Source organism: Corallococcus macrosporus (assembly GCF_017302985.1).
Taxonomy (GTDB): Bacteria; Myxococcota; Myxococcia; order Myxococcales; family Myxococcaceae; genus Corallococcus; species Corallococcus macrosporus_A.
The window spans coordinates 1-115,343 of the sequence record NZ_JAFIMU010000008.1; the positions used below are offsets into that span (position 1 = coordinate 1).

At 69.8% G+C, this 115,343-nt stretch carries 83 protein-coding genes and 2 tRNA genes (1 of these 85 running past the window's edge); 48 read left to right on the top strand and 37 right to left on the bottom strand.

Annotated elements, in window-relative coordinates; translation table 11 throughout:
- A partial coding sequence (locus JYK02_RS26870; RefSeq protein ID WP_207055374.1) for an FAD-dependent oxidoreductase occupies window positions 1–2,534 on the top strand: 2,534 nt, incomplete at its 5' end.
- Here the strand turns inward: JYK02_RS26870 and JYK02_RS26875 are convergent.
- Window positions 2,535–3,212, bottom strand: coding sequence for a hypothetical protein (locus JYK02_RS26875; RefSeq protein WP_207055376.1), 678 nt, complete (start codon window positions 3,210–3,212; stop codon window positions 2,535–2,537).
- A gap of 183 nt (window positions 3,213–3,395) precedes the next feature.
- On the opposite strand from JYK02_RS26875, the gene JYK02_RS26880 reads away from it, so the two are divergent.
- Both JYK02_RS26880 and cyaY read left to right on the top strand, forming a co-directional pair.
- A complete protein-coding gene (locus tag JYK02_RS26880) occupies window positions 3,396–3,938 on the top strand; it encodes a SixA phosphatase family protein (protein WP_120527339.1) in 543 nt (180 codons plus the stop codon).
- Window positions 3,939–3,955: 17 nt separating this feature from the next.
- Window positions 3,956–4,288, top strand: coding sequence for an iron donor protein CyaY (gene cyaY, locus JYK02_RS26885; RefSeq protein WP_207055377.1), 333 nt, complete (start codon window positions 3,956–3,958; stop codon window positions 4,286–4,288).
- Window positions 4,289–4,336: 48 nt separating this feature from the next.
- Here cyaY and frr read toward each other — a convergent pair whose 3' ends face one another.
- The 5 genes from frr to secA form a co-directional block, all read right to left on the bottom strand.
- Window positions 4,337–4,891: a ribosome recycling factor gene (frr, locus tag JYK02_RS26890; protein ID WP_207055378.1), complete on the bottom strand. Its 555-nt coding sequence runs from the start codon at window positions 4,889–4,891 to the stop codon at window positions 4,337–4,339.
- Between the two features lie 48 nt (window positions 4,892–4,939).
- Window positions 4,940–5,683 carry a UMP kinase gene (gene pyrH, locus JYK02_RS26895; protein ID WP_207055379.1) on the bottom strand — a complete coding sequence of 248 codons (744 nt, stop codon included), beginning with the start codon at window positions 5,681–5,683 and terminating at the stop codon, window positions 4,940–4,942.
- Between the two features lie 177 nt (window positions 5,684–5,860).
- On the bottom strand, window positions 5,861–6,514 hold the full coding sequence (gene tsf, locus JYK02_RS26900; RefSeq protein ID WP_207055380.1) for a translation elongation factor Ts: 654 nt from the start codon (window positions 6,512–6,514) through the stop codon (window positions 5,861–5,863).
- 123 nt (window positions 6,515–6,637) lie between these two features.
- The gene (gene rpsB / locus JYK02_RS26905; protein ID WP_207055381.1) at window positions 6,638–7,618 is read right to left on the bottom strand and encodes a 30S ribosomal protein S2; all 981 of its coding nucleotides are present in this window, start codon (window positions 7,616–7,618) and stop codon (window positions 6,638–6,640) included.
- Between the two features lie 337 nt (window positions 7,619–7,955).
- Window positions 7,956–10,781 carry a preprotein translocase subunit SecA gene (gene secA, locus JYK02_RS26910; protein ID WP_207055382.1) on the bottom strand — a complete coding sequence of 942 codons (2,826 nt, stop codon included), beginning with the start codon at window positions 10,779–10,781 and terminating at the stop codon, window positions 7,956–7,958.
- Between the two features lie 488 nt (window positions 10,782–11,269).
- Here secA and rlmM point away from each other — a divergent pair, with 488 nt between their 5' ends.
- On the top strand, window positions 11,270–12,295 hold the full coding sequence (gene rlmM / locus JYK02_RS26915; RefSeq protein ID WP_207055384.1) for a 23S rRNA (cytidine(2498)-2'-O)-methyltransferase RlmM: 1,026 nt from the start codon (window positions 11,270–11,272) through the stop codon (window positions 12,293–12,295).
- A gap of 72 nt (window positions 12,296–12,367) precedes the next feature.
- Window positions 12,368–13,072 carry a diguanylate cyclase gene (locus JYK02_RS26920; RefSeq protein WP_207055389.1) on the top strand — a complete coding sequence of 235 codons (705 nt, stop codon included), beginning with the start codon at window positions 12,368–12,370 and terminating at the stop codon, window positions 13,070–13,072.
- A gap of 12 nt (window positions 13,073–13,084) precedes the next feature.
- On the opposite strand, the gene JYK02_RS26925 is transcribed toward JYK02_RS26920, so the two are convergent.
- The 4 genes from JYK02_RS26925 to JYK02_RS26940 form a co-directional block, all read right to left on the bottom strand.
- The gene (locus tag JYK02_RS26925) at window positions 13,085–14,002 is read right to left on the bottom strand and encodes a peptidoglycan DD-metalloendopeptidase family protein (RefSeq protein ID WP_207055390.1); all 918 of its coding nucleotides are present in this window, start codon (window positions 14,000–14,002) and stop codon (window positions 13,085–13,087) included.
- Window positions 14,003–14,230: 228 nt separating this feature from the next.
- Window positions 14,231–15,031, bottom strand: a complete 801-nt coding sequence (locus JYK02_RS26930) for a Stp1/IreP family PP2C-type Ser/Thr phosphatase (RefSeq protein WP_171419838.1) — start codon at window positions 15,029–15,031, stop codon at window positions 14,231–14,233.
- A gap of 107 nt (window positions 15,032–15,138) precedes the next feature.
- On the bottom strand, window positions 15,139–16,875 hold the full coding sequence (recN, locus tag JYK02_RS26935; protein WP_207055392.1) for a DNA repair protein RecN: 1,737 nt from the start codon (window positions 16,873–16,875) through the stop codon (window positions 15,139–15,141).
- Window positions 16,876–17,033: 158 nt separating this feature from the next.
- Window positions 17,034–20,297 carry an SNF2-related protein gene (locus JYK02_RS26940; protein ID WP_242589267.1) on the bottom strand — a complete coding sequence of 1,088 codons (3,264 nt, stop codon included), beginning with the start codon at window positions 20,295–20,297 and terminating at the stop codon, window positions 17,034–17,036.
- A gap of 315 nt (window positions 20,298–20,612) precedes the next feature.
- Here JYK02_RS26940 and JYK02_RS26945 point away from each other — a divergent pair, with 315 nt between their 5' ends.
- From JYK02_RS26945 to JYK02_RS26965, 5 genes are all read left to right on the top strand, one after another.
- A complete protein-coding gene (locus JYK02_RS26945) occupies window positions 20,613–21,149 on the top strand; it encodes an adenine phosphoribosyltransferase (RefSeq protein ID WP_207055394.1) in 537 nt (178 codons plus the stop codon).
- A gap of 101 nt (window positions 21,150–21,250) precedes the next feature.
- Window positions 21,251–21,871, top strand: a complete 621-nt coding sequence (locus JYK02_RS26950; protein ID WP_207055396.1) for a TetR/AcrR family transcriptional regulator — start codon at window positions 21,251–21,253, stop codon at window positions 21,869–21,871.
- Window positions 21,871–22,368, top strand: coding sequence for a pantetheine-phosphate adenylyltransferase (gene coaD, locus JYK02_RS26955; RefSeq protein WP_207055626.1), 498 nt, complete (start codon window positions 21,871–21,873; stop codon window positions 22,366–22,368). Before JYK02_RS26950 ends, coaD begins: the two co-directional genes overlap by 1 nt.
- Window positions 22,365–23,111, top strand: coding sequence for an MBL fold metallo-hydrolase (locus tag JYK02_RS26960; protein ID WP_207055398.1), 747 nt, complete (start codon window positions 22,365–22,367; stop codon window positions 23,109–23,111). Before coaD ends, JYK02_RS26960 begins: the two co-directional genes overlap by 4 nt.
- A 163-nt stretch (window positions 23,112–23,274) precedes the next feature.
- Entirely contained in the window at window positions 23,275–24,873 is a 1,599-nt protein-coding gene (locus JYK02_RS26965) for a bifunctional metallophosphatase/5'-nucleotidase (protein ID WP_207055399.1), read from the top strand.
- A gap of 3 nt (window positions 24,874–24,876) precedes the next feature.
- On the opposite strand, the gene JYK02_RS26970 is transcribed toward JYK02_RS26965, so the two are convergent.
- Genes JYK02_RS26970 through JYK02_RS26980 form a run of 3 tightly spaced genes read right to left on the bottom strand, consistent with a single transcriptional unit; the run spans window position 24,877 to window position 28,407 of the window.
- Window positions 24,877–25,647, bottom strand: coding sequence for a YdcF family protein (locus JYK02_RS26970; RefSeq protein ID WP_207055400.1), 771 nt, complete (start codon window positions 25,645–25,647; stop codon window positions 24,877–24,879).
- Between the two features lie 12 nt (window positions 25,648–25,659).
- Window positions 25,660–27,501 (bottom strand): protein kinase domain-containing protein, encoded by a 1,842-nt coding sequence (locus JYK02_RS26975; RefSeq protein ID WP_207055401.1) that lies wholly within the window; start codon window positions 27,499–27,501, stop codon window positions 25,660–25,662.
- A gap of 60 nt (window positions 27,502–27,561) precedes the next feature.
- Window positions 27,562–28,407, bottom strand: coding sequence for an NAD(+)/NADH kinase (locus tag JYK02_RS26980; RefSeq protein WP_207055402.1), 846 nt, complete (start codon window positions 28,405–28,407; stop codon window positions 27,562–27,564).
- Window positions 28,408–28,528: 121 nt separating this feature from the next.
- On the opposite strand from JYK02_RS26980, the gene JYK02_RS26985 reads away from it, so the two are divergent.
- Complete coding sequence (locus tag JYK02_RS26985; RefSeq protein ID WP_207055403.1) at window positions 28,529–29,866, top strand: replication-associated recombination protein A; 1,338 nt, start codon at window positions 28,529–28,531, stop codon at window positions 29,864–29,866.
- 25 nt (window positions 29,867–29,891) lie between these two features.
- Here JYK02_RS26985 and JYK02_RS26990 read toward each other — a convergent pair whose 3' ends face one another.
- The 3 genes from JYK02_RS26990 to JYK02_RS27000 all read right to left on the bottom strand — a co-directional run bounded on the left by JYK02_RS26990 (window position 29,892) and on the right by JYK02_RS27000 (window position 34,058).
- Complete coding sequence (locus tag JYK02_RS26990; protein ID WP_206798313.1) at window positions 29,892–31,364, bottom strand: sigma-54-dependent transcriptional regulator; 1,473 nt, start codon at window positions 31,362–31,364, stop codon at window positions 29,892–29,894.
- On the bottom strand, window positions 31,361–32,941 hold the full coding sequence (locus tag JYK02_RS26995; protein ID WP_207055404.1) for an ATP-binding protein: 1,581 nt from the start codon (window positions 32,939–32,941) through the stop codon (window positions 31,361–31,363). The genes JYK02_RS26990 and JYK02_RS26995 overlap by 4 nt, the downstream gene beginning before the upstream one ends.
- A gap of 166 nt (window positions 32,942–33,107) precedes the next feature.
- Window positions 33,108–34,058: a diguanylate cyclase gene (locus tag JYK02_RS27000; protein ID WP_207055405.1), complete on the bottom strand. Its 951-nt coding sequence runs from the start codon at window positions 34,056–34,058 to the stop codon at window positions 33,108–33,110.
- A gap of 136 nt (window positions 34,059–34,194) precedes the next feature.
- Here JYK02_RS27000 and JYK02_RS27005 point away from each other — a divergent pair, with 136 nt between their 5' ends.
- Both JYK02_RS27005 and JYK02_RS27010 read left to right on the top strand, forming a co-directional pair.
- On the top strand, window positions 34,195–34,983 hold the full coding sequence (locus JYK02_RS27005) for a glycosyltransferase family 2 protein (RefSeq protein ID WP_120526815.1): 789 nt from the start codon (window positions 34,195–34,197) through the stop codon (window positions 34,981–34,983).
- 6 nt (window positions 34,984–34,989) lie between these two features.
- Window positions 34,990–35,826, top strand: a complete 837-nt coding sequence (locus tag JYK02_RS27010) for a ChbG/HpnK family deacetylase (RefSeq protein WP_207055407.1) — start codon at window positions 34,990–34,992, stop codon at window positions 35,824–35,826.
- A 151-nt stretch (window positions 35,827–35,977) separates the two neighbouring features.
- On the opposite strand, the gene JYK02_RS27015 is transcribed toward JYK02_RS27010, so the two are convergent.
- The 9 genes from JYK02_RS27015 to JYK02_RS27055 form a co-directional block, all read right to left on the bottom strand.
- Window positions 35,978–36,637 (bottom strand): class I SAM-dependent methyltransferase, encoded by a 660-nt coding sequence (locus JYK02_RS27015; RefSeq protein WP_207055409.1) that lies wholly within the window; start codon window positions 36,635–36,637, stop codon window positions 35,978–35,980.
- A 58-nt stretch (window positions 36,638–36,695) separates the two neighbouring features.
- A complete protein-coding gene (locus JYK02_RS27020; RefSeq protein WP_431603503.1) occupies window positions 36,696–37,835 on the bottom strand; it encodes a mannosyltransferase family protein in 1,140 nt (379 codons plus the stop codon).
- A 100-nt stretch (window positions 37,836–37,935) separates the two neighbouring features.
- Entirely contained in the window at window positions 37,936–40,173 is a 2,238-nt protein-coding gene (fadJ, locus tag JYK02_RS27025) for a fatty acid oxidation complex subunit alpha FadJ (RefSeq protein WP_207055411.1), read from the bottom strand.
- Entirely contained in the window at window positions 40,173–41,474 is a 1,302-nt protein-coding gene (gene fadI, locus JYK02_RS27030) for an acetyl-CoA C-acyltransferase FadI (protein WP_207055412.1), read from the bottom strand. The genes fadJ and fadI overlap by 1 nt, the downstream gene beginning before the upstream one ends.
- A gap of 117 nt (window positions 41,475–41,591) precedes the next feature.
- On the bottom strand, window positions 41,592–42,635 hold the full coding sequence (hemE, locus tag JYK02_RS27035) for a uroporphyrinogen decarboxylase (RefSeq protein WP_207055413.1): 1,044 nt from the start codon (window positions 42,633–42,635) through the stop codon (window positions 41,592–41,594).
- Between the two features lie 133 nt (window positions 42,636–42,768).
- The gene (locus JYK02_RS27040; protein ID WP_207055414.1) at window positions 42,769–43,389 is read right to left on the bottom strand and encodes a carboxypeptidase-like regulatory domain-containing protein; all 621 of its coding nucleotides are present in this window, start codon (window positions 43,387–43,389) and stop codon (window positions 42,769–42,771) included.
- On the bottom strand, window positions 43,389–45,074 hold the full coding sequence (locus JYK02_RS27045) for a caspase family protein (RefSeq protein ID WP_207055415.1): 1,686 nt from the start codon (window positions 45,072–45,074) through the stop codon (window positions 43,389–43,391). The genes JYK02_RS27040 and JYK02_RS27045 overlap by 1 nt, the downstream gene beginning before the upstream one ends.
- Complete coding sequence (locus JYK02_RS27050) at window positions 45,061–45,858, bottom strand: hypothetical protein (RefSeq protein ID WP_207055416.1); 798 nt, start codon at window positions 45,856–45,858, stop codon at window positions 45,061–45,063. The genes JYK02_RS27045 and JYK02_RS27050 overlap by 14 nt, the downstream gene beginning before the upstream one ends.
- A gap of 3 nt (window positions 45,859–45,861) precedes the next feature.
- Window positions 45,862–46,485, bottom strand: coding sequence for an RNA polymerase sigma factor (locus JYK02_RS27055; RefSeq protein WP_242589269.1), 624 nt, complete (start codon window positions 46,483–46,485; stop codon window positions 45,862–45,864).
- A gap of 259 nt (window positions 46,486–46,744) precedes the next feature.
- On the opposite strand from JYK02_RS27055, the gene JYK02_RS27060 reads away from it, so the two are divergent.
- Window positions 46,745–47,512 (top strand): hypothetical protein, encoded by a 768-nt coding sequence (locus JYK02_RS27060; RefSeq protein ID WP_207055417.1) that lies wholly within the window; start codon window positions 46,745–46,747, stop codon window positions 47,510–47,512.
- Window position 47,513: 1 nt separating this feature from the next.
- Here the strand turns inward: JYK02_RS27060 and uvrA are convergent, their stop codons facing one another.
- A complete protein-coding gene (gene uvrA, locus JYK02_RS27065) occupies window positions 47,514–50,057 on the bottom strand; it encodes an excinuclease ABC subunit UvrA (RefSeq protein ID WP_207055418.1) in 2,544 nt (847 codons plus the stop codon).
- Window positions 50,058–50,134: 77 nt separating this feature from the next.
- Here uvrA and JYK02_RS27070 point away from each other — a divergent pair, with 77 nt between their 5' ends.
- On the top strand, window positions 50,135–51,205 hold the full coding sequence (locus JYK02_RS27070; RefSeq protein WP_207055419.1) for a tetratricopeptide repeat protein: 1,071 nt from the start codon (window positions 50,135–50,137) through the stop codon (window positions 51,203–51,205).
- Here the strand turns inward: JYK02_RS27070 and JYK02_RS27075 are convergent.
- Both JYK02_RS27075 and JYK02_RS27080 read right to left on the bottom strand, forming a co-directional pair.
- Window positions 51,187–52,314, bottom strand: a complete 1,128-nt coding sequence (locus JYK02_RS27075) for a serine hydrolase domain-containing protein (RefSeq protein WP_207055421.1) — start codon at window positions 52,312–52,314, stop codon at window positions 51,187–51,189. The two genes, JYK02_RS27070 and JYK02_RS27075, sit on opposite strands and share 19 nt — an antisense overlap.
- 68 nt (window positions 52,315–52,382) lie before the next feature.
- Window positions 52,383–52,811, bottom strand: a complete 429-nt coding sequence (locus JYK02_RS27080) for a YciI family protein (RefSeq protein WP_207055424.1) — start codon at window positions 52,809–52,811, stop codon at window positions 52,383–52,385.
- A gap of 147 nt (window positions 52,812–52,958) precedes the next feature.
- Here JYK02_RS27080 and JYK02_RS27085 point away from each other — a divergent pair, with 147 nt between their 5' ends.
- The 4 genes from JYK02_RS27085 to JYK02_RS27100 all read left to right on the top strand — a co-directional run bounded on the left by JYK02_RS27085 (window position 52,959) and on the right by JYK02_RS27100 (window position 62,814).
- Window positions 52,959–53,474, top strand: a complete 516-nt coding sequence (locus JYK02_RS27085) for a hypothetical protein (RefSeq protein WP_207055425.1) — start codon at window positions 52,959–52,961, stop codon at window positions 53,472–53,474.
- Window positions 53,475–53,565: 91 nt separating this feature from the next.
- Window positions 53,566–55,023, top strand: coding sequence for an SDR family oxidoreductase (locus tag JYK02_RS27090; protein ID WP_207055426.1), 1,458 nt, complete (start codon window positions 53,566–53,568; stop codon window positions 55,021–55,023).
- Between the two features lie 27 nt (window positions 55,024–55,050).
- Window positions 55,051–61,713, top strand: coding sequence for a type I polyketide synthase (locus JYK02_RS27095; RefSeq protein ID WP_207055427.1), 6,663 nt, complete (start codon window positions 55,051–55,053; stop codon window positions 61,711–61,713).
- 27 nt (window positions 61,714–61,740) lie between these two features.
- Window positions 61,741–62,814: a fatty acid desaturase family protein gene (locus tag JYK02_RS27100; RefSeq protein ID WP_207055428.1), complete on the top strand. Its 1,074-nt coding sequence runs from the start codon at window positions 61,741–61,743 to the stop codon at window positions 62,812–62,814.
- 52 nt (window positions 62,815–62,866) lie between these two features.
- Here JYK02_RS27100 and JYK02_RS27105 read toward each other — a convergent pair whose 3' ends face one another.
- Window positions 62,867–65,386: a DNRLRE domain-containing protein gene (locus tag JYK02_RS27105; RefSeq protein ID WP_207055429.1), complete on the bottom strand. Its 2,520-nt coding sequence runs from the start codon at window positions 65,384–65,386 to the stop codon at window positions 62,867–62,869.
- 271 nt (window positions 65,387–65,657) lie between these two features.
- Here JYK02_RS27105 and JYK02_RS27110 point away from each other — a divergent pair, with 271 nt between their 5' ends.
- The gene (locus JYK02_RS27110; RefSeq protein ID WP_207055430.1) at window positions 65,658–67,037 is read left to right on the top strand and encodes an FAD-binding oxidoreductase; all 1,380 of its coding nucleotides are present in this window, start codon (window positions 65,658–65,660) and stop codon (window positions 67,035–67,037) included.
- Between the two features lie 3 nt (window positions 67,038–67,040).
- Here the strand turns inward: JYK02_RS27110 and JYK02_RS27115 are convergent, their stop codons facing one another.
- Both JYK02_RS27115 and JYK02_RS27120 read right to left on the bottom strand, forming a co-directional pair.
- Window positions 67,041–67,973: a hypothetical protein gene (locus JYK02_RS27115; RefSeq protein ID WP_207055431.1), complete on the bottom strand. Its 933-nt coding sequence runs from the start codon at window positions 67,971–67,973 to the stop codon at window positions 67,041–67,043.
- Window positions 67,974–68,101: 128 nt separating this feature from the next.
- Window positions 68,102–69,694: a leucine-rich repeat domain-containing protein gene (locus tag JYK02_RS27120; RefSeq protein ID WP_207055432.1), complete on the bottom strand. Its 1,593-nt coding sequence runs from the start codon at window positions 69,692–69,694 to the stop codon at window positions 68,102–68,104.
- A gap of 130 nt (window positions 69,695–69,824) precedes the next feature.
- On the opposite strand from JYK02_RS27120, the gene JYK02_RS27125 reads away from it, so the two are divergent.
- The 9 genes from JYK02_RS27125 to JYK02_RS27165 all read left to right on the top strand — a co-directional run bounded on the left by JYK02_RS27125 (window position 69,825) and on the right by JYK02_RS27165 (window position 84,694).
- On the top strand, window positions 69,825–73,832 hold the full coding sequence (locus JYK02_RS27125) for a hypothetical protein (protein WP_207055434.1): 4,008 nt from the start codon (window positions 69,825–69,827) through the stop codon (window positions 73,830–73,832).
- 358 nt (window positions 73,833–74,190) lie between these two features.
- Window positions 74,191–74,397, top strand: a complete 207-nt coding sequence (locus JYK02_RS27130) for a YodC family protein (RefSeq protein WP_207055436.1) — start codon at window positions 74,191–74,193, stop codon at window positions 74,395–74,397.
- A gap of 11 nt (window positions 74,398–74,408) precedes the next feature.
- Window positions 74,409–74,660 carry a DUF6953 family protein gene (locus JYK02_RS27135; protein WP_431603506.1) on the top strand — a complete coding sequence of 84 codons (252 nt, stop codon included), beginning with the start codon at window positions 74,409–74,411 and terminating at the stop codon, window positions 74,658–74,660.
- Window positions 74,661–74,732: 72 nt separating this feature from the next.
- A complete protein-coding gene (locus JYK02_RS40520) occupies window positions 74,733–75,032 on the top strand; it encodes an acyl-CoA dehydrogenase family protein (protein ID WP_347402593.1) in 300 nt (99 codons plus the stop codon).
- Between the two features lie 30 nt (window positions 75,033–75,062).
- The gene (locus JYK02_RS27145) at window positions 75,063–76,274 is read left to right on the top strand and encodes an acetyl-CoA C-acetyltransferase (RefSeq protein ID WP_207055442.1); all 1,212 of its coding nucleotides are present in this window, start codon (window positions 75,063–75,065) and stop codon (window positions 76,272–76,274) included.
- 38 nt (window positions 76,275–76,312) lie between these two features.
- Complete coding sequence (locus JYK02_RS27150) at window positions 76,313–78,490, top strand: 3-hydroxyacyl-CoA dehydrogenase NAD-binding domain-containing protein (RefSeq protein ID WP_207055444.1); 2,178 nt, start codon at window positions 76,313–76,315, stop codon at window positions 78,488–78,490.
- Between the two features lie 316 nt (window positions 78,491–78,806).
- Window positions 78,807–79,730: a hypothetical protein gene (locus JYK02_RS27155; protein WP_347402594.1), complete on the top strand. Its 924-nt coding sequence runs from the start codon at window positions 78,807–78,809 to the stop codon at window positions 79,728–79,730.
- Window positions 79,731–79,775: 45 nt separating this feature from the next.
- Window positions 79,776–80,699, top strand: coding sequence for a hypothetical protein (locus JYK02_RS27160; RefSeq protein ID WP_207055445.1), 924 nt, complete (start codon window positions 79,776–79,778; stop codon window positions 80,697–80,699).
- Window positions 80,700–80,785: 86 nt separating this feature from the next.
- Complete coding sequence (locus JYK02_RS27165) at window positions 80,786–84,694, top strand: hypothetical protein (protein WP_207055446.1); 3,909 nt, start codon at window positions 80,786–80,788, stop codon at window positions 84,692–84,694.
- 54 nt (window positions 84,695–84,748) lie between these two features.
- On the opposite strand, the gene JYK02_RS27170 is transcribed toward JYK02_RS27165, so the two are convergent.
- Entirely contained in the window at window positions 84,749–85,348 is a 600-nt protein-coding gene (locus JYK02_RS27170; RefSeq protein WP_207055447.1) for a hypothetical protein, read from the bottom strand.
- A gap of 172 nt (window positions 85,349–85,520) precedes the next feature.
- Here JYK02_RS27170 and JYK02_RS27175 point away from each other — a divergent pair, with 172 nt between their 5' ends.
- Window positions 85,521–86,324, top strand: coding sequence for a LytR/AlgR family response regulator transcription factor (locus JYK02_RS27175; protein ID WP_207055448.1), 804 nt, complete (start codon window positions 85,521–85,523; stop codon window positions 86,322–86,324).
- On the opposite strand, the gene JYK02_RS27180 is transcribed toward JYK02_RS27175, so the two are convergent.
- A complete protein-coding gene (locus JYK02_RS27180; protein ID WP_347402595.1) occupies window positions 86,275–88,422 on the bottom strand; it encodes an ATP-binding protein in 2,148 nt (715 codons plus the stop codon). The genes JYK02_RS27175 and JYK02_RS27180 overlap by 50 nt on opposite strands.
- Before the next feature lie 333 nt (window positions 88,423–88,755).
- Between JYK02_RS27180 and JYK02_RS27185 the strand changes: the two genes are divergently transcribed.
- The 10 genes from JYK02_RS27185 (at window position 88,756) to JYK02_RS27230 (ending at window position 101,146) form a co-directional block, all read left to right on the top strand.
- Window positions 88,756–90,627, top strand: coding sequence for a DUF4091 domain-containing protein (locus tag JYK02_RS27185; protein WP_207055450.1), 1,872 nt, complete (start codon window positions 88,756–88,758; stop codon window positions 90,625–90,627).
- A complete protein-coding gene (locus JYK02_RS27190) occupies window positions 90,624–90,884 on the top strand; it encodes a hypothetical protein (protein ID WP_207055451.1) in 261 nt (86 codons plus the stop codon). The genes JYK02_RS27185 and JYK02_RS27190 overlap by 4 nt, the downstream gene beginning before the upstream one ends.
- 6 nt (window positions 90,885–90,890) lie before the next feature.
- Window positions 90,891–91,667: a hypothetical protein gene (locus tag JYK02_RS27195; RefSeq protein ID WP_207055453.1), complete on the top strand. Its 777-nt coding sequence runs from the start codon at window positions 90,891–90,893 to the stop codon at window positions 91,665–91,667.
- A 90-nt stretch (window positions 91,668–91,757) separates the two neighbouring features.
- Window positions 91,758–95,441: an AsmA family protein gene (locus JYK02_RS27200; protein WP_207055455.1), complete on the top strand. Its 3,684-nt coding sequence runs from the start codon at window positions 91,758–91,760 to the stop codon at window positions 95,439–95,441.
- A complete protein-coding gene (locus JYK02_RS27205) occupies window positions 95,438–95,977 on the top strand; it encodes a DUF1318 domain-containing protein (protein ID WP_207055457.1) in 540 nt (179 codons plus the stop codon). The genes JYK02_RS27200 and JYK02_RS27205 overlap by 4 nt, the downstream gene beginning before the upstream one ends.
- Entirely contained in the window at window positions 95,971–99,459 is a 3,489-nt protein-coding gene (locus JYK02_RS27210) for a PD40 domain-containing protein (RefSeq protein WP_207055459.1), read from the top strand. The genes JYK02_RS27205 and JYK02_RS27210 overlap by 7 nt, the downstream gene beginning before the upstream one ends.
- A gap of 102 nt (window positions 99,460–99,561) precedes the next feature.
- Complete coding sequence (locus JYK02_RS27215) at window positions 99,562–100,053, top strand: Spy/CpxP family protein refolding chaperone (protein WP_207055460.1); 492 nt, start codon at window positions 99,562–99,564, stop codon at window positions 100,051–100,053.
- Window positions 100,054–100,433: 380 nt separating this feature from the next.
- Window positions 100,434–100,505: transfer RNA gene (locus tag JYK02_RS27220), tRNA-Val, on the top strand.
- Window positions 100,506–100,526: 21 nt separating this feature from the next.
- Window positions 100,527–100,603, top strand: a tRNA-Asp gene (locus JYK02_RS27225).
- A 105-nt stretch (window positions 100,604–100,708) separates the two neighbouring features.
- The gene (locus JYK02_RS27230) at window positions 100,709–101,146 is read left to right on the top strand and encodes a DUF3592 domain-containing protein (protein WP_207055461.1); all 438 of its coding nucleotides are present in this window, start codon (window positions 100,709–100,711) and stop codon (window positions 101,144–101,146) included.
- Between the two features lie 36 nt (window positions 101,147–101,182).
- On the opposite strand, the gene JYK02_RS27235 is transcribed toward JYK02_RS27230, so the two are convergent.
- On the bottom strand, window positions 101,183–103,357 hold the full coding sequence (locus JYK02_RS27235; protein ID WP_207055462.1) for a hypothetical protein: 2,175 nt from the start codon (window positions 103,355–103,357) through the stop codon (window positions 101,183–101,185).
- A 375-nt stretch (window positions 103,358–103,732) separates the two neighbouring features.
- Here JYK02_RS27235 and JYK02_RS27240 point away from each other — a divergent pair, with 375 nt between their 5' ends.
- From JYK02_RS27240 to JYK02_RS27250, 3 genes are all read left to right on the top strand, one after another.
- On the top strand, window positions 103,733–105,034 hold the full coding sequence (locus JYK02_RS27240) for a hypothetical protein (RefSeq protein ID WP_242589270.1): 1,302 nt from the start codon (window positions 103,733–103,735) through the stop codon (window positions 105,032–105,034).
- Between the two features lie 237 nt (window positions 105,035–105,271).
- The gene (locus JYK02_RS27245) at window positions 105,272–107,041 is read left to right on the top strand and encodes a hypothetical protein (protein WP_207055464.1); all 1,770 of its coding nucleotides are present in this window, start codon (window positions 105,272–105,274) and stop codon (window positions 107,039–107,041) included.
- 39 nt (window positions 107,042–107,080) lie between these two features.
- Entirely contained in the window at window positions 107,081–107,476 is a 396-nt protein-coding gene (locus JYK02_RS27250) for a hypothetical protein (protein ID WP_207055465.1), read from the top strand.
- Here JYK02_RS27250 and JYK02_RS27255 read toward each other — a convergent pair.
- Window positions 107,446–108,726 carry a sterol desaturase family protein gene (locus tag JYK02_RS27255; RefSeq protein WP_207055466.1) on the bottom strand — a complete coding sequence of 427 codons (1,281 nt, stop codon included), beginning with the start codon at window positions 108,724–108,726 and terminating at the stop codon, window positions 107,446–107,448. The genes JYK02_RS27250 and JYK02_RS27255 overlap by 31 nt on opposite strands.
- Window positions 108,727–108,793: 67 nt before the next feature.
- On the opposite strand from JYK02_RS27255, the gene JYK02_RS27260 reads away from it, so the two are divergent.
- Together JYK02_RS27260 and JYK02_RS27265 are read left to right on the top strand one after the other, a co-directional pair.
- Window positions 108,794–109,381, top strand: a complete 588-nt coding sequence (locus tag JYK02_RS27260; RefSeq protein WP_207055468.1) for a cyclic nucleotide-binding domain-containing protein — start codon at window positions 108,794–108,796, stop codon at window positions 109,379–109,381.
- A gap of 76 nt (window positions 109,382–109,457) precedes the next feature.
- Window positions 109,458–109,868, top strand: a complete 411-nt coding sequence (locus JYK02_RS27265; RefSeq protein ID WP_207055471.1) for a hypothetical protein — start codon at window positions 109,458–109,460, stop codon at window positions 109,866–109,868.
- Window positions 109,869–109,889: 21 nt separating this feature from the next.
- Here the strand turns inward: JYK02_RS27265 and JYK02_RS27270 are convergent, their stop codons facing one another.
- On the bottom strand, window positions 109,890–110,876 hold the full coding sequence (locus tag JYK02_RS27270; protein WP_207055473.1) for a hypothetical protein: 987 nt from the start codon (window positions 110,874–110,876) through the stop codon (window positions 109,890–109,892).
- 48 nt (window positions 110,877–110,924) lie between these two features.
- Window positions 110,925–112,370 carry a glycoside hydrolase family 43 protein gene (locus JYK02_RS27275; protein WP_207055475.1) on the bottom strand — a complete coding sequence of 482 codons (1,446 nt, stop codon included), beginning with the start codon at window positions 112,368–112,370 and terminating at the stop codon, window positions 110,925–110,927.
- 151 nt (window positions 112,371–112,521) lie between these two features.
- On the opposite strand from JYK02_RS27275, the gene JYK02_RS27280 reads away from it, so the two are divergent.
- The 3 genes from JYK02_RS27280 to JYK02_RS27290 form a co-directional block, all read left to right on the top strand.
- Window positions 112,522–112,731, top strand: coding sequence for a hypothetical protein (locus JYK02_RS27280; RefSeq protein ID WP_207055477.1), 210 nt, complete (start codon window positions 112,522–112,524; stop codon window positions 112,729–112,731).
- Between the two features lie 99 nt (window positions 112,732–112,830).
- The gene (locus tag JYK02_RS27285; protein WP_207055479.1) at window positions 112,831–114,360 is read left to right on the top strand and encodes a hypothetical protein; all 1,530 of its coding nucleotides are present in this window, start codon (window positions 112,831–112,833) and stop codon (window positions 114,358–114,360) included.
- 65 nt (window positions 114,361–114,425) lie between these two features.
- Window positions 114,426–115,343 carry the 5' portion of an ArnT family glycosyltransferase gene (locus JYK02_RS27290; RefSeq protein ID WP_207055480.1) on the top strand. 648 nt of this gene lie beyond the right edge of the window, so only the first 918 of its 1,566 coding nucleotides appear in the window; its start codon is at window positions 114,426–114,428; its stop codon lies beyond the right edge, outside the window.

Sequence of the window (115,343 nt, forward strand, 5' to 3'; positions counted from 1 at the left end):
CGGAGACGGCCACGCTCACCGACGTGCTGGACCTGCCGTGGGGCTTTGAAATCTACGGCCTGCTCACGCGCTGGAACCCGCTCAACATCCGCCGCCCGTACGCCCTGCCCTACGTGGGCCGCAACGTGATGGTGGTGGGCCTGGGCCCCGCCGGCTACACGCTGTCGCACTACCTGCTCAACGAGGGCTTCGCCGTCACCGGCGTGGACGGCCTCAAGATTGAACCGTTCCCGGACGAACTGGTGGGCCGCAACGGCCACACGCTCCAGCCCATCCGCGACTGGCGCGAGCTCACGCGCGAACTGGACGAGCGCGTGCTGGAGGGCTTCGGCGGCGTGTCCGAGTACGGAATCACCGTGCGCTGGGACAAGAACTTCCTCACGCTCATCCACCTGACGCTCGCGCGCCGGGAAGGCCTGCGCATCTACGGCGGCATCCGCTTCGGCGGCACGCTGACGGTGGAGGACGCGTGGGCGCTGGGCTTCGACCACGTGGCCATCGCCGCGGGCGCGGGCCGCCCCACCATCATCGGGATGAAGAACAACCTCATCCGGGGCATCCGCAAGGCGTCCGACTTCCTGATGGCGCTGCAGCTCACGGGCGCCTTCAAGCGCGACTCGCTGGCGAACCTCCAGGTGCAGCTGCCCGCCATCGTCATCGGCGGCGGCCTCACCGGCATCGACACCGCCACGGAGCTGATGGCGTACTACCCGGTGCAGGTGGAGAAGACGCTGGAGCGCCACGAGAAGCTGGTGGCGGACCTGGGTGAAGCGGCCGTCCTCGCGCGCCTGGACGCCGAGGAGCGCGCCACCTACCACACGTTCCTGGAGCACGGCCGCGCCGTGCGCGCGGAGCGCCAGAAGGCCCAGGCGGAAGGCCGCTCGCCGGACTTCATCCACCTGGTGCGTTCATGGGGCGGCGTGAGCCTGGTGTACCGCCGCGGCCTCACCGAGTCCCCCGCCTACCGCCTCAACCACGAGGAGGTCTCCAAGGCGCTGGAGGAGGGCATCCGCTTCATTGAACGGATGAGCCCCACGGAGGCGCTGCAGGACGACACCGGCGCGGTGCGCGCCATCCGCTTCGAGCGCATGGTCACGGTGGACGGCAAGCTCAAGGGCAGCGGCCAGTTCTTCGAGCTGCCGGCGAAGACGGTGTGCGTGGCCGCGGGCACGTCCCCCAACGTCACCTACGAGAAGGAGTACCCGGGCACCTTCCAGCTGGACGAGGCCAAGGAGTACTTCCAGGGCCACGAGCTGGTGGAGGACGGCAGCGGGTTCAAGCTCCAGCCGGTGGAGGCCGCCGAGGACCCCGAGGCGAAGGTGGGCTTCTTCACGTCCTACCAGCAGGACGGCCGCTTCGTGTCCTTCTACGGCGACAACCACCCGACCTACGCGGGCAACGTGGTGAAGGCCATGGCCAGCGCGAAGGACGGCCATCCGCAGGTGGCGCGCCTGTTCGCGAAGGAAGTGGCCGCCATGGACTTCAGCGACACGGCCGCGCAGGAGGCGCGCGAGTCGAAGCGCGCCGCCCACTTCGCGAAGCTGGACGAGGCGTTCCTCGCCACCGTCGTCGCGGTGAACCGGCTCACGCCGACCATCGTGGAGGTGGTGGTGCGCGCGCCCTTCGCCGCGAGCCACTTCTCCCCCGGCCAGTTCTACCGGCTCCAGAACTTCGAGCGGAACGCGCCGCTCGTGGACGGCGTGCGCCTCACCATGGAGGGCCTGGCCCTCACGGGCGCGTGGGTGGACAAGGAGAAGGGCCTGATGGGCACCATCGTGCTGGAGATGGGCTCCTCCTCGCGCCTGTGCGCGGCGCTCAAGCCCGGCGAGCCCGTCGTGCTGATGGGCCCCACGGGCGCGCCCACGGAGATTGGCCACAACGAGACGGTGGTGCTGGTGGGCGGCGGCCTGGGCAACGCGGTGCTCTTCTCCATCGCGCGCTCGCTCAAGGCCGCGGGCTGCCGCGTGGTGTACTTCGCGGGCTACCGGCTGAAGTCGGACTCGTTCAAGCAGGACGAGATTGAAGCCGGCACCGACCAGGTCATCTGGTCCGTGGACTCCGGCGAGACGCTGGACGTGCGCCGTCCGCAGGACGCGGCCTTCCGGGGCAACGTGGTGCAGGCCATGGTGGCGTACGCGCAAGGGACGCTGGGCGTGAAGCCGGTCATCTCGCTGAGCGAGGTGGACCGCATCATCGCCATCGGCTCGGACCGGATGATGCGCGCGGTGGCGGAGGCCCGGCACGGCGTGCTCCAGCCGTTCCTCAAGCCGGAGCACGAGGCCATCGGGTCCATCAACTCCCCCATGCAGTGCATGATGAAGGAGATCTGCGCCCAGTGCCTCCAGCGGCACGTGGACCCGCTCACCGGCAAGGAGACGTGGGTCTTCTCCTGCTACAACCAGGACCAGCGGCTGGACCACGTGGACTTCGTCAACCTGAACCAGCGCCTGCGGGGCAACACGGTGCTGGAGAAGATGGGCGACACCTTCCTCGCGCAGCTCCTGAAGAAGGCGCCGCAGCTCAAGCGCGTGTAGCTACCGCCGCACGCCCGCGAAGGCCTTGAGCATGTCCTGATAGTTCTTCGTCAGGTCGGCCTCGCGGGTCAGCACCACGTCCACGTTGGCGTCGCCGAACTCCCGGCGCGCCTCCGGGAGCTTCTGGAAGGTCTCCACCTGGCGCCGCATGGACTCCACCTGCGGCGCCAGCTCCTTCTGCTGCTCCTCCGGCATCCGGGACTGGAGCGCCTCCAGCTTCTTGAGCTCCTCCTCGTACTGGAGCGTCCGGCCCATCTGCCGCTGGCTGATGACGGCGGTGACGACCTCCGCGATGCGGTTGACCTCCTCCGTGGACAGCCCGGCCGCCTGGCGGGCGTCGGCCTCCGCCTGCGCCTTGCGCTCGATGAGCTTCAGGCCGCCCTTCGCCTTCTCCAGCGCCTGGGGCGTGCCCGCGTCCATCAGCGGCCCCATGTCCTGCAGGCCCCGCATCAGCGACCCGTACACCTCCAGCATCTTGCGCTGGTAGCCCACGTACGCATCCAGCTTGGCCTTCGTCACGGTGTAGGGACCGGACGCCGCGTCCTCTCCGGCCTCCCCGCCCTCCAGGCGGGCGACCGTCTCCCCGGTGCCGCTGGCCCCTTCCGGCCCCTCCGCCGCGTCCTTGCGACACGCGGACAGGGCCAGGACGACGGCCAGACACCCCAACAACTTGCGCATGCCACCTCCCGTAACCGCCTGTGGGTGGCCAGTGTATGCTCCGGCTGGCCCCGCCAACGGCGGTTCCCGAACGCCCTCCACGGGCAGGCTGTTCCGGGCACTGAACAATCGATTCATTACCTTTGACCAACCGGGCCACGGTCATGTACGAACCGCGGTCCTGTCGCGAGCGGTGGAGGGACTTTGAGGATTTTCCTGGTAAGGCACGGCGATGCGGACGCGGAGATCCCCGAGGGTCTCGGCGACGAGGCGCGCGCGCTGACCGCGAAGGCCCGTACGAATGTCGCCGCGCATTTCGCGTCGCTGTCGGAGCGCATGGGGCCCATCAGCCTCATCCTCACCAGCCCGCTGGTGCGCACGGTGCAGACGGCGCAGATCCTCTCCAACTCCGTGAAGCATGAAGGCCTCCTGCGCGTGCACCGCTGCCTGCTGCCGGACATGCCGGTGGGCGCGGTGGAGCCCGTGCTCAAGGAGTACTCCGACGAGAACCTCGTCCTGGTGGGCCACCAGCCCTCCATGGGCGCGCTGGCGGCGCACCTCCTGGGGATGCAGTCCTTCCCCAAGCCGGTGAACCCGGGCACGGTCATCGCCATGGAGTGGCCGGAGACGCCCACCAGCACCGAAGACCAGGTGCCCGGTGAGAAGGGGGAGAACCCCCCGGCGCAGCACCTGAAGTTCCTGTTCTACGCCGCCCCCGGTCAGCAGGTCCTCGACGTCATCCAGTGACGTCCGGGAGCGCGGCCATGATGGACGAAGCCCGCTACAGCTCCCTCGTGGCCGCCGCGTTCAAGCGCATCCTGGCGGCCGCGGACACCTTCGACCCCGACGTGCTGGAAGCCGAGGCCACCGGGGACAAGGTGACGCTCACGGCCGCGTCCGGTGAGAAGTGCATCATCAACACCCAGCGCGCCGTCTGGCAGGTCTGGGTGGCCGGCCAGGGCCAGGGCATCCACTTCAGCTACGACGACGCCTCGCGCACCTGGAAGGACGACAAGGGCAAGGGGCTGGAGCTGTTCGCCTTCGTCGCTGGCGTCGTCCAGCACCTCACAGGCGAAGCGCTGACCTACTCGGCCTGAGGAGGCCCGTGGCGCTTCGCCACGAGCCCCCGGCGTGAGGCGGCTGCCTCAGACCTTCATCACTTCCTGCTCCTTCGCCGCGAGCATCTCATCCACCTTCTTGATGCCGGCGTCGGTCGCCTTCTGGACCTCTTCCGTGCGGCGCTTGAGGTCGTCCTCGGTGATCTTCTTGTCCTTCTGCTGAACCTTGAGGGCCTCGTTCGCGTCGCGGCGGATGTTGCGGATGGCGACCTTGGACTCCTCGCCCCGCGCCTTCACCTGCTTCACGATGTCCTTGCGGCGCTCCTCGGTGAGCGGCGGGAAGGGCAGGCGGATCATCTCGCCGTCGTTCATCGGGTTGATGCCCAGGTTGGCCTCGCGCAGGGCCTTCTCGATGTCCTTCAGGACGCTCTTGTCCCAGGGCTTGATGGTGATGAGCCGGGGCTCCGGCGCGTTGATGCTGGCCACGCCGGCCAGGGGCGTGGGGCTGCCGTACTGGTCCACCTTGATGCCATCCAGGATGGCGGTGGAGGCACGGCCGGTGCGCACCTTGGACAGGTCCTGCTTGAGGGAGTCCAGCGCCTTGTCGATACGGGTCTTCAGTTCCGCGGCGGCGTCAGCCATTGTGAGTCTCCTCCAGAAATGGGGTGAGTCGCTGTCCTGCTCGGGGTTTCAGGCCCAGGCCGTCTCGGCGGCGCCGACAACCGTGCCGAACTCGCCGTGGCCCGTGACGGCGCGCTGGATGTTCCCGCGCGTGCCCAGGTCGAACACGATGATGGGCAGCTTGTTGTCCATGCACAGCGAGATGGCCGTGGAGTCCATCACGTTGAGGTTCTGCTTGAGGACGTCCATGTACGTCAGCGTCCGGTAGCGCTTCGCGGACGGGTCCTTCTTCGGGTCCGCGTTGTAGACGCCGTCCACCTTGGTGGCCTTGAGGATGACCTGCGCGTTGATTTCCATCGCGCGCAGCGACGCGGCCGTGTCGGTGGTGAAGTAGGGGTTGCCCGTGCCCGCGGCGAAGATGACGACGCGGCCCTTCTCCAGGTGGCGCACCGCGCGCCGGCGGATGTAGGGCTCGGCGATCTGCTCCATCTTGATGGCGGACTGCACGCGCGTCTTCAGCCCCTGCTTCTCCAGCGCGTCCTGCAGCGCCATGGAGTTGATGCAGGTGGCCAGCATGCCCATGTAGTCCGCGCTCGCGCGGTCCATGCCCTCCGTGGCGCCAGCGACGCCGCGGAAGATGTTGCCACCGCCGATGACGAGGGCGATTTCGAGCCCCGTCCGCGACAGCTCGGCCACTTCCTCCGCGATGCGCGTGAGGGTGGGCGGGTGGATGCCGTACTTCCCCTCGCCCATCAGGGCTTCGCCCGACAGTTTGAGGAGGATGCGCTTGTAGGGAGAGGTGGATTCGGACATACGCGTCCGCTTCTATCCCCCGCCCCGCGCCCAAGCAACGACGGAAGTCGTGACGCACGCCGCAGCGTCCAATGCCGGGCGGAAAGACGAAGGGCCGCGCCCCCGGCGCCCCTCCCTGTTCAGGGAAGGAGCCCCAGGCACGCGGCCCTGGAGGACAGCGGGACGGCGGGAGGCGGTTTAGGCCTGGCCCAGCGTCTTGGCCACTTCGGCGGCCAGGTCGTCCTTCTTCTTCTCGATGCCCTCACCCACCTCGTAGCGGACGAAGCGGCGCACGGAGACCTTCTCGCCAATCTTGGCGGCGCGCTCGTTGATCATCTCGCCGACCTTCTTCTTGTCGTCCTTCACCCAGAGCTGGTCCACCAGGCAGACGCCCTCGTAGTACTTCTCCATCTTGCCCACGAGGATCTTCTCCAGCATCGCCTCGGGCTTGCCCTGCTGCTTGAGCAGCTCGCGCTGGATCTCCTTCTCCTTGTCCATCGCGTCGGAGGGCACTTCCTCGCGGCGGACGAACTTGGGGTTGGCCGCGGCGATCTGCATGGCCACTTCCTTCGCCAGGTCCTGGAAGTCCGGGTTGCGAGCGACGAAGTCCGTCTCGCAGTTGACCTCCACGATGACGCCGATGCGGCCGCCGTGGATGTAGGAGGTCACGATGCCTTCGGCGGCGACGCGGCCGGCCTTGCCCTCGGCCTTGGAGATGCCCTTCTTGCGCAGCCACTCCGCGGCCTTCTCGAAGTCGCCACCGGACTCGGCCAGCGCCTTCTTGCAGTCCATCATCCCCGCGTTGGTGCGCTCGCGGAGGTCCTTCACCATCTGGGCGGTGATCTCAGCCATGTCGTATCTCTTCCTTCTGGAAAAACGCTGGAACGAAAAACGGAGACGGCCGGACAGCGGGCCTTGAGAGGTGCCGCCCGGCCGACTCCGGAAGCTGCGTGGGAAAGCGAAGAGGACGGGCGGTTACTCCGCCGACGTGCCCTCGCCACCCTCGGACGCCTGCTCGCTGGAGGCGGGGGCGGCGGACGCGCCACCCTTCATCTCCACGAGGGGACCCCGGCGCTCGCCGCCACGGTCACCACCGCCCCGGCGGTCATCGCGGTCGCGGCGGTCGCCACGGCGCGGGCCCCGGCGGTCGTCACGGTCGCCACGGCGGTCGTCACGGCCCTCACGCTCCTCCTGCTCGTCGCGCTCGGCGGCGCCGGACGCACGGTAGCGCGCCGCACCCTCGAGGCACGCGTCGGCGATCTTCGACGTGAAGAGCTTGATGGAGCGGATGGCGTCGTCGTTGCCCGGGATGACGAAGTCGATGCCGTCCGGATCGCAGTTGGTGTCCACCAGACCAATCACCGGGATGCCCAGGCGGGTGGCCTCGTGGATGGCGATGTGCTCCTTCTTCGGGTCGATGACGAACACGCAGCGGGGCAGCTTCGCCATGTTCTTCACGCCGCCCAGGTTCTTCTCCAGCTTCTCGCGCTCACGCTCGAGCTGGGCCACTTCCTTCTTGGGCAGCACCTCGAAGGTGCCGTCCTCGGCCATCTTCTCCAGGGTCTTCAGACGGTCGATGCCCTGCTTGATGGTCTTGAAGTTCGTCAGCGTGCCACCCAGCCAGCGGCTGGTGACGAAGAACTGACCGGCGCGGCCGGCCTCCTCGTGGATGACGTCCTGGGCCTGCTTCTTGGTGCCGACGAAGAGCACGGACCCGCCGCGCGCCGTGATGTCCGCCACGAAGCGGAAGGCCGCGCGGGCCATCGTCACGGTCTTCTGCAGGTCGATGATGTAGATGCCGTTGCGGGCGCCGAAGATGTAGGGCTTCATCTTCGGGTTCCAGCGCTTGGTCTGGTGGCCGAAGTGGACGCCCGCCTCGAGGAGCTGGCGCATCGTGATGCCGCTGGCAGCGGCCATCGCCTGGGCCTGCGTCTGCGTATCCTGCTGGATATCCATGGTGCGTGTACCTTCCGGTTGTTCCGCCACGCGCGTTTAAGACAGCTGCCAGTCCTGGCCCTTCCACCGTGGAGGGGCACCGGGGACCGGTGACACGCGTGTGAGTAGTGGGTGCTGCGGACTGCCTCGGGCGTACGGCCCGGCCCCTCTTCATAACGGGGCGCGGCGTCCTTAGCAGAACGCTCGAGAGGGGCGCAAGCTTCGGCACACCGTCCGTCCGGGTCCTACCCCTCCAGGGCCGCTCCCCTGCCCTCCAGGAAGACGACCGGCGCGGCCCCCGCTCCCCGTGGATGGGGAGGGCGACCGCGCCGGAGGGGCGCCTGCGTGCCGTCAGCGACTACGGGTTCGCTTCGTTGGCGCCGTGGCACTTCTTGTACTTGCGGCCGCTGCCGCAGGGGCAGGGGTCGTTGCGGCCCACCGTGCGGGCGGGCGCCGCGGCGGCCTCGCGCTGGGCGACCGGGGTGGCGGTGGCCTCCTCGATCTTCCCCTCGGCGTCCGCGCGGCCCTCCACGGCCTTCTTCTGCTGCTGGGCGAGCTGCCGCTGGATGCGGGCCGTCTCCTCCGCCGCGCTGGAGGCGGAGCGGGCCTGCACGCGCATCATCTGGCTGACGAACTGCGTCTTGATGGCGTCCAGCATCTGCATGAAGCCCGTGTAGCCTTCCTTCTTGTACTCCTGCTTCGGGTCCTTCTGGCCGTAGCCGCGCAGGCCGATGCCCTGGCGCAGGTGGTCCATGGCCAGCAGGTGGTCCTTCCACAGCTGGTCGATGGTGGCCAGGTACCGGTACTGCAGGAAGCGCATGAAGTCTTCGCCGAACTCCTGCTCGCGGGCGGTGAAGACCTTCTCCGCCGCGGCGTAGATCTGCTCCTGGAGCTCGTCGCGGTTGCCGACGCCCTCGAAGGCCATCTCCAGGTTCAGCGACTCCTTCACGGAGTTGGACAGCGAGGCGATGTCCCAGGTGTCGGAGCTGCGCGTGGGGGCGTAGGTGTCCGTCATGGACACGACGACGTCCTCCACCGCGTCCAGCACCATCTCCCGGAAGTCCGCCCAGGAGATGACGCGCTCGGAACGCGTCTTCACGCGCGTCTTGAGGTCCTCCTCGTACTCCACCAGGGGGATGCCCGCGCCCGACGCGAGCACCTGACGGCGCAGCTTGTAGATGGTGCGCCGCTGCTGGTTCATGACGTCGTCGTACTCGAGCAGGTTCTTGCGGATGTCGAAGTTGTGGCCTTCGACCCGCTTCTGCGCGCTCTCGATGGCGCGAGAGAGCCACACGTGCTCGATGACCTCGCCCTCCTCCATGCCCAGGCGCTCCATGAGCATCTGGATGCGCTCGGACCCGAAGATGCGCATCAGGTCGTCTTCGAGGGACAGGAAGAAGCGGCTGGCGCCCGGGTCACCCTGGCGGCCGGCGCGGCCACGCAGCTGGTTGTCCACGCGGCGGGACTCGTGGCGCTCGGTGCCGATGATGAAGAGGCCGCCGGCGGCCATGACCTCTTCACGCTCGCGCTTGGTGAGCTCCTCGTTGTTGGCCTTCACCTCCGCGAAGCGCTTCTCGTAGTCCGCCAGCGCCGCCTGGTAGCCGGTGAGGTCCAGGGGCTGTCCGTCCACCGCCTCGGGCGGCTCCGGCGGCGGGCCCATCTGGCCCTTGGTCATGACCTCCGCGTTGCCGCCCAGGAGGATGTCCGTGCCGCGGCCGGCCATGTTGGTGGAGATGGTGACCGCGCCCTTGCGGCCCGCCTGCGCGACGATGTCCGCCTCGCGCTGGTGCGCCTTGGCGTTGAGGACGCTGTGGGGCACGCCGCGCTTCTTGAGGAAGTTGGACACCACCTCGCTCTTGGCGATGGACACCGTGCCCACGAGCACCGGCTGACCGGCCTTGTGCAGCTCTTCAATCTGCGCGGCGACGGCCTCGAACTTCTCGCGCTCCGTCTTGTAGACCACGTCCTGGTCGTCGCGGCGCTGCGGCGGACGGTTGGTCGGGATGACGCGCACGTCCAGGTTGTAGATCTTCGCGAACTCTTCGGCTTCCGTGTCCGCGGTGCCCGTCATGCCGGACAGCTTGGAGTACATGCGGAAGTAGTTCTGGAACGAGACCGTGGCGAGCGTCTGGTTCTCGTTTTCGATCTTCACGCCCTCCTTGGCCTCGATGGCCTGGTGGAGGCCGTCGGACCAGCGGCGGCCCTGCATGAGGCGGCCGGTGAACTCGTCGACGATCTGCACCTCGCCGTCCTTCACCACGTAGTCCTTGTCGCGCTTGTAGAGCGTGTGCGCGCGCAGGGCCTGCTCGACGTGGTGGAGGGTTTCGATCTCGCCCGGGTCGTAGAGGTTGCCGACGTTGAGGCGCTTCTGGAGCTTGTCGATGCCGTCGTCGGTGAGGGCCACCGAGCGGTGCTTCTCATCCAGGGTGTAGTCCTGGTCCGGCACGAGGCCCGGGATGACCTGGTCCACCCGGTAGTACTTGTCGGTGCTGTCCTCGGTGGGGCCGGAGATGATGAGCGGCGTGCGGGCCTCGTCGATGAGGATGGAGTCCACCTCGTCGACGATGGCGTAGTTGAGCTCGCGCTGGACGTAGTCCTGCAGACGGAACTTCATGTTGTCGCGCAGGTAGTCGAAGCCGAACTCGTTGTTCTGGCCGTACGTGATGTCCGAGCGGTACGCCTCCTGGCGCTGCTTGTCGGACAGCTCGTGGAGCACGCAGCCCGTCGTCATGCCCAGGAACTTGTAGACCCGGCCCATCCACTCCGCGTCGCGACGGGCGAGGTAGTCGTTCACGGTGACGACGTGCACGCCGCGGCCGGACAGGGCGTTGAGGTACGAGGGCAGCGTCGCGGTGAGCGTCTTGCCTTCACCGGTGCGCATCTCCGCGATGCAGCCCTCGTGCAGGAACATGCCGCCGATGAGCTGCACGTCGTAGTGGCGCTGGCCGATGACCCGGCTCGCCGCTTCACGGGTGAGGGCGAAGGCCTCGAACAACAGGTCGTCGAGCGGCTTGCCGTTCGCGATCTCCTGCTTCATCCGGGCGGTTTCGCGCGCGAAGTCCTCGTCCTTGAGGGCCTTCATGCGGCCCTCCAGTTCGTTGATGCGGGCGACCTTCAGGCGGGCTTTCTTGAGCTCGCGCTCATTCTTGGTCCCGATGAGCTTCTTTAGCGTCCATTCAATCATGTTGGCTCTCTCGCCGGAGGATCCTCGAAGGAGCGCGGCGAGTGAAGGGAATTCCCAGGAGATGTAAGGGAGAACCAGACCAAAACCACGCGCGCCCCCCGAAACTTCCTCTCGGCTGGCCGCCCGGCGCGCGGTGGCCCAGAGTAAAGCGGAACCGAGTCCACGCAATGTCCCCTAAGCAGATTCACCGTCCCCGCGCCGCGAAGACTTCTTCCGGCCGCTCCTCCCCGGGCCCCCGCCGACCAGGCGCCCCCTCCCGTCCCGGCAAATCCTCGCGCCCGGGACCTCCCTCTAACGGCAAGGCAGGCCCGAAGCCCGGTCCTCGTACCGCAGGCAGGCCCGGCCCCAAGTCGGCGGGCGCCAAAGCGGGCGCCAAGGCCGGAGGCAAGCCCGCCCCTCCCCCCCGGGCCGGTGGCTCCGGCCGCAGCGCCCCGGCCCCCATCGCTTCCCCAGCGCCGCGCATCCCACCTCGGGCGCGGGTGCCCCCCATGCCCGCACAGACGCTGGCGGCCCAGCCGGGCCGGTGGCTGTGGACGTGCCGGGAGGGGTTCGAGTCCCATCTCTTCGAGGAGCTGGTCTGGGCGGGCGCCGGTCCCCGCCTCCTGGGGCCTGCCCTGCTGGAGTCCGAGCAGCGGCCGGACGTGCCCCCCGCCTTTGGCCGGGCGGTGGAGCGGGTCGTCGCCACCTGGGCGCCCCCGGGCGGGGCCCAGGTGCCGGTGGAGGACATCCTGCGCTCCATGTCCGGGCTGCCGTCGCGCGTGCCCTGGCTCCTGCGCGCCTACACGCCGGACAGCGCGAAGGGCAACACGCAGGCGGGCCGCGCCGAGGCCCTGGAGGCGGCCGTTCGCGCGGCGCTCCCCCCCGGACGGGCGCTGGAGGACGACAACCGGGCGCGCGAGTCGGGGGCCCTGCTGGTGGGCCTGTGCGTCGCGCCGGACGGGGTGCTGATGCTGGGCGCGGTGAGCGCTCGCGAGGCCCTGTCCCTGGCCCCGGGCGGGCGGCGGCGGATGAAGCGCGCGGGCGAGTCCCCTTCCCGCGCGGCCATGAAGCTGGAGGAGGCGCTGGACGGGCTGGCGCATGAACCCGGGCGCGGCGACGTCTGCGTGGACCTGGGCGCGGCGCCGGGCGGCTGGACGCAGCGGCTGGTGGCGCGCGGGGCGCGGGTGGTGGCGGTGGACCCGGCGAAGCTGATGCCGGAGCTGGCCAGGAATCCCCGCGTCCAGCACGTGCAGGAGAGCGCCTTCGCCTACGCCCCGGAGGAGCCCGCGGACTGGCTCTTCTGCGACATGGCGTGGCGGCCGCTGGAGGTGGCGCAGCTGCTGGCCAAGTGGGGCCGGCGCCGCTGGGCGCGCAACCTGGTGGCCAACATCAAGCTGCCCATGAAGGACAAGAACCCGCTGCTCCTGCGCGTCCGCCAGACGCTCGTGGAGGACGGGGGCTGGGAGGGCCTCACCGTCCGCCAGCTCTACCATGACCGGGATGAGGTGACCGTGACGGCGCATCGCATGCGCTAGAGGGCAGCGGAGCGGGCGCGGGGAGAAGCTTTCCTGCGCCCGGAGCCGGTCCGCGCTACACACGCGGACACGATGCCCTACGCAATCGACGACGCCACCGCCACCGCCCTCGTCGCCCTCCACCCCCGGGCCGCGCGCCCGGGGCACGCCCAGGAGGCGCCGCAGGCCGCCGCCCAGGAGCTCATCGCCGCGGAGCAGCGCCGGCGGGGCCAGCCGGACGCCACCGGCGCCATGCACGTGCTGGCGCTCACGCAGGGCACGCTCCTCAAGGAGGAGTTCGACCTGTCCACGCACGCGCACCACGACGGCTGGCGCGTGGGCGCGGTGATGGTGGACGTGAAGGAGATGATCCACTTCAACGCCCGCTTCGGCTTCCCCGCCGGGGACGCGCTCTTGAAGGCCACCGTGGCGTCGCTGGCCGCGCAGTACCCGGGCGCGCGCATCGTGCGCTTCCAACCGGACGGCTTCGCGGTGCTGCTCTTGCCCACGTCCCAGCTCACCGTGCGCGAGGACAACGCGCAAGGGACGCGCGCGAGGCTGGCGGAGGACCTGCGCCCCGCGCTGCCTCCGGGTGCCCTGGACACCGACGTGCCGGGCTTCACCGTGGCGCTGCTGGAGCTGACGGTGCACCAGCCGTCGCACTGGCAGGTGCTGGGGCCGCTCCTGTGGGCGGAGGTGGAGCGGGCCTACATCATGGAGCGCACCGGGCGGACGCACGGCCTGCAGCGGCGGCGCCTGCGCCTGGACGCGTTCCTCCCGGAGCCGGAAGGAACCTGAAGCCTCCCTCGACTACTCCTCGAGGATGAACTTGCGCGGGTTCTGCGGCACGCCGTTCACGCGCACCTCGTAGTGCAGGTGCGGGCCGGTGGAGCGGCCCGTGTTGCCCACCGCCGCGATGGGGGAGCCGCGCTTCACCCGGTCCCCGGCCTTCACGAGGATCTTGGACAGGTGGCCGTAGCGCGTCTTGATGCCGTAGCCGTGGTCGATGACGAGCACGTTGCCGTACCCGCCCTCCAGCCCCGCGAACACCACCGTGCCGTCCGACGGCGCGGTGACTTCCTTGCCGTGCGGCGCCGCGATGTCCAGGCCCGCGTGCGTCACGCGGTCCGCCGTGTACGGGTCCAGGCGCTGACCGAAATCGCTGGTCACCCAGCCGCGCGCCGGCCACACCGACGGCGTGGAGGCCAACAGCGACTTCTGGTCCTGGAAGTAGGCCTGCAGGTCCTGGAGGCTCAGCTCCTGGCGGGTGGCCTCCGCGGACAGCCGGTCCAGGCGGCCCAGCATCATCTTGGGCGTGTCCGTGGTGGTCAGCTGCGTGAACTGCGTGTCCGTCGCGGGCGCCGTGGTGCCGGCCTCCGGCTCCGTGGGGCCCATGGCCAGGTTGCGCTGCGGGTCCGACAGCAGCGTCACCGCGCGCAGCTTCTGGTCGAAACGCTCCACGCGGTCCAGCGTCGAACCGATGTGCTCGATGCGCTCACGCACCGACTTCAGCTGCGAGCGCAGCGTGAGGTTCTCCTCGCGCAGGATGCGGTTCTCCGACGCGTCCGCCGCCACCTGGAGGTAGTGGATGCTCGCACCGGCGCCCAGGCCCGCCACCAGCATCAGGCCCATGCCCACCTGAACGAGCCAGGAGCGCTGGATGGTGTAGCGCTTCACCGGAGCGTCGTGGTCCGGGATGACCATCAGCGTGAAGGACTTTTTGGCCACGGACCACTCCTGGGGAAACTCTTTCGCAACGTGGGACTTCCGGCGCCAGAAGCTAAGTCGCTCCCCGCGCTCGCAACACCTCCCCCACCCGACACCCCTCCCGCCCTGTCACCCACTGATGATTCTCAGTAAGTGGAAAGGTTGGGGCAGCTATCATCCGCATTTGAAGAGTGTCAAGGTCAACAGACTCCGGGGCACGCCCCAATCGCGCCCCGAGTCCGGGCCCTGCTACCCGCCCTGCATGCGCACGACGATGACGCTGATGTTGTCGTCGCCGCCGCGCTCGTTGGCCAGGTCGATGAGGTGCTTGGGCACTTCATCCAGGCTCGGGTAGCGCGCGACGGTGTCGTGGATCTCCCGATCCTCGAGCATGTTCGCGAGGCCGTCCGAGCAGAGCAGGAACACGTCGCCGGGCTCGGACACGAGCCCCATGACGTCCACCTGCACCTCCTCCTCGAAGCCGACGGAGCGGGTGATGATGTTCTTGTACCGGGAGTGTTTGGCCTCTTCCGGTGTGATCATCCCCGCCTTGATCTGCTCGTTGACCAGGGAGTGGTCCTCGGAGATCTGTTGGATGAGGTCCCCGCGGATGAGGTACGCGCGACTGTCGCCCACGTGGGCGAAGAAGGCGTGCTCGTCGCGGACCACCAGGGAGATGACTGTCGTGCCCATGCCGGACAGGCGCGCGTCATCCTGGGCGGTGAGGTAGATGGCCTGACAGGCCTTCTCCACCGCGCCCCGGAGCGCTTCCGGAATGGGCGAATCCTGGAGGTTGGGAACGCTGACGAAGGGGTTGTCCCGCCCTTCACGCGCGCGCCGCAGCTCCTTGTCGATGGTCTCGACGGCGATGCGCGACGCGGTTCCACCACCCGCGTGCCCACCCATGCCGTCCGCCACGACGTAGAGCTGGAGCTCATCGTCAATGAGGAAGCTGTCCTCGTTGTGATTGCGCTTGCGCCCGACGTCCGTCAGGCCAGCGGAGATGACTTTATGGCGGGGGGCCGCGGTCTGCCCTGCGGTGCTGGACACGCGCCGGATGCTATGTGAGCCCATTAGTGGGGGCAAGGACGCGCTCGAAAACTCGCGGTGCGTCATGCCCCTCCCCCTGGGTCACCCCTACCTTTTGAGCCGCCATTTCAGGCCGTCCGCCGGAGCCGACCCCGGGGGCTATTGCCTTCCGGGCCGGATTCCCGGCGTGCACGGGGCGTGGCCCGGTGGGCCGAACGCACCAGGGCTTCCGCCGCGCCCAGCGCCTCGCGCGTCACCTCCACGCCGGACATCATGCGCGCCAGCTCCTGCGTGCGCTCGGCGCCGGCCTCGAGCGGCAGCACCTGGGAGACGGTGCGCTCGCCCTTCACGCTCTTCTTGATGAGCAGGTGCGCGTCCGCGTACGCCGCCACCTGGGGCAGGTGCGTGATGCACAGCACCTGACGGTGGGAGCTGACCTCGCGAATCATCCGGCCCACCACGTCCGCGATGGCGCCGCTGACGCCGGCGTCCGCCTCATCCAGGATGTAGCAGCCGCAGGCGTCGCTGTCCGCCAGTGCACGCTTGAGCGCGAGCAGCAGCCGGCTCGCCTCACCGCCCGAGGCCACCTTGGCCAGGGGCCGCGCCGGTTCACCCGGGTTGGCGCTGAAGAAGAACTCCACCTCGTCCAGGCCGTACGGGTTCAGCATCTCCCCGGCGGTCACGCGCACCTCGAAGGCGGCCTTGCCCATGGCCAGGCCGCCCAGGCCCTCGCGCACCTGCTGGGAGAAGGCCCCCGCGGAGGACTTGCGCGAACGCGACAGCGACAGCGCCGCCTTGCGCGCCCGCTCCTCCACGCGCTTGCGCTCCTGGTTCAGCTCCTCCAGGATTTCGCGCCGGTTCTCCAGCGTGCCCAGCTCCGTCTCCAGCTCGTCGCGCTTCTTGAGGACGCCGTCCAGCGTCGTGCCGTGCTTGCGGCACAGCCGCTTGAGCGCGTCCAGCCGCTCCTCCACCTCGCCCAGCCGCCCGGGGTCGGACTCCAGCCCCTCCACGTAGCGGTTGAGCAGGCGCGCGGCCTCCTCCAGCTCCGACAGCGCGGTGCTGAGCGACTGCGCCACGGGCGCGAGCGTCGCGTCGCACTTGACGCCCTCGTGCACCAGGCCCAGCGCGCGCCCGACGATCTCCACCGCGGACGGCGCTTCGCCGGACACCAGCAGTTCCGCCTCCGCGCCCTGGCGCTTGAGCTTCTGCGCACTGCCCAGCCGCCGGCGCTCCGCGTCCAGCTTCACGTCCTCGCCGGACTCCGGGTCCAGGCGCGTGATTTCGTCCAGCTGGAAGCGCAGGAACTCCGCGCGCTCGCGCACCTTGGCGTCGTCGCCGCCCAGCGCGTCCATGCGCGAGTCCACTTCGCGCAGGTTCGCCCACTCGCGGCCGTACGCGGCCAGCGCTTCCTCCAGGCCGCCGTACTTGTCGAGCAGCACCCGGTGCAGGCCCGAGTCGAAGAGGCTCACGTGCTCATGCTGGCCCGCGATGTCCACCGCGCCCCGGGTGAGTTTGCCCAGCACGCCCAGCGTCACCAGCGCGCCGTTGACGTAGACCTTGCCGCGCCCGGTGCGCCCGAGCACGCGGCGCACGAGCACCTCTTCTCCCAGGTCCGGGAGGCCCAGTTCCTCCAGGCGCGAGGCCAGCACCGGCGTCCGGGCGAACACGCCCTCCACCGCCGCGTCCTCGCAGCCCGCACGGATGACGTCCGCATCCGCCCTGCCCCCGAGCAGGAGGCCCAGCGCGTCCACGAGAATGGACTTGCCGGCACCCGTCTCACCCGTGAGGACGGTGAGGCCCGCGCCGAACGCGACCTCCACCTCCTCAATCACCGCAACGTTCGTAATCCGAAGACCCAGCAGCACCTGCGCCCTCCGCGGTCCGTACGACGGCCCCAACACCTGAACACCCTAGCAGGTCTTGCTGACACTGCACAGGTGTTCGGGTCGTGCGGACGGTGGGAGAGCGAGTGGGAGGGCGTGGCCTGTTGGCGCCACAACCCTCCTCCCACTCACAGGTCGCATCAGATTTCGGTGAACAGCTCCTGGATGTCCTGTTCGGTGAGGTTTCTGCCCATGTCGTCCCCGTCCGTGCCGAGCACGCCGGCGGCGAGGTCGCGCTTGCGGCGCTGGAGGCTGAGGATCTTCTCCTCCACCGTGCCGCGCGTAATGAGCTTGTAGCTGATGACCGCGCGCGTCTGACCGATGCGGTGCGTACGGTCCGTGGCCTGATCCTCCACCGCGGGGTTCCACCACGGGTCGAAGTGGATGACGTAGTCCGCGGCGGTGAGGTTCAAGCCGGTGCCGCCCGCCTTGAGGCTGATGAAGAAGAGCGGCGGACCGTCAGGGCGGTTGTACTCGTCCACCTTGCCCATGCGGTCCTTGGTGCGGCCGTCCAGGTAGAGGTAGCGCAGGCCGCGCTTGTCGGCCTCCTGCTTCAACAGCTCCAGCATCTCCGTGAACTGGCTGAAGACGAGCGCGCGGTGGCCTTCCGCCACCAGGTCGTCCACCAGCTCCATGAAGCGCTCGAGCTTCGCGCTCGACGGCAGGAGCGTGCCGGGAGGCATCTTGAGCAGGCGTGGATCGCAGCACACCTGACGCAGGCGCATGAGCGCCGCGAGGATGGACACGCGGCTCCTCTTGAAGCCCACCTTCTCGATGGACTCGTGCACCTTGCGGCGGCTCTCCTCCAGCACCTCGCGGTAGAGCGCGGCCTGGCCGGGCTCCATCTCGCACCACGCGACGCTCTCCGTCTTCGGCGGCAGGTCCTTGGCCACCTCCGTCTTGAGGCGGCGCATGATGAAGGGCTGGATGCGCCGTCGCAGCCGGTCCTTCGCGGTGGCGTCGTTGGCCACCTGGATGGGCTGCTCGTAGCGGTCGCCGAAGCCTTCCGCGCTGCCCAGGAACCCGGGCATGAGGAAGTCGAAGATGCTCCAGAGCTCCGACAGCCGGTTCTCCAGCGGCGTACCGGTGAGCGCGAGGCGCGTCTCGCTGGGCAGCGACTTGCACGCCTGCGCGGTGGCGCTGTCCGCGTTCTTGATGTTCTGCGCCTCGTCCAGGATGACGTAGCGGAAGCCCACCTGGGACAGCTGCTCCAGGTCGCGGCGCACCAGCGCGTACGACGTGAGCACCAGGTCCATGTCCTTCAGGTCCTCCGCGCGCTCGCGGCGGTCCTGCCCGTGCCACACCATGGCCTTGAGGCCCGGCGTGAAGCGCTCGGCCTCGCGCTCCCAGTTGGCGAGCACGCTCGTGGGCGCGACCACCAGGGACGGCTTGCGGCCCTCGTCGTTGGCCACCTTCTGCATGAGGCTCAGGGACTGGATGGTCTTTCCCAGACCCATGTCGTCCGCGAGGATGCCGGACAGCCCGTGGCGCCGCAGGAACCAGAGCCAGGACAGGCCCGCCTCCTGGTAGTGGCGCAGCGTGGCCTGGAGTCCTTCCGGCACGGCCACCTTCGGCACGCCGGAGGACTCGCGCAGGGCGAGCATGGCCTGACGGGCCTTGGCCTCCACCTCGGTGAACTCGCCCAGGTCCGCGAGCAGGTCCAGGGCCACCGCCTGGTGCAGGGGCAGCCGCGTGCGGGTGCGGCCCGGCATGGCGCCGGCCTCCTCCAGGAGGTCCGCCACGCGCTTGATCTCCGCGACGTCCGCCTCCGCGAAGGAGCCGTCCTTCAGCGGGATGAACTTGCGGCCGGAGTCCAGCCACATGCGCACGGCGCCCAGGTCCACGGCCTGGTCGTCGGTGACGAACTCCGCGTCCAGGTCGAACCACTGCACGCCGCTCATGCCCACGCGGATGCGCGGCTTGAGCTTCGGGCGCAGCCGGACCTTCGGCGCCTGCACGCCGTAGCGCTCCCACTCCGCGGGGAGGCTGGCCAGGCCGCGCGCCCAGAACTCCAGGGCCACGTCACCCGTCGCGTCGAAGGCCTGCGCGGCCTGATCAAAGCGCAGGCCCAGGTCCAGCAGCAGCTTGCCCGCGGCGCGCTCCACCTCGTCGCGGCGCCGGTACAGCTTGCGCGCGTCCTCGCCCACGCCGCTGGCGTAGCCCAGGTGCGTGGCCGTGGGGGACACCGCCACCGTCGTCTGGCCGTAGCGTGCGGCCAGTTGCACCTTCACGCGCTCGGCGGCGCCCTCCAGCGTGACGACGAAGCGCGGCTCCACCGCCTCGTCGACCTCGATGTCGTCCGCCTTCAGCGACATGCGGAAGCGCGGCAGGTGCGCGGCGAAGAACGTCAGCACCCGGTCCAGCTGGCCGGCCGGGAACGCCATGGTCGGCTCCAGCAGCCACTTGCGCAGCAGGCGCGGCGGGAAGTCCGGCTCCACGGCGTGGAGGTTCTGCGCCTGGATGACGTACGTGCGCCGGCCCGCGAGCACGATGACGTCCTTGAGCGGGTAGCCCACGCCGTCCGGGAACAGCAGCTCGATCTGCGCGGTGGCGCCGTCCGGACGCGATTCCAGGTGGATCTGCGGCCGCACGGGCTGGTCCATGTAGACCAGCGGCGTGCCCCGGTAGATGACCCGGCGCTGGCGCAAGAGCTCCAGCACCTCGCACAGGTCCTCGTCGGAGAGGACGATGCGCGAGTCGTAGCGGTGCTCATGGCGCGACAGCACCATGAAGATGCGCTCGTCCGCGGGCGCGATGCGGCTGCCCGCCTGGAGCAGGCGCTTCACGTGCACGGGGCCCTTGGTCTGGGCGTCCTGACGGCGCACGTCCACGACCCAGTGGCGGCCGTTGGTGCCGCCCGCGCCGGTGCTCGCCGGGGTGAGCCGGTAGAGGAACTCGTAGTCGGGCAGCGAGGACAGGCCCAGCCAGCTCTCCACCTTGGCGAGCGCGGGCAGGCTGACGCCGTCCATTCCCGGCGCGGCGCCTCCGGGAATCTCCACCTCGTCGTCCGGAGCCATGTCCTCGGGCTCCGGCGGTGGCGGCGGCGGTGCGGCTTTCTGTGGAGGAGGCGGCGGCCGGAAGCGGGCCGCGTAGATGAGTGCCACGGCGACCACGTGCTCGCAATGCGGGCCCGTGGTGTTCCACACCGGGCAGGTGCAGGAGGAAACGACTTTCCCCTCTCCCGGTATCAGGGCCACGTCATAGCGTTCGCCGGACGGACCCGCGACCTGCGCGCGGATGCGTTCGGGTTCACGCGTGAGGCCGAAGACGCGGCGGCCTTCAGCCACCTCGCGGCCTTTCTTGAACGTGGCGGGCTGGACCTCGGCCTTGAGGGCGCGGAGCCAGAGTCCGTCCTGGGGGGAGAGAGGGTCTCGGGTGTCAGCGGTGGTTTGCACGGCTTGCAAGGGCCCCAGACTCCTTGGTCGGGGGGAACCGCCTCGCTTAACACAGTGAGGGGATCCCCGCGCGCGGGAAAAAATACGGCGTCCGCCAGCCGATGCGGTCCGGCGGCGCGAAGCTGTGAGATCATCAACGTCCGCCATGTCCCCGTCCCGTCCCAGTCCGCCCGTACTCCGGCCGTTGGCCCCGGGGCCCGCCCTCCAGGGGCCCGCCAGGCCGGCTGTCACCCGGGCCGGGTACGCTTGGGTCCCAGGTCCCCCCAGGTGACGTCCACCGCCGGGCTGAAAAACGCCGCCGTCCCCCTTCGGAGCCCCCACCCCATGTCCCTCGACCCCACGCTCCTCTCCGACCTCCAGGCCGTCCTGCGCGACGTGCCGGACTTCCCCAAGCCCGGCATCGTCTTCAAGGACATCACCCCCATGCTGGCCGACCCCCGCCTCTTCGGCCGGGTGGTCAACGCCATGGCCGCCCCCTTCCGGGGCCAGCACATCACCAAGGTCGTGGGCGTGGAGTCGCGCGGCTTCCTGCTGGGGGCCCCCATCGCGCTGGCGCTGGAGGCGGGCTTCGTCCCGGCGCGCAAGCCGGGCAAGCTCCCCCACAAGTGCATCGTGGAGCGCTACTCGCTGGAGTACGGCGCGGACGGCGTGGAGATGCACGAGGACGCCATCCTCAAGGACGAGCGCGTGCTCGTGGTGGATGACGTGCTGGCCACCGGAGGCACCGCCGACGCCACGGGGCGGCTCGTCACCCGGCTGGGCGGCCAGATTGTCGGCTACAGCTTCCTCATCACGCTCGACTTCCTCGAGGGCGCGAAGCGGCTGGGGCCGGACAAGGTGACGTCCGTCCTCACCTTCTAGCCTCCAAGCCCGGCACGGCGCCTCCCGGACCCACGTCCGGTTGACGCCCGCGCCGGCCGTGTTTATAAGTTGGTCACACAACCTAAAAACAACCCCACGCCATGCCACGTCCCTCCAACACCGAAGCGCGCCGGGAGCAGATCGTCGCCGGGCTGCTCAAGGCCATGGCCGAGCGCGGCTACGAGGGCGCGTCCGTGGCGGAGATTGCCCGGGCGGCGGGGCTCTCCGCGGGGCTGGTGCACTACCACTTCAAGGACAAGCAGGAGATCCTCCTGACCCTGGTGGGCTCGCTGGCGTCTCGCGCGCGGCAGCGCTTCGCCACGCGGGCGGTGAAGCTGGGGGCGGACGACGCGCGGGGGCGGGTGGAGGCGTTCGTGGACGCGTTCCTGGCCACCGGGCCGGACGCGGACGTGGCGGCGGTGGCGGGCTGGGTGACCATCAGCGCGGAGGCCATCCGGCAGCCGGAGGTTCGCGCCGCCTACGAAGCGGTGGTGCGCGCGGACCTGGAGCACCTGGAGGCGCTGGTCGCGGCGGTGGTGGGCAAGCGCCGCGCGCGCCCCCTGGCCGCGGGCCTGTTCGCCGCCATCCAGGGCTACTTCGTGCTCTCCGCGAGCGCGCCCGGCCTCGTCCCCGCGGGTTCGGCGGCGGGCACGGTGAAGCGCATGGCGGCGGGACTGTTGGACGCGGCGGCTTCTTCTCCTCCGGAACGCGAGGTGTCGTGATGACCATTGCCCTCTACGCAGGCAGCTTCGACCCCGTCACGGCGGGACACCTGTCGGTGGTGCGCCAGGCGGCGCGCCTCTTCAGCCACGTGGTGGTGGTGGTGGCCGTGAACCCGAAGAAGTCCACGCTGCTCACCGCCGAGGAGCGCATGGCGCTCATCCGCGACGCGGTGGCCCGGCACCCCAACGTCTCCGTCACCTTCACGGAAGGCCTCATCGTGGAGCTGGCGCGGGAGATTGGCGCGAGCGTCCTGTTGCGCGGCGTGCGCGGCGCCACCGATGCGCAGTTCGAGACGGAGCTGGCGCAGATGAACCGCGTGCTCGCGCCGGAGCTGTCCACGCTCTTCCTCCCCGCGGAGGCGCACCTGGCGGAGGTGTCCAGCAGCGCCCTCAAGGAGCGCCTCACGCGCGGCGAGGACGTGTCCGCGTACTGCCCGCCCGCCGTCGCCGCGAAGCTGCGCGAGCGGCTGTCCCCTTCCCTCCGGAGCCATCCATGAGCCTGTCGTTCATTCCCCTCGGCGTCGGTGATGCCTTCTCCGCGCTGCACTACTCGTCGTGCCTCGCGGTGGAGGCGGAAGGACAGGTGCTGCTCATCGACTGTCCGCACCCCATCCGCAAGATGATGCGCGAGGCGTCCGAGTCCTCCGGCGTGCACCTGGACGTGGAGCGCGTCAGCGCCGTGGCCCTCACGCACCTGCACGCGGACCACGCCTCCGGCCTGGAGAGCCTGGCGTACTTCTCCTTCTTCGTGCTGCAGCGGAAGATGGAGCTGCTCGCGCACCCGAGCGTCACCCGCCGCCTCTGGGAGGGCCACCTGGCCGCGGGCATGGAGTGCCTCATCGAGCAGCACGGCGCGGGCCCCAACGACAAGCACTTCGAGGACTACTTCACGCACACGCCGCTGCACCTGGAGCGCGCGGTGAAGCATGGCCCGTTCGAGCTCGAGTGCCGCTTCACCTACCACCACGTGCCCACCACCGCGTTCCGCATCCGCGCCGGGGGCCGGTGCCTGGGCTACAGCGCGGACACCGCGTTCGACGAGGGGCTCATCTCCTGGCTGTCGGAGGCGGACCTGGTCATCCACGAGACGAACTACGGCGTGCACACGCCCTACGAGAAGCTGGCGGCGCTGCCGGAGGCCACCCGCGCGAAGATGCGCCTCATCCACTACCCAGACCTGTTCGACGGAAGCGGCAGCGTCATCGAGCCCCTGGCGCAGGGCCGGCGCTACACCGTCTGAGGGAGGAGCGCGCGGCTGGCTGGATGCCCTTCATCCTCCGGGAAGAAGGGCTTGGGACTTGCGCGTTGCGCCATGTCCGGTCCGCTCGCCTTCATGCGCCGAGTGCGCTACGCCGAGAGGGATTGGCGCTCCCCCCGTGCCCCCGCAAGAGAACGACTGTCCGATGATGACGAAGACCGTGAGCACCTGGGCGGTGCTGTTGCCGCTCGCGCTGGTGCTGGCCACCCGTTCCGCCGGGGCCACCGGGGCCGCCGAGCCGGCGCCTCCCGCTGACACCGTCCGGCTCACGATCCTCCACCTCAACGACGTCTATCAATTCCAGCCCACCGCCCGGAACCGGGGCGGCCTGTCGCGCGTGGCGACGCTCAAGCAGCAGGCGCTGAAGGAGTCGCCGCACGTCCTCACGCTGCTGGCGGGCGACACGCTTTCGCCTTCCGTGGAGTCCTCCGCGGAGGTGGAGGGCGAGGCGCTCAAGGGCAAGCAGATGATCGACGCGTGGAACGCGCTCGGCCTGGACTACTCCACGGTGGGCAACCACGAGTTCGACTTCGGGGACGACGTGCTGCGCGCGCGCATCCAGCAGTCGCGCTTCCCATGGCTGGGCGCCAACGTGATGAGCGTGAAGTCCGGACAGGTGTTCGACGGGCTCAAGGCGTGGGACCTCCGGGACGTGGGCGGCGTGAAGGTGGGCATCTTCGGCGTGGTGCTGCCGGAGACGCAGACGTCGTCCAAGCCGGGCAAGGACACGCGCATCACGCCCTTCTGCGAGGCGGCGAAGCGCTCCGTGGAGGAGCTGCGGGCCGCGGGCGCGCAGTTCGTGCTGGGGCTCACGCACCTGGCCGTGGCGCAGGACCGCGAGCTGGCGAAGTGCGTGCGCGTGGACCTCATCATCGGCGGGCACGACCACGACCGCGTGGAGGAGACGGTCGCGGGCACGCCCATCTTCAAGCTGGACGAGGACGCCATCGACCTGGGCCGCGTCACGCTGGACCTGGATGCGAAGACGGGCGCGGTGAAGAAGCTGGCGTGGAAGGTCATCCCCATCACGTCGAAGACGCCGGACGACGCGGCGTTCAACGAACAGATGAAGCCCTATGCGCCGCTCTTGGCCACGCTGGCGGAGCGCGTGGGCCGCTCGCCGGTGGCGCTGGATGCACGCAGCGCGCAGAACCGGGTGGGAGAGACGAACCTGGGCTCGTTCCTGGCGGATGCGTTCCGCGAGGCGACGGGCGCGGACGTGGCGCTCGTCAACGGGGGCGCCATCCGCGCGGACCGGGTGCTGCCCGCCGGGACGATGACGCGGCGGGAGCTGTACTCGCTCATGCCCTACCGCAATGAGCTGGTGGTGCTGAGGGTGAAGGGGGCGGTGCTGCGCGCGGCGCTGGAGAACGGCGTCAGCCTGAGCAGCGTGGACGGCAAGCCGCCCGGCCGCTTCCCGCAGGTGTCCGGCCTGCGCTTCACCTACGACCTGCGCAAGACGCCGGGCGCGCGGGTGACGAAGGTGGAGGTGAAGGGCAAGCCGCTGGACGACGACGCGACGTACCGGCTGGCCACGCTGAGCTTCGTGGCACAGGGCAACGACGGCTACTCCATGTTCAAGGACCTGCCCGCGGTGCCCAGGGGCCTGGATGTGTCGCCGTGGGAAGCACTCGGCACCGCGTTCCGCACCGGCAAACCCGCGCCGCGCGCGAAGCCCCAGGGCCGCATCGCGCTTGTCGGAGCGCCCCCGGGCGGCCTGCACGCGCCGCCGTCGATGAAGTAGCGCCTACCGCCAGGGCTCGGTCCAGCCGCGCACCCGGTACACGAGCCGCCCCGCCAGCTCGCGCAGCATGTCCGTGCTCTGGTTGAGCGCCCCGGAGCGCGGCAGCCAGCTCATCTTCGCGGGCGGCAGCGTGGAGGAGCGCAGGTCCACCGCGAGCGTGTCCGCGCGCACGCCCACCGCCGCGAAGCAGCCGGCCGCGCGGGGCAGGTGCGCGGCGCTCGTGACGAGGAGCAGCGACTTCCAGCCGTGCTCGCGCACCAGCGGCTCCGACTGGAGCGCGTTCTCGCGGGTGTTGCGGCTGCGGCCCTCCTTCACGATGCGCTCGGGCGCGATGCCCCAGTGCTCCAGCTGTGCGGCCAGCACGTCCGCCTCCACCACCGCCTCCGGCCTCGCGTCCAGGTTGCCGGCGGTGATGAGCACCTGCCGTGCCCGGCCATCCCGCAGGAGCTCGAAGGTGCGCATCATCCGCTCCGGCGCGGCGTTGTACTCCGGCTGCCCCGAGCGCTCCGTGGCCGCCGCGTCCAGCCCTCCGCCCAGCAGGATGACCGCGTCGTAGACGGTGTCCGGACGGTACGTGCTCACCGCGTCCGCCTCCGTCGCCCGCGTCAGCAGCGCCACCGTCGGCTCGATGGAGAACGCGTACAGCACGGCCAGCGCCGCCAGCTGCGACAGGCGCTTCCAACGGCGCAGCAGCAGCCCCGCCACGCCGAACAGCAGCGCCCAGGTGAGCGGCGACAGCAGCAGGTCCAGCAGCTTCGACAGGAGGAGGAACATCGAGGTGCGCCGCTACCGTCCTGACCGGGACTTGATGTACTGCCGGGCCTCGGCCGCGCCGGCCCCTTGCGGCCGCAACTGCAGGTAGCGCCGGTAGTGCTCCCTGGCAACCCCCCAGCGGGCCGTCCGCGCCCCCACCCGACCCATCCCCAGGTGGCACTCCGCCGCCGTCTCTAGGAGCCGCAGGCACGTCACGAACTTCTGTCCGGCCTGTCCGTCGTTGCCCGCCACGAGCAACTGCACGCCCAGCGTGTACTCCGCCCCCGCGTCAGGGGAGCGCTCGATCCAATCCAGGGCCTCGCGCGCTTCGCGCTGGCCATCGGAGCGCGCCACGCCCGACCGGCGGGAGCCCGCCTTCTCCGGCTCCGGCACCCGTGCGTCCACCACCGGCTCGGGCGGAGGCGGCGGTGGAGGCAGCCGCTCCAGCGTCACCTGCACGCGCTCCGGCACGGCCGACTGCGACACGGTGGTGGCCCACGGGTGGTACCCCACGAACCGCAGCTCCAGCTTGTGTGAGTCCTCTCCCGGGGCGACGCTCAGCACCGTCGGCGTCATCCCCACGTGCTTGCCGTCCCAGCGCACCTCCGCGCCCGGAGGCGAGGACACCACCTGGAGCTTGCGCGCGTCGGGCTCCGACAGGTCCGGCATCACCGCCCGCCCCACGAAGAAGAGGGCCGCCGCCGCGATGACGGCCGCCCACACCCAGCCGGGCACCCCCGCGCCCATGTCCGCCGCGGGGCTGCCACCCACCAGCGCCCCGGGCACGTCCTCCTCCGGGAACGCCGTCGCGTGCGCGCGGTGCACCGAGGACGCCCGCTCCGGCTCATCCGACCCGAGCGGGCTCCCCTCCCCCGTCCACACCGCCACCTGGCGCAGGAAGGACTCCGGGATGCGCGGCGGCTGGCCCGCGAGCTTCAGCTCCTCCTCGAACAGCCACGCCATCAGGTGGCGCAGCGTGGACGCGGGGAACAGCGGCGCCCGGTACGCCAGCCACTCGGCCAGCGCGCGCTGGAAGTCCTCCGCGCTCGTGAACCGGTCATCCCGCCGCAGCGCCAACGCCCGCGACGCCAGCGCGCCCAGCGAGGGATCCAGGTCCGGGACGTACGCCTGCGTGGGCGTGAGGTCGCCCGTGGCGATGCGCTCCATCACCGAGCCCTGGTCCCCCTCCACGGGCCTGCGGCCGGTGAGCATCTCGAAGAGCACCACGCCCGCCGTGTACACGTCCGAGCGCGCATCCAGCGCCTCCGCGCGCGTCTGCTCCGGGGACAGGTAGAGGAACTTGCCGCGCACCACGCCCGCGTCCGTGTCCTGGCGGCCGGCCCACTGCGCCTTCGCGATGCCGAAGTCGCTGAGCTTCACCTCGCCCTCGTAGCTCACCAGGACGTTGTCCGGGGACACGTCGCGGTGCACCAGCCCCAGCGGGCGGCCCTGCTCGTCTCGGCGCGTGTGCGCGTGGTGCAGGCCCTTGCAGACCTCCACCATCAGCTGCACCGCCAGCGGCGCCGGCAGGTGCGCCATGCCCTTCAGCTTCAAACGCTTGAGCACCTTGGACAGGGGCTGCCCGTCCACCCACTCCATGGCGAGGAAGTACTCCCCCGCCTCCTGCCCGAAGTCGAAGACCTGGACGATGTTGCCGTGCGACAGCCCCATGGAGATGCGCGCTTCGTTGAGGAACATCCGCACGAAGGCGGGGTCCTGCGCGTACGGGTCCCTCACGCGCTTGATGACGACGGACCGGGACACGCCCTCCGCCACCGTGAAGCGCGCGCGGTGCACGACGGCCATGCCGCCCGCGCCCAGGCGCTCCAGCAGCTCGTACTTGCCAAAACGCGTCGCGTGCCCGCCCGTCGTCACGGGCCGGACGCTACCGCACCGCTCACCCCGGAGGGGAGCCCCACCCCGGGACCGCGAGGCTCAGCGCTCGCCCCAGTGGAGCTTCTGGCGAAGGATGGTGAAGAAGGCCACGCGCGGGTTGCGCACCAGGCCCACGCGGTTGGGTGAGCGCACCACTTCAATGCAGTCCCCGCCCTGGAGCGAGTGGCCCGTCTGTCCGTCCAGCGTGAGGTACGTGTCCGCCGTCTCGCTCTTGAGCGTCACGCGGATGGTGCGGTCCGCCGGCACCACGATGGCCCGCTGGGTCAGCGCGTGCGAGCAGATGGGCGACAGGATGGTGCAGTCCACCGACGGGTGCACGATGGGCCCGCCCGCGGACAGCGAGTACGCCGTGGAGCCGGTGGGCGTGGCCAGGATGACGCCGTCCGACTTGTACGTGGTGATGGGCACCCCGTCGATGGACGTCTCGTGGTCCGCGATGCGCGCGAGCGCGCCCTTGTTGATGACCACGTCGTTGAGGATTTCATCCTCGATGAGGACCTTGCCCCCGCGCAGCAGCCGGCAGGACAGCTTCATCCGCGAGTCCACGTGGAAGTTCCCGGCCAGCACGTCGTCCAGCCGGGTGAAGAGCTCCTCCACGGAGATCTCCGTCATGAAGCCCAGGCTGCCCAGGTTCACGCCAATGATGGGCACGTTGCGTCCGCCCAGCAGGCGCGCCGCGTAGATGAGCGTGCCATCCCCGCCCAGCACCACCACCAGGTCCGCCCGGGCCGCCAGCTCCCGGTCCTCGATGCGCGGCCAGTTGAGCGCATGCGCCAGGGCGCGGTCCGCCAGCACCGTCAGGGCCGGGTGGCGCTGTTGGATTTCCGCCGCCAGGGCCACGGCCTGCGGGGTGTCTCGCTTCGCGACGATGACCAGGGTCTGCACGCCCCCCGGGTTCTAGTCCAGCCTGCCAACCGTCCTGTGCAGGAAAATGACGCGCCTGCCCAACCCCGGACATCACAAGGGGGCGCGGCAGGGCGCCCAGGACGCTAGGTTTGGAGGCCCCATGGACCTCTTCGACCACGCCAGCCAGAAGGAACAGGCCGTCCTGGCGCCGCTCGCCGAGCGCATGCGCCCCACCTCGCTCAGCGAGTACCTGGGCCAGGAGCACCTCACCGGCGAGGGCCGCTTCCTGCGCCGCGCGCTGGAGAGCGACCAGGTGCCCAGCCTCATCCTCTGGGGCCCGCCGGGCACCGGCAAGACGACCCTGGCCCAGCTCGTCGCGCGCCACACCGGCGCCGCCTTCGAGACCATGTCCGCGGTGCTGGCGGGCGTGAAGGACATCCGCGAGACGGTGGCCCGCGCGCAGGACCGCTGGAAGCTGAACCGCCAGCGCACGCTGCTGTTCATCGACGAAATCCACCGCTTCAACAAGTCGCAGCAGGACGCGCTCCTGCCCCACGTGGAGAAGGGCACCGTCACGCTGATTGGCGCCACCACGGAGAACCCGTCCTTCGAGGTGAACGCCGCGCTCCTGTCGCGCTGCCGCGTCGTCACGCTGCGCGGGCTGGAGCAGGAGGAGCTCATCGCCGTCATGCGCCACGCCGTCGCGGACCCGCGGGGGCTGGGCGGCAAGGTGACGGTGGACGACGCGGCGCTGGAGTTCATCGCGGACGCGGCCGGCGGCGACGCGCGCAAGGCCCTCACCGCGCTGGAGGCCGCGGCCGCGTACGGCGGCAAGGCGGTGGACCGCAAGGTGGCGGAGGAAGCGCTCCAGCAGAAGATGCTGCTCTACGACAAGGGCGGCGAGGAGCACTACAACGTCGTCAGCGCGTTCATCAAATCCATGCGCGGCAGCGACGTGGACGCCGCGCTGTACTGGATGACGCGCATGCTGGAGGCGGGCGAGGACCCCGTCTTCATCTTCCGCCGCATGGTCATCTTCGCGTCGGAGGACGTGGGCAACGCGGACCCGCGCGCGCTGGGCGTGGCGGTGGACGCGCTCAGGGCCTTCCAGCTCATGGGCCTGCCGGAGGGCACCCTGCCCCTCACCCAGGCCGTGACGTACCTGGCGCTCGCGCCCAAGTCGAACGCCGTCATCGCCGCGTACGCGGCCGTGCGCGAGGCCGTGACGAAGGAGGGCGCGCTGCCGGTGCCCATGCACCTGCGCAACGCGCCCACGAAGCTGATGAAGTCACTGGGCTACGGCGGCGGGTACAAGTATCCGCACAACTTCGAGGGCAACTACGTCCCGGAGGACTACCTGCCGGAGGCCCTGCGCTCGCGCTGCTTCTACACCCCGACGCGCAACGGCTTCGAGGCGGAGCTGTCCGAGCGCTACGAGGCCATCCAGCAGCAGTTGGCCGCGCGGCGCGGCGAGCGTGAGCCCGGGGAGGACGGCTAGCGGGCCGTCCTCCGCCGGAAGCGCCTCAGGACACCGCTTCGAGGACGGGGCCCGGGCCGCTGTCCGAGTCCGGCCCCTTGGGCGAGCGCGGCTTCATGCTGCGGCCGGCCACTTCGTACTGCTTGAGCAGGCGGCGGAAGTTGGAGCGGTCCACGCCAGCCGCGCGCGCCGCGCTGGACACGTTGTGGTTGTTCTTCTCCAGCAGCGCGGAGAGGTAGCGGCGCTCGAAGGCGCGCATGGCCAGGCGCTTGGCCTGGGCGTACGGCAGGTGCGCCAGGCTGAACACCTCCACCGCCGAGTCGGCCTGGGGCGCGGCCTGGAAGCCGGGCGGCAGGTCCTCCACGTCGATGGCGTCGTTGGCCGTCAGCACCACCGCGCGCTCGATGACGTTCTCCAGCTCGCGCACGTTGCCCGTCCACCGGTTGCAGGTGAGGGCCTCCATGGCGCGCGGGCTGATGCCGGTGACCTTCTTGTCCGCCTTGGCGGCGTAGACCTTGAGGAAGTGGTGCGCGAGCAGCGGCACGTCCTCCGGGCGGTCGCGCAGGGGCGGCAGGTCGATGGTGATGACGTTGAGGCGATAGAAGAGGTCCTCGCGGAACTTGCCCTGCTCCTTCGCGCGGGACAGGTCCACGTGCGTGGCGGCGATGACGCGCACGTCCACCTTCACGGGCTCGTTGGCGCCCACGCGCTTCACTTCACCCTCCTGCAGCACGCGCAAGAGGCGCACCTGGGTGGCCGGGGGCACGTCGCCAATCTCGTCCAGGAAGATGGTGCCGCCGTCGGCCGCCTCGAAGAGGCCCTTCTTGTTGCCGGTGGCGCCGGTGAAGCTGCCCTTCACGTGGCCGAAGAGCTCGCTCTCCAGCAGCGTCTCCGTCAGCGCGGAACAGTTGACGGCGACGAACGGCTTGTCGCGGCGGGCGCTGCGGTAGTGGATGGCGCGGGCGACGAGCTCCTTGCCCGTGCCGCTCTCACCCTGGATGAGGACGGTGGCGGTGGAGTGGCTGACGGTCTCCACCAGCTTGAACACGGCGCGCATCTGCGAGGACTGACCGATGAGGTCCTCGAACTGGCTGCGCGCGGTGAGCGCCTCCTCCAGCGCGCGGGTGCGGTCCTTCAGCGCCTTGCGCTCGGCGGCCTTGGCCACCGTGAGGCTCACCTCGTCGATGTTCTCGAAGGGCTTGGTGAGGTAGTCGTACGCGCCCGCCTTCACCGCCTCCACCGCCGTCTCCACGGTGGCGAAGGCCGTCATCATGATGACCTCCACGTCCGGGCGGTCCGCCTTGATGGCGCGCAGCAGGTCCATGCCGGAGAGGTGCGGCATCTTGATGTCGAGCACGACCACGTCGATGGACGGGTCCTTCGCCGCCGCGAGCCCCTCCACCGCGTCGTCGATGGCGACGACCGGGTGGCCTTCCCGCTGGAGGATCTGGGTGACGGCCTTGAGGACGACGGAGTCGTCATCCACAACGAGGACCTTGGCGCGCTTGACTTGGTTCACGGCAACCTCTCGAGCTGCAGGGGAATGGGCAGGAAGACGGTGAAGCGGGAGCCCTGGCCCACGTGGGTGTCCACCTGGAAGGTGCCCCCGTGGTCCTGGACGATGCGATAGGCGATGGACAGGCCCAGGCCGGTGCCCTCGCCGGGCGGCTTGGTGGTGAAGGACGGCTCGAAGATGCGCGGCAGGTGCCGCTCTTCGATCCCCGTCCCCGTGTCCGTCACCGCGAAGAAGGTCCGGTCGCCCTCGCGGCCGGTCTCCAGCGACAGGCGCCCTTCCGCCCTGGGCAGCGCCTGGAGGCCGTTCTGCAGCAGGTTGAGCACCACCTGCGCGAGCGTGCCGGGATCCCCGTACACCTTGGGCAGCCCGTCCTTGAGGCCCAGCTTCAGCTCCACCTTGGGCATGGACTTGAGCTGCGCGCGGAAGAGCACCGCGGCGTCCTCCACGCACTTGGACAAGTCGAAGAGGCGGCGGTCCTCCACGCGGCTGTGCCGGCTGAACTTCAGCAGGCTCTCCACGATGCGCTTGCAGCGCAGCGCGCTCTCTTCAATCAGCTTCAGCGACTCCAGGTCGCCCTCGCTGCGGCCCGCGTCGCGGGACATCAGCTGCGCGAAGGCGAGGATGCCGCCCAGCGGGTTGTTGATTTCGTGCGCCACGCCGCCCGCGAGCTGGCCCACCGCGGCCATCTTCTCCGTCTCGATGAGCCGGCGCGTCATCGCCTGCTCCTCCGTGACGTCGCGGTAGGTGCACACCGCGCGGTCGTCGCCCGCGAACGGGTACGCGGCCACCACGTAGCTGCGCCCGCCCTGCTGCACTTCCCCGCGAGCGCCCTTGCCCGTCTCCATGGCGGAGGGCAGCGGGCAGCCCTGGCACGGCGTGTCCCGGCCGAAGAGGTACTGGTGGCACGGGACGTCGGAGGGCACCTCTTCGATGGAGCGGCGGGCCACCTGCGCGTAGGCGACGTTGGCCCGGCGCACCGCGAAGTCCCGCGCGCGCACCACCGCGAGCGGCGTCTCCATGCAGTCGAAGGACAGCTCCCACTCGCGCTTGGCGGTGGACAAGAGGCGCGTGCGCAGCGCGACGCGCTCCTCCAGCTCCGCGTTGAGCTGCTTGAGCTCCGCGTTCTGCTCCTGGGTGACGCGGTAGAGCCGGTCGTTCTCCGTGTGGAGCGCGTACTGCTCGAAGGCGCTCTTCACCGTGAGGACCAGGTGGCTGTCGTTCCAGGGCTTGGAGATGAAGCGGAAGATTTCCGAGCGGTTGATGGCCTCTTCGATGGCCTGCTGATCCGCCTGCCCCGTCAGCATGATGCGCTGGGCGCGCGGGGCCTGGAGCTTCACCTGGGTGAGGAACTCCACGCCGTTCATCCCCGGCATGCGGAAGTCGGAGATGACGACCTCCGGCTGGAAGCGCTCCAGGGTGCGCAGGCCCGTTTCGGCGTCCGTCGCCGTCTCGATGTCCCACTCACCGCGCCGCAGCACCCGCCGGATGGACTTGAGGATGTTCTCCTCGTCGTCCACGAGCAGCAGCCGCCCTCGGGCGACCGGATCCTGCGCCTGCGCTTGAGCTCCCAGGGTTCCCATGGACTTTCCGGGAATCGACATTTGCAATGGCCTTGCCAAACCAGAGATTTGGATAAACCCCGGCAATCACGCCTCTTTTCAGAGACATGACAAAAAGGGGCAAGGTCATTGTAGACCCACTGCCCCCAACCGGGTCAAATAGGACCCCGGGTGTTTGACCCCTGGGTCAGCCTGCGCGTGAAGGCGGCGTGGAAAACAGGGGTGCCGGGGGGTGGAGACAGATGCGGTCGCGGCCCTCGCGCTTGGCGCGGTAGAGGGCCTCGTCCGCGGTGAGCAACAGCTGCTCCGGGGTGAGGATTGCGCGGTGGGGGAAGCTGGAGACGCCCAGGGAGGCGGTGACGCGCAGGGCGCCCTCCGGACCCGCGTGCAACTCGTTGATTCCCTTGCGGATTCGCTCCGCCACGGTGAGGGCGCCGGGCAGGTGGGTGCAGGGCAGGAGGATGGCGAACTCCTCTCCTCCGTAGCGCGCCACCAGGTCCGTCTCCCGCACGCTGTGCTGGAGGGAGGCGGCCACCTCTCTCAGGACGCGGTCCCCGGCGCCGTGGCCGTGGGCGTCGTTGACGTTCTTGAAGTGGTCCAGGTCCACCAGGATGAGCGACAGGCTCTCATCGTAGCGCTGCGAGCGGCGGAACTCCTCCCGCAGCCGCTCCTGGAAGTAGCGGTGGTTGTGGACCTGGGTGAGCCCGTCCGTCACCGCCAGGCGCCTCAATTCCTCCACCTGCGAGTGAAGCGACTTCAACTGCGAGTGCGTTTCGAGGCTCCGGTAGAGCCGCAGACGCAGCTCCTCGTCGTCCCAGGGGGTCAAAATCACCTCAGCCCCCCTGCGCAGGGCAGCGAGCCGCAGGGTCCGTTCCTCCGCCGGGGCCAGAACCACCACGGCGGGTCGGGGCGCCGGGGACGGTGGGGTGAGGGCCTCCAGGAGCTCCTGGGTGGCCGCTGCGTCGGGGCCGCCAGGGCAGAGCAGGACGCCGTCTACCTCCTGGGTCAGGCCCAGGGCCTCCGGTCCCGAGCGCGCCACCCGGAGGGCGAAGTCCTCCGGGCCCAGCGTGCGCACCAGGTGGGGCAGCGACGCCTGCGAATCGTCCACGACCAGAAGCGTGTAGGGCTGGGCTCGCACCGTGTCCCCGTAAAATGATGATTACGCGGTACTATACGGGTTTTCCACGAGAAGGGCCATCGTGTTTGCCAGCGCGTTGCCCCTCTGCTAGCGAGCGCCCGTTTCCTTCTGGACGGAACAGCGCGACATGACGACCGTGGCCAAGTACCCGAGCATCAGCCTCTTCTTCCCTGCCTGGAACGAAGAGGACTACGTGGAGCGCGCCGTGAGCCGCGCCCTGGAAGTCCTGCCGAAGCTCACCGACGACTTCGAAATCATCGTCGTCAACGACGCCTCCACGGACCGGACCCAGGAGGTCTGCGATGCGCTGGCGGCGAAGGTGCCTCAGCTGCGGGTCATCACGCACCCGGTGAACCTGAAGCTGGGCGGGGCGATGCGCACGGGGCTGGCGGCGAGCACGAAGGACCTGGTGCTGTACTCGGACATCGACCTGCCGTGGGACATGCGGGAGCTGGAGCGGGCGCTGCACCTGATGAACTACCTGGAGGCGGACATGATCTGCGCCTTCCGGTTCGACCGCACGAGCGAGGGCCCCAAGCGCATCGTGTACTCGTTCGTCTACAACCTGCTCATCCGGGCGCTGTTCGACATCCAGATCAAGGACGTGAACTTCAGCTTCAAGCTGATGCACCGCCGGGTGCTGGAGTCGATGGAGCTCAAGAGCCAGGGCTCGTTCATCGACGCGGAGCTGGTGGTGAAGGCCATCCGCAAGGGCTTCCGGGTGTTCCAGATGGGCGTGGACTACTTCCCGCGCACGCGCGGCATCTCCACGCTGGCGTCGCCGTCGGTCATCCTGAAGATGGTGAAGGAGCTGGTGAACCTGTACCCGGAGACGCGTTCGCCGCCGCCGCCCTCGAAGCCGGTGCGCCTGCCGCCGTCGGTGCAGCAACTGCGCTCGGTGCCGGGCCACGCGGGGCGCGGGTAGGACTGCATGGCGTCGCGCACGCGCCTCATCGTCAACGCGGATGACCTGGGCCTGCACCCGTCGCTGGACGCGGGCATCCTCAGGGCCCACCGCGAGGGCATCGTGACGAGCGCGACGCTGCTGGCCACGGGGCCTTCCGCGGCACAGGCCGTGGGCCGGGCGAAGGCGCAGGGCCTGGCGGTGGGCGTGCACCTGGCGCTGTCCACGCGGCTGCCTTGCGCGGCCCCGGCGGAGGCCGTGCGGACGGTGGCGCCGGGCGGGCGGCTTCGGGGCAGCTGGGCGGACTTCGCGAAGGCGTGGCTGACGGGGCGGGTGCGGCGCGAGGAGTTGGAGCGGGAGCTGTCCGCGCAGCTGTCCCGCGCGCGGGAGCTGGGCGCGAAGGTGGACCACCTGGACGGGCACCAGCATTTGCACCTCTTGCCGGGGGTGCGGTCGGTGGTGGAGGACATCGCCGCGCGCGAGGGCCTGCCCCTGCGGTGGCCGGATGCGCTGCCGCGCGCGTCGTGGCTCCGGGCGCCCGGGCCCGCGCTGAAGACGACGGTGCTGGCGGTGCTCGCGCGCACGGCGCCCCGGGCCCGGCCGGGCGTGCGGCGGGTGAGCGCGGGCGGGGTGTTCGAGGCGGGCCGGCTGGACGAGGCGGCGCTGCTGGGGGTGCTGGACGCGCTGCCGGCGGGGGACTTCGAGCTGGGGTGCCACCCCGGTGAGGGCGCGCCGCACGTGCCGGAGGACCCGGCGTGGACCTATGGCTGGGACGCGGAGCTGGCCGCGCTCACGAGCCCCCGCGTGAAGGCGAAGCTCGTGGAGCGGGGCATCGTGCTCGCGAACTACGGCGAGCTGGGCTGAAGGCCCCGCCCCACGCCTCGGACCGGACTGCTGTCCTCACCGATGAGAAGGTGAGAACCCCGCTGGGGCTCCCGGCGGCGCCGCAGCTCACGAACGGGTCCGACTGTCGGACCAGTTGGGCGGTGGCCCGCCGCGAACGCTCGGGCTTCCGTCAGCGGGCTTCGGCGTCGTAGAGCAGGTGCGGGGTCGTGTAGCCCTCGCCCAGGCCGACCACCTCGCGCACCTCGAAGCCCGCGTCACGGAGCAGCCTCACGCCGTCCACTCGCGGCTTGAGGACCATTCCGCCGCTGGCCTTGGTGCGCCCCAGAAGCGACACCATCACCCACTCCTGCGCCAGCGCCTTCGCGTGCTTCCAGGAGCGGTCGCCCTCCACCTCCTTCAGGAGAAAGCGGCCTCCGGGCTTGAGCAGACCACGCACGGATTGGAGGAATCCGGGCCACTTCGCTTCGGGCAGCAGGTACAGCACGTCGCAGACCACCGCCGCGTCGAGCGTGTGCGGCTGCGCCTTCGCCAGCTCCTCCACCGAGCCCACGTCGAGCGTCACGTTGGGCAGCCCGGACAGGGCCTGCTTCGCCCAGTGCACCTTGCGCTCGTCCAGGTCCACGCCCAGCACGCGGCGCTCCGGCACCGCGAGCGCCATCACCGCGGAAAGGAGCCCGTGACCACAGCCGATGTCCGCCACCGTCCCGGATGGCAGGCGCGATGCCACCGCGAGCAGTGGTGCCGATGAGGCCCGCGCGTGCACGTGGAAGCGCTCGCTCGCGGGGAGCCCCGCGTAAAGCGCCAGGGCCTGGTCCATGAGTCCGCTCATGACGCGCACTCCATGCTCGTGGCCGCCTCGCGCATCAGCGCATGCATCCGTCGCTTGCTCATGACACGTACTCCGCCGCGCCGTACGCCACGGTCAGCGCCAGCATCACGCAGGCGAAGCTGGCGAGCACGCCCCACCTCAAGCGCGGCCTTTCCCTCAGCAGCAGCGCCAGCGTGAGGAACAGCGGGAAGGCGGCCAGGAGGTAGCGCCCCATGCCCATGAAGTCCTTGCTGGACATGGCGGGCAGTCCCACGATGGCCAGCGTGTAGACGCCGTAGCCCCAGCCCAGCCGCTTCGCCGTGGGCCACACCAGCGCCAGCGCCCCCACCGTCACGGCCGCGTGCCCCACCAGCCGCAGGCCGTCCGACAGTGACATCTCCCGGCTGAAGCCCTGGAACCACCGCAGCTTCGCCCACGTGCGCCAGCCCGGCTTCTGGTCCCACCCCGGCGCGGACTGCACCTTCACGAACGCGAACGGCTCACCGAACGCCTTCCACTGGTAGAGCACGTACAGCACGAAGCCCGCCGCCGCGAACACCGGCAAGAGGTCCACGAGTCTCCACTTCAGGCCGCGCTCGTGCTTCCACTCCAACCGCCGCGCCAGCAGCCCCACCACCAGCGCGGGCGCCACCGGCCGCGCCGCCGTGGCCACCGCCGCGAGCAGCACCGCCCACCCCAATTGTCCCCGCTCCAGCAGCAGGAACGCCCCGATGATGAGCAGGAGGAACAGCGCGTCCGAGTACATCGCCCCGTAGAGGAAGAACGCGAACGGGTAGAACGCCAGCAGCAGCCCCGCGTTGCGCGCCGCCTCTTCGTCCGCCCGCGTGCGCGCCCACAGCGTGAAGACGTAGAGCGCGCCCAGGCCACACAGCATGGTGACGAGCACGCCCGCGAGGAACGTGTCCAGGTGCAGGAAGCCCAGGCCGCGCAGCACCAGCGGGTACAGGGGGAAGAACGCCACCGGGCTCTGCTGGCCGGGCGTGTAGCTGTAGCCCTCCGTCGCGATGCGCGCGTACCAGCCGGCGTCGAAGTGCGCCCAGCCCAGGAGGACGGGGGCGCCCGGCCACGTCAGCCTCGCGGGGCTGTAGCCCTGCGGGAACGCGAGCGCGGACACCGTCACCAGCGCGGTGCACACCACCAGGGCGGCGAGCCCGGCGGTCAGGACGGCACGAGGAGCGGAACGGACCATGCGGGTCATGCCCTTGGTCCAGAACCGCCCCTCGCGTCAAGTCAGGCCCGGAAGCAGGGAGAGAACCGTGGCCGGTCCCCTCCCCCTCCCCGGTGCGTCACGGCGGACTTCAGGCCTCGTGGAAGCCCTTGTTGGCGCGCACCTTCTCCACCAGCAGCGGCGCGGGCGTGAAGCGCTCGCCGTATTTGTCCTGGTAGTGCTCCAGCTTGCGCAGCAGGTTCGCCGGCCCCAGGGCGTCCGCGTACCGGAACGGGCCGCCCAGGAACGGCGGGAAGCCCAGGCCGAAGATGGCGCCCACGTCGCCGTCGCGGGGGCTGCGCAGGATGCCCTCGCCCAGGCAGCGGATGGCCTCGTTCACCATCTGCAGCGCCACGCGCTCGGCCATCTCCGAGGCGTCCAGGGACTTGCGGTCCTTGCCGTGCGGCAGGAGCAGGTAGACCTGCGGATCCACCTCCTTCTTCTTCCCGTTTTCGTACAGGTAGAAGCCCTTGTTCGTCTTGCGGCCCAGGCGGCCGTCGGACACCACGCCCTCCAGCGCCTTGGGCGCCGCCATGCGCTTGCCGAACGCGGCCTCCATGATGGGCCCCACCTTCTGGGCCACGTCGATGCCGACCTCGTCCAGCAGCGTGATGGGCCCCACCGGGAAGCCGAAGTCCACCAGCGCCTTGTCCAGCTGGACGATGTCCGCGCCTTCCGCCAGCAGGTACGCCGCCTCGTTCATGTACGGCGCGAGGATGCGCGACGTGTAGAAGCCCGGCCCGTCGTTGACGACGATGACCGTCTTGCCCTGCTTCTTGCCGACGTCCACGCACGTCGCCGTCACCCACTCCGCGGTGCCCGGGTGCGTGATGATCTCCAAGAGCGGCATCTTGTGGACCGGGCTGAAGTAATGCATCCCAATCACCTGCGAGGGGCGCTTGCTGCCCTTCGCCAGCTCGCCGATGGGCAGGCTGGAGGTGTTGGACGCGAAGATGGTGTCCGGGCCGGTGACGGCCTCCACCTCCGCGATGACCTGGTGCTTGAGCTTCAGGTCCTCGAAGACCGCTTCAATCACCAGGTCCACCGACTTGAAGCCGCTGTAGTCCGTGGCCGCGGTGATGTTGGACAGCTTCGCGTTCGCCTCGCGGTGGGTGAGGGAGCGGCGCTTCACGCGCTCGTCCAGCACCGTCTGCACCTGCTTGAGCGCGCGGCCCGCGCCCGCGTCGTCCCGGTCCTTCACGCGCACGGGCACGCCCTGGAGCACGCCGGCCACGTAGGCGATGCCGCCGCCCATGAGGCCGCCGCCGAGCACGCCGACCTTCTTCACCTCGCGCGGCTTCACGCTGGCGTTCGCGGTGCCGTTCTCCTTCTTCAGCGCCGTCGTGGCGAAGAAGATTTCAACGAGCCGCTTCGACACGTCCGTGAAGACCAGCTCGCCGAAGGCCTTCGCTTCCGCCTCCAGGCCCGCCTTGCGGCCGGACTCCAGGCCCACGCGGATGACCTGCAGCGCCTTCTCCTGCGCGGGGTACTTGCCGCGCGTCTTTTTCAGGAGCGCCTTCTTCGCCTGGTCGAACAGCACCTTGCGGCCGACCGGGTTGTCCTCCAGCGCGGCCTCCGCCCACAGGTCCTTGCTGAGGAGCCCCTGGAACAGGCCGGCCAGGCCCTTCTTCTTGCCGCTCTGGGCCACGGCCTTGAAGCCCTGGTGCGCGCGCTCGACCTTGAGCGTGCCCGCCGCCAGCTCCGCGGCGCGCTTGAGGGCAAGGTCCTTCAGCATGGGCACGGGGACGACCTCATCCACGATGCCCAGCTTCTTCGCCTTGGACGGCTTGACGTTCTTGCCGGTGAGGATGAGGTCCAGCGCCGCCTGCGCGCCAATCAGCGCGGGCAGCCGCTGCGTGCCGCCGGCGCCGGGGATGAGGCCCAGCTGCGTCTCCGGCAGGCCCACCACCGACTTGGGGCTGTCCGTGACGATGCGGTAGTGGCACGCGAGCACCCACTCCAGGCCGCCGCCCAGGCACGCGCCGTGGATGGCCGCGACCACGGGCTTGGAGAAGGACTCCAGCCGGTCGAACTGCTCGTGCGCGCCGCGGCTGATGGCCTCCACCTCCGCCGGGGTCTTCAGGGTCTGGAGGAAGTCGATGTTCGCGCCGGCGACGAAGTTGTCCTTCTTGCCGGAGATGAAGACGACGGCCTTCACCTCCGGGTCGCGCTCCGCCTGCTGGAGCAGCGTGGTGAACGCGGTGCCCACTTCCGGAGACAGCGTGTTCACGGGCGCGCCCGGCTGGTCCACGGTGATGACCGCGACGCCGTTCGTGACGTCGTAGCTCAAGCCCTGCTTCGCTTCGACTGCCTCTTGCTTGGTCGCCATCACGCACGCTCCAGGATGACCGCGGCGCCCAGACCGCCCGCGGCGCAGACGGTGCACATCACCGTGTTCTTGTTCCGACGCTTCAGCTCGTTCAGGGCCTGCGTGACGATGCGCGCCCCGGTGGCTCCGAACGGGTGGCCCAGGGAGATGGAGCCGCCCGTCACGTTCAGGATGGAGCGGTCCACCTCACCCACCGGCGCGTTGAAGCCCGCCTTCTTCGCGAACTCCTTGGACGCCAGCGCCTGGAGGTTGCTCGCCACCTGCGCGGCGAAGGCCTCGTGCATCTCCACCAGGTCGATGTCGGAGAGCTTCATCCCCGCGCGCTTGAGCGCCACGGGCGCCGCGTACGCCGGGCCCTGGAGCAGCTGGTCCCCGGGGTCCGTGGCCGCGAACGCGTGCGAGCGCAGGAAGCCCAGCGGCTCGTAGCCCAACGCCTTCGCCTTCTCCTCGCTCATGAGGATGAGCGCCGCGGCGCCGTCCGTCAGCGGGGACGCGTTGCCGGCGGTGACGCTGCCATAGCGGCGGTCGAACACGGGCTTGAGCTTGGCGAGCGCCTCCAGGCTCGTGTCCTCGCGCACGATGTTGTCCTTCGTGGCGGTCTGCTCGTACTTGGGCGGCACGAGGACGTGCATCACCTCGTTGTCGAAGCGGCCTTCCTTCCACGCCTTGGCCGCGTTCTGGTGCGAGTTGAACGCGATGAGGTCCTGCTCCTCGCGGGAGATGCCGTTCTCCTTGGCCATCTTCTCCGCGCTCTCGCCCATCGTCTCTCCGGTGGAGTACTCGGCGATGGCGGGGGGCACGGGGATGAGGTCCTTGGCCTTGAGCTTCTGGAAGGGCTTGAGCTTGTCCGGGAGGCTCTTGCCCTTGGACGACGCGGCCAGCGCGTGCGCCAGGGGGCGGCTGGTGAAGATGGGCGCGTCGGACAGGGACTCGGTGCCGCCCGCGATGACGACGTCCGCGTCACCCAGCGCGATGGCGTTGGCGCCGGCCACCATGGACTGGATGGACGTGGCGCACGCGCGCGCCACGGTGAAGGCGTCAATGCGCTTGGGCAGGCCCGCCGCCAGCACCACTTCACGCGCGATGGAGGGCGCGGTCAGCGTGGGGATGACCTGTCCGAAGACGACCTGGTTGATTTCGTTGGGGTCCAGGTCGCTGCGCTGCACCAGCTCCTGGACCACCATCCGGCCCAGGTCCAGCGCCGTCAGGTTCGCGAAGACGGTGCCCGCCTTCGCGAACGGCGTCCGCAGTCCGCGAACGATGGCCACCCGCCGGTGGCCGTTGCGCTTCTCGCTTGCCATGTGTGCCTCACCCTCTGTGCGACGAGTGAGGCGCTTCTAACGGCGGGCAATGCACCGCGTCAATGCTGGATTGATTCTTGAGTCAACTGCTCGCCAGATGGCCGGGCAGGGGCTTGTTCAGCCGAGGGTGCCCTGACGCAGCGCCGCGCCGTGCTTGTGGACGGCGTCCACGAGGAACTTCGCGGCGTCCGGGTCGGTGGGCGGGAGGATGCCGTGGCCCAGGTTGAAGATGTGCCCGGTGGGGCCGGCGCGGCGGAGGATGTCCTTCACGCGGCCGTCCAGCTCCTCGCGCGGCAGGAAGAGGTGGAGCGGATCCAGGTTGCCCTGGGTGGCGACGTCCGGCCCGAGGATGCGGCGGCCCTCGTCCACGGGGCAGCGCCAGTCCAGGCCGATGACGTCCGCGCCAGTGCGCTTCAAGAGCGGCAGGTGCGGGGTCATGTTCACGCCGAAGAGGATGACGGGGACGCCAGTGGCCTTGAGCTCCGTCACCATGCGGGTGAGGTACGGGAGGCTGAAGCGCTCGAAGTCCCAGGGGGACAGCTCGCCGCCCCAGGAGTCGAAGATTTGAACAATCTTCGCGCCGGCCTCCACCTGCATCTTGAGGTACGGGATGAGGGTGTCGGTGAGCTTCTGGAAGAGGCGGTGGGCGACCTCGGGCTGCTCGAAGAGCAGGCGCTTGATCTGGATGTAGCTCTTGGAGCCGCCGCCCTCGACCATGTACGCGGCCAGGGTGAAGGGCGCGCCCGCGAAGCCGATGACGGGCACGGAGTCATTGAGGGCCTTGCGCGTGCGGCGGATGGCCTCGGCGACGAAGCCGGTGCCTTCGACGGGGTCGGGGACGCCGAGCTTGTCGATGTCCGCGGGGGTGCGCAGCGGGTTGGGGAAGTGGGGGCCCTTGTCGCCCAGCTCCAGGTGGATGCCCATGGCCTCCACGGGGATGAGGATGTCGGAGAAGATGATGGCGGCGTCCACGCCCAGGCGGGTGATGGGCTGGACGGTGACTTCCGCGGCCAGGTCCGGGTCCTTGCAGAGGTCCAGGAACGCGATGTTGCCGCGGATGGCGCGGTACTCGGGCAGGTAGCGGCCCGCCTGACGCATCAGCCACACGGGGGTGGTGTCGGTGGGCTGGCGGCGCGCCGTGCGCAGGAGTCGGTCGTTCACGTCGTCACCTTGGGGAGGCGGGTGGAGGTCACGGCCTGCGGTGTACCCCAAATGCATGACCCGGTTGAACCGCTACGTTCCGGGCCGGGGGCACGCTCGCATGCATGGCCTGGCACTCCCGCTGCGGCGGTGTTCAGCCGCCGTCCCGGCCGCCGTGGTCGTCGCCACCGTCGTCATCGCTGCCGTCGTCATCGCTGGGCAGCGTGATGGCCTGCACACGCTCCTCGCCTTCTCGGACGCAGACCTCTGTCTCCACGTCCTCCAGGTCGTCGGCCTTGACCTCCAGCGCGTAGCAGCCCGCGGGCAGTGGGCCCAGGCGTACTTCGCCGCTGCTCGTGTCCACCTTCGCGCGGTCTTCTCCTGTGCCTCGCAGCTCCACCTCGACGTCGGGCGGGATGGCGCCCTGCTCGTCGCGCACCCTCACGGTGAGGAAGGCCCCGGGCTTCCCCTGGATATCGCCCACGTCGGTGACCCTTGCCCCCTGGGCCAACACGGGCGTCCTTGCGGCCTGCGTGCGGGAGGCGACCACGAACAACTCCAGCGACGTCGCCGGCACTCCGTCCAGTTCGAAGCGGCCGTCCGCGTTCACCGTCGCGCGCAGCTCTGAATGGCCCAGCACGCTGACGCGCGCCACGCCGGACTCCGCGCCCAGCACGCGGCCTCGCACGGTGCCCGTGCGCAGGTCTCCGTTGTCGAAACCGCCACAGCCCACGAGCGCCAGCACCAGCGCTCCCATGCTCGTCCTGGCTCGCATCAGAAGCGGTACCCTCCGGCCAGCATCAGGCCTCCAAAGCCCACCGTGCGCGTCTGTCCGTCCACCGGGACGTAGGCCCACAACGCCTGCGCACGCGCCTCCACCATCCACACCGGGCTGAAGCGGAACGACAGCGCCGCCATCCATCCCGGCCACGCCGTGACGTACTGCTCGTTCCGGTCCAGCAACTCCAATTGGAAGGAGCGCTGCAGCCACAATCCGGCCACGCGCGGACCCGTGGACAGACCCAGCCGGCCCCACTTCCACGTGGGCCCCACCGCCACACCCACGAGCACTGTGCGGTGCCGCACCGGCACGTCGCCGCCCGGGTCCAACCGCAGCGACTGACTGCCCTGCCCCGCCGCCACGTCCACCCAGAGGTCCAGCTTCCCGTCCAGGAGCACGCCCTCCCAGCCCAGCCCCACTCCCGCCTGCGCCGACGCCGGCACCACCTGCTCCCGACTCTTCCCATCGAGGAAGCCGAGCACGCCTCCGCCCAGCGTCACCGTGCGCTTGGGCCCGTCCGCCATGGGACGCAGGAAGGCTTCCAGCTCCCGCCGCTCACCGGAGCGCAGCGCCACGGTGTCTTCCCACAGGACCTGGCCTCCCTTGCGCAACTCCAGCTTCCGGCGCCCCTCCGGCACCACCACGCCACCGGGCAGCTCTCCCGCTTCCTGGCCGTCCACCTTCAGCGTGAAGCCCTCCAGCCTCGCGCTGTAGGAGAAGACCTCGGGCTGCCCGGGCCGCTCCAGCGTGCCGGCCAGCAGCACCGGATCCGCGCCCACTTCCAAAATCTGCGCGCTCGGACGCTGACGGCCTTCCGTATAGGCCCAGGTGTTGCGGCGGGCCCAGTCGTGGGCCTCCGTCGCGCTCACCGCTCCGTCGCGGTTGCGGTCGCCGCGCCCGTCGAGCGCCTGGATGAGGAAGTGCGTGTAGATGTCATTGGCCAGTGCGTCGTCCTCGCGCGCGGCCTCGCCCCAGTCGCTGGCGGACAGCACCAGCGAGGCGCGGCTCGCGGCCTCCAGCGGCTGCGGCAGGAAGGAGGCCTTGGTGTGCGAGAGCTCGTCGCGCACCTCCGGAGGCAGCAGCGACTTGCCCGTGCCGCTGTGACAGGTGGCCAGCACCAGCACGCGCCGCCGCGAACCCAGCCGCTCCAGGGCCTGCTCCAGCGTGGCCATCTCCAGGCCCGTGCCGGCCACGTCCCGGTAGCGGGTGTCCGACGTCACCAGGTAGCGCTGCAACTCACCCCGAGCATCGCGCGCCAGCGAACCGTGCCCGGACACGTAGACGACCACCGTGTCCTGGGGCCGCCACGGCCGGGCCTCCAGCGCCTGGAGCGCGGCGAGCACCGACGTGCGCGTCGTCTGCTCCGGCCTCGTGAGCACCGTCACGGAACGGAAGCCTCCGTGTGTCGGATCCGCCAGCACTCGGCCCAGGTCATCCGCGTCCTTCGCCGCGTAGCGCAGCCCGTTCCATGACGGATCCGTGTACGCGGAGATGCCGATGAGCAGCGCGTGCCGTTCACCTTCCTGAGCCGCGGCCAGCGCGCCGTCGTCCAGGCGCACGCGCACGGCGCGGCCCTTCTCCCGCGACTCCACGGTGGAGCACGCGCCGAGCGTCACCAGCGCCAGCACCAGGGGGATGAACAACAGGCGGGACACGCGCGGCTCCTCAGGGAGCAGCATGCCCCGACTCCACCTTCAAACGAAGGCGGGCCTGGGCCGCGTCGGAGGGCACCTGTCCGCTGACGTGCGCCGCCTCCAGTGCCGCGGTCCCCTGCTCGTCGTGCGGCCAGGCGACCAGCACCAGCGTCACCGACCCCTGCTCGTCCTCCAGGGACACGCCCGCCAGGTCCTCACCGTCCCGGAGGTCATGCGTGCCCGGCGTCAACACATGGCGGCCCAGCACCTGCGGCGGCACACCGGGGGCTTCGCGCACCAGCAGCGCATCCGCGGACTCGCCCGCGTGGTAGCGCAGGAGCACCACCGCTTCGGGCGGGAGCACCGCGTCCTGGGCCACCGCGCGCACCGTGCCGTCCGGCATCCGCGCCACGGCCGTGAGCTCCAGCGACAGGGGCGCGGTGCCCTTGAGGCGCTGTGAGGGCACCTCTACCGTCCCCGGCCTCTCGGTCCCCGGACGCACGAGAAGCGCCAGGACGACGGCGGCGGCCACTGCGCCCAGTCCTCCGGTCAGCCACGCCCGCTGCGGTGCGCCCAGCTTCCGGCGCACCCGCGCCCAGCCGACCGCGTCCTCGCGAACGGGGCGGCCCGAGGCTTCAACCAGCGCTTCATCCGTCAACGCGTCCAGCCCCGGGAACTCACCGGGCTCCGCTTCGTCGCGCGCGAGGAACGCCTCGCACGTGTCACAGGGACGAGAGAGGTGCTCGGCGAAGTAGCGCACCGCTTCGGGCTCCCGCTGCTCGAGCCGCTTCGCGGACTCCACATCCAGATGTCTGTCGCTCCCGCTCATGGCTCACCCCACCTCCGCGGCCAGCAGCCGCGCCAGCAGCTCGCGCTTCACCCGGGCGCGGAAGCGCTCCAGGCGCATCGTCACCGCGCTCTTGCCCAGGCCCAGCCGTTCGGCGATCTCGCGCGCGCTCAATTCACCCTCCAGATAGAAGAGGCGGGCCGTGTCCTTCTCCGGGCCTTCGGGCAGCCCTTCGATGAGGGCGCGCACCACCGCGACCCGGCGCTCCAGCGTGAGCGATGGCGGCAGCGCGGGCACGGCTGCATCCACTTCGTGCGCCAGGTCTTCCTCCACGCGGGCCCGGGCCTTCGCGTTCCGGCTGAGCGCGTACGCGTGGTGCCTCGCGATGGTCAGCAGCCAGCCGCTGAACGCGCGCGGGTGCTGGAGCCGGGGCAGCTCGCGGAAGGCCCGCACGAACGTCTCCTGCACCACGTCCTCCACCTCCGCCGCCTCCAGGGCTCCTGATCCCTGGGCCACGCGGCGCACCGCTCCGTGGAAGCGCTGGTAGAGCTGGCTGCACGCGGACTGGTCTCCCCGGGCCGCGCGGCGGATGCAGTCCGCCATCTCCTGCTCCGTCACGCCCCGGCCCTCCCCGCGCACAGGGGCCTCACGTCGGGGCGACGCCTCCATGGGAAGGTCCATCCAGGTGAGAACGCGCAAGCCATGACCCCATCCACTACTCCGTCCGGAGGGAAGGAGTCACGAGGGGCACTTCCGGCCACGCACACCCGTCCGTTGAGTGCGTGCGGGCCACCGGGAGTGCGTGTCCCACCCTGAAATGGCGCGGGGAAATTCCCGCCCGTGGCCGTTTTTCGCGGCCGTGCTCCTTCCTTTTCAAAGGGAGGCGCCCCCATCGCGGGACGCCCTCCAGAACCAGGAGACACACGTCATGCGTTTCATCGGTCTGTTCGCCTCCATCCTGTGCCTGTCCGCGTGTGGCAATGGTGCGTCCTCCGTGGGGCTGAGCACGCGCATGGGTTCCGCGGTGTCGGGCGCGGGCCTCCCCGGCCAGGCCACGCAGCGGCTGGTGCCCTCCAATGGCATCACCGTGGAGCGGGTGCGCCTGTCCGTGCGCGAGCTGGAGCTCAAGCGCGAGGGCCATCATGACGACGACGCCACGGACGACGACGGCGGCACGAGCACGGATGACTCCAGCGAGCTGAAGCAGCGCACGGGCGCGTTCCTCATCGACCTGTCCGGCACCGCGCTGGAGGGACAGGTCGTCCGGCTGCGCGACGTGACGGTGGAGCCGGGCCTCTATGACGAGATCGAGTTCGACATCGGCAAGGTGTCCGTCACCGAGGCGGGCGACAACGCGGCGCTGAAGGAGCTGGCGGAGAAGGATGCCTCGCTCATCATCGACGGCCGCATCGACGGCGAGCCCTTCCAGTTCGTGTCCAGCCTCCGCGTGGAGCAGGAGCGCGAGGCGGACTTCGAGGTCACAGAGGGGGACGACCAGAACGTGACCATCAACATCGACCCCAGCGGCTGGTTCACCGGCGAGGGCGGCGCGCGGCTGGATCCGCGCGACGAGCACAACCGCTCGGAGCTGGAGAACAACCTCCACAAGTCCATCGACGCCTTCGACGACCACGACCGCAACGGCGGTGAGGACTCCGACGACGACGGCAGCCACCACGACGGCAAGGACGACTGAGTCAACCGAGCACCCGCGCCAGGTACGGCGCGGTGCGGCTCTCCTTCACCTTCGCCACCTGCTCGGGCGTGCCTTGCGCCACCACGCGGCCCCCGGCGTTCCCCGCGCCGGGCCCCACGTCGATGACGTGGTCGCTGGCGGCGATGACGCGCAGGTCGTGCTCCACGACGATGACCGTGTTGCCCGCGTCCACCAGTCCCTCCAGCTGCGCCATCAGCTTGTCCACGTCCGCAGGGTGCAAGCCGGTGGTGGGCTCATCCAGCACGTAGAGCGTGTCGCCGTGCTGGGTGCGCTGCAGCTCCGTGGCCAGCTTGATGCGCTGGGCCTCGCCGCCGGACAACTCCGTCGCGGGCTGGCCCAGGCGCAGGTAGCCCAGGCCCACGTCCGTCAACACCTTCAACGCGCGTTGGAGCGGCGGCTCGGCGGTGAAGAAGTCGAAGGCGCCGTCCACCGTCATGCCCAGCACCTCCGCGATGTTCTTCTCCCGGTAGCGCACCTCCAGCGTCTTCGCGTTGTAGCGGGTGCCGTGGCACGTGGGGCACGGCGCGTACACGCTGGGCAGGAAGAGCAGCTCCACGCTCACGAAGCCCTCGCCCTCGCACGTGTCGCAGCGGCCTCCCGCCGTGTTGAAGGAGAAGCGCCCCGCGCCGTACTTGCGCGACTTCGCCAGCGGGGTCGCCGCGAACAGCTTGCGCACATGGTCGAAGAGGCCCGTGTATGTCGCCAGGTTGGAGCGCGGCGTGCGGCCGATGGGCTTCTGGTCCACCGTCACCAGCCGCTTGATGGCGTCCATGCCCTCGGCGATGTGGCCCTCGCTCGCCACCACCGGCTCGCGGTCCAGCGGCTCGCCCTCCTCCTCTTCCGGCGTCAGCGTCTGGCCCAGCCTCGCCGCCACCAGCTCCACCAGCGCCTGGCTCACCAGGCTGGACTTGCCGGAGCCGGACACGCCCGTCACCGTCGTGAAGACGCCCAGCGGGAAGTCCACGTCCAGCCCGCGCAGGTTGTTGCGCTTCACACCCTCCAGGCGCAGCCGCCCCGTGGCCTTCCGGGGGGAGCGGCGGCGCAGGGCCTCCTCCTCGAAGAGGTAGCGCCGCGTGCGGGACGCCTCCACCTTCGCCAGCCCCTCCGGCACGCCGCTGTAGAGCACGCGGCCGCCGTGCTCACCGGCGGCGGGGCCCACGTCGACGATCCAGTCCGCGTGGCGGATGACGTCCACCTCGTGCTCCACCACGAACAGCGAGTTGCCCGCCTCCTTCAGCCGATCCAACGCCCGGAGCAGCGCCTCCGTGTCCGCGGGGTGCAGGCCGGCGGACGGCTCGTCCATCACGTACACCACGCCGAAGAGGTTGGAGCGCACCTGCGTGGCCAGCCGCAGCCGCTGCAATTCCCCCGGTGACAGCGTGGGCGTGCTGCGCTCCAGGGACAGGTAGCCCAGGCCCAGGTCCGTCAGCACCTGGATGCGCGCGAGCAGGTCCTTCGTGATGCGCTGGGCGACGATGACCTTCTCCGGGTGCTCGCGGGCCATGGCTTCCGCGTCCTTCCCCTTCCCTTCCGCGGTGGGTTTGATCAACTCCGCGACCTGCTCCAGCGGCATGCGGGACAGCTCGCCGATGTCGCGGCCCGCGAACTTCACGGACAGCGACTCGCGCTTCAGGCGCTTGCCCTCACACAGGTCGCAGTCGCTGGCGACCATGTACCGGGCGACGCGCTTCTTCATCATCGCGCTCTGGGTCGTCGCGAAGGTGGTCATCACGTAGCGCTTCGCGCCCGTGAAGGTGCCCATGTAGCTGGGCGTCTCCTTGCGAGCCATGGCCCGCTTCACCTCCGCGGAGGTGAAGCCCGCGTACACGGGGACGGAGGGCTGCTCGTCGGTGAAGAGGATCCACTGGCGGTCCTTCTTCGGCAGGTCGCGCCAGGGCTTGTCGATGTCGTAGCCGAGCGTCACCAGGATGTCGCGCAGGTTCTGGCCGTGCCACGCGGGCGGCCACGCGGCGACGGCGCGCTCGCGGATGCTCAGGCGGTCGTCGGGCACCATGGAGCGCTCGGTGACCTCGAACACGCGACCGATGCCGTGGCACTTGGGACACGCGCCCGCGGGCGTGTTCGGGGAGAACGCGTCCGAGTCCAGCCGGCCCAGCTTCGGCGGGTACGTGCCCGCGCGCGAGTACAGCATGCGCACGGAGTTCGACAGCGTCGTCACGCTGCCCACCGACGAGCGGGACGTCGGCGCGCCCCGGTGCTGCTGGAGCGCCACCGCCGGGGGCAGCCCGTCGATGGCGTCCACCTCCGGCACGCCCACCTGATCAATCAGCCGCCGCGCATACGGGGCCACGGACTCGAAGTAGCGCCGCTGCGCTTCCGCGTAGAGCGTCCCGAACGCCAGCGACGACTTGCCGGAGCCGGACACGCCGGTGAAGACCACCAGCGCGTCGCGCGGGATGTCCACGTCCACGTGCTTCAGGTTGTGTTCCCGGGCGCCCCGGACGCGGACGAAGCCGGAGGGGTCGGGAGTCTTGCCGGTGCGCGGTGCTTTCGGAGGTGCCATGCCAGGGCGGAAGTTGCCCATTGCCCGGGGCCCGGTCATCCGTGACACGGAGGGGGCGTCGGGATTTGATGGGTCGCATGCCTTCATCGTTCGGCAGAGGACAGCCTGGCCCGCTTCGCCGCTTCACCGTGCTCACGGTCTGTGCGCTCGCGGGCTGGCTCGCCGCCTGCTCCAGCCCGAGCGCGCCCCCCGCCCCGGCTTCGGCCCCTGCCCCGGAGGCCCCGAAGGCCCGCACCTGCGAGGAGGGAGACGGGGCGGCCTGCTTCGAGGAGGCCTTGAAGGCGGAGAGGGATACCAGCCCCGGGAAGAGCTTCACCCGCCCGGCCGAGCTGTACGCGCGTGCCTGCAACAAGGGCCACCACGCGGAGGCGTGCTTCCGCGTGGCGACGCTTTCCGCGGAGCCAGGTGGGAAGCTCCATCACCTCGGGAGGGCCCGGGAGTTCGGCAAGAAGGGCTGCGAGCTTTCCCACGCCCCCAGCTGCGCCCTGGTCGCGACGCAGTACCTGGAAGTCAACGAAGCCAGCAGGAACGAGGAACGCGCGGCGGAGTACGCCCGGAAGGCCTGCGACGGCGGCAGTGCATCCGGCTGCGCCACCCTGGGCGTCATGAAGCTCCAGGGCCAGGGGATGGAGCCGGATCAGGCCAGCGGGGTGAAGCTCCTCGAGCGCGCCTGTTCGGGAGGAGCGGCCGTCGGCTGCTTCGAGCTTTCCGGCCTCTACACCCTGGGCCGTGGCGTGGAGCAGGACGAGCAACGCGCCCACCTCCTGAAGCAGCAGGCGTGTGATGGCGGCCACGGCCGTGCCTGCTTCGAGCTGGGCATGGCCTCCGCGGCGGGCTCGCCCGACGTGAAGCGCGACGAAGCGAAGGCGGCCGCGCTGTTCGAGAAGTCCTGCGCGCTCAAGCAGCCGGAGGGATGTCTCTCCCTCGCGGAGGCGCTCCTGAAGGGAACCGGCCTCCCGGCCGACGCCGCTCGGGCCGCCACGCTGTTCGCCGCGCTCTGTGACTCGGGAGAAGCGGCCGGGTCCTGTGGGGCGCTCGGCGACCTCTATATGAAGGGGCATGGGGTGGCGCGGGACGTGGAACGCGCCAGGGCGTTGAGGCAGAAGGCCTGTGACGGGGACAGCCGCGACTACTGCGCGCCCCGGTAGCCCTGCGTCCCCGGCCGCTCCAGCCCGAGCGCCGCCGGTAGCACGTACTGTCCGAACAGGACCAGCGGCAGGGCCGAGCCGGCCTCATCATTATAGTGGCTGCCGGTGAAGGCCGCGGTGAGGTCCAGCGAGGGCGCGACGAAGACGTACTGGCCCCCGTTGCCGCGCGCGAAGAACACCTCCACCGGGGTGCCGTTGATGACGAAGCGGGCGGTCCACCACAGGAGCCCGTAGCCCGCGTCGCCCAGCGGCCCCAGCGCCTTGCCGGACTCCGCCACCCACGCCTCGGAAGTCAGGCGCTCGCCCTGCCACGCGCCCTTGAGCATCAGCTGCCCCACCTTGAGGAAATCGCGCGGACGCAGGCGCAGGTGTCCGCCCGTGTCCGTGCCCTTCTTGCCCGCGGGCTGCCAGGTGACGTCCTGGACCTGCATCGGCGCGAACAACCACTCGCGCGACAGGTCCGCGATGGACCGGCCGCTGACCTGCTCCAGGACCGCGCCCAGCAGCACCACGCCGCCGGTGCAGTAGCGCGTCACGGTGCCGGGTTCGTCCCGCATGGGCACGTCCACGATGAAGCGGGCCCAGTCGTCCGTGTCATACATCCGCTCTTCGTTGCCGGGCGACTCGGGGTCCCAGTCGTCGCACGACAGCCCCGAGCGCATCTGGAGCAGGTGGCGCACCGTGATGCGCTCCTTGCGCGGATCCGGGTTCCGCACGGGCGCCAGGTGCGGCAAGAGCGGCAGCACGGGCGCGTCCAGGTCCGGCAGCAGGCCGCGCTCGTGCGCCATGCCCACCAGCAGCGACGTGACGCTCTTGGTGGCGGAGCGCAGGTCGTGTGCCTCCTCCCGCGTGAAGCCGTTCCAGTAGCGCTCGTAGAGGAGCTGGCCTCCACGCGCGACGAGCACCGCGTCCGGCTCCTCCACCGTGCCCTCGGACACGTCGTGCTCCAGCGCGTCGAACCAGGGGCGCTGGACGCCCGCGTCCTCGAAGGAGGCCACGGCCCAGCCGTCATCGAGCCGGTCCGGCGGCGAGCCCGGCCCCGTGGCCAGACGCTTCCCTCCGCACGCCATGAGACACACCGCCAGCAGCAGCACCACTCGCTGGAACATCGCTCCACCCGCTTTCACACCGGCCCTGGAAGCGCGGCAGCGTATGTCACGGGAGGGCGCCATCGCGACTAGCGGTTCTTCGCGCCCTGCTCGCGGATGCGCGCTTCCTGCGCGCGCAGCTCGGGGGTGAACTCGGCGCCGAAGTCGTCGTCCTCGTAGACCTGGCGCAGCTCCAGCTCCACGTTGCCGCCCGCGTCGAGGGACGGCCAGCGCTTGAGCCACTCCAGCGCCTCCTCGCGCGACTTGACCCGGATGAGTGTGAAGCCCGCGATGAGCTCCTTCGACTCCGCGAAGGGACCGTCGATGACGGTGGGCTTGCCCTGGTGGAACTTCACGAGCGCGCCCTTGCTGGTGGGATGGAGCCCTTCCCCCTGGACCATCACGCCGGCCTTCACCATCTCCTCGTTGTAGGCGCCCATGGCGGCCAGCAGCTTCTCGTCGGGGAGGACGCCCGCTTCCGTGTCCTTGTCCGCCCTGCGGATGATCATGAATCGCATCGGTGTGGCTCCTGGAGGCTGCCTTCCCCAGGGCAACGAATGGGGCCGGGGAAAATCGACACGGCCTTTTATTTTTCCGCCGCGCCTTCCAAGTCCTCGCAATGACGGGACTTTCCCTGGCCCGGCCCCAGGTGTGACAGTGCCCCCATGCGCGAGGGTGTGAATTCCCCCGGGACGAAATCCTTTCCGGCCAGCGGCCTGCTGCACCCCGGGGTGCTGGTGGCCGTGGTGCTGCTCGTCCTGAACGACCACGTCTTCAAGGCGCGCTGGCCGTCGTGGTGGACGGGGAAGCTCTCCGACGTCGCAGGGCTCGCGATGTTCCCGCTGCTCCTCCAGGCGCTGTGGGAACAGGCGTCCTGGCGACGCTCGCGGGACTTCCGTCCGTCGTTCGCGGTGCTCGTCGGCGCGGTCGTGCTCACGGGGCTGTGCTTCGCCGCGACGAAGCTTTCGACGGACGCGGGGAATGCGTGGCGCTGGGCGCTGGGCGGACTGCAGTGGCCCTTCTTCGCGCTGCGGGCCTGGCTCGCGGGCGTGCGCATTCCTCCGGTCCGCGCCACGCAGCACACGGTGGACGTCACGGACCTGCTCACGCTGCCCGCGCTTTTCATTCCCCTGTGGCTCGGTTGGCGGCGTGCTCGCGAGGCGTCTTCGCCGCCTCCTTGATTGCTGCGCGCTGTGTTTTTCACGTCGCAAGACGTGTCAGACCCCACCTGCACATTGCGCCCCGTCACGCATTGAACCGGCAGGGGCCATCATGTCCGCGCATTCTTCTCAATCCCATACATCCACTCCCTCGACCATCCTTGAGCAGGTGCGCCAGTGCGCCGCGTCCGTCACCCGCTACCCGCTCGACATCCTGACGGAGCACGCGCAGCTCGAGGATGAGCTGGGCATCGACTCCGTGAAGCTCGCGGAGATCGCCGCCGTCATCGCGCGCGAGTTCCACCTGCCGCCGGACCGGCTGCCGCGCAACGGGAAGGCGCGCACGCTCGGCGCCATCGCGGGTGCGGTGACGGAGGCGTTGGGGCCGTCGCTCCATGTCGCGCCCGTGCAGACGCCGGTGGCGCCCGTCGCGACCGCGCCCGTCGTGGTGGAGGCGAAGCTGGGCACCGGTGCTGGCGACCTCCTGCCGCGCGTGCGTGCCGTGTTCGCGCGCGTGACGCGCTACCCGGAGGACCTGCTCACGCCGCACGCGGACCTGGAGGACGAGCTGGGCATCGACTCCGTGAAGCAGGCGGAGGTGATGGCCGTGCTGATGAAGGAACTGGGGCTGGCTGACGCCCCGAAGCCTTCGCAGCGCCTGCGCACGATGGCCGCCATCGCCGACGCGGCCCGTGCGCTGTTGCCGTCCGCGCCGTCCGCTCCGGAGGTCGAACCTCGCGCGCCCGTCCACGCGGCGCCGACGCCGCTGCCGTCGCGCACGGAGCTGCCCTTCGCCGGGAAGGTCGCGCTCGTCACGGGTTCGGGCAAGGGCATTGGCCGGGTCATCGCGACGCGGCTGGCGCGCCTGGGAGCGACGGTGGTCGTCAACTCGTTCCACTCCCGTGAGGACGGAGAGAAGACGGCGCGGGACATCGTGGACGCGGGCGGCAAGGCGCTGCACCTGTGGGGCTCTGTCGCGCAGGAGGAGCACCTGGAGCGGATGTTCTCCGCGATCCGCGAGCAGTTGGGAGGGCTCGACCTGCTCGTGTGCAATGCGTCCAACGGGCTCATCGGTCCGTTCGACCGCATCGCGCCGAGGGACTGGGACAAGGCGTTCCGCACCTGCATCACCGGCACCTACGAGTGCGCGATGCGCGCCCGTCCGCTGATGGCCGCGCGCGGGGGCGGGAGCATCGTCACGATGTCCACGTCCATGTCGCAGCGGTACATGCACGACCTGGGCTGCCAGGGCGTGGTGAAGGCGGGCGTGGAGTCGCTCACGCGCTATCTGGCCGCGGAGCTGGCGCCGGATGGCATCCGCACCAACTGCGTGTCCGCGGGGCCCGTGCACGGGGACCTGCTGGGCATGTTCCCGGACGCACCGGAGCGCGTCGCGCGTTGGGAGTCGGCGACGCCGGGCGGACGGCTGTGCACCGCGGACGACGTCGCGGACGTGACCGAGCTGCTGCTGGGGCCCAAGACCCAGCGCGTGAATGGCGCCATCTGGGTGGTGGACGCCGGCCTCTCCGGGACCGTGGACGGCCTGCTGCCGGCCGCTCGCGCGTCCTGATCCGTTCCCCTTTCCGGAGCCACCACCATGGACTTCTTCGCCGTCCCGTACGACATCCACTTCGATGACACGATGGCCTACGGGAGCCATCACTTCCTCACCAACTTCAAGTTCCAGTGCGCCGGCCGCGAGCACCTGCTCTTCAGCCCGCACGCCTTCGAGGTGCCCGAGTTCCGGCGCGACTTCGACCAGGTGCTGCTGCTCACCTACGAGGGCTATTCGCGCAACCTCGCCCCGGCGTCGCTGGGGGACCGGCTGGTGGTGCTGACGTCGCTGGAGGACCGGGGCGAGGTGTCCCTGCGCTTCTGCTTCCGCACGTTGAAGAGCGACGGCACGCCGGTGGCCTGCGGCTATCAGACCGTCCTCTGCGCGGACCGGCAGGGCGTGCTGCGTGCCTTCCCGGAGTCCTTCCAGCGCAGCTTCGAATCCCTGGCGGCCCTCCATGAGCCGGCGGGCGCGAAGAGCTTCCGCGACCTCGCCTTGCAGGGAGGCGCGGGCGTCCAGGCGCTGTTCCCGCAGGCCGTGCGTGAGCTGGCGAGGACCGTGCTGGCGGACACCGCTCCGCGCGGGGTCGCTCGCACGGTCCGCCTTCCCGAGCAGGGCCTGACGTTGCCCGCCAACGCCACGGCGTTCCTGTTCGCCGGACAGGGCACGTTCGAGCCGGCGCTCTTCCTCCAGTTGAAGGCGCTCCAGCCGGAGCTGCGTGGGGAGCTGGAAGCGGTGACGGAGGCGTGCCGCGCCCAGGGCATCGACGTGGCGCCGCTGCTCGCGGCGGAGGACGTCGCGCAGGTGGGCCGGGCGCTGGACGCGGCGCCGCTGTTGGATCAGCTCGGCATCTTCCTGTGCGGTGTGCTGGGGGCGCGGTGGCTGGAGCGTCAGGGCACGCGGCCGGACGTGTTCGTGGGGCACAGCTTCGGGGAGATCGCGGCGATGACCGCGGCCGGTGCGCTGGACCTGCGCACGGGCGCGGAGGTGGTGTGCCGCCGCATCCGGGCGCTCCAGACGGTGCCGGACGACCTGGGGACGCTCGCTGCGGTCGCGCTGTCGGAGCCGGAGACCGTGCGGGCCCTGGCGGAGAGTGGCGCGCGGAGCCTGGAGATCGCGGGCCGCAATCACTCGCGGCAGACGGTGGTCGCGGGGCCTCGTGATCAACTGGAGCAACTGCGCGCGTTCCTGGAACGGCAGGGAAAGGGCTTCACCTTCATCTCCAGCCGGTATCCCTTCCACCACCCGGGTCTGGCACCGGCGGTCGCCGCGTTCCGCACAAGCCTCGCGGACCTCACGGTGCATCCGGCACGCGGGCCCATCTATTCGCCCATCGAGCGGAAGGTGTACGGAAGCGGCCGGCCCGAGCTGGCGGGGGCGCTCGCGTCCCACCTGGTGCGTCCCTTCGACTTCCCGGGCGCGGTGGAGATGCTGGTGGGCGCGGGCTGCACGCGGTTCGTGGACTGCGGCACGGGAGGACGGCTGACGCGTATCGTCCAGCGGATCCTCCCCGCGGACACGTCCGTGGCGCTGACGTCATTGGACCGTGCGCTGCCCGTGAGTCCGCCTGTTGCTCGGGAGACCGTGGCCCCGGCCATCGCGGTGGTGTCCCTGGGCTGCATGCTTCCGGGTGGCGCGAAGGATCCGGAGACCTACTGGAGGAACATCCAGCGGGGCATCAGCGGCATCGTCGACACGGGCCTGAGCCATCCCGACCAGGTCGTGGACTTCGTGGGTCCGGCCGTGACTCCGGACCGCACGTACACGCTGCTCACCGGGCGGGTCCTGGACACGGACCTCGTCGCGCCGCCGGGCCTGTCGCTGGAGCGCTTCCAGCGCTACGGCCGCGAGCAGCAACTGCTGGCGATCGCGCTCACCCAGGCGATGGAGCCCATGCGTGCCAAGGCGCCGCGTATCCCCGGACGCATCCAGTGCCTGCTCGGCTCCACGGCGGACGGCTCTCCCGAGTACGACGACGCGCTGTGCCTGGAGGCGGGCGAAGCCCTGCTGCGAGCGCGAGGCGAGACGGCGCAGGAGTTCTCCACGCTGATGCGTGAGGCCCTGGGTGTCAGCGCCACGTCCGCGGAGCTGGCGCCGCACCCCAGCCTCCAGGCGGTGGTGACGGACGTGGTGGGCGCGGGCGTGTCCACGCTGCTGCTGGACGCGGCCTGTGCGTCGTCGCTCTACGCCATCGCGCTGGGGATGAAGGCGCTGGAGCGTGACGAGGCCGACCTGGTGCTCGCGGGCGGGGTGTTCTCTCCGGGCCCGGGCAACAGCTGCCTGTTCTCCCAGTTCAAGGGGCTCTCCGCGACGGGGAGCCGGCCCTTCGACGAGCGCGCGGATGGCGTCATCTTCGGCGAGGGCGCGGGCGTGGTGGGCCTGATGCGACTGGAGGATGCCGTGTCGCGTGGGCTGCGGGTCCACGCGGTCATCCGGGGCGCGGGGCTCTCCAGCGACGGGCGCAGCAGCTCCGCCAATGTTCCGCGCGCGGACGGGCAGGTGGCCGCGATGGAGGCGTGCTACGCGGCGGCGGCCATCGAGCCGGCGTCCATCCAGTACATCGAGGCGCACGGCACGGCCACGCCGGCCGGTGACACCACCGAGTTGCAGTCGATTGGCCGCGTCTTCGGCGGCAAGCGCAAGGGCCTCCAGCTCGCGAGTGTGAAGGCGCTGATCGGCCATGTTGGCTGGGCCGCGGGGGCGGCGTCGGTCATCAAGCTGTGCAAGGCCCTGGAGCACCGGAGCTTCCCGAAGCAGTCCCACTTCGACCGTCCGGGCGCGGGGCTGCGGGCGTTGGGGCCGGACTTCGAGGTGAGCACGCGGGAGCAGCCGTGGCCGGAGAACGGGGAGCATCCGCGCCGGGCGGCGACGAATGGCTTTGGCTTTGGAGGCACGAACGCGCACCTGGTGCTGGAGGAGTACCGGGGAGGCACGCTCGCGCCGCGAGCCAGCGTAGCGCCCAAGGCAGGCGACGAACTGGTGGTGGTGGCCGCGGAGGGGATGTTCCCGGAGGCGCGGCTCGAAGCCCGGGGCCTGCGGCTGCCCGCGTCCGTGCGGCTGTTGCCGGACATCACGGAGGACATGGACCTCACGCAGCACCTGGGGCTCATCGTCGCGAGCGACGTCGTGAAGAAGCTCGGGGCCTTCGAGTCGCTGCGGACGGGGACGGCCATCGTCCTGGGGTTGGAGGGAAAGACGCGCCGGGGCGTGGAGGCCACGCAGCGGGTGCTGGCGGACGCCACGCGGCGCCGGCTGCGCGAGCACATCCAGCGAGCTCCGGAATCCGCACGGCTCCTGCCGCTGGTGGACCGCCTGCATGCGGCAGTGGGAGCGCTGCGGCCCTCCGGGCCCTACACGCTCCAGGGAATGATGCCCAACGTCACACCGGGGCGCGTGGCGGGAGCGCTGGACACGAAGGGGCCGAACTTCGTGGTGGACGCGGGTGCCAACACACTGGCCGCGTCGCTGCGGGCCTCACGGGCCCTGTTGGACAGTGGCTTCGAGCTGGTGCTCGTAGGCAGTGCCCACGTGCGGCGTCCGGGAGAGGTCTCCGTCGGGACCATGCCTGAAGAGGGCATGGCGATGCTGGCGGTGACGACGGCAGCAAAAGCGGAAGCACGCGGCATGAAGCCGCTGTGCCACCTGCGGATGACGGAAGAAGCGGGCACCGGGCCAGGAGTCACGTTGCCGCCCCATTCCGCCCAAGAGGCCCAGGAAGTCCTCCGAGCGGTGCGGTCCGCCGCAGAGGGCCAGGCCACCACGCTGCGCTTCCATCCAGAAGCCGCGACCGGCAAACGATGGGTGCTCCAGCTCCGTCCCGGGCTGAGCGCCCAGCCGGGTGCCCCGGAGGCGGCGCGCCGCACGAACTGGTCCGACAGTCGGACCAGTTGGGACAACCGCGCCGGCGCACCCGTCACCAGCGGACCTGCTTCATCCCCTGCCGTGGTTGGGGAGCGGCCTGTCCACGCGAGCAGCGGAAACCTGTCCGACAGTCGGACAGGTTTGGAGAACCGCGCCGGGGCTCCCGATGCCCACGGGCCGGCCTCGTTCCCTGCCGTGGCCGGGGAGCGACCCGTCTATCCGAGTGGTGGAAACCGGTCCGACATTCCGACCAGTCTGGACAGCCGCGCCGGGTTTCCCGGTGCCAACGGACCTGCCTCGTCGTCTGCCATGGTCGGGGAGCGGCCGGTCCATGCGAGCGGCGGAAACCTGTCCGACAGTCGGACAGGTTTGGATGACACCGCCGGGCGGGAGGCGACCGAGGGCTTCGACCATTCGGCTCCCATCCGCTACCACGCACCGGTGCTCGTTGAGCGTCCGGTCCCGGCGACTGACGCGCTGCGGCTGCGCGGGCGACGGGTGCTGTTCATCGCGCAGGATGAAGCCGTGGCCCGTGAGCTTGCGGCTCAGGCCCATGACGCCTGCGGTCCTGAGTTCCGGATTGTCCACGCGGGTGCCTCGGATCTGGGCTCGCGGATCCATGGCATCGACCTGACTCGGGAGGAGACCGCTGAGGCGGGCCTGGATGCGATGGGCTTCGAACCACAGGTCATCGTCTCGGTCTGCCGGATGGCCTTTGATGCCAGCGAGTCCTCGGTGGTCGCGGACACGGCCTTGCGTCACGAGGCGCTGGAGTTGCTCTTCCTGGCCGCTCGCCGTGCGTATGCGGGACTGACCGCTGGCACGGTGTCGCTGGCCAGCTTGTGCATCGGTGGCGTCGGTCCTCGCCGGACGCTGCACCCCGTGACCGGTCTGTTCGCGGGCCTGCTCAAGTCCCTGGGCCGTGAGGTTCCGGCCCATGGCATCCGGGCCATCGCCACGACTCCACTGCCGCTCCTCACGGCGCTCGACCACGTCGCCTCCGAGCTGGGCACCGGTGATGACACCGCACCCGTGGAGGTCTGCTTCGATGGCTCCGTCCGCTGCGTCCGGCTGCTCCAACCCACGGAGGTCCCTGCACGGCCCGCCACGACGCTCGACTCCCGCTCGGTGGTCCTGCTCACGGGCGGTGGACGCGGTGTGACCGCTGTCCTCGCCGGAGCGCTGCTCAAGCGGTACGGCTGCAAGGTCGTCCTCCTGGGCCGCAGCGACCCGTCCGATGCCCCCGAGCGCGTGCTCCAGGCTCGCGACGAGGACCTGGGCACCGTGGAGCGCGAGTTCTATGCCTCCGAGCTCGCCCGCGACCGCACCGTGCGCATGCCCACGCTGCGTGCTCGCTTCGAGCGCCACCTGGCCGTGCGTGAGCTGCGGGCCACGCTCGATGGGCTCACCCGGCTTCCCGGCCAGATGACCTACCGGGCCGCGGACGTCACCCGCCCCGAGGAGGTGGACCGCGTCGTGGAAGAGCTGATCCGCGAACACGGCCGGCTCGACCTTGTGGTCCACGGCGCAGGCACGCAGGTCTCCAAGAAGCTCCACCGCCGCCGGCTCACGGAGCTGCGGAGCACCCTGGACACCAAGCTGCTGGGACTTCGCAACCTGCGCGAGGCCTGCGCCCGCCGCCTCCCCGCACCTGTTCCGTTCCACGTCCTGACCTCCGCGTTCAGCTACATCGGCAATGACGGACAGGCGGACTACGGAGCGGCGAACGAGGCGCTGGACCGGCTCTGCGCCTGGGTCAGCGACGCTCGCCAGGACGTGCAGTGGTGCAGCGTGGGCTGGCTCGCCTGGGATGGCATCGGCATGACGCGCGGCTCGGAGTACAAGGTGCTCGGCGCCAGCCGCCGGCTGCGCGGCATCCGTGCCGAGGAGGGCGAAGCGCTCTTCCTCCAACTGGTGGACGGCCAGCCCGTCCAACCCATCAACGTCCAGCTCACCGAGAGCGAACGCGCCTTCTACAGCCTGGAGGTGCTCACCCCGCCGCCGCCCCGCTCCACCCGGCGGGACCTGACCGTCGACGCGGCGAGCATCCCGTGCCTGGAGGACCACCTCGTTCGGGGCACCCCCACCCTGCCCGGCGCCTGGGCCCTGGACCTCATGTTCCAATCCGCGCTGGAGAACGCGCGCCCGGAGCTGCGCACCGTCACCATCGAGGACGTCCGGTTCTCACGCTTCATCCGCGTGAAGCCCGGAGGCCAGCAGTCCCTGCGCGCCGAGTGCACCCCGCTCACCGACGCCCCGGGCCGGCACAGCGTGCAGGTGAAGCTCACGGGCGACATCGTCCATCCGTCCGGCGTGGTGCTGGAGCGCGACCTCGTCTACGCCGAGGCCCGCTTCACGCTGACCGCAGAGCCACCGCGGACCTCGCCGCAACTGGAGGCCGCTCGCGCTTCGGGTCACGGCATGCCCGTGCACGACCCGCACTGCGCCACGGGCTCCCCCATCGAGCTGCGCAAGATGTTCGATTGCCTGGAGGAGATCCGCCTGGAGCAGGACGCCCGCTTCGCGAGGCTCGGGCTGCCGGAGGTGTCCCGGCAGGCGGGCCACGGCGTGCCGGCGCTCGTGCTGGACGCGGCCCTGCGCCTGAGCGCGATGCACGTGGAGGGCGTTTCCAACGACGTGTTCGCCCCCATCGGCGTCCAGCGGGCCACGTTCGACCGGGACCTGGTGGCGCATGACGCCCGCACTCCCCGCCGTCTCACGCTGAAGGCGCTCGCACCCCGCGTGGAGGGAGAGCTGCTCCAGTGCGGCACCGTGGCGGCGCATGACGAAGCGGGCCGACTGCGGATGCTCGTGGAGGGCGGCATCGCCCGCCCCATGGCCTGAAACCCCTTTCCCGAACTGGCGACCGCCATGAACGACTCCGCTCCTTCCCTTCCCCTTCCGCCGGATGAGGCCAAGCGGCTCCGCTCGGAGCTGCGCCGCGTGCTGCCTCCCGAGGCCTTTGAACGCCAACCCCTGCGCGGCATCGTGGCGCTCTGCCTCGTGCCGGTGGAGGCCGCGCTCATCTGGGTGCTCGGCACCTGGACGCTGCCCCACTGGGCGTGCCTCCTCATCGCCTTCGTGCTGGGCCAGCTCGTCACCGCCGTGGGGCTCGCCGCGCATGAGGCGCTGCACCACTCGGTGTTCCACAGCCGCAGGCTGGAGAGCCTGCTGGGCTGGGTGGGCTTCGCGCCCTTCCTGGTGACGCCCGGCAACTGGAGGGCCTGGCACGTCCAGGCCCACCACAGCGCCGCCAACATCCACGTGCGCGACCCGGACATCCTGCCGCGCAGGACGGACTGGCACACCCAGGGTTTCGCGAAGCTGTTCCACGCCATGTCCCCCGGCTCCGGGCACTGGCTGAGCTTCATCAGCTTCAGCGTCTTCTTCACCGCGCAGGGCCAGGCCTTCCTCTGGCACCACTGCCGGCTGCCCGGGTTCCAGCACGTGCACATGCACCGAGCCCGGGAGCGCGTGCTCACGCTGTTCGTCACCGCGGGGTGGATGGCGCTGGGGTGGGTGCTGGGGCCCCGGGCCGCGTTCTACGCGCTGGTGCTCCCGCTGCTCATCGGGAACGTCACGCTGATGATCTACATCGCCACCAACCACTGGATGCAGCCCGCGTCGGAAGAGACGGACAACCCGTTCGTGAACACCGCCAGCGTGGAGACGCACCCGGTGATGAACTGGCTGCACTTCAACTTCAGCTACCACCAGGAGCACCACATCTTCCCGGCGCAGAGCCCGAAGTACGCCCCGCTGCTGCGCAAGCACCTGCGGGAGCTGAGCCCCCAGGCGTCCATCGTCTATCCCCACCTGCACGCCCTGCGCACGCTGTACCGGCGCCCGGCGCTCTACTCCGCGGATGGCCAGACGCTGATGGGCCGGGACGGCACACCGGCGCTGTCCACCGCGGAGCTGCGTCAGCGGCTCGAAGCCAGCTGAGCGAAAAACGAACGAGGCCCGGAACCGCGACGGGTTCCGGGCCCCGAGGCCGCTACTTCTCCGGCCAGCTCAACGCGCCCCGGCTGGTCACCGTACCGGCGGGCACCCCGAGCACCTGCGCCACGTCCGCGGGCAGCGGGCTGCCGCTGAGGTACGCCGGGCTGGAGGGACGCACGACGTAGTTGCGCAGCCCCTGGTTCACGAAGAACGGGTCTCCGCCCGACGCGAGGTCATGGCCATGGGACTCCCAGCCGTGGGTCGCGCGCATCGCGGACAGCGACGTGTAGTTCACGCCGCCCGTGTCCACCCAGTTGATCAGCGACTTCCCGGTGCCGCCGGAGCGGTAGTAGCTGTTGGAGTCCATGGCCGAGAAGAACGTGTTCGGCCCGGTGTTGGTGAAGTTGTTGTCCGACCGCGAGGCCTTGAAGGTCGTGATGTTCCCGCCCGACAGGATGTTGTTCACCACCTGCACGTTCACGGTGTCCGGCCCGATGTCCGAGCCGCGCCGGTCCTGCTCGTTGCGGGCATCGTCGTAGACCCACAGGTCGATGGCGGCGTTGTCCACCAGGGTGTTGTTGTAGATCTTCGTGTTCGCCGCGCACGTCTGGATGCCCGCGTACGTGTTGTCGTAGATGAGGTTGGACGCGATGATCCCCGTGTCGGACACCTCGTAGAAGATGCCGATCTTGTTGTTGCGGGAGATGTTGTTGACGATGACGCCGCCGCGGCAGTCCTCGTCACACCAGAAGCCCGCGCCGCCCAGGTTGTTCTCGAAGACGTTGCGGCGCACCGTGAAGCCATTCATGTGCGCAATCTTCACGCCCGCCTGCGCGCACGAGCGCGAGCAGTTGGTGCCGAAGCGCTCCGTGTTGTTGGCGTTGACGATGTTCTCCTCCATCAGCAGCCCGTCCGGGACGACCGTGCCGGAGTTGGTGGAGCCGTTGGAGCCCACGGCGGTGAAGCCGTTGTTCGCGAAGACGGAGCGGCGCACCACGCCGCCCTGGGGCTTGATGCTCAGCGAGCCCGCCGCCATCCGCGTGAAGACGCAGTTCTCCACCAGCGAGTTCGTCGCGCCGATGTAGACGGCCGCGCTCGTGGTGCCGCTGTACTCGTTGGTCGCGTACCGCCGGAAGCCCAGGCCCTTCAGCGAGTAGCCGGTGGAGCCCAGCACCAGGGCCACGGGGCGCGCGGCGAGCTCCACCGTGTGGCCCGAGGGGTTCGTCGCGATGTAGATGCGGCGGTTGGCCCAGTCATAGAAGAAGTTGCCCGGCGTGGCCTCCGCGAGCGTCTTCACCTCGTGCACGTAGGCCCCGTCGATGAAGACCATCTGCGGGTCGCCCGCGGCGGGGTTCGCCGGGTCGCCGTACATGTCGAAGTGAGCGCACGGCCCGGTGTTCGTCGTGGGCTGGGCGTCGTACTTGTACTGGTAGTAACCGCCGTTGCAGAAGCTGGGCGTGCTCCAGTCCATGTACCAGTGCCCCGCGCCGTCCGGCGTCCACGCCGAGGCAGGCTTGACGTCCGTGCCGTCGAACCAGACCTGCTCGTGCGGGTAGGCCTGGAGGGTCATGGGCTTCGTCGCGACCCGGTAGTTGCCCGCGCCGTTGTTGAGCCAGTCGCGGTACGTGCCCCCGCGCACGACGATGGTCCCGCCGGACGGCACCAGCGCGACGGCGCGGCTGATGGTGGCCACCGGCGCCGCCTGCGTCCCCGCGTTGCTGTCGCTGCCATTCGTCGCGAGGAAGATGGCGCCCGAGGGGATGGCGTAGTTCGTGTCCGGAATCGTCGTGCCCGTGTTGTCCAGGCCGGGGAGCCCCGGGTTGCCCGCGGAGCCCTGGCCGTCCGGCAGCGCGTAGGTCACGGTCAGCTTCGGGCGGTTGGCGAGCGTCGCCGCCTCCGACGAGTCCAGCTCCAGCCCGTCCAGGTTGGTGGGCGCGTCCAGCACGAAGCCCAGGTTCGTGGCCGGGTTCGCGACCCAGCCCTGCACCGCCGCGATGCCCGCCGCGTTGAAGTCCACGCCGTAGCTGCCCGTGGCGCCCGGCAGCAGCGTGGCGAAGGAGACCGCGCCCCGGTCCGCCGCGCCGCGCGCCCCGGCCGCGCTCCACGGTGAACCGGTGGCCGCGAGCGTCCAGGTGGCCTGCGCCTCGTTCCACGCACGGCCCGCGGCGAAGACGGAGTACCCCTCGCCGGTGGTGGCGTTGCGCACGTTGAAGGTCAGCCGGACGGACTGCACCGTCGCGGTCGCGGGGATGGCGCTCACGTCGAAGCGGAGCAGGCCGTTCGACGTCTTGCCCGAGCCCGTGGGGTAGTCACGGTCCAGGCGGATCAACCCGTCCGCGCCCCCGTTGAGCGTGGGGCTGCTCTCCGAGAGCGTCGCGTCCGACGCGCCCGTGTACGCGGCCGACGGCGAGACCTGCTCCTGGAACGACACCGTCACGGGCGCCTCCAGGGCGCTGTCCACGGTGGAGGGGGCGTCCGCACCGGGCGGCGCATCGCCACCGCAGGCCACGGTCAGCAGCAGCGGCAGGAGGACCGGCGCGTGGCGCCTGGACATCTGAGGGGGGAGGAACGACATCAAGGGGGGAACTCCGTTCAGGGGAAAAGGGTCCGACACGACCCATGGGAACCCAAAGCACGGAATTCTCGCTAAAGCCGTCAAATAGTTGCGGGGGCTTGTTCCGGGCCGGGTGGATGCCCACTGTCCCCAGGTCCGATGTGGCACGGGGCCTTGCTGTCTTCCAGGCCGGCCGCACGCCCTGATGCCGGACGTGAGGGCTCCGCGCCGACAGGACAGGGCTCACGTTTCACGGAATCATCCGCACCCTTCCTCCGAACGGAGGAGCTGGATGCTCACGGAGTCAGTCACTGGTGGTCCCCGGGTGGACACGTCTTCCCGAGCGGAGGCCCTTCACGAAGCCAAGGTGGCGGCCATCGCGCGGCAGTTGCGGCAGCGCAAGGGAAAGGGCCCCGCGTCCTTCAAGAAGAAGTCCCCGCCCCACAGCGTCCCCAAGCGGTTCGACTCGCGTCGCCGCGATGAGAAGGTGGACCTGAGCGACCTGGATCAGATCCTCGACATCGACACGGTGGGGATGACCTGCACGGCGGAGCCCGCCGTCACGTTCGACGAGGTGGTGCGCGCGACGCTGCCCCACGGGCTGATTCCGTACATCGTCCCGGAGCACAAGACCATCACGCTCGGGGGCGCCATCGCGGGGTGCTCCATCGAGTCCATGTCCTTCCGTCAGGGCGGCTTCCACGACACCTGTCTGGAGTACGAGGTCATCACCGCGAAGGGCGAGGTGCTGCGCTGCTCACCGCGCGAGGATCCGCTGCTCTTCGAGATGATGCACGGCTCGTTCGGGACGCTGGGCATCCTGTCCAAGCTCCGCTTCAAGCTGGTGCGCTGCGCGCCCTTCGTGCGGGTGACGAACGAGACGCACGACTCGCTGGAGTCCTTCCAGCAGGGCATCTGGCACCACTTCCAGGACGCGGGCGCGGACTACCTGGACGGGCAGATCTTCGGCCCCACGAAGCACGTGCTGTGCGTGGGCCACTTCGTGGACAGGGCGCCGTACGTGCACAAGTACGACTGGCTCACCGCGTACTGCGAGAGCATCCCGCGCCGCGCCGAGGACTACCTTCCGACGTACGACTACCTCTTCCGCTACAACCGGGGCGTCACGCACGTCAAACCGAAGAGCCTCGTGGCGCGGGCGCTGTTCGGGAAGTTCATCCACTCGGACAGCGTGCTGCGGACGGCCAACCGCTTCACGCAGCTGCTGCCGAAGAAGGACCCGCCAGTCATCGTGGACGTGTTCGTGCCCTTCTCGCGCGCGGCCGAGTTCATGGACTGGTACCACCGCGAGATGGCGCACTACCCCGTCTGGTGCGTGCCCTTCAAACGCACGCGCGACTACGAGTGGCTGACGCCCCAGTGGTGGTCCGGCATGAAGGACCCGCTGTTCCTGGACCTCGCCGTGTATGGCATGCCGCAGCCCAAGGGCCGCAACGTCTACAAGGAGCTGGAGGACGAGCTCCAGCGCGTCAACGGAACCAAGACGCTCATCTCGTACAACTACTACGACGAGGAGACGTTCTGGAGCCTCTGGAACAAGGACACGTACCAGGCCGTGAAGCAGCGCACGGACCCGGACAACCTCTTCCGGGACCTGTACACGAAGACGTGCAAGGCGGCGCTCGGCCTGGACTCACCGCGGGCGCACTGAGCTTCAGCCAATCTCCGTGCGAAGGTTGAGCGGACCGGCGGGGACGCCCACGTCGTGGAGGGCGGGGTCGTCCTTCTCCGTCTGCCACGCGTTGGCCTCCGTCACGGTCTTGCCGGTGGCCTCGTTGGTGATGGACATCTTGCCGTTGTGGCCGGCGGGAGCGATCTGGCTCGTGTCGAAGCCGCTCCAGCCGGTGCCGGAGTTCGCGAACGTGGCCTCGCCCCAGGTCTGACCGGAGTTCGCGCCGGGCTTCGCCAAGCCGTCCTTGGACACGGCCCAGGCCACGCTGCTGTTGCTGTCGAACGCGACGACCTGCGACTGGCCGGGCTGGAGCGTGAACGTCTTGGGCGTGCTCTTGTCGAAGTTCTGCCCGTCGTTCGGGTTGCCGTTCTCGCCCGTCTTGTTCCAGAGGGTGAGGGTCTGGGGCTGGTTCGTCTTGTTGGTGAACGTGTTCGTGTACTTGAACTGGCCCTTCTGGTCCGCGTCGATGAGCTGCATGTTGCTGTTGTAGGGCGACCCGACGTTGTTCTTCGCCAGCCACGGCGCGTTCGCGGGAGCAGGCTCCGTGGAGCCGGCGGACGGCGGGCCGAAGCCGGGGCCCGCGTCGCTGTTGTACGTGGGGTGCGCCGGAGCGGCCGCGCTCGCGGAAGGAGCGGCGACCTGCGCCTCGTCGCCGAAGTCGCCCAGGGACGGGACCTCCAGCGCCTGCATCAACTGCGAAAGCTGACCCATCACCTGCGCCAGCTGCGCGTTGAAGTCACCGGAGGCACCGCCCGCGCGGGCCGGCCCCTGCTCGAAGGAGTCCGTCATGAGCATGCGCCGCAGGTCGCCGCGGGGCTGCTGCGCCTGGGTGCCCGCCACGGCGGCCGGCTGGAGCTGGGAGGGGCTCGAGAGGGGCTGGGAGAAGGACGAGCGGTTCAGGGAGGAGATGGACATGCCGGGACCCCAGAGCACGGCACATGCCAGCCTCCGGTCCCCGGTAGCCCTTCGTGAAATCAGTCACTTGGGACGAGCACGCGGCGCCCGGCGCGATGACGCCGTTCATCACCTGATGACTGGCGTCATCAGCCCGCGTGGGCGGCGAAGACGTCCCGCAGCCCCGCGATGAGCGCGTCGCCGGGATACGGCTCGCCCAGCGGCCCCAGCGCGTCGCGCAGCGCCGCGAAGAGCGCGTGCACGTGCCGGGGCCTGTCGCCGTCCCAGTTCAGCTCCCGGGCAATGTGCCCGCTCTGCACCCGGAACTTCTCCAGCGACTCCGCGTAGGGCGCCGCCGTGGGGATGTTGATGCGCAGCAGCAGCGCCAGCAGCGCGAGGACCTCCGCGAAGTCATACCGGTCGGTCTTCGCGTCGTAGAAGGACTCCAGGCGCACGTTCTCCGGCTTGAACCAGTACCGGATATAGGCCGCCGCGTTCTCCACGGCGTGCCCCACGTCTACCTGGAGTGGGGCATGGAGCTCTGGATCCACATGCATCACCAGCGACCTGAGGACCGTGGCATTGCTCAAGGTCTTGCTGTCGAAGCGCCGCGTCGGCAGCGTGCGCAGCGGTGTTCCCTCGAAGCGGAGCACCTCCAGCTTCGGCAGCCGCGTGAGGACCTCCGGGAAATCGAACATGAGCTCCACCCGCGCCCAGCTCCCGAAGGCCTTCCGGAGAGAGGCGTAGGGATTGTTGACGAGGTTCACCCACCGCAGCTCGACGCACCCGGCGAGCGACTCCGGCAGCCGCCAGAGGCAGTTGGACTCCAGCTGCAACACCCGCAGCTTCTTGAGCTCGCCGATGGACTCCGGCAGCGCCAGCAGGCCATTGCTGCTCAGGTCCAGCTCGCGCAGCTCCGTGAGCTGCCCCAGCGCTTCCGGGAGCGCGCGGAGGTCGTTGCGGCGGAGGTTGAGCTTCTCCAGCTTGCGGAACAGGAAGAGCTCCTCCGGCAGGGACGTGAGCCCCTTGTCCTCCAGCGTGAGGCTCTTGACCTTGTCGGGCTCCGCCATCTTCTTCGCGACGAGCTGGCGGAACGCATCCCGGATGCTGGTGAACGCGTCGCGAGCGACGGGCTTGCCCGCCGCCAGCCGGGCCCGCACCTTCTCCAGGTCGACGCGGCCGTCCTTCACCACCGACGGGACGAAGACGCCCTTCCCTTCGTAGGGGTCCTTCACGTCCTCCACCCCGCCCACCACCGCGAACACCTTCGAGTCCTGGCCCAGGTAGCGGTGCGCATCGACAGCGCCCGCGACCTGGAAGGCGTAATGCGATGCAAGGGTGCGGGCCTTGAGGTTGCCGCCCACGCGGACGCTGCCGTGGTTGTAGACCGCCACCAGGTCTTCGGTCGTCAGGTCGCCGGAGACATGGAGCCGCGCGCCGCCCATGGCGATGCGCTTCGCGACGAGGTTGCCGTGCACCTGGAGGAACGGGCCGAAGTCGTTCTCCCAGTTGAGCACGCAGCCTTCGACGGTGAGGTCGCCTCGCACGAGGAGGCCGGTGAACGGAGGCGCGTCCTCGTCGTCCTGGGCGAAGATTCCCTGGCGGAAGTCCAGCCGCAGGTCGTGCGGCAGGACGAAGTTCCCGGTGAGGACGAGCACGCGGTCCGCGTCCTCCTCGCCGTTGCGGGGGACCTTCACCTCGTCACGCACCTGGGCCCAGGTGAGGATTTCAAAAGGCAGCATTGCGGGGGGTTTACCCCACCCGCATCCCCCGGAATATCTCCCACGACCAGGAATCCGGGTCCGCTTCGTATGGAAGCGGCACGGCCACCAGCAACCCTCCACGGTGGCCCTATCGAGGGGGAGTTCCTTCATGCGTGTGACTCGGAAAACACCGTTGACGGGAGAGGTGCGTCCGCGAAGGACCACCGGAAGCCGGCGCTGGCTCGCGGGCGTGGTGGCCGCGCTGGGCCTCTGGGGTTGTGGCGATGCCACCTCCACCGGTGCTGAAGCGCCGGAGCCCGCCGCCAGCCTCCAGACCGCGAAGGAGGGCCTGACGTGCACGCCCGACGACGTCGCCACCGGCGCGTGGGCCTGTAGCGGTCCACTCACCTACAGCCTGGAGTGCTTCATCGCGAAGCCCTCCGCGGCGTGCGGCCAGGACACCACGCCGAAGACATGCACCTCCTATGGCACCTGCCAGCACCCGGACTTCGGGCAGGAGCGCATCACGAAGCAGGTGGTGTTCCCGCTGGACCTGCGCTTCGACTACTCGTGCGAGCCCCAGGCCCAGAGCTACCTGATCGCGAACCTGCCGAACGCGGCGGACCGCGTGGGCGTCACCTGGACCTGGCTCATCGGCGGCAAGCCGGGTGGAGGCGAGGAGTCCCTGCTGGGTGGAGGCTCCCGCTCGCTCAAGAGCGGCGGCACGGGCGGGGAGAGCATTGGCACGGACTACTGCTACATCACCTATTCCAACTACCCCACCGGGAACATCGCCACGGGCACCGGCCCCCAGTGCGGCACCGTTCAGTCCGCGTGCACGGTGGCCTGCCAGAACCCGAAGACGTGCCAGGTGAACGGCGCCTGGGTGACGGACGCTGCGCAGTGCGGAACCATGGTCGGCCCCTGCGGCCCCAGCAGCGGCCCGATGCTCTACAACACCTGCCGGGACGCGACCCACGGCCTGGCGCCGGACGCCGAATGTGGCGAGGGCTTCGTGACCGGCCAGGCGCCCGGCAACTCCACGCAGGTGCAGGTGGAGGCCCAGGCGGCCGCGCAGTGGACGGCCTCCGGCAGCAAGGGCGCGCCCGTCTATGACGCCCCCATCACCTGCTCGGATTGCAGCCCCACCTTCTCGCTGTCGGCGCAGGAGCTGAACCGGCGCATCTACGCGGCCATCGCCATGTCCCGGCAGCAGCCCAAGCTGAACCTGCTGGCCGGTGCGGCGTACACGCTGGCCCGCGACAACCCGGCCCTCACGCAGGCGGAGCTGACCACGCACCTCAACACGCTCTCCACCGCGCTGGGCACGTACGCGTTCGACCCCGCGAAGGACGGCGCCGGTCCCCTGGTGCACGTGATGCTGCGCATGCTCGTGAAGGCCGAGCCCACCCTGCCCGCCACGTCCATCCCCGGCAAGGCACTGCGCGCCCACGCGCGTGCACTCCTGGCCAGCATGCAGCGTGGCCTGGACACGCCGCAGGGCCTGGACTCCACCTCCTCGCAGGTGGAGCGCTACGCGGAGGCCACGGCCTTCACGGAGGAGACCTGGGGCAAGCTGTACGACCTGGCGCAGGGCAACGTCCCGCTGGCCGGCGCGGTGAACAGCGGCGGCATTGGCGCCGGCGTGGGCGTGCACACCGTCCACACCGCCGCGCAGATGCTGACGTCGAATCCGCTGGGGCCCCTGGCGGGCTTCGTCCTGCCCCGGCTGGTGAACGGCCGGCTGGTGACGACGCCGGATCAGGCGCGCACCTTCCTGGGGACCGCGAGCACCGCGGGGCTCAACGCCGTGCAGGCGTACTCGGACATGCTCAACAACCTCAACATCGCGGAGCAGGCGTACCGGGCGAAGCTCGAGCTGAAGAAGCCCGCGCCGGCCGCGCTGGCCCTGGCGGGTGGTGAAGGGGAGCCGGCCGCCGTGGATGCGTCCGCGGAGGAGGCCGCGCTCAAGGCCGCCATCGCGGCCGCGAAGACGCGCCGCACGGAGCTGAAGGACCAGCTCGGCGGCGTGCGCGAGGGCGTGACGACGGGCCTGGGCATCATCGCCCAGCTCTTCCGGCTGGACGGGACCGAGGGGTCCGTGCAGTTCGCCAACGACCTGGTGAAGTTCAGCAAGGCGCTCGACACCACGCTGGAGGCGGTGTCGAAGTACGCGGAGAGCTCCATCAAGATCGCGGAGAAGGTCGCGGGCGTCCTCAGCCTGGGCGAGAAGGGCTTCCAGATCGTCAGCGCCGCGGTGTTCAGCGGGCAGATCATCAGCGCCGTGTTCCAGCTCTTCTCCCTGCTGCGCAAGCCGGCGGAGCCGCCCATCGAGCAGGTCATCCTCGCGGAGGTGAAGAAGTTGCACCAACTGGTGGAACAGATGCAGGGGCGGATGCTCAGCCGCTTCGACCGGGTGGACCGCAAGCTTCACGACATCCACACGGACATGCTGTCGCGCTTCGCGCTGGTGGACTGGAACCTGGGCCAGGTGAACCAGAACGTGGAGGAGGTCCAGCAGTCGCTCTACGCGCTCCAGGCGGACCTCAACCGCGTGGACCAGAACATGTACGCGTACTTCGAGGACATGAAGGACGACTACTTCACGGGCTCCGCGTGGCTGTACCTGGGCTGGAACCAGCGTCACCCCGTGCCGCTGGACTACAACCAGTTCGCGGTCGCGGAGGCGGACTTCTCCCGCTGGGGCGCGCAGGACGCGCGGGACTCCTCCATCCTCGCGGGCATCGACGGGCGCGGCTCCAACCCCAACATCAGCCCCGCGGACGAGCTGACCTCCACGGCCCTCTCCCACAACATCAACTACCTGCGGGAGTTCCCCCAGCAGTTGGGCCTGCCCCGGCTCGCCACGGAGCGGCTGTCCAGCCCCAAGGACTGGATGGCGGGCGCGGAGGCCTACGCGCAGCTCTTCGAGGAGCAGCCGGTGCACGGCGCCGCCATGCTGACCACGCGGCACGGGCCGCTCATCACCGCCGGCACGAAGCTGGACACGGCGCTGACGGGCATTGGCAAGCCGCTGTTCGCCGCGCTGCACACGCGCTACCAGCTGGACTGGGCCACGCTGAAGCTGCTGATCGATCAGTCGGAGACCCAGTGGCGCAACGACCCCAACCGGGGCCTGTACGGCATCGACCTGTGGGGCGCTCCGGAGCAGGAGCCGTCCACGCACGTCCTCAAGCAGGGGGAGAAGCCCGTCGTGCCGTGCGGCGGCGGCCAGTGGGGCGACTGGAACGGGGACGGCGTGGCGGACGTGCCGTACGTGGACCCGGCGCGCTGGAACCACGACGTGCTGCGCCCGCTGCTCATCGCGGACAACATGAACGTGGACCAGGCCTCCATCGACCTGTGCGGTGAGGGCAGCTGGCAGCTCTACTCGGAGGTCTTCACGGGCCTGGGCGGCATGTACGAGCGCAAGTACCGGCTGCAGTCCAACGTCTACGTCCGCTACACGTACCGGGACCCGGCCACGAACACGGTGAAGTCGGAGAAGATCTACGGCCACATCTTCACCGGCGGCCAGGAGTTCACGGTGCTGGTGCGCGGGACGGACCGGCCCACGTACAACCCCAACAACACCCAGAACCCGCAGGAGTGGATGGCGAAGCGCTGGGGCTACGTGCAGTGGAACATCGCGCCCACGAACTACCCCATGGGGGACGCGGTGCGCTCCAGCGTGCGCACCCGGATGGTGCAGGTGCTCAAGGACCAGCAGAAGCAGTTCTACGGCTCCATCGCGACGCGGATGGCACAGGGCGGAGACCCCCTGCAGGTCCAGGCGAAGCAACTGACGGGCACGTGGCTGGTGTGGCAGACCTACGTGGCGCTGGCGCTGCCGCTGTCCGTGGAGCACGACGAGCACCTGCGCGGCCTGCTGTACGGCGACGACTCGGTGCTGTCCGGCTACGACACCCTGCTGAGCGTGGAGGTGGCGCCGGTGATGAACGACGTGCAGGACATGTACTCGTTGTTCAGCGTGGCCGCCGCCCCGCCCGCCTACAACATCCTGGCGGACCTGGCCCCGGCGGTGACGTCGCGCGCGGACCGGCTGAAGGCCGCCGTGGACGCCTCGCTGGACGCCCAGTCCACCTCCGGCGGTCCGGAGGCAAGCGCCTGGACGGAGGCGACGCTGCTCCGCCTGCGGCTCAGCATCCCGCAGTAACGCAAAGCCACGCATGAAACAGGCACGGGCCGCGGGGACATCACCCCGCGGCCCGTGTCATTTCAGGTCAGGAGTTCACAGGGGGGATGAAGGGCGACAACTGTGAGCCCAGGTGCTGGAGATGGCGGTGCCGAGCACCACCATGTTCTCCATCCAGATTCTGGCTGTGTATGAATTTCGCACTCCCTCCTGGCGATTCGGCCGGAACAGGGACGCGAGCCTCCCTTGATAGTCAGGGCCGCCGTGGACACGGTTTAGACGTGGGTGGCGCCGCCTCCAGGAAAGCCGGACACAGGGGCCAATCAAACACCCAGCTGTCACCCACGAGGTGAGAGGCGGCAGGGGAAAGGAAGAAGCCATGAAGCGGTTTCAAATCGGCGACATCGTGAAACTCAAAACCGGCGGTCCAGCGATGACGGTGCAGGCGTTGACTCCCGGCGGTCCGCGTTGCCAGTGGTTTGCCGGCAGAAAGCTGGAGCAAAGTGTATTCCCGTCAGCCTCGCTGGAGCCCACCTCGGTGAAGCCGCAGATCCCAGATCCCGGCAGTGGCGGAGCGGGCTCGTGACTTCCGTAGAGGTGGCCGGTTGGATGATGGCCCATCTCCACCGCGACGGCTGTGTCTACCAAGACGACGTCGTCGACATGCTCACGAAACACGGCGCAGACGCCTTGCTGCGAGAGAATGCCGACGGCAATCCAGTTCTCGGAAAGCCGGTCCTCGATGCCTTCATGAGCGTCTCGGCTGAGACGGTTGTGTGGGTCAAGCCGGAGCGCTACTGGCGGTGGCGTGTTGCCGAAGATGAGATGGGTCGCGAACAACGCGGCTGAAGAGACAGGCGAGCGGCCTCGGCGCCATGAAGGACGAATGGCCGCGGAGACAGGGTCAGGCTTGCGCCGGATGTGCCGCGCAAGGGCCAGGAGGACACCGCGTCAGCCGCCCGAGCCCGCGTTCGAACTGGACAGCCAGTTCATCTGAAGCCATGCGCCTGCTCGGCGAGCGTCCCTGCGCGGAGGTCTCCACCGAAGGACTGGGCGTCCGACCCGGCTTGCCTCACAGTGGACCGGTGCCTCCAGCTGTCCGGCGGGTACGGCGATATGAAGGAATATCCCATCGCCCATCTGTTCGCGGACACGCGCGTCCTGCGAATCTTCGCCGGCGCGAACGAGGTCATGAAGGAACTCGTCGCCCGGTCCCTGTAGCGTCCTCCCCTTCTCACAAGGAGGCTCCCCGTGAGCCAGGAAGCATTCATCTTCGACGCGGTCCGTACCCCTCGCGGCAAGGGCAAGAAGGGCGCCCTGCACGGCACCAAGCCGGTGTCACTGCTCGTTGGCCTCGTGGACGCGCTCAAGCAGCGCCACCCCAACCTGGACCCGAAGTACATCGACGACGTGGTGCTGGGCGTCGTGTCCCCCGTGGGTGACCAGGGCGCGGACATCGCCCGCACGCTGGTGCTGGCGGCCGGCCTGCCGGAGACCACCGGCGGCGTGCAGCTCAACCGCTTCTGCGCCTCCGGCCTGACGGCGGTGAACATGGCCGCGCAGCAGGTGCGCTCCGGCTGGGAGCACCTGGTCATCGCGGGCGGCGTGGAGAGCATGTCCCGCGTCCCCATGGGCTCCGACGGCGGCGCCTGGGCCATGGACCCCGCCACCAACTACGACACCTACTTCGTGCCGCAGGGCATCTCCGCGGACCTCATCGCCACCATGGAGGGCTTCACCCGCGAGGACGTGGACCGCTACGCGGTGCGCTCACAGGAGCTGGCCGCGAAGGCCTGGGCCCACGGCTACTTCCAGAAGTCCGTCGTCCCCGTGAAGGACCAGAACGGCCTCACCATCCTGGACCGCGACGAGCACATGCGCCCGGACTCCACCGTGGCCTCGCTGGGCCAGCTCAACGCGTCCTTCACGACCATGGGCGAGATGGGCGGCTTCGACGCGGTGGCGCTCCAGAAGTACCACGCGGTGGAGCGCATCAACCACGTGCACACGCCGGGCAACTCCTCCGGCATCGTGGACGGCGCGGCGCTGGTGCTCGTGGGCTCCGAGCAGGTGGGCAAGAAGCTGGGCCTCACGCCGCGCGCGCGCATCGCCGCCGTGGCCACGTCCGGCGCGGAGCCCACCATCATGCTGACGGGGCCGCTGCCGGCCACCCGCAAGCTGCTGGACATCGCCGGGCTGTCGGTGAAGGACATCGACCTCTTCGAGCTCAACGAGGCCTTCGCCTCCGTGGTCCTCAAGTACCAGAAGGACCTGGGCATCCCGGACGAGAAGCTCAACGTCAACGGCGGCGCCATCGCCATGGGCCACCCGCTGGGCGCCACCGGCGCGATGATCCTTGGAACCGTGGTGGACGAGCTGGAGCGGCGCAAGGCGCGTCGCGCGGTCGTCACCCTGTGCGTCGGCGGCGGCATGGGCGTGGCCACCCTCGTCGAGCGCGTCTGAACCCTCCCTTCCCTTTCTAAAGACATCCGAGCAAAGCCATGAGCGAACAGAACACCCTGCGCTGGGAACAGGACGCGGACGGCATCGTCGTCTTGACGATGGACGACCCCTCCCAGTCCGCCAACACCATGAACGCCGCCTACGTGAAGTCCATGCGCGCGGCGGTGGACCGGCTGGTGAAGGAGAAGGCCTCCATCACCGGCGTCGTCATCACCTCCGCGAAGAAGACCTTCTTCGCGGGCGGCGACCTCAACGACCTGCGCGACGTGAAGAAGGAAGCGGCGGCGCAGGTCTTCAACCTGGGCCAGGAGATCAAGGCGCAGCTGCGCGCGCTGGAGACGCTGGGCAAGCCCGTGGTCGCGGCCATCAACGGCGCGGCGCTGGGCGGCGGCCTGGAGATCGCGCTGGCGTGTCACCGCCGCATCATCGCGGACGTGAAGGGCGCGCAGGTGGGCCTGCCGGAGGTGACGCTGGGCCTGTTGCCCGGTGGCGGCGGCGTGGTGCGCACCGTGCGCATGCTGGGCATCACGGACGCCCTGATGAAGGTCCTGCTCCAGGGCCAGCGCTACCGCCCCCAGGAGGCGAAGGAGCTGGGGCTGGTGCATGAGGTGGTGCCGTCCGTGGACGCGCTCCTGCCCGCGGCCAAGGCGTGGGTGAAGGCGAACCCGGCGGCGCAGCAGCCGTGGGACCAGAAGGGCTACAAGATTCCGGGCGGCACGCCGTCCCACCCGGCCTTCGCGGCCAACCTGCCCGCGTTCCCCGCCAACCTGCGCAAGCAGCTCAAGGGCGCGAACATGCCCGCGCCGCGCGCCATCATGGCCGTGGCGGTGGAGAGCACGCAGGTGGACGTGGACACCGCGTTCACCATCGAGTCGCGCTACTTCACGGAGCTGGTCGTCGGCCAGGTCGCGAAGAACATGATCCAGGCGTTCTTCTTCGACATGCAGCACATCAACTCCGGCGGCGGCCGCCCCAAGGGCTTCCCGCAACACACCGCGAAGAAGGTCGGCGTGCTGGGCGCGGGCATGATGGGCGCCGGCATCGCGTACGTGTGCGCCAAGGCCGGCATCGACGTGGTGCTCAAGGACGTGAGCCTCGCGGCCGCGGAGAAGGGCAAGGGCTACTCCGTCAAGCTGGTGGAGAAGGCCGTCGCCAAGGGCTCCACCACGAAGGAGAAGGGCGACGCGCTGCTCGCGCGCATCACCCCCGCGGAGGACCCGGCCGCGCTCGCGGGCTGCGACCTGGTCATCGAGGCCGTCTTCGAGGACGTGAAGCTCAAGCACAAGGTCTTCCAGGAGATCCAGGGCGTGGTGGCGCCGGACGCGGTGCTGGGGTCCAACACCTCCACCCTGCCCATCACCCTGCTGGCCGAAGGCGTGTCGCGCCCGCCGGACTTCGTGGGCATGCACTTCTTCTCCCCCGTGGACAAGATGCCGCTCTTGGAGCTCATCGCGGGCAAGCAGACCAGCGACGCGACGCTGGCGAAGGCCATCGACATCGCGGTGCAGATTGGCAAGACGCCCATCGTCGTCAACGACAGCCGAGGCTTCTTCACCAGCCGCGTCATCGGCACGTTCCTCAACGAGGCCATCGCCATGGTGGGCGAGGGCATCGCGCCCGCGTCCATTGAGCAGGCGGGCCTCCAGGCGGGCTACCCCGCCGCCCCGCTCCAGCTGGTGGACGAGCTCACGCTGACGCTGCCCCGGAAGATCCGCCAGGAGACGAAGGCGGCCGTGGAGGCCGCGGGCCAGCCGTGGCAGGACCACGGCAGCTACGCGGTCATGGACGCGATGATTGATCAGCACGGCCGCAAGGGCCGCTCCACCGGCGGCGGGTTCTACGACTACGCGGACGGAAAGCGGACGAACCTCTGGCCGGGGCTGACGCAGCACTACACGAAGCCCGGGCACACCATCCCCTTCGAGGACATGAAGGAGCGGATGCTGTTCGCGGAGGCCATCGACACGGTGCGCTGCTTCGATGAAGGCGTGCTGCGCTCGGTCGCGGACGCGAACGTGGGCTCCATCCTGGGCATCGGCTTCCCGCCGTGGACCGGCGGCGTCGTGCAGTACATCAACGGCTACGAGGGCCCGTCCGGCACGGGGCCTCGCGGCTTCGTCACCCGCGCGCGCCAGCTCGCGGAGCGCTACGGGAAGCATTTCCTGCCGCCCGCGTCGCTCGTGGAGAAGGCAGAACGGGGCGAGCTGCTGAAGTAGCCCATCCCCCACCATCGGGAGCTGAAGACGTCCCTCCAGGGCGCGACGCGCATCCTCGCGCCCTGGTCCCCCCCCGTGGATGCCCCCGTCCCGGGGTGCTCAATACGCACCGCGTCAGCATGGCGGTGACACCTGACACTGTGTTGGGACATCGCGGGTTTTACTTAGCTGGCCGAGTAGACCCGTCCAGGTCGGTTCAACCCCTCACGTCAGGGTAAAGGTTTACAAGCACGGCGCTCGTTAGGCTTCACAGTCGTCGCAATGCCCTGTGGGGGGGATTCACATGAAGACTCAGACGTCGAGCATGGACCGTGCCGTGGCATTCCTTTGCTTGGGGCTGCTGCTGGGCGTGGGAGGCTGCGCCAGCAGCGAAGCGGATGCTCCGGAGCTGGGTGAACGCTCACAGGAGGCCATCGCGACCAACGGGCTGTCGACGAACGGGTTGTCGACGAATGGCCTGTCCACCAACGGCCTCTCCACGAATGGCCTGTCGACGAATGGGCTCTCCACCAACGGGCTGGCGGCCACGTCGTTCAAGAACTGGTTCAACGGCAACGCGTCCGTCACCTACTCGGACATGGTGATGAAGTACGTCGTCGCCTGCGCCCTGCCCGCGGGCCAGACGCGCGTGTGGACCAACCCCACCACGGGCGTCACCTACACCTGGCCGGGACGCCTGGGGCTGGCCACCGCGTGGGCCCAGGGTTCCGCCGCCACGGTGGCGGAGCAGCAGCGGCTGTCCGCCTGCCTCGCCGCGCACGTCAACAAGCTGGGCTACTCGGTTCCCATCTCCGTCCGGGGCCGCGACTCCACGGGTGGGGCCATCCCCATGGCGTCCGGAGAGGCCACGGATTTCCCGGAGAAGGAGGCCTGCTTCTTCGGCAACCTGTTCACCACCGAGGGCATCTACGTCGGCAATGACCGCGTCCTGAGGAAGGACGAGAGCACCACCCGGGGTTGCGCGCTCTCCGCCAAGGGGACCGGTGAGGACACGGGGTGCGCCCCGATCGTGCACGTGGGCCAGTGCGCCACCCTCTGCACCCGCGACGCGACGCACTCCTTCTGGGAGCGCTGTGTCGTCAACGGCATCACCTATCAGCCCCTCACCACCCAGCTGCGCTCCCAGGACATCTACAGCTGCGGCGATGGGACCTGCCAGGTCACCGAGTCGTGCGGCACGGGCAAGACCTATGACAACTGCGCCAGCGATTGCCTGGCCTGCGGCACCACGCGGAAGTGAGGGGAGGGATTGACTGGCAAACGGCGACACCTGTCTGATTGAAGCATGCTCAATCAAACGGCGGAGTATCAGTCCTGCATCCAGAGTTCCGAAAAGGTGTCCTGGCGCATTGATGAGCTGTTGCCCAAGGACACCGTGCTCGACTTCAGCCACCGGTTCCTTTCGGATGCGCTGACCCACACGGGAGCCATCCCCTTCCTGAACGCGGAGGAGCGGCTGGTGTTGAATCACATCCGCTCCAACAGCTACGCCCACCTGTTCCTGTTCCTGGAGGAGTACGCCGTCGCGCTGGCCGCCCAGCGCGCCGGCCTGGAGCTGCACGGGAACGCGACGCACATGCGCGCGCTCCTGCGCTTCACCGAGGAGGAGCTGAAGCACCAGCAGCTCTTCTCGCGCTTCACCAGCGCGTTCGCGAAGGGGTTCAAGGTCGCCCCGGCCCTGCTCGACAACCAGGTGGAGGTGGCCCGCGCCATCATGGCGAAGTCCAACCTGGGGGTGCTCATCTTCAACCTGCACATGGAGCTGATGACCCAGCAGCACTACCTGGAGACGGTGCGCGGCAACCAGGACGAGACGTTGGATCCGCTCTTCTGCAACCTGCTCAAGCACCACTGGCTGGAGGAGGCGCAGCACACGCGGCTGGACTTCCTGGAGGCCCAGAAGATCCTCGCGGAGTCGCCCGACGCCCTGGACGCGGCCCTGACCGAGTACGCGGAGCTGCTCCAGGCGCTGCGGGGGACGCTGAACGCGCAGCTCGCGCTGGACCTCCAGACGCTGGAGAAGGCGGTGGGGCGCACGTTCACGCCCGCCGAGCGCCAGCAGTTGTCCGAGCTCCAGGAGCGCTCGTATGTCTACGGCTTCATCGGGATGGGGATGAAGGCGCCCCTCTTCCTCTCCCGCCTGCGCGCGCTCTCCCCCGTCGCCGAGCGGCGCGTGCTGGAGCTGGCCCCGACGTATTACTGCGCCTGAGCCGGACTCCGAGGCGGCGGGCCGTCACGCCGCCGTCACGGCCGCCAGCCCATCGTCCCCCGCGGTAGTTCGCTGAAGGGACGATCATGAATCCGGATTCACGCGGTATCGAAGCAGGGCGGCCCGCACCCGCGGGCCGCCGGCGCTGGCTCGCGGGCGTGGTGGCCGCGCTGGGCCTCTGGGGTTGCGGCGAGGCCGCGTCCAACGACGCCAGGCCCCCCGAGCCCATGGCCCCCATCCAGACGTCACAGGAGGGCCTGACGTGCGCGCCCGAGAGCATCGAAACGGGCGAGTGGGCCTGCACCGGCCAGTTCACCTACAGCCTGGAGTGCTACACGCGCAGGGCCTCCACGGCGTGCGGCGAGGACACCACGCCGAAGACGTGCACCACCTACGGCACGTGCCGGCACGCGGACTTCGGACAGGAGCGCATCGAGAAGGAGGTGGTGCAGCCCCGCCTGGGGCGCTCGTGCGAGTCCCTGGCGCAAAGCTACCTGAACGCGACCGTGCCGGTGGCCGAGGACCGCGTGGGGGTCACCTGGTTCTGGCTCATCGGCGGCCCGCCGCCCACGGGTGGCCCCGTGGGCGGAGAGCACTGCTACATCTTCTATGCGAACTACCCCACCGGCGAGTTCGCGCTGGGCACCGGGCCCCAGTGCGCCCTGGTGGAGTCCGCCTGCACCGTGGCCTGCCAGAACCCGAAGACGTGCCAGGTGAACGGCGCCTGGATGACGGACGCCACGCAGTGCGGAACGATGGTCGGCCCGTGCGGCGAAGGCAGCGGACCGAAGCTCTACAACTCCTGCCGCGACGCGACCCATGGGCTGGCGCCGGACGCCGACTGTGGCGCGGGCTTCGTGGAGGGGCAGGCACCCGGCGGCTCCACGCTGGCGCAGGTGCAGGCGCAGGCAGCCGCGCAGTGGACGGCCTCCGGCGGCCAGGGCGCGCCCGTCTATGACGCGCCCGTCACCTGCTCGGAGTGCAGCCGCACGTTCTCCCTCTCCGAGCAGGAACTGAAGCGGCGCATCTACGCGGCCATCGCCATGTCCCGGCAGCAGCCCAAGCTGAACCTGCTGGCGGGCGCCGCGTACACGCTGGCCCGTGACAACCCGGCACTCACGCAGGCGGAGCTGACCGCGCACCTCAATACCCTCGCCACCGCGCTGGGCACCTACACCTTCGACCCCACGACGGACGGCGGCGGCCCCATGGTGCACGTGATGCTGCGCATGCTCACGAAGGCCGAGCCCACCCTGCCCGCCACGTCCGTGCCCGGCCGGGCGTTGCGGGCCCATGCGCGCGCCTTCCTGGCCAGCATGGAGAACGGGCTGGATACGCCACGGGGGCTCGGCGCCACCTCCTCGCAGGTGGAGCGCTACGCGGAGGCCACGGCCTTCACGGAGGAGACGTGGAGCAAGCTGTACGACCTGGCGCAGGGCAACGTCGCGTTGGCCGGCGCGGTGAACTCCGGTGGCATTGGCGCTGGCGTGGGTCCGCACACGGACCACTCCACCCAGCAGATGCTGGACGTCAACGCCCTGGGCCCCCTGAAGGGCTTCGTCGATGCGCACCTGGTGAACGGCCGGCTGGTGACGACGCCGGACGAGGCACGCGCCTTCGCGGCAATCGTGAGCACCGAGGGGCTCGACACCGCGCAGGCGTACTCGGACATGCTCAATGAATTGAACATCGCGGAGCAGGCGTACCGGGCGAAGCTCGAGCTGAAGAAGCCCGCGGGGACGACCCCCGCGGCGCTGGCGGCCGTGGACGCCTCCGCGGAGGAGCAGGCGCTCAAGGACGCCATCGCGACCGCGAAGTCGCGTGGCACGCAGCTGAAGGATCGGCTTGACGGCGTGCGCGGCGGCGTCACGGTGGGCCTGGGCCTCCTCGCCCAGCTCTTCAGTCTGGACGGCTCCAGTCAGCTCGCCAGCGACCTGGTGAAGCTCAGCAAGGCGCTCGACACCACCCTGGAGGCGGTGGCGAAGTACGCGGAGAGCTCCGTCAAGATCGCGGAGAAGCTGACCGGCGTGCTCGGACTGGGCCAGAAGGGCTTCCAGATCATCAGCGCCACGGTGTTCAGCGGGCAGCTCATCAGCGCCGTATTCCAGCTCTTCTCCCTCCTGCGCAAGCCGGCGGAGCCGCCCATCGAGCAGGTCATCCTCGCGGAGGTGCGCAAGCTCCATGATCTGGTGGTGCAGGTGCAGGTGCGGATGCTCAGCCGCTTCGAGCGGGTGGACCGCAAGCTCCAGGAGATCCACTCGGACATGCTGGCGCGCTTCGCCCTGGTGGACTGGAACCTGGGCCGGGTGAACCAGAACGTGGAGGAGGTCCAGCAGTCGCTCTACACGCTCCAGGCGAACCTCAACCGCATCGACCAGAACATGTATGCGTACTTCGAGGACGTGAAGGACGACTACTTCACGAGGTCCACGGGGGAGTACCTGGGCTGGAACCAGCGCCACTCCGTGCCGATGGACTACTCGGAGTTCGTGGACGCGGAGACGGACTTCTTCCTGTGGGGTGCGGATCACGCGAAGACCTCCACCATCCTCGCGGGCGTCGACGGGCGCGGCTCCAACGCCGCCATCAGCCCCGTGGACGAGCTGACCGTCAGGGCCCTCACCCACAACATCAACTACCTGCGGGAGTTCCCCTTCCAGATGGGCCAGCCCATGCTGCGCATCGGGGATCGGCTGTCCAGCCCCAAGGACTGGATGGCGGGCGCGGAAGCCTACGCGCGGCTCTTCGAGGAGCAGCCGGTGCATGGCGCCGCCATGCTCAGCACACGGCACGGGCCGCTCATCACCGCCGGCACGCAGCTGGACACGGCGCTGACGGGCATGGGCAAGCCGCTGTTCACCGCGCTGCACACGCGCTACCTGGCGCACTGGGGTGCCCTGAAGACCGCCATCGAAGATGCGCGGGTCGAGTGGCGCAACAATCCCAACGGCCCCCTGTACGGCGTCGACCCGTGGGGCGCCCCGGAGCAGGCGCCCACGACGCACTTCCTCAAGCAGGGGGAGAAGCCCGTCGCGCCGTGCGCGGGCGGCCAGTGGGGTGACTACAACGGGGACAACACGCCGGACACCCCACATCTGAACCCGGCGCCCTGGAACCACGACGTGCTGGGTCCGTTCCTCATCGCGGACAACATGAACGTGGGCGCGGCCACCATCGACCTGTGCGGCGAGGGCAGCTGGCAGCTCTACTCCGAGGTCCCCACGGGGCTCGGCGGCACCTATGAGCGCAAGTACCGGCTGCAGTCCAAGGTCTATGTCCGCTTCACCTACCTGGACACGGACACCAACACGGTGAAGTCGGAGAAGATCTACAGCTACCTCTTCACCGGCGGCCAGGAGTTCACCATCGTGATTCGTGGCGTGGACCGGCCCACCTACGACCCCAACAACACCGAGAACCCGCAGGAGTGGATGGCGAAGCGCTGGGACACCGTGAAGGCGAGCATCACGCCCACCCGTGGCCCCCTGCCAAGCACGCTGCTCACGTCACTGCGCCCCAAGGTGATCCAGGCGCTGCGGAGTCAGCAGCCGCCGTTCTATGCCTCCATCGCCCAGCGGATGGAGCAGGGAGGTGACCCCCTGCAGGTCCAGGCGAAGCAGCTGACAGGCACATGGCTGGTCTGGCAGTCCTACGTGGCGCTGGCACTGCCGCTGTCGGTGGACCACGACGAGAACCTGCACGGCCTGCTGTACGGCGACGACTCGGTGCTGTCCGGCCACGACACGTTGCTGAACCCGGAGGTGGCGCCGGTGATGAACGACGTGCAGGACATGTATGCGCTGTTCGGCCAGACCGACGATCCGCCGGCCGACAACCTCCTGACGCTCCTGGACACGACGGTGACGTCCCGCGCGGAACGGCTGAAGGCCGCTGTGGAGGCGTCCCTGGACGCCCAGGCCACCTCCGGCGGTCCGGAGGCGACCGCCTGGACGGAGGCGACGCTGCTGCGCCTGCGGCTCAGCATGCCGCAGTGACGTGAAGCCAGGCACGGGCCGCGGGGACCTCCACCCCGCGGCCCGTGTCGTGCTTCAGAGCACGTTCGCCTTCGCCTGCGCCTTGGCGAAGACTTCGCGCAGGCGGGTGGCGACCTTGGGCATCACGTCCTCGAAGGCGAACTCCGCGGACTGGCGCAGGGCCTCCTGGCCCGCGGCCGTTCCGCCCAGCCACGCCGAGGCCCCCTTGCTCTTCTGGGAAGCGCCTTCGAACAGGTCACTCACCTGGACGGCGTCCTGGCCCCCCTTGGAGCGGACCGTCAGCTTCAGCTGCGACACGAAGCCACCGGCGTGGACGTCGAAGGACTGGATCTCCGGGATGATGAGCACGTCCGCGTCGCCCAGGTCGTCGGGGCTGGAAGCCTCCTGGACGGACTGGAACACGGTGCCCAGCATCTGCGGGAAGCTGCGCGTGAGCGCCTCGCCGATGGTGATGTTCCAGGTGTGCGCCGCGCCCAGGGCGAAGTAGCTGTCCGAGTCGATGCGCTCCTTCTGCTCGGGAGAGATGTAGTAGCGCGCGCGAAGCGCCAGCGGATTGCCCGCGTTGGACATGGGCGCGGGGCTCGGCCGCACCTGATGGGTGCAGCCCACCAGCGTCAGCAGGGCAAGCAAAGGCAGAACAAGGGTCTTGGGCATGGCGGCGTCATAGCCCACGCGTCGCCCCGGCCCAATGGCACCCATGGCCGAGCGGGCCCGGGGCCTTCCCGCCCCGGGTCTGAACGGCCGTCACGCCGCCGTCACGCCTGACATCCCAAGGTGATGGACCCAGGCCGGGGGTGAGCTTGCATTGCACACAGAGGGAAAAAGGATGGCCTTTCAAGACGCGTTGTTCGAGCCGGTACCCATCCGAGTAGGGATTATCGACAGCGAGACCGCCACCCAGTGGCATGTGCAGTCGCTCCTGGACGCGGATGCCGACGTGCGCGTCACGGAGGTCCATGGCACGGGGAGCGCCGCCGTGGAGGCCCTGCGGCGCGAGCCCGTGGACATCCTCTTCCTGGATGCGGCGCTCGCGGACATGGACGGCTTCCAGGTGCTCCAGGACGCGGGAAGCGCCTGCGCCCAGGCCGTGGTCTTCATGAACGCGCGGGAGGAGCACGCGCTGCACGCCTTCGAGGCCGGCGCGCTGGACTACCTCCTCAAGCCCCTGGTGCCCCAGCGCTTCGTCCAGGTGCTGGGCCGCGCGAAGGAGCACGTGCGCCGGGAGCGCATCCAGCACCTCGTCGTCCAGCTCGCGGGCATGGTGAAGGCGCTCCCCGAGCCGTCGCGCGCGCCGCGCTACCTGGACCGGCTGGCCATCCGCGAGGTGGGCCGGGTGACGCTGCTGAGCGTGGACGACGTGGACTGGATGGCGGCCGAGGACAACTACGTGCAGGTGCACGTGGGCGGGCGCGGCCACCTGCTGCGCCAGCCGCTGCGGGAGCTGGAGGCCCGGTTGGATCCGGAGCGGTTCGTCCGCATCCACCGCTCCACGCTCGTCAACCTCCAGCGGGTCAAGGAGCTGCGCCCGCTGCTCCATGGCGAGTACCAGGTCATCCTGCGCGACCGCACGACGCTGAAGCTCAGCCGAGGCTACCGCGAGCGCCTGGGCCTCCTGATGGCCCAGGGGTGAAGGCCTGGACTCCCGCCGAGGTGGCCTGGAGCCGGCACCGGGCCTCGGCGGCGCGCGCCCGCACGGCGTCCTCGTGCCGTCCCAGCGACTGCATCAGCGCCGCGGCCCGCGCGTAGTGCTCCGCCGCCAGCTCCGGCGGCAGCACCTGTTCGCCAGAGCGCGCGGACGCCAGCAGGTGCGGCAGTGCCCGCTCCGTCCACCCGGCCCCCAGCCAGTGGTGCGCCAGGAGGATGGACGAAGCGCCGTCCTCCTCCAGCACCGTGGCGAGCCGGGCGTGCAGCACGCGGTCCTCACCGGGCCCCATGCCTGCGCGCACGGCCTCCATCACCAGGTCGTGGCTGAAGCGCTCGCCCATCAGGACCTGGGCCGCCTCCAGCTCCGCGAGCGCCTCGTGCGCGTCCGCCAGCGTCACCTGGAGCACGCGGGGCACGAGCGAGGTCCGGAAGAAGGCCCCCGCCAGCGCCGCGAGCCGCGCGCACTGGAGCGCCAGCGGGGACAGCCGCTCCAGGCGCCGCTGGATGAGGGGGCCCACGCGTCCCGGGGGTGGCAGCCGCTGCGGCCACTCGCGGTGCAGCGAGTCCGTCTCCAGCAGGTGCTTCAGCGTCTCCACGACGTACAGCGGATTGCCGCCCGTGTAGCGGGCCAGGGCCTCCACGTGCGCCTCCGCGTCCGGCAGCCCCATGCCCGCCACCATGCGCCTCACGTCCTCGTCCGTCAGCGCGTCCACTTCCACGATGCGCGCCAGCCCCGCCTCCACGAGCCCCGTCACGTGCATCCGCGCCTCCGGGGACAGCTCTCCCCGGCGGTAACAGTCGATGAAGCGCAGGCTCCGGCCACCCTGGGGCGCGGCGTCGGCCAGCCGGGAGAGCGCGAAGGTGAAGGCCCTGGCGCTGGCGGTGTCCCAGTACTGCACGTCGTCCGCGACGCTGATGTCCTCGTGCTCGTGGAGCAGGTGGAGCGCCGCGACGATGGCGTCGTAGAAGCGCAGCATGCCGGCCTCGGAGGACAGGGGCGGCAGCAGCCGCGGCTCTCCCAGCTCGGGCAGGATGCGTGACAGCTCCGTGCGGACCCAGTCCGGCAGCTTCACGTCCGGCCAGCGCTGCAACTGCGTGCGGAAGGCGCGGGCCTGGGAAGCGAACGGCACGTCCCGGTCCCCTGCCCTCGCCTCGATGCGTCCCCAGCGGCCCTGCGTGGCCGCGAACTCCTCCGCGAGCCGCGTCTTGCCGCTGCCGGGCTCGCCGGAGATGAACAGCAATTGGCCCGCCTCCCAGCCGGCCTCCAGTTGCCGCCACGCGGCCTCCCGGCCCACGAGCACCGGCGGGCGCAGCACGGACACGGGCAGCACGGAGCGCGCGCCTTGCACGGAGCGGGGGCGCGGCGCGGCCTTCTCCACCTCCCGCACCAGGACGAGCGTCTCCGGCATGGGGGTGACGCCCAGCTCCCGGTCCAGGACGTCGCGCAGGTGTTCGAAGGTCGCGAGCGCGGCGCCCCGGTCTCCCTGGAGGTAGTGCAGGCGGATGAGGTGGCGGCCCGCCTGCTCGGATTCAGGCTCCTGCCGCGCCCACGCCTGCGCGAGCCCCAGCGCGGCGGTCCACTCTCCGGAGGTGGTGAGCTGGGCGATGCGGGCCTCGCGCGCCTCGCGCACCCAGCCCTCGACGCCCGCGCGTGCGCCGTCCAGCCAGCGCGCGAGCTCCGGGCAGTCATCGAAGTCGAAGCCGGCCAGCAGCGTGCCGCCTTCAGCCCCGACGGCCTCCAGCGCCTCCGCGGAGGCATGGGCCTCGGCGGCGGCCTTGAGGCACGCGGCGTCCACGACCAGGGGCGAGACCAGGGCCAGCCGGTCGGTGTCGCCCTCCACCAGGGCCTCCTCGCCCGTGGCGAGGCGCAGCCGGCGCAGCAGCTGCCGCAGGTTGCCGCGCACCGTGGCGGGTGGAGAGTCCGGCCACAGCAAGGCCGCGAGCGCGAACTTGGGCGAGGGGCCCTGCAATGCCAGCCACGCCAGCAGCGCGGCGGTGCGCCGCTCCAGCCTCACCTGTTGACCCTCGGGGCCGGACAGCCGCGCCATCCCCAGCACCCGCACCCGCCATTCGCTGCCAGCCACCGGAGCGCTCCTCTGGCTTCGCGCCGTCATTCGACCGGCGCACCTTACTACCAGCGGGCCCATGCCCAGACAGTCATCCGCCATGGGCTCCCGTTCGCTTGCACGCCGCAAGCATCCGCCGCCGAGAGGACTTCAATCCTCCGCTGAGGCTGTGATGAGGCTGTCGGACGCCAGCCGAGGAAGCAGGCCACCGTTGGGTTCGAGGAACCCACCCATCACGTCTGGGAATGGCAACCGCCTTCCACCGGCCAGGCCGCGAGGGGTTGGTGGGCCTGGGTGATGGGCCGGCCGGGACATCTGGAGCGGTTCACTGTCCGTGTCCATTCATTTCCCATGCTGGGGATCCGACAGTGCGGCCTTGCGTTGCTGTCGTTGTCCGTGGGCTGGCCGGTGTTCGCGGCCGGCCCCGGGGTGTGGGGCGAGGGGATGATGGTGAAGGTCCGCCCCGACGACACCGTCCCCGGGAGCAGCACCGAGGTCCGGCTCACCGCCGCGCGTGATGAGTTCGCATCCTTCCAGGTGGCGCTGCACGGCGGTGACATCGGACTCGAGGGCGTGCGCGCGCGCCTGCCCGCGCTGGAGGGGCCGGTGGTGATCACGGGACCGGACGTGACGCTGTACCGGCAGGCCTACCTCACGACACGGCAGGCGTCCGTGCCCGGGCAGCCAGCGGGGCGATGGCCGGACGGACTGGTGCCGGACACGGACGAGGTCGCCCGGGAGACGCGCAATGCCTTTCCGTTCGACGTGCCCGCGAACGAGGCGCGCGCTCTCTGGGTGGACGTGCACGTGCCCCGGAACGCACCGCCCGGCGAGTACACGGGCACGGTGACGGTGGAGGCCGAGGGAGGCTTCCAGCGGCAGGTGACCGCGAGGCTGACCGTGGTGGACGCGGTGATGCCCGGCACGTCGTCGCTGTCCTCGGCGTTCCTGCTGTCACCGGTGCAGGTGTGCCGCGCGCACATGGGCCGGAACAACTGTTCTTCCGCCGAGCTGCAACCGTTGCTCACGCGCTACCAGCAGCTTGCGCTGGAGCACCGCCTCACGCTGCCCAGCATCTTCCTGCGCGCGCCCTGGCCGCCGCCATGGAGTGACTTCGACGCGGCGTGGGGCCCCTATCTGGATGGCACCGCGCCCACGCGGCTGTCCGGCGCGCGGATGACGAGCCTGGAGTACGAAGGCCCCTTCCTCGCCGAGGACCTGCGGGACTTCACCGAGCACCTGCGGCAGCGCGGCTGGCTGGACCAGGCCTTCGTCCAGATTGGCGACGAGCCGCCCTTTGGTTCGACGTTCGAGGAGGTGCACGCCTCGGGCGAGCTGGTGCGGCGGTCCGCGCCCGGCCTTCGCACGATGCTGACGACGAACTCCATCCACCTGAGGAACAACGGCCTGGAGCCCCTGGTGGACGTGGTGGTGCCGCTGGTGAACCACCTGGACGGCACGGAGCCCGGCTTCGTGGGGGACCAGGGCGCGACGTACACGCAATTCCTCTCACGTCCCGGGACGGAGCTGTGGATGTATCAGAGTTGCATGAGCCACGGCTGTGCACCGGGAAGCAGCATGCCGGAGAACCTGCCGGGGGCGGGCTGGCCGTCGTACCTGGTGGACCGCCCGGCGGCGAAGGCGCGCGCGATGGAATGGCTGACCTTCCTCCACGGCGGCAAGGGTGAGCTGTATTACGAAACCGCGGGCATGCTCCCCACGGCGTGGCTGGACCAGTACCACTTCAACGGCCACGGGGACGGGACGCTCTTCTACCCGGGCACTCCCGCGGTCATTGGCGGGCGGACGGACGTGCCGGTGGCGTCGATGCGCCTGAAGCTCATCCGCCAGGGCATGCAGGACTACGAGTGGCTCAAGGCGGTGAGCGACGCGGGCGACCCGGACTTCGCGCGCCAGGTGGCAAGGGAGCTGATCCCCACCGCGTGGCAGGTCCCGGACGACGGCGCCGCGTTCGATGCCGCGCGGCTGAAGCTCGTCCAGCGCTACCAGGAGCTGACCGAAGGCAACCCCCTCGCGCCACGGATGGGCGCGGCTCCGGCGCCGCCCCCCACCCAGGACGGACAGGTGACGCCGGGCACCAACGCGACGGTGGGCGGCTGCGGTGCGGGCCCGGGAGCGTCAGTGGCTGGCGCGGGAGGTCTGCTCTGGGCGGTCTGGTTGCTGAGGCGCTCACGCCGGTCCCGGCCTAGACTCCGGGCATGAACCTCGTCCGGGGCATCGCCCTTCTCGCGAGCGCGCTGTCGCTGCTGTCCGGCTGCGCGACGATCGACTCGTCGTCCCTCACGCCGTACTGCCGCGACCAGTACGACGCGTGTCTCAACAGTTGCCAGCCGCGCGGCCAGCCCGCCTCGCGGCAGCCGCCGGACTCCGTGCAGGGCAACGCGGAGCGGCTGACGCCCGACACCCAGACGCCGGGCTGTGTGGACGGCTGCAACCAGCAGGCGAAGCGCTGCGGCTGAGAGCCCATGGCCCCGGAACGCTATGAGACGCTGGATGGCTCCACGCCGGACGTCACCCCGCTGGCGGCGGAGGTCGGGCTCAAGCAGCCGCTGAGCGCCTTCACCCTGCTGGAGGGAGGCGACGTCTTCGAGTCGCGCGCGGGCCGTCCTCCCGCCGAAGGCCCCACGCGTGCCCGCGCCTACGTGAGCGCGAAGCTGGAGCTCAAGCCGTACGGCGCCCCGGCGGCGCAGGTGAAGCGGGTGCAGGACGAGATTGCCCGGCAGCTCGCCGGCAACCTCCAGCTCATTGCCCGGCTGGAGGCGGCGCGGCCCCTGACGCTGGAGCTGATTCCCCCGGGGCACACGCTGGCGAAGTACGGCTACCCCCGCGCGGTGTCGCCCCAGGCGGCGGGCCTGTTCTGGGACCACCCGGACTGGCCCCGGGCGAGGATCGCCTTGCGGCAGGACCGGATGGAGTCCGAGCAGTACCTGGTCTTCCATGAGATGGCGCACGCCATCCAGGGGCTGGCCTTCACCCAGAAGGAGAGCGAGCTCATCTACCGCACGATGCTCCGTACGTACCGCAGCCGCGCGGCGGTGGACGAGGTCTTCGCCATCTACAGCGAGCGCGAGTTCGTCACCGGCGTCTCCGAGCACGACCTGCGCGCACCCGGCGTGTACGGCATGGCCCGCCAGCGGTGGAACGAGGAGCACCTCTTCACCCGCTTCGTGCGCAACCTCTACTTCCCCTACAAGCCCCTGGCGGGCGGCACCGCGGGAATGGGTTCGTCCAGCTTCGGTTGAAGCGCGCGCAGCCCGCGAGGCGTCCTCGGATTGAAGGCCGATTCCGGCGCATGGTAGGAGGGGGCTGGCCGGTCGCCTCGACGGAACAACATGGACTCCCCCGGTGCTGGACGGCCTCGTCGGCGATTGACGCGAATCATCGCGGGCGCGCTCCTGATCATTCTCGCGACGTTCGTGCTCCTGCTGGTCGCGGTCGTGACCGCGTTGCACCACCTGGATCATCCCTGGCTCAAGGCGCGCATCGTCTCCGAGGTGCAGGCCGCCACGGGCGTGCGGCTGGACTACCAGACCGCGCGCATCGACGTGCTCTCCGGGCTGCGTCTGGAAGGCCTGGTGGTGTGGACGCCGCCGCCGTTCCAGTCCGTCGCCCCGGAGCTGCTGCGCGTCGGCACGCTGGAGGCGTCATGGTCGCCCGGGCCCCTGCTGGAGGGGCCGGTCCGGGTGGAGCGCGTGGTGGTGCGGGACGCGGCCCTCGTCCTGGTGGCGGATGAACACGGAACCACGTCCCTCACGAACCTGACCGGCCCCGCGGAGCCCGAGCCGCTCGATGAAGCCGCTCCCGGACTTTCGCGTCAGGTCGCGGACCTCTTCGCCACCCCGCTCCCCGTCGCGAACATCGCGCTGTCGGGCGTGTCGCTGACGTACCTCCGCGTCCAGGGCGGCGCGGTGGTGGACCGCTGGTCGCTGCGCGGGCTCGACGCCGGAATCGAAGCGAAGCCCCAGGACAAGGGCTGGAAGCTCCTCGTGGACCTGGGCCAGAGCGGGAAGCCCCTGCCCCTGACGCTGAACCGTGAAGGCCCGGCCGTCCCTTCCGCCGAAGCCCTGTTGGAGCTGGCCCTGTCGGTGGAAGCGAACGCGGACGCCGCACGCGTGAAGGTGGAACTGGACGCCGCGCGACAGACCTTCGATCCGCGCTTCACGCTCCGCTCGCTGCTGCACGGCGCGGTGACGGCGAAGTTCGACGTGGCGAAGCAGCTCACCACCGTGGAGCTGGACCGCACGCGGCTGACCGACGGCGCCGAGGTGCAGGCCCAGGTGGTGCTGCCGGACTCAGCGGAGGTCCCGCCCGTCCTGACGAGCGCCCTGGCGGACATGGACCTGGGGCGGCTGATGCAGTGGATCCCCGCGGACCTGGTGCCGTTCACGCTCAAGGGCGGCAAGGCGCACCTGGAGGCCCGGGACGTCACGCTCAGCGACGTGCCCCAGCTGGGGGCGCAGGGACGGGTCGGGCTGGACGTGGACGTGGCCCAGCTCCTCTTCGTCCAGGAGGCGCTCCGCGTGCAACTCGGCGGTGGGCGCATCTCGCTGACGGCGACCCCGGATGCGCCGCAGGGGCTGTCCACGCGGCTCACGTTCGCGCTCCAGGCCTTGGACGTCGGGGGCGCCACCCCGCTCCGCGTTCCGAAGGCCTCCGGTGAGCTGACGGGGCGCCAGCTGCGGCCCGACCTCGCCTCGCCCTTCCGGGTCGCGGGGGATGCGGCGCTCTCAGCCAAGGTGGACGCGCTGGACGTCCGCGCCTCCGGGCTCCATGCGACGGCGGAGCGGCTGGGCCTCCAGCTCCAGGCACCGCTGACGGCGAAGCCTCCCTTCGCGCTGAAGGCGGACCTGCCGGTGGAGTCGCTCCGCGTGGTGACCGCGGACGGCCGCGAGGTGCTGAAGGGTCCCGCGCGCATGCAGCTCCACGTGACGGAGGCCTTTCCCACGATGGAGGAGCCCCGGCTCAGCAAGGCCCGCGCGCGGCTGGAGCTGGACGTGGGCACGCTGCACGCGTTGCTGGAGGCCACGAAGGGCACCGACGACGTGGCGTACACGCTGGGCGTCCAGACGCCGGACCTCGTCGCCGCCCGGCCCTTCCTCCCGGATGACGTCGCCGCGCGGCTCCCCTGGAAGCAGCTCGCCGTGACGCTGGCCTCCAAGGGCAAGCTGACGTCCCTCTTCGCGCCTTCTCCCCGCGTGGAGCACCAGACGGAGCTGGGCCTGCAGCGGCCGGGCTGGGACGACGTGTCGGCGGGCAGTGCCGCCATCGTGTTGCAATCGCAGGGGGATGACTGGAAGCACAAGGGAGCGCTGGACCTGCGGATCGAAGGACTGCGCATCGGTGAGAGCGACGCGGGCGCCCAGCACCAGACGCTGACGTTCGACGTGGACCGCCGCAACCTCCAGCTCCGGTTGGGGCTCACCGGACACACGGGCCTGAAGCTCTCCGCGAACGCGGCGCTGGCGTTCAACCGCAAGGCCCGCGCGCTCCGGGTGGACGTGACGGGCGACTTCCCGCCCCTGGGTCCGCTGTCGCCGCTCCTCGCCAAGGCGCGGGTGCCGCCGGAAGTGGACCCCTCGAAGCTCGCGATGACCGGCGAGCTGCACGGCACCCTCACCGGCCTCATCACGCACCTGGGCTCCGACGGCAGCTTCCGCCTGGCCCCCATGCCGCCGCGCGCCGCCAGCTTCGAGGGCAAGGCCCAGGTGGACCTGCGCGGCGTGCGCTGGAAGCAGCCGGACCAGACCCTCAACATCCCCGCCCTGCGCTGGCAGGGTGAGTCCCACGCCGAAGGCTCCAACCGCACCGTCCGCACGACGCTCGCGGTGGAGAAGCTCACCGTCAGCATGAACGAGCGCCGGCTGACCTTCGCGGACCTGTCCAGCGACAGCACCGCCACCTTCACCGACCAGTGGGAGAAGGGCGACATCGCGCTGAAGCAGCGCGTGAAGGTGCGCTCGCTGGAGCAGAAGCCCGCGCTGCCCTACCCCGTCCAGGACGTGGAGGCGTCGTTCTCCGTGCTGCGCACGCCCGCTGGCGTCATCCGCATCCCGGACCTCCAACTGTCCAACGGAGGCACCCAGACGCAGCTGAAGCTGCAGGGCCGCCTGGACCTGAGCAACGACCAGCAGCGCATGGGACTGCGCGGCTCGCTGGAGCAGGACCTGGCCCACCTCGCGCGCCCGGGACAGCTGGAGAGCAGCGGCAAGGCCACGGTGGACTTCCGCGTGGCATCGCCCGACCTGACCGTCTTCCGCACGCTCTCCAGCCTCAAGCTCCAGGACGTGAACGTGCGGATGCCCGAGTCCGGCATCGCCGTGGAGGCGCTCAACGGCGACGTGCCGCTGACGGAGAACGTGGAGGTCTCGCAGGACGGCGTGCGGCTCCTGAACGACCTGGACGTCAATCCGTACTCGATGCTGCGCTTCGCGGATCAGCACCCGCTGCTCACGAACAGCGGCTTCATGTCCGCGGACCGCATCACCACGCCGTGGGTCACCATCGCGCCGCTGGCGGGCAACCTGTCCATCAACCAGAACGTGTTCTCCATGAGCCAGTTGGAGATGGGCGTGCGCGGAGGCCGCATCACCGGCCAGTGCATGCTGGACTATCAGGGCAAGCGCTCCACGCTGGAGGCCCACGTGCGGGCGACAGGCGTGAAGTCCTCCCGGGGTGAGCCCTTCGACGGCAACGCCGCCATGGTCATCTCCGCGAAGGACCGCAGCATCAACGGGCGCGCGGAGATATTGCGCATCGGCAACCGCCACCTGCTGGACCTGCTCGACCTGGAGGACCCGCGCCACGCCGACCCCGCCACCAACCGCGTCCGCTACGCGTTGAGCCTGGGCTATCCGGAGCACGTGCGCGTGAGCTTCAAGCAGGGCTTTGGCAGCCTGCTCATCACCATGGGCGGTCTGGCCCGGCTGGTCAGCATCGATGAAATCCGGGGCATCCCCCTGGGCCCCATCGTCGACCGCCTCATCACTTCCATGTTCCCCCCAGAGGCCCTCCCATGACCCGCCGTGGATTGCTGCTCATGGCCACCCTCGCCGCCCACGGGTGCATCAGCGCCCCGGAGATCGTCATGGTGGACCGCGCGACGGCGCTCGAGGAGCAGGCCGCGGGCTCCTACAAGGACGTGGAGCAGCGGCTCGCGCGCGCGGGCATGAACCCCACGCCAGTACCGCTGACGCCCAACCAGCTGGAGGACCTGGGCATCCAGCCTCCGCCGCTGGTGGAGAACCTGGGCAAGACGCAGGCGGACCGCGTGGACGACCTGGTGCGCCGTCACTGCGTGGGCGAGGGCAAGGACGGGCTCCTGGTCGTCACCCGGAAGCAGTGCACGGCTGGCCGCGTGTCGGCGGACGACACCGCCATGGTGGAGCGGGTGAACCGGGCCCGGCGGCAGCTGTGGCAGTGGATGCGGACGGTGCGCCCCGGCGTGCCGGAGGAGACGCTGCGCCGCAACTGGCAGCAGGCGCACGCGGAAGGCGTCGTCTGCGGCGGCTGGGTGGAGGCCGCGGACGGCACCTGGGGAGAGAAGAAGTGCTGAACTTCCGAGCCCCCTGGGCCCTGGCCCTCGCCGTCCTCGTCGCGACCGGCGCCTGGGCCCAGGACGACGAGAACGACGGAGGCATGCGCCAGCCCGAGCGGCTCACCGTGGGCATGGGGGACCAGTTCCTGGGGCAGCTGGGTCCCGACGAGAACTCGCTGCTGTTCGTGTCCAACCGGGACATCGCGACCGAAGTCTTCATCCAGGATCTGGAGCGGGGCCGCGAGCGCCGCCTCTTCGACGAAGGCGCGGACGTGACGTGGCCGCGCATCAGCCCCAATGGCAAACAACTGCTCTACATCTCGTTCCGGACCCAGGCCGGCGGCCAGCTCTGCATGCGCGAGCTGCCGGAGGCGAAGGAGCGCCGCTGTCTGGAAGAGGAGACCAGCGCGCTCCAGGCGGAGTGGATCGACGACACGCACATCGCGCTGGTGAGCCGCGCGACCATCCAGGGCGACCTGCGGCTGTCGAAGGTCGCATTGGGGACGGGATGGCAGGTGACGCCGCTGCTCCAGCGCAACCTGACCAGCCCGACGTTCTCTCCGGATGGGCGCTGGCTGGTGTACGTCCCCATCGAGCGCTCGGTGCGGGAGGTGGGGCCGGGCTTCGCCGCGCGAGCCGCACCGCACCTGGAGGCCGTCCGGCTGGATGTCCCCGGCGCGGCCCCCGTCCCGCTGGCGCTGGACATCCCGGGCAAGACGGGCCAGCCGGTGTTCGCGCGCGACGGACGCTCGCTGTACGTGGTGCAGTTCTTCACCGACTCCAACGGTGACGGGGTGATTGACGCGAGCGACAGCGGGGTGCTGTTCCGCGTGCCCTTCTCCCCCGAGCGCGACGACGCGCCCGCGCAGGCCGCCGCCACCAGCCCGGATCAGCTCACCAGCCAGGGGTGGAACTGCGAGTACCCCTCCCCCACCGCCGCGTCGCTCATCACGACCTGTTCCCGGGGCCAGTCGCTGGACGTGTACCGGCTGCCGCTGGATGGCCAGGTGCCCCACGAGTGGGATGCGCCCCGCCTCAACGAAGAGCTGGGCATGGTGGGCCGGCGCGCGGATCAGCTCATCCTCTACCGCCAGCGGCTGCTGCTCGAAAAGCGGCCCAAGATCCGCCGGCTGTTGTTGATGCGCCTGAGCCAGCTCCACCTGGCCTATGGCGACTTCGACGCCGCGGACTACTACGCCGGCCACATGCACCGGGTGGAGGATCCCGCCACCGCGGGGCTGTCCGAGCCGTTACGGCTGCTCATCGCGCACCGGCGCGCACTGAAGGAGCGCGACCGGGGCCGCATGGTGGACGAACTTCAGGAGGCCGAGCGCCAGCGCATGGCGGCGCTGGACCCCGCCGTCGCGCCCAGCCCTCCCTCCGCCGTCTTCCAGCACGTCATCCGCAGCGAGCTGGCGCAGTCCACCGGCGACTTCGCGCTCGCGAAGCAGGAGCTGGAGGCGGCCCTGCTGACGGACACCACGCCGCGCGCGGTGCTGGAGGCCTGGTACGAACAGGCGGACGCGCTGTACCGCGAACTCGATGACCGGGAGGCGCTGGTCGCCGCGGGCCGTCAGCTCTCCCAGAACAAGGTCTTCAAGGCGGATGATCAGCTGGACTTCGCGCGGGCCGCCGTCCGGGCGCTGTACCGGGGGCGCACGTACGCGGAGGCGGACGCCGCCATGGCCCAGGCGCTCACCGCGGAGCCCGCGGGGACTCCGTATGCCTTTGCCCTGGAGCTGGGCCGCCGCGTCAATGCGTTGAACGAGGAGCGCCCTCCCCGCCCCGTCCGGGACGCGCTGGTCGCCTTCTACCAGCAACAGCAGGATCCGCTCCGCCGCCGCATGGTGGTGCAGGACACCGCCGAGCGCGCGGCGAGCCTGGGAGCCGACGGCGTGATGGAAGCCCTGGCCACGCTCTACGTGGACGACGCCCCGGCCGGCACCGAGGAGCGGCGCCGCGCGGAGCGGCTGTTCCGCCGCGCGCTGATGGGCCGCGCCTACCGCCGCATGGGCCGGGACCGGATGGACGAGGCCCGCGCAGACTTCGACCTGGTGACGCGGCGGACGGGCTCGCTGGAGAGCGCCGTCGAGTCCATGAGCCTGCGCCTGCGCGCGGGCGTGGCCCCGGAGGTGATCATCCAGGAGGTCACCACCGACGTGCCGGGCAAGGCCGTGTCGCTGTCGCACTTCGTGAAGGCCTACGTGACGACGCGCCGGCTGTCCAAGCTGGATGACGACGCCCACGCGCAGGCGGTGAAGACCGGCCTCACGGAGCTGCGCGCGGCGTGGCAGGAGCTCAAGAACCAGCGCGAGGTGCAGGCCCTCATGGGGGCCATCCACCACGAGGACTTCCTGCGCGGCCGGAACCCCGCCGCCGCCGAGCGCGCCAACCGGCACTACCTGGTCGCCCTGGACCTGGTGCGCAACAACGCGCGCTACAAGGCCATGATCCTGGGCGCGCTGGGGCTGCTGCACACGCAGGTGGGCAACTACCACATCGCCCTGGGCTACCTGGATGAGCGCGACAAGCTGCCCTACGCGGACAGCGCGGCGGGCCTGTCCGTGGCCCTGGCCCGCGCCCGCGCCCTGCTGCACGTCAACCGCGAGGCGGAGGCCGCGCAGTCCGCGGAGAAGGCCCTGGCCATGGTGGAGGCCGCGCCGAAGCTGGCCGCCCGGTTCACCCCGTTGGTGATGGATCGCGCGGCGCTCTACAACCTGGCCGCGGGCCGCTTCGAGCAGGCCCTGGCGCTCTACGACCGCGCGCTGCCCGGCATCGAAGCCGGGCCCCGCGACGAGGAGGGCCTGCGCAACCGGCTGGTGCTGCGGCTGGCTCGCGGCGCCGCGGCGCTGGGCGCGGACAAGCCCCAGCGGACGCTGGAGGACCTGGACCAGGTGGACCGCGACCTGGGGACGCCGGCCGTGCGGGCCACGCTGAAGCAGGCGCACGCCACGCCCGCGTTCGTCCAGCGCGCGTACCGGATCATCGCCGCGGGGCTGCGCGCCAACGCGGAGACGCGGCTCGGGCGCATGGACGCCGCCGCCCGCGCGCTGGAGCAGCGGCGCGCGCTGTTCCTGGAGCAATTCGACGAATCGGATCGCGACGAGGACATCCGCGCGGTGACGCTCGCGGAGCTGCGGCTGGCGGAGAACGCCGTGGACCGGAGGAATCCCGCGCAGGCGGCCCAGTGGCTGGGCAAGGCGCTGGAGCACGCGGACTCGCTGATGGCGCGCACCCACGCACCGGTCGATGCCGGCCAGTTGGACGTGCTCTGGTTCGCGGCGCAGCTGCAGTCCGAGGACAGGACGCGCATGCCCTTCGACGTGCCCCAGCGGATGAGCCAGGCGCGGCGCACGCTCATCGAGCAGCGCGACCCGGCGTGGCGCGCCTGGCTGGCGTGGTTCAACATCTATGTGGCGCTCAGCGGCACCGAGGGCTCCCTCCCGGTCGCCGGAGAGGCGCCAGCCCCGGCGCAGGACGCCCGCACGGCCGCCGAGTAGCAGCGCGAAACACAATCGGTAACGCGCGGGACATTTTCGCGGCACATGGCGGGAGCACCTTTCACCGTGCGGTCATCACGCGCACGCTGGAGGTACGTCACCATGAAGCGCCAACTGTTCATGCTGGGCCTGCTGTTCGCCGTTCCCGCCTTCGCCGGATCCACCACCACTCCCGCGCAGGACGCGTCCCAGGGCGCGCGCCGGCCGCCCCCGTTCGAGCGCAAGTCGCCCGTCCAGGTGCTCCTCGACCACCGCCAGGACCTGGCCCTCACCGACGCCCAGGCCTCGAGCCTCACCCAGATTCAGACGGCGCTCGACGCGAAGAACGCGCCCGTGAAGCAGTCCCTGGAGGCCCTGCGTCCGCCCGCGCCGCCGGACCGGAACACCCCGCCGTCCGCCGAGGACCAGGCCCGCCACGAGCAGGCCCGGGACCTGTTCGAGCAGCTCCGCGCCAACGTCATGGCCTCGTACCAGGAGGCGGAGCAGGTGCTGACGGACGCCCAGAAGTCCCAGGCCCGCACCCTCCTGGAGACGGAGCACCGCTCGCACGGCCCGGGCCACGGCGGCCGGGGCGGTCCTCCCCGGGGCGAATAGCCCCCCACTCCGGGTCCGGCCGCCTCAGCGCCAGGACGGCTGGAAGCCCGGCGGGTTGGAATGTCGTTTCCTGAAAGTCACGAACTCCCCGTCAGGATGTCAGACGGCCTCCGTATGTTGAGGAGCATGGAGGCGATGATGCAGACGATGTTGGTGTTCGTGCCGGTGGCCCTGCTGGTGGGCGCCGTGGTGATGATTCCCCGTTCCCGCCGCCGCGTGCGGCGGTGGAAGGTGCGGGCCGGGTAACCGGATCCGCGCCTGTCGGATCCGCCGCCTTCCAGGGGGGCGGAGCTGAATTCGGGGGCCTCGAAAACAGATGCTTGACGGGGGCGGAGGGGGACGGTACAAGCCGCCTCACTGAATCACGGCGGGGCCGCGCAGGGCGGATAGCTCAGCGGTAGAGCGGCGCCCTTACAAGGCGATGGTCACAGGTTCAATCCCTGTTCCGCCCATCAAGATTTTGAAGTGTTTGTGGGGAGTTAGTTCAGTTGGTTAGAACGCCGGCCTGTCACGCCGGAGGCCACGGGTTCAAGTCCCGTACTCCTCGCCACTAGAGAGGCCCGGAACCGAAAGGTTCCGGGCCTTTCGCTTTTCTGGCCGCCGAGGCCCCATGCCCTCCTTCGGTTCCGGTTCCCACCCCCGACGCATGAGCCGGATGGACGGTGCCCTGTTCCTGCTCATGGGCGTCATCGTCTTCGTGGCGGTCCTGGCCATCTTCCGGCGGGACCTGCGCATCCACTCCGAGGGCGCCTGGGCTCAAGGCCGGGTGGTGAGCAAGGAGGTCCGCGCCCGGAGCCGTCTCTCCTCGGGCCGGGACTACGTGCTGCACTACGGCTTCACGCGGCAGGGCGGCGGCTGGCAGACGGCCCAGCGAGCCGTCTCCAAGGACCTGTATGAGGGCCTGCGCGCGGGCAGTGGAATCCAGGTGCTCTACGACCGCGAAGACCCCGCCCACAGCTACCCCGAGGGCGAGGGCGGCATGCCCCTGGGACTCGCCGTGCTGGCCTTCCTGATGGCCGGAGGTACCAGCATCACGGGACTGGTGATCATGCTGAGGAAGGGCCCCGAGGAAGAGGGTTCCCTCCCCTGGTGATGGGCCGGGCCGACGTCACCGGCGGTGGCTTCGCCCTCAGCGCAAATGGAAGCGGCCGCGGAGCAGTTCGTCGAGATCGGCGAGCCTGTCACCCACCTCTTCTCGTTCGTCCATGATCGTGGTGAGGAACGTGGTCTGCTCGGACGACAAGCGGCAGTTGGCCACCACGGAGACGGGCGGGCCGCTGACGAGCAGGAGCATCGCGCCGCCTCCGGGGCTGAGGTCCGCGAAGACGTAACCCGCACCGAGCTTCGAGCTCCAATAGGGGGGCTGGGACGCTGCGCGGACCAGGTAGTCGAGGCGCAGGGAGACAAGCCGGGTCGTCTTGCGTCCCCGTGATGCGGAAGTGTGACCGCGCCCGGCCGGATAGCTGAACAGCGAGCGGCTCTGGAGTTCCTTGAGCCAGGCCAGGGTCCATCGAGGTTCGGCCTGATGGGCGAGCTTGGCCGCGGCATGGTCCGCGGACAAATCCAGGTGCATCAAGGTCGACTCGCCGCCCGTCTCGCGCAGCAGGTCCACCATGCTCTTCTTGCCGATGCCCTGCCGCACGTGAACCCACTCGTGCAGGAAGAACAGCATCGAGGTTGCGAGGAACTCCTCCTGGTTGGCGATGGAGTCATCCAACTGCTGATAGCTCGGCTCGTGGAGGTAGATGCAATCCCCACGGATCTCGACCTGATCGTCCTCAACAAGGCGGGTGAAGCGTACGTCTCTTGCTCCCTCGAACATCCGAGCCAGGTCGATGCCGGCGACGGGCTCCGCCCATGGGAGGTGGAGCACGCGGCGAAATTCATCCTGGAGCCACTCCAGGCGCGACGGGCTCCGGTGGGCGAACTTGAGCCACTCCAGTTCAAGGGCGAGGACGGCCCGTAGCGCATTGGGTGTTCCACCGCACTCATCGAGAATTCGCAACGCCAGGGGCGTGTCCTGCGTCGGAGGCGCTGCCAAGAGTGCTTCCTTGAGGCCAGAGGCTACCGGCGGCCCAAGAATCGGGAAGGCCGTCAGCTTCAGAAGCGCCTCCAGTTCCTTGGCGTCCAGGCCATGCAGGCGAATCCACTCCTTGACCAGGAAGTGGGTCCAGTCCACCAGGGCCAGGGGAGCAGGGGACGCACTCGCGTTGGCGCACAGCATCTCCAATGCAAGAGCGAGCGGGGCCACCTCCATGAACCGGAGGGGCTTCGCTTGCGGAGGGGCCCGTTGAAAAGCCAGCCCCCAGGCCACCGGATGGAAGCGCTGCATGCCAGCGCTTGCGATGACTTCGAAGCTGCCATCGACGAGCCCCTGGAGGAGGGCCTGGCACGCCAAGGGCAGCTTCTCCGGCACTTCCAGGGGATGGGCGCAGGTTTCGGCCCACCAGTGCCCACGGTACATCCTGGCGACAAGCTCACGGATCAGCGTCCCCGGAGCACCTTCCGCTAGCACACGCTCCGCCGCCATCCAGAAGAGATCCCTGTGGTAGGGCCAGAAGCCCTCAGCAGACTGGGAGTGCAGAGAAACGTAACGAAGGATGAGCTGAAGTTCCGCGGGCGTACCCTCGGCGAGACACTCCAGGAGCATCGCTATCAAAGGCATCCGCTCTGGTTGACGAAGTTCCGCCGAGCCTTTTTCGATCATCCACTGCGCCAGGGGGACGAAAGACCGGAGGAACTCCGTACGTCGGCGGAACTCCAAGCGGACTTGCGCCTCTTCACCTTGCGGATCCGCCAGGCTTCCCTGCGTCGAGGCCGCGTTCGGAGATCTGCCAAAGAGCAACCGGGCGTACTCGCGCTGCGCGGCCTGGGAGAGGGAGGACAACGGCGACTGGCTCGTCAGGGCTCCCATGACATTGGCCACCAACCCCGCGTCTCCTGCCCTGGCGCTCTGTACAACCCACTTCAGCAGCGGGTCGAGGACCGGTCCTATCGAAGCCGCGGTGGCAGGAGCGGCGATGAGCTCCGTGACCACTCGCGGCAGGACGTCATGAAGCGCGGGGCTGAGCCGCGCTCCCACCAGGCGCTGGGCCAGCCTGGACACCAAGGCTTCGTCTGTCCCCTGCCGGCCGGTGCGTTTATCGACCGCGGATGCCACCTCGATCCAGAGTGAGGGTGCAACCTCCCACCACGTATCGTTCAGCCGGCTTTCGAGGATGGCGGAAGCCTCCTCCTGGGAGAGCCCCGCCGCGTAGTGCAACTGCGCTTCGACGTTGTTCCGGAATTCGTCAGCGGAGATCATGAAGTCTTCTCACAGCGGTTCGAGGGGTTCCGGCGACCAACGAGCTGCGCAAGGAACTCCTGGAACTCGTCAGGACCCAGGTGGATGTTCTTGACGACGTGCCCGTAGAGCATGGCCGAGGGGACGGTGCGTCCGCCAATGGATGTGGGGAGGGGTAACGTCCACCCCAGCTGGGTTCTCCATCCTGGACCTTCAGACAGCTTGCGAAACCACCAATGTCAGGCTTTAGACTGCCGCCCGTCGCTGCTGGGGCCTCAAAACCAGACAAACGAAGGGGGCGTGGCCTCGAGGGCCACGGGACACATGAACATGAAGACTGCCAATCGACTGATGTGGATGTTGACCACGTGTGTGTGGCTTGCGGCGTGTCAGGGAATGCCCCCGGACAGCCAGACGGGCACCGAGACCATCCGCATGGAGATCTCCCTGGCGGGGGATGTCTGCGGAGTCACCTCCGCCGACGCGACGGTCTCCGCGCCGGACATGACGACCCTGGGTCCCGTGCCGCTCCAGGTGACGAACGCGACCCTCCTGGGCCGCATCTCGCAGGTCCCGGCGGGCACGGCCCGGACGGTGCGGGTGGATGCGTTCAACGGCTCCGGTCTGCTGGTGTACTCGGGAAGCACCCAGGTGGATGTGGTCGCGGGCAGCGTCACCTCGGCCAACATCGTCCTGCGTCGCGACCTCCCGAACTGCCCCAAGGCGCCGGGCACCGGTGACATCGACATCACGGGGACGCTGGACACGGGCGAGCCTTCCTCCGACGCGGGCACGCCCGACGGTGGCTCGCTCCCGGATGGCGGCCTCGTCCTTGACGGCGCGCAGCTCGCCTTCAACCTGGACGACGCCACGCTGACCTCCGGCGGCGTCATCCACTTCTTCGACCGCACCGCGGACCGGGTCCACCGGCTGGACGTGGTCAACCGCAGCTTCCTGAGCTCCTACGCGGGCACGGCGGACGCCGTGTCCATGGCGGTGTCTCCGGACGGGGCCACCACGTACCTGGCCTATACCGGCGGGCGCATCGACGCGTTCTCCAACGATGGCACCACCCGCTTCTTCGCGGCGGCGCCGGAGACGGTCTCCAGCATGGTGGTGGCGGGCAACTTCCTGTTCACCATCGACGGCTCGGGCGCGTGGGATTCGCACTCGCTCTACCAGCGGTCCACCGGTGCGCGCGTCGCCACGGCGGAGTGGCGCTACTCCGCCCGCAGCCTCGTGTTCTCCCCGGTGAACAAGCGCGTCTACCTGCTCAACTCGGGCGTCTCTCCGACGGACGTGACGATGGTGGACGTGGACCCCGTGACGGGAACGCTGGGCGTGGAGCGGGACTCGCCGTACCACGGTGACTACAGCCTGCCCAACCCCATCCGGCTCCTGCCGGACGAGTCGGGCGTCATGGTGGGCAGCGGCCTGTTCTTCAACGCCGCCGACCTCACCTACCGCACCAGCATGGGCCTGTCGTTCGTGGACGTCGCCTTCCACAACGGGCGCTACTACCTCATCGACACGGTGGGCAACACGACGCAGCTGCGGGTGCTGAGCAGCACCTTCGACATCCTCTCGGCCAGCTACTACCCGGGAGTCGCGAAGCGCGTGTTCGTGCACGGCGGCGAGCTGGTGCTCGTCACGGGCGTGAGCACGGGGCAGCTCCAGGTGCGCATCCTCACGCCGTAGTCACCGGCGGACAGGAACACGGTCAGAAGCCCAGTACCCTCACCGGGGTGCTGGGCTTTTTCTTCCGAGGATAAATACAGACGTGAGCACCGGGGGTATTCGTCACCCTGGCATTTCGGAGACACCCCACCAAGGGATTCCCAACCTCGCCCCACCTCTCCGGTCCTTCTGTTCTCCGCCCGAATCAGTGACCGTCTTCAGGGAAGAACGCGGGAGCGGGCAACGCGGGAGGTTGTCGTGGCTGGGTTCAAGAATGGAATCATCTGCCGCTGGAGCGTGGCGCTTCGCGCAAAGCCTCACAAGAATCCCACCCACCCATACCAGGGGGTTCTTGCGGACCTTCCTCGCGGCACCCCAGTCCAGGTGACAGGACAGCAACAAGGGTGGCTGGCCGTCACGACAACGCTGCAGGGCAAAGCACTTCATGGGTATGTCTCGCAAGAGACGGTTGCGCATTCCACTCCGCATGATTCAAAACCGCATTACGAACTGGTGCCGCATGGGAATGTGCTCATTGTCAAGGAGGTGCCAGCCGCTCAGCGCCAGAATGCACGGAACGTGCTCGCGGAGACCCAGCTCCGGGAATGTTTGAAGCGTCACTCCGTCCCAACGGTTCCAGCCTCGGCGATGGCGGGCTATCTCAATAGCCTGCATCACCTCCCGGCTTTTGACCGACATGCCCCCAGCAGCGTCTCGAAGACTCCAGGAGCTTCCGTCCCCAGTCAGAACAAGTGGCGTGGTTCCCTCGGAGAAGTTTCCGCCCAGTACAAGGGGCTGTTCCCGCAGAGGAACCTCAACATCCTCCATGCGAATCATCCTGTCTTTGACCTGAAGGGCCAGTTCGGTGGACTCAACTCGGTGAAGAGCAGCGTTCGCTCTTCGGCATCAGGAGGAGATCCTCACGCGACCTACCTGGAAGGCATGGCGGACATCCTGGGAGCCCGCGCAGGCAAGTTCACGAAAGCGAGCGGGCTGCTGTACCCACAGCTCCCGGCGGCCACTGGCACGGAGTTGATGCTGCGCGACGGCTACCTCTCCATCAACGCCAATCACGTTGCGTCATTCCGGGCTGCACTGAAAGACCCCGCCAACTACTCGAAGAAGGCATACTGGCGGCTCGCCGACCAGCTCCTGAACGCCAGGCCTGTGCGAATCCATGGCACGACGTACCGCTCGTACCAGGCGCTGAAGAGTCTCCAGCAAGCGCCCGGGACGACGCTCCGGGTGCACCGGCAGGTCGAGGAAGCGCTCCTTGACGTACGGCAGCAGCTCGCTGGCCGAGTCCGCTCCAACGGCATCAATGGGCAGCACCTTGTCCGCTTGCTCGACTTCCGACGGCAGGTGGGACTCGCCAATCTCCAGATGTCATCAGCCCAGCTCAGGACATGGCTCTTCCCGGAGCTGCTGATGACCCAGCGGTACGGCGGAGGACTGAGGGGGAACCTGGCGTCCGCGGGCATTTCCGGGGGGCGCGGCTCGATAGGTGGAGCCTTCGTCTCCATGGCCTTCGAAGGCGGCGGGATGCTGCTGAACCCGTTGCCACCAGATGCAGGGGTTCGTTTGGGCAAGGTGGGACTCGCGGGCGGTACGTCAGGGCTGGCAGGGGGATTCACTGAGAGCCTTGTGGCCGGCAACGCGGGGAGCGCCCTGGCACGTCAGCTCACCAGCCGGGGCGCGAGTTCCTGGATGGCATCCGGCCTTGGGCGGGGGGTCGGAGGCGCGGCAGGGGGCGGCGTTGCGGCCCCCGTGTTCTCGATGGCCATGCTGGCGCTTGATGCTCAGGAGCACTCAACCACGGACTATGCCGCTATCGGCACTCGTGCGGCCGTCTCTGGCGGCCTGAGTGGCGCGCTGTCAATGGCAGCCATTGGTGCGCTCGCCGGTTCAGAGGTTCCCTTGCTTGGAAATGCCGTTGGGTTCATCATCGGCTTCGCCGGGTACTACATCGTGGACGCCCTCGTGGGCGATGAAGTCGAGCAAGGAGTTCGCCGGTCGATGGGTCGGTGAACCCGGGCGCAGGACAGCCAGGGAGCAGTGGGATTGCGGGTGAAGAAGCAGATGCCAGGATGGGTGCTCGCGGGGCTGCTCTGGCTGGGAACCGCCATCCTCGTCACGGGACTTGTCTCCCATGTGAGGGCACCTGAGTCCGGGGCCACGGGACAGGTGGACTGGGTGTTCGTCGCGCTGCTGTCAACCGCCGTCACGGGGATCCTCGTCGCGATCATCCGCGAGTTCCGCGCACGCCCATCCCCCATGCAACGGGCCGCACTGGACGCGATCTTCAACGCCAGGGAGCCCGGAACCATTGGCGCGGTGGTGGTGATGAAGAACGGGACCCCGGAGGTTGTCGCCACCGTCCGCAGCCGCGATGAGTACCTCGAACTGGCCGGTTCGGGACGCCTGCCCGTGGATCATCGCGTCTTCCTTCCCGACGACGCTTGACCCGGTGCTGGGCTTCTTTCCTGGCCTTCAGTCCTCGCCTCGCCGCCGCGCGCCAGCCGCAGCCACACCAGCGAGACCATCAGCCATGACGCCGTGAGCGCGCTCCACCCCTGGGGCGCCTGGGCCCAGACCAGCCACAGCGTCACCGCCACGCCCATCGCGAGCACCCGGGCGAGCTCCAATGGCTCACTCCACCCCTTCGACTCCAGCATCCCGCTCCAGGCGGTCGCCGTTGCCCAGAGCAGCAGGCTCAGCGCGACCTTCTGCCAGCCCGACAGCGGCGAGGCGTGGTGGCTCACCAGGAGCATGAAAGGCATTGAGGCGAACAGCTGGAAGACGAGGTAGCCACGGACGCCGGGCAGCTCCCGCGAGTGGTACTTCACCTCCGCGCCGTCCTGCTTCCAGTACCCCAGCGCACGCGGAGGCAGGTCCGCCGGCCGCCAGCCCGTGGGCATCACCCAGATGCGCAGCCGGTCCCACGCACGCTTCGTGGCGAAGGCGTCCGCGAAGAGCCGGGCCCACGCCTGGAAGTTGATGGCCGTCGGGTCCCAGGTGTTCGCCGGGGTCGTCAGGCCGTAGGAGCACGGCTCGGTCTCCTCCGCGTAGGTGCCGAACATCCGGTCCCAGATGATGAGGAAGCCCGCGTAGTTCTTGTCGATGTACGCGTCATTGCGCGCGTGGTGCACGCGGTGGTGCGACGGCGTGTTCAGCCACGACTCCACCCACGCCGGGAGCCTGGGGATGACCCGCGTGTGGGGGATGAACTGGAGCACCAGGTGGAAGGCCACCATGGCCAGCACCGCCTCCGGGGGAAAGCCCACCAGCACCAGCGGCCAGTAGAACAGGAACGAGAACAGGCGCTGCGTCACGCTGGCGCGCAGGGCCACCGCGTAGTTGAGCTCCTCCGTGGAGTGGTGCGGCGAGTGGGCCGCCCAGCCGATGTTGGTGCGGTGCCCGAAGCGGTGGAACCAGTAGAAGAGGAAGTCGACGCCCAGGAAGAGCGCCACCAATGACAGCGGCGACGAAGCGTCCAGCCGCCACGGCGCGAATTGGCCCAGCGCCGTGAAGAGGGGCAGCACCAGCAGGGCCACCGCGACGTTGACGCACTGATTCATCACCGCGGTGCCCATGCTCGCGATGGAGTCCTGGAAGCTGTAGTAGCCGTTGCGCCGCGCCACGCACCAGGCGAACTCCGCCAGGGCCAGGGCGATGACGAACGGCGTGGCCACGGCATAGACGTTGATGGACATGCGCCGGGTATAGGATTCCCACGGCGGCCTCCGCCTTAACCCGGGTCAAGCCAAGGTCCTTAGCGACGTGAAATTCCCCAAGCTCTTCGAGCGCCTCGCCAGGCTGGCCCCCCTTCCTGCCGAGGAGTGGGCGAAGGCCGAGGCCGTGGCGAAGGAACAGTCGCTCGCGAAGCGCGAGCTCTTCCTGCGCCCGGGGGACGCGGCGGACCGGTTCGCCGTGGTGCTCCAGGGTGTCTTCCGGGGCGTGCGCGTGTCACCGCGCGGAGGCGAGTCCATCAAGGCCTTCCGCGCGGAGGGCGAGCTGATTGGTGCCTACGCGGAGATGCTGCAACAGCTGCCGTCGATGACATCGATTGAAGCGCTGGAGCCGAGCCGGGTGCTGGTGTTCCAGACGCGGGACTTCCAGGCGCTGGAGCAGGGCCACGTGTGCTGGGAGCGATTGGCGCGCCGGGTGGCGGAGCAGCACTTCGTCCTCAAGGAGCGCCGCGAGCAGGAGTTCCTGGACCTGTCCGCGGAGGAGCGCCTGGTGAAGTTCTGGGAGGAGCATCCGCACCTGAAGGGACGCATTCCCCAGCGCGACGTGGCGGCCTACCTGGGCATCACCGAGGTGGCCTTGAGCCGCATCATGTCCCGGCGCCGCAAGCGGGCCGAGTGAGGGACCGCCCGCACCTTGCACCCTCCCCCCTCCGCCCCCATCTTCCCGGGACAGGCGGACCGGAGCAGGGGGACACGTGCTGCAAGAGACCCGGACGACACCTTCGCAGAACGTGGGGCGCGGCCTGCTGGGCTCCGCCATGGTCTTCGCCGGCACGGGCCACCTGTCCTTCGCGCGAGCGCCCTTCCAGGCGCAGGTGCCGGACTGGGTGCCCATGGACAAGGACACCGTGGTCCTGCTCTCCGGCGTGGTGGAGATTGGACTCGGGCTGGCGCTGCTCTTCGACAAGCGGCACCGCATCCCGCTCGGGCTGGGACTGGCGGCCTTCTTCGCGGCGGTGTTCCCCGGCAACCTGCACCAGTACGACAAGCGCATCTCCGCGTTCGGTCTGGACACGGACACCCGGCGGCGGGTGCGGCTGTTCTTCCAGCCCGTGCTGATGGGCTGGGCCCTGTGGTCCACCGGCGCCACGAAGGCGTTGCGGTAGACCCCCGGGAGAGACGGGCGCTCAGCGAATGCCGGCGAACTGGGTCTCGTACACCTGGCGGTGTGACGTGCCGTTGTGCTGGACGTCCATCCGCTCCTTGGCCAGGTCCATCCGGTAGGCCTGCTTCTCGTCCGCGCTCTTCCCCTGGGTCTCCCTGGCGTATTTCAGGTAGTCCGTCGTGTAGAACGCCTTCTGGTCCTTCAGCTCGCTGTGCCCTCCGTGCGCCAGCTCGCGGCCCACCATGCCCGTGTGGAGCATGCCCTCCACCTCGAGCTTCATCTTCTTCTCCGCGTAGTCGGAGGCGGAGGTGAGCTTCTTGCCTCGGACGTCAGCGTCCAGCGCCTCGAACTGGGGGCGCCGGTGAGCGTTGTTCATCTCGAACATGAACGTGCCCGCCGCGTCCTCCGGCGACTTCCCCTTGAGCATGGGGGACATGTACACGGTCACCTTCTGGGTGGACGTGTTCCGTGCGGTATGCGAGCGGCCGTGGATCTCGCCCTCCCTCACCAGCACGCCCGCGTTGGACGTTTCGTCGAGCCGCTTCACCGCGGTCGGGCTCTTCGCCAGGAGCTGGGCGGCGTTGCCATACCCCAGCTCCGCGAAGTCCTTGAGCACGCGGTTGGGCAGCGCGTCGATCTCCGGCTGGGTGATGGCCTTGACCTTGCTGGCGGCCGCCGGGTCCGCCGGGGCGTCGGCCTGCGGCTTCACCGGCGTGTTGCCCGCCGCGCCGGCCGTGAAGGAGTCCTTCCCCGCGGGCGTGCTGGACGACGAAGCCACCACGTTGCTGCTGGAGCTGGCCTGGGCCGAGGCCTCCGGTCCCTCCACCCGCTGCTTCTTCACCGCCCCCGTCGTGCTGGCCTCGGCCTTCGGAGGCGTCGGGGAAGAAGAGCCGGACCTCGAGGGCTCCCCCAGCCCCGCGTCCGAGGCCTTGCGCTTGTTGCCAGCGACGGGAGGGGGCTGCGGGGGCGGAGGAGTGGGAGAGGATGAGCGGCTCTTGACCTTGGTCATGGAAACTCCTGGCGGGGGAGCCCATAGCCTATCATCCCCAAACGTCCGTCAGGGCATGGGACGCGAGCCGGAGGACGGGGCTTCCGGAACCGCGGGCCAGCCGTTAGGCCAGGTGATGGCATCCACGAGCATCACCCGGGCCGTGTGGGCGCTGTTCCACGCGTGATAGACCATGACCGTGTCCCCACCGGGGCCGGTGACCACGGAGTTGTGACCGGGGCCCACCCAGCCGCCCGCCGTCTTGAGGATGGGATTGCCCAGCTTGGTGTAGGGCCCCAGGGGACTCGTGGCCCGGGCCACGCCCACGGCGTAGGTGCTGTTGGCGTACGAGTTGCCGCTGTAGAAGAGGTAGTAGTAGCCGCCTCGCGCGACGACCCACGGCGCCTCCACGACGCCGCCCTCCCAGGAGAGCGTGTTGCTCATGAGCGTGCGCCGCGTGCCGGTGAGCGACAGTCCATCCGCCGACAGCGTCTGGCCATAGATGGGCGTGGACTGGCCCACCGCGTTTCCGTCCGCCTTCCACACGAGGTACGGCACGCCCGCGGTGTCATAGAAGAACGTGGCGTCAATCATTCCCATGCCCGCGTCATGCACCAGGGGCCGGCCCAGGTCCGTGAAGGGCCCCAGCGCGCTGGTGGCCGTCGCCGCGCCAATGGACAGCTTCCCGTCCTGGTGGCGCGCGGTGAAGTACGCGATGTACCGGCCGCCGACCTTGTGGATCTCCGGCGCCCAGAAGTCACCGGTGGCCCACGTGGGGCGGCGCGTGGAGGGGAAGATGTTGCCCGCGGCCGTCCAGGTGACCAGGTCCTTGGAGGTGCGCAGCGCGAACGCGTTGGCCGCGCCGCCCGACGTGCAGGCCGCGACGTACTGCGTGCCGTCGTGGATGACGCCCGGGTCCGCGCAGTCCGTGGGCACCACGGGGTTCTGGTAGAGCCCGCCACAGCCCGTGTAGCGCAGCGCGACGCCACACGCGTTGGTGCCGCTGAAGTACGGCGCCCAGTCATTGGACAGGACCGTGTAGGAATTGGGGGACGCGTTCGTGCAGCCGCGGTCCCAGGTCACGCGGCCGCCCACGTCGTCGTACTGGGCCGTGTGCCCCGAGGGGTGCAGCCACGCCGCGCCGTAGGTGACGCGCGTCGCACAGGCCTGGGTGCCGGAGCAGTCCGTGTCGAGCGCCATCACGCAGGCGTCGCGCCCGGTGAAGTAGGGCTTCCAGCCGTTGGACAGCACGGCGTAGGAGTTGGTGCCTTCGTTGACGCAACTGCCGTCCCAGGTCACCAGGCCGCTCGCGACGTCGTACATCTCCGGGTGCCCGGGGTGGATCCACCGGTCCCCGTAGGTGATGCGCGTGCTGCACGCGAGCGCCGCGCCGGACGTGCCCACCGGGGCCTCGTCCACCGGCGAGCCTTCGAAGCGCTCCTCACCACAACCCGCCGCGAGCGCGGAGAGCGCTCCGGCGAGGACCACGGCCGACAACAACGGGGGGTTCTGCATGGCTGGACCTCCAGATGAGTGAAATCCTGGATATCAGGTCTATCAGCTTTGTCGACAGCGTCCGGAAAGTTTTACATGGATTGCGGCCCTGATGCGGATTCCCTGGTGAGGTATGCTTCACCCCGAAACATCCACACCGGGAGACACACACATGATGCCGACGTTGAAGAAGGCGGGCCGGGTGCTGTTCGCGATGGGCGCGGGCGCGTTCGTTTCGTTTGGCGCCACGCTGGCGCTGTCCACGCCCGCGACCGCGGAAGCGTCGCAGGTGGAGTGCTACGCCGAGGAGTGCAACGCCAGCTGTGTGGCGAAGGGCTTCCGTCTGGGCAAGTGTTACAAGGCGGCCTGCACCTGCTTCTAGTGGCGCCGCCAACGAGGCCCGGTGCGAGCGCGGCCGGGCCTCGTTCCCCTCCTCCACGTCGGCCACGGGGATGACACGGCTGTGCTACGAGTCGCACCCATGAGAAAGCACCTCGCGCTGGTTCTCCTTTCCACGTTCGCCTGTGCATCCCCCGACACCGACGTCCAGCTCGGTGAAACCGAGCAGTCCGCCACGACGCCGCTGCGGCAGAAGGCGCTGGGCCGCATGCGCAACGCGGCGAAGTACTTCCATGACAACGTCGCGCGCCACGGCGGCTATGCGTGGCACCAGAACGCCACCAACCTGGATGAACGCTGGGGTGACATCCAGCTGGATGTGGATCAGATCATGATCCAGTCGCCCGGCACCTCGGACGTGACGATTGCCTTTGTCGAAGCGGCCCTGGCGGACCCGGCGACTCCGGCGCTCAAGACCTACGCACTGGACGCGGCGATGGCGCTGCGCCAGGGGCAGGTGAAGTCCGGAGGCTGGCGGCTCTACGCGGACTTCAAGCCGACGCCCACGCTCCGGGGCTGCTACCTCAACACCACGGCGAGCTGCGGCTGCGGCGGCTGCACGATGACGGTCTATGACGACCAGGTCACCCAGAACGCGCTCATCGCGATGATGCGCACCGACCAGCTCCTCGGGTTCGCGAACACGGACATCTCCGGCGCCTCCGCGTACGCCCGCGCCCGGGTGGAGACGTCCCAGTTCCCCACGAACGGCGGCTTTCCGCAGGGGTTCGCCGGCCCCGTCGCCGCGCGGCCCGCGCTCTCCGCGAGCTACCCGCCGTCGATCGGGACTTCGTGTGGCCTTGCGAACTGCTACGCCAATTCCTACACGAACGAGTACTGGGATGACCCGACGCTGAACGACAACCTCGCGACGGCCTTCGTGGAGATGTTGTATTGGGCGAAGGAGATCTATCCCTCTCAAGCCCCGACGTATCAGTCCATGCGCACCGCGTACGGGGACTTCCTCCGCCGCGCGCAGATGCCGCAGCCCCAGCCCGCCTGGGCGCAGCAATATGACATCCAGATGCAGCCGCGCTGGGCGCGAAGCTGGGAGGCGCCTGCGATTGCCGGACAGGAGAGCCAGGACGTCATGTGGGCGCTGCTGCGGCTCTACCAGTTGGACCCGGGCGTGCCGGCGAACCGCGCCGCGGTCGGCACCGCGCTCGCGTACCTGGAGACCGTCGACCACGACAACAACACGCTCATCTCCCGGTACATCGAGCTCGACGACACCGCTCCGTCGAACATCGGCTTCTACACGGTGAAGGCCGGCGGCTACCCGGCCCAGTTCTCCCTGGCGCCGCCGACCTACCAGAACTACGGCTGGGAGGGTCCGTCGCAGCTGGCCGCCATCCGCGCGGAGTACGACCGGCTGGCCACCGATACCACCGTGATGAAGCGCTCCTGCCAGCAGCTGCGCGCCGACACGGCGCAGGCCGTGGACACGGCGGTGAACAACGAGCGGTGGATCACCACGTACAGTCCGGGCGGGCCGCGCAGCGGTGCGACGCCGGGTGACTACCTCGACACGAGCACGTTCGTGCGGAACATGCGCACCCTGGCGGAGTTCGTCACGCGCACGACGACTGACTGCACCGCCTGGAACTACTGATTCGTTCTTGCCTGCCCTCGCGCGGAACCGGACCCGGCGCGTAGCATGTTCGCGCTTTGGACGGATTGACGTGGTTGAGGGTGGGTGGCAGCGCCCGGCGTGGGTGGCCCTGGGCGCTGGCGGCGGTGGCGGTGGGTGCCTGGGTGCTCCGGGCCCTGCCGTTCTTCCATCGTGCCGGGGCGCTCGGCTACGTCGTGAACTACGACGAGGGCGTCTACGCCGCGGCGTCCACGCTGTTGTGGAAGGGGCTGCTGCCCTACCGCGACTACCTCTTCGTGCACCCGCCGGGCGCGCTGCTGCTGGGCGCACCGGCCGGGGCGGTGGGCGCCTTCGGGGACCCGGCCACGGGCTTCGCGCTGGCCCGCTGGCTGGCCACCGGGCTGGGCGCCGTGAGCACCGTCCTCGTGGGGCGGCTGGCGATGCGGGCCTGGGGGCCGGTGGCGGGCGTGGTGGCCGCGCTGGCCTACGCGGCGCACCCGGAGGTCGTCACCATGGAGCGCGGGCCGTTCCTGGATCCGCTGCTCAACCTGTGCGGCCTGGGGCTGGCGAACCTCTGGCTCCTGCCGCCAGGCCGCGCGCCCCTGCCCCGCCGCGCGGGCCTGGCCGGGGTGCTGGCGGGCGTGATGACCTCCGTGAAGGTGCTGGGCGGCATCTGGGGCGCGGCGGCGCTCGTGGCCCGGGCGTCCGAGCCGCGCTGGAGCCTGACCCGGCGCTTCGTGCTGGCCGCATCCCTCACGGCGATGGCGCTGGTGGGCCCCCTGGCCCTGATGGCCCCGGGCGCCTTCGTGCGCGACGTGCTGTGGTTCCAGTCCGCCCGGCCCGAGGACGGCGTCATGTCGCGCTGGGAGCGGCTGCGGGAGATGACCCACGAGCGGCGCCGCTACGCCCTGCTGCTCGCGGCGGTGGGGCTGTGCGTCGCGCTGGTGCGGGCCGTGCGGCGGAGCACCCGCGCGGAGGCCGCGCCCGAGCGCTTCGTCGCCACC

Excerpts from the sequence above, each read along its gene's own strand:
- JYK02_RS27190 (WP_207055451.1), top strand. The coding sequence starts at position 90,624 with ATGAACCTCGTCCGGGGCATCGCCCTTCTCGCGAGCGCGCTGTCGCTG.
- frr (WP_207055378.1), bottom strand. The coding sequence starts at position 4,891 with ATGGCTGACGCCGCCGCGGAACTGAAGACCCGTATCGACAAGGCGCTG.
- JYK02_RS26965 (WP_207055399.1), top strand. The coding sequence starts at position 23,275 with ATGATGACGAAGACCGTGAGCACCTGGGCGGTGCTGTTGCCGCTCGCG.
- JYK02_RS26995 (WP_207055404.1), bottom strand. The coding sequence starts at position 32,941 with ATGGGAACCCTGGGAGCTCAAGCGCAGGCGCAGGATCCGGTCGCCCGA.
- JYK02_RS27075 (WP_207055421.1), bottom strand. The coding sequence starts at position 52,314 with ATGTTCCAGCGAGTGGTGCTGCTGCTGGCGGTGTGTCTCATGGCGTGC.
- JYK02_RS27085 (WP_207055425.1), top strand. The coding sequence starts at position 52,959 with ATGCGCGAGGGTGTGAATTCCCCCGGGACGAAATCCTTTCCGGCCAGC.
- JYK02_RS27110 (WP_207055430.1), top strand. The coding sequence starts at position 65,658 with ATGCTCACGGAGTCAGTCACTGGTGGTCCCCGGGTGGACACGTCTTCC.
- JYK02_RS26985 (WP_207055403.1), top strand. The coding sequence starts at position 28,529 with ATGGACCTCTTCGACCACGCCAGCCAGAAGGAACAGGCCGTCCTGGCG.
- cyaY (WP_207055377.1), top strand. The coding sequence starts at position 3,956 with ATGATGGACGAAGCCCGCTACAGCTCCCTCGTGGCCGCCGCGTTCAAG.
- JYK02_RS27150 (WP_207055444.1), top strand. The coding sequence starts at position 76,313 with ATGAGCGAACAGAACACCCTGCGCTGGGAACAGGACGCGGACGGCATC.
- JYK02_RS26920 (WP_207055389.1), top strand. The coding sequence starts at position 12,368 with ATGCCCTACGCAATCGACGACGCCACCGCCACCGCCCTCGTCGCCCTC.
- pyrH (WP_207055379.1), bottom strand. The coding sequence starts at position 5,683 with ATGTCCGAATCCACCTCTCCCTACAAGCGCATCCTCCTCAAACTGTCG.
- fadJ (WP_207055411.1), bottom strand. The coding sequence starts at position 40,173 with ATGGCGACCAAGCAAGAGGCAGTCGAAGCGAAGCAGGGCTTGAGCTAC.
- JYK02_RS27060 (WP_207055417.1), top strand. The coding sequence starts at position 46,745 with ATGCGTTTCATCGGTCTGTTCGCCTCCATCCTGTGCCTGTCCGCGTGT.
- JYK02_RS27285 (WP_207055479.1), top strand. The coding sequence starts at position 112,831 with ATGAGAAAGCACCTCGCGCTGGTTCTCCTTTCCACGTTCGCCTGTGCA.
- JYK02_RS26875 (WP_207055376.1), bottom strand. The coding sequence starts at position 3,212 with ATGCGCAAGTTGTTGGGGTGTCTGGCCGTCGTCCTGGCCCTGTCCGCG.
- JYK02_RS27255 (WP_207055466.1), bottom strand. The coding sequence starts at position 108,726 with ATGTCCATCAACGTCTATGCCGTGGCCACGCCGTTCGTCATCGCCCTG.
- JYK02_RS27280 (WP_207055477.1), top strand. The coding sequence starts at position 112,522 with ATGATGCCGACGTTGAAGAAGGCGGGCCGGGTGCTGTTCGCGATGGGC.
- JYK02_RS27230 (WP_207055461.1), top strand. The coding sequence starts at position 100,709 with ATGGACGGTGCCCTGTTCCTGCTCATGGGCGTCATCGTCTTCGTGGCG.
- coaD (WP_207055626.1), top strand. The coding sequence starts at position 21,871 with ATGACCATTGCCCTCTACGCAGGCAGCTTCGACCCCGTCACGGCGGGA.
- rpsB (WP_207055381.1), bottom strand. The coding sequence starts at position 7,618 with ATGGATATCCAGCAGGATACGCAGACGCAGGCCCAGGCGATGGCCGCT.
- JYK02_RS26945 (WP_207055394.1), top strand. The coding sequence starts at position 20,613 with ATGTCCCTCGACCCCACGCTCCTCTCCGACCTCCAGGCCGTCCTGCGC.
- rlmM (WP_207055384.1), top strand. The coding sequence starts at position 11,270 with ATGCCCGCACAGACGCTGGCGGCCCAGCCGGGCCGGTGGCTGTGGACG.
- JYK02_RS27070 (WP_207055419.1), top strand. The coding sequence starts at position 50,135 with ATGCCTTCATCGTTCGGCAGAGGACAGCCTGGCCCGCTTCGCCGCTTC.
- uvrA (WP_207055418.1), bottom strand. The coding sequence starts at position 50,057 with ATGGCACCTCCGAAAGCACCGCGCACCGGCAAGACTCCCGACCCCTCC.
- JYK02_RS27240 (WP_242589270.1), top strand. The coding sequence starts at position 103,733 with ATGCCCCCGGACAGCCAGACGGGCACCGAGACCATCCGCATGGAGATC.
- JYK02_RS27200 (WP_207055455.1), top strand. The coding sequence starts at position 91,758 with ATGGACTCCCCCGGTGCTGGACGGCCTCGTCGGCGATTGACGCGAATC.
- JYK02_RS27215 (WP_207055460.1), top strand. The coding sequence starts at position 99,562 with ATGAAGCGCCAACTGTTCATGCTGGGCCTGCTGTTCGCCGTTCCCGCC.
- JYK02_RS27095 (WP_207055427.1), top strand. The coding sequence starts at position 55,051 with ATGGACTTCTTCGCCGTCCCGTACGACATCCACTTCGATGACACGATG.
- JYK02_RS27270 (WP_207055473.1), bottom strand. The coding sequence starts at position 110,876 with ATGACCAAGGTCAAGAGCCGCTCATCCTCTCCCACTCCTCCGCCCCCG.
- JYK02_RS27010 (WP_207055407.1), top strand. The coding sequence starts at position 34,990 with ATGGCGTCGCGCACGCGCCTCATCGTCAACGCGGATGACCTGGGCCTG.
- JYK02_RS27040 (WP_207055414.1), bottom strand. The coding sequence starts at position 43,389 with ATGCGAGCCAGGACGAGCATGGGAGCGCTGGTGCTGGCGCTCGTGGGC.
- JYK02_RS27235 (WP_207055462.1), bottom strand. The coding sequence starts at position 103,357 with ATGATCTCCGCTGACGAATTCCGGAACAACGTCGAAGCGCAGTTGCAC.
- secA (WP_207055382.1), bottom strand. The coding sequence starts at position 10,781 with ATGATTGAATGGACGCTAAAGAAGCTCATCGGGACCAAGAATGAGCGC.
- JYK02_RS27165 (WP_207055446.1), top strand. The coding sequence starts at position 80,786 with ATGAATCCGGATTCACGCGGTATCGAAGCAGGGCGGCCCGCACCCGCG.
- tsf (WP_207055380.1), bottom strand. The coding sequence starts at position 6,514 with ATGGCTGAGATCACCGCCCAGATGGTGAAGGACCTCCGCGAGCGCACC.
- JYK02_RS27170 (WP_207055447.1), bottom strand. The coding sequence starts at position 85,348 with ATGCCCAAGACCCTTGTTCTGCCTTTGCTTGCCCTGCTGACGCTGGTG.
- JYK02_RS27160 (WP_207055445.1), top strand. The coding sequence starts at position 79,776 with ATGCTCAATCAAACGGCGGAGTATCAGTCCTGCATCCAGAGTTCCGAA.
- JYK02_RS27205 (WP_207055457.1), top strand. The coding sequence starts at position 95,438 with ATGACCCGCCGTGGATTGCTGCTCATGGCCACCCTCGCCGCCCACGGG.
- JYK02_RS27175 (WP_207055448.1), top strand. The coding sequence starts at position 85,521 with ATGGCCTTTCAAGACGCGTTGTTCGAGCCGGTACCCATCCGAGTAGGG.
- JYK02_RS27015 (WP_207055409.1), bottom strand. The coding sequence starts at position 36,637 with ATGAGCGGACTCATGGACCAGGCCCTGGCGCTTTACGCGGGGCTCCCC.
- JYK02_RS27050 (WP_207055416.1), bottom strand. The coding sequence starts at position 45,858 with ATGAGCGGGAGCGACAGACATCTGGATGTGGAGTCCGCGAAGCGGCTC.
- JYK02_RS27020 (WP_431603503.1), bottom strand. The coding sequence starts at position 37,835 with ATGACCCGCATGGTCCGTTCCGCTCCTCGTGCCGTCCTGACCGCCGGG.
- JYK02_RS27055 (WP_242589269.1), bottom strand. The coding sequence starts at position 46,485 with ATGGAGGCGTCGCCCCGACGTGAGGCCCCTGTGCGCGGGGAGGGCCGG.
- JYK02_RS27130 (WP_207055436.1), top strand. The coding sequence starts at position 74,191 with ATGAAGCGGTTTCAAATCGGCGACATCGTGAAACTCAAAACCGGCGGT.
- JYK02_RS27105 (WP_207055429.1), bottom strand. The coding sequence starts at position 65,386 with ATGTCGTTCCTCCCCCCTCAGATGTCCAGGCGCCACGCGCCGGTCCTC.
- JYK02_RS26970 (WP_207055400.1), bottom strand. The coding sequence starts at position 25,647 with ATGTTCCTCCTCCTGTCGAAGCTGCTGGACCTGCTGCTGTCGCCGCTC.
- JYK02_RS27045 (WP_207055415.1), bottom strand. The coding sequence starts at position 45,074 with ATGCTGCTCCCTGAGGAGCCGCGCGTGTCCCGCCTGTTGTTCATCCCC.
- JYK02_RS27125 (WP_207055434.1), top strand. The coding sequence starts at position 69,825 with ATGCGTGTGACTCGGAAAACACCGTTGACGGGAGAGGTGCGTCCGCGA.
- fadI (WP_207055412.1), bottom strand. The coding sequence starts at position 41,474 with ATGGCAAGCGAGAAGCGCAACGGCCACCGGCGGGTGGCCATCGTTCGC.
- JYK02_RS27100 (WP_207055428.1), top strand. The coding sequence starts at position 61,741 with ATGAACGACTCCGCTCCTTCCCTTCCCCTTCCGCCGGATGAGGCCAAG.
- JYK02_RS27090 (WP_207055426.1), top strand. The coding sequence starts at position 53,566 with ATGTCCGCGCATTCTTCTCAATCCCATACATCCACTCCCTCGACCATC.
- JYK02_RS26950 (WP_207055396.1), top strand. The coding sequence starts at position 21,251 with ATGCCACGTCCCTCCAACACCGAAGCGCGCCGGGAGCAGATCGTCGCC.
- JYK02_RS26960 (WP_207055398.1), top strand. The coding sequence starts at position 22,365 with ATGAGCCTGTCGTTCATTCCCCTCGGCGTCGGTGATGCCTTCTCCGCG.
- JYK02_RS27120 (WP_207055432.1), bottom strand. The coding sequence starts at position 69,694 with ATGCTGCCTTTTGAAATCCTCACCTGGGCCCAGGTGCGTGACGAGGTG.
- JYK02_RS27185 (WP_207055450.1), top strand. The coding sequence starts at position 88,756 with ATGCTGGGGATCCGACAGTGCGGCCTTGCGTTGCTGTCGTTGTCCGTG.
- JYK02_RS27115 (WP_207055431.1), bottom strand. The coding sequence starts at position 67,973 with ATGTCCATCTCCTCCCTGAACCGCTCGTCCTTCTCCCAGCCCCTCTCG.
- JYK02_RS27080 (WP_207055424.1), bottom strand. The coding sequence starts at position 52,811 with ATGCGATTCATGATCATCCGCAGGGCGGACAAGGACACGGAAGCGGGC.
- JYK02_RS27275 (WP_207055475.1), bottom strand. The coding sequence starts at position 112,370 with ATGCAGAACCCCCCGTTGTTGTCGGCCGTGGTCCTCGCCGGAGCGCTC.
- JYK02_RS27195 (WP_207055453.1), top strand. The coding sequence starts at position 90,891 with ATGGCCCCGGAACGCTATGAGACGCTGGATGGCTCCACGCCGGACGTC.